Genomic DNA, 115,343 nt, shown 5'->3' with positions numbered 1-115,343 from the left:
GTCATCCCTATTTAGCAATCGTTTTTGCTAATACTAAACAACATGTCGATGAGATCAGCGCCTATTTAAAATCACAGGGGTTGAAAGTCGCTAAAATTCACGGCGATATTTCACCGCGTGAACGTAAACGAGTGATGCGACAAGTTCAAAACTTAGAATTTCAATACGTAGTAGCAACAGATTTGGCTTCACGTGGGATCGATATCGAAGGTGTCTCTCACGTCATTAATGCTGAAGTCCCGCAAGACTTAGATTTCTTTATCCATCGTGTCGGAAGAACTGGCCGGAATGGACTGTCTGGAACAGCAATTACGTTATACAGTCCAAGTGATGAAAATGATATCAGTCTGATTGAAAATTTAGGTATCCATTTCCAACCAAAAGAAATCAAAAATGGTGAGATTAGCGATACCTATGATCGGAATCGTCGGAAAAAACGAGAAAAATCAAAGGACGAATTAGATCCAACATTGATTGGTCTAGTGAAGAAATCTAAGAAAAAAATCAAACCAGGTTATAAGAAAAAAATTGATCGAGCAATTTCAGAATCTAATAAACAAAAACGTCGTCAAACACGTCGTCAAGAAGAACGCAGTGTTCGGAAGAATAAAAAACGTTCAAACTCATAAAGATATGTACTTGAATAACTGCAAATAATGTGAGCTGTTTACGAGTAAAAGACCTTGAATCTGCTATTTAGTAGATTCAAGGTCTTTTTGCATTTTGATACAGGTGATTCCGTCTTCTTCAAAAGGAGCTGAAACAACGCGATAAGCCAGACTTTCGTAAAAGGTTTGCGCATGGATTTCAGCAGAAAGGATTGATTTTTGACACCCTTCATTTTTGGCGTGCTTCTCAAGGTGTGTTAAAAGTTTTTTGCCTACACCTTGTTCACGGAAACTAGGATGGACACATAGACGATCTGGATTCAATGTTTGTTCATCGATTTTTTGGTAACGCACGGTTGCAATAGGAAGTTCCTCCTTAAAAAAAACCAAATATTGTCGATCAGGAGTATCTAATGAATCAAATTCCAAGTCTGGTGAGATATGTTGTTCTAAAACAAAGACTTTATATCGTAAATAAAAGGCGGCTGCTTGCAGTTTAGGTGAAGCACCAAAATATTCCTCCATCTTTTTCCTCATTTCTATAGGATAATGGTATAATTTTAGCATATGAGTATTGAAGGAGGCAGAAAGATTTATGAACTTATTAGATCAATTGGACTGGTCCTATTGGAAACGGTTAAATCCAAAAGAGAAACGAACATTATTAAGCCAGTTATTGCTTCATTTCGTCAATCCATTAATGAAGATTTCAGATATTGAATTGCAAGATTTTCAGTTGTATGGCATCAAGTGCCAAACGTTTCAATTAATGATCGATGATGAAGAGTTTGTGTTTATCCCCGGAAATAAAGATGCAATCTTAGGATGGAATTTAGGAACAAAAGGATTGTCATTATTAGAAACAGCACCTAGTGCACAAGAAATCATGATTCCAGAAGAGCTGCGTGGACAATACAACTTTTTTGATGTTGCCTCGTTAGGTGAAATGATCAATGATAAGACTACAAGCTTACGCAAAGTTCAGATTCCTCCAATGTTTGTCCAACGGCATGCTTTGCCAGCTGGAACAAACTATCTAGGTGTTTATGATTCGGTGACGGGAAGTTTTTCAGGAGAAGCTGATCAATTCGCACTATATGAAGAAGAAATCAAGGCAGTTTTATCACCTAATCTTACTTCAGAAGAAAGTCTGACTTGGTCATTTCCTAAAAATGTATTAAAAGAAGGACGCTGGTATATTGAAATGACACCTCATTCTGATAATTATGCTGTTTTTAGTCATGAAAAACATAGTTACAGTAGTTTACGAAAAAAAATTCGTAAGAAGAATTTCGATTTATTGACAGAAGACCAATGGGAATATGTCAATGGTGCCGGTAGTCGTCGGTTATTTCGTTGGGGCAATGATTTGAGTGTAACAGATCCTTATCGAGGTAAAAATGTAAGAAAAATGATGGAACAGGCCAATATGTTTGGCTTATTTTTTGACACATCGATGGAACGTTTCGAGATTACTGAAGATCCTGGTGTCTTGAAACTAACGAATAAAAAATATGATGTAGGAATTCCAATTGTTGATTTTCTTCCGTTGTCAAGCTATTACAGCAACAATACAACGATGCAACATGAAGCGATTTTGTCTCCAAGTGAGTATTTGTATCGTAAAGCGATTTTGATAAAGATCTAGTTTGACTTTTGTGCGACTTTTTTCTATACTCTTAAAAGGATATGGTTTATTGGTTATGCTTCCACAGAAAGTGCACGATTGCTGAAAGCTGCACGTGGCAAAAGATAAATTGCTCCCGCTTTTTTTTGATTGAAAGATCAACGTTGCTCCGCGTTAACGAGCTGAAGAGGTAATGATCAAACTATCATTGCAATCAAGGTGGTACCGCGAATTTTCGTCCTTGACTGCAGTGATAGTTTTTATTTTTTTGAGAAAAGAGGAGAATAAATGAAAAAATTAACTAGCGCTGAAGTGCGTCAAATGTTTTTAGATTTTTTTAAAACAAAAGGGCATATGATCGAACCAAGTGCCTCATTAGTACCAGTCAATGACCCGACTTTACTTTGGATCAATTCAGGGGTCGCAACGATGAAAAAATACTTCGATGGAAGTGTCGTGCCAGAAAATCCCCGGATTGCAAACGCTCAAAAATCTATTCGAACAAATGACATTGAAAATGTCGGGAAAACTGCTCGCCACCATACGATGTTTGAAATGTTGGGGAATTTCTCGATCGGAGACTATTTTAAAGCAGAAGCAATCGAATGGGCGTGGGAATTTTTAACTTCTCCTGATTGGATTGGTTTTGAGCCTGATAAATTATATGTGACCGTTTATCCAGAAGATAATGAAGCAAAACGCATTTGGTTAGAAGAAGTGGGAATTCCTGCGGATCATGTGATTGAGATTGAGGACAATTTTTGGGATTTAGGCGCTGGCCCTAGTGGTCCGGACTCAGAAATCTTCTATGATCGCGGTGAAGCATTTAACGATCTAGCCGAAGATGATCCAGAAAATTATCCTGGTGGAGAAAATGAACGCTATTTAGAAATTTGGAACTTAGTATTTTCAGAATTCAACCATACACCACAAAATACGTATGAACCATTGCCGCATCAAAATATTGATACGGGGATGGGACTTGAACGAATGGTGTCGATCATCCAAGATGCTCCGACCAACTTTGAGACGGATTTGTTCTTACCAATCATCAGCAAAGTAGAAGAGTTAAGCGGAAAAAAATATGGTAGTGATAAACAATTAGATGTTTCTTTCAAAGTTATCGCCGATCATATCCGTTCATTGGCTTTTGCAATCGGTGATGGTGCATTGCCTTCAAATGAAGGACGCGGATATGTCTTGCGTCGTTTACTTCGTCGTGCGGTCATGCATGGGAAGAAACTAGGGATTGATCAAGCATTCTTATATAAATTAATCCCAGTTGTTGGTGAGATTATGGTAAGTTATTATCCAGAAGTTAACCAACAAGAAGCATTCATCGAAAAAGTTGTACGGACTGAAGAAGAACGATTCCACGAAACAATCAATGACGGTCTAACAATGCTAAATGATGTACTAGCTGAACTGAAAGCGAAAGAAAAAACGATCTTAGATGGAAAAACGATCTTCAAATTATATGATACATTTGGTTTTCCAGTGGAACTGACTGAAGAAGTTGCAGAAGACGAAGGACTGAAAGTCGATCACGCCGGATTTGAAGTAGAGATGCAAGCGCAAAAAGAACGTGCACGTGCTGCTCGAACAACTGAAAAATCAATGGGACTTCAAACAGCCTTATTAGGAGATATCAAAGTCAATAGCGAGTTTGTTGGTTATGACCATCTTGAGGTCGAAAGTGAACTTTTAGTCATCTTACAAGATGATGCTATTGTGGATACAGTAACAAAAGACCAAGCACAACTGATTTTTGCCCAAACACCTTTCTATGCTGAAATGGGTGGGCAAATTGCTGATAAAGGGAGCATCATTGATCAAACGGGTAAAATTGTTGCCCAAGTGATCGATGTCCAAAAAGCGCCAAATGGCCAAGCATTACACACTGTTGAAGTATTGTCCACATTAACTGAAGGGACAACCTACTTTTTACAAGTTCATCAAGCTTTCCGTAATAAAGTGATCAAAAACCATACCGCAACGCATTTATTGCACAAAGCATTAAAAGAAATTTTAGGCGACCATGCAAATCAAGCAGGCTCATTGGTAACAGATGCACATTTACGTTTTGACTTTACCCATTTCGGTCAAGTCACAGCAGCGGAATTAAAAGAGATGGAAAAGATCGTCAACCAAAAAATTTGGGAAGCAATTCCGGTGGTAACGATTGAAACAGACATTGATTCTGCTAAAACGATGGGTGCAATGGCATTATTTGGAGAAAAATATGGCCGTGAAGTGCGAGTAGTAAACATCGGTGACTGGTCGATCGAATTATGCGGAGGAACCCATGTTGCTAATACTGAGGATATTGGTTTATTCAAGATTGTTTCTGAATCAGGTATCGGTGCTGGTGTTCGTCGAATCGAGGCTTTGACAGGAAAAGAAGCGTATGAAGCTTTCCGTGAAGAAGAAGAACAATTAATGCAAGTAGCTCAAATTGTAAAATCACCACAAATTAAAGAAGTAGTCAGCAAAACAGAGCAATTGCAGCAACAAGTCCGTGAATTACAAAAAGAAACTGAACAACTAGCAACTAAGTTGGCAAACCAACAAGCTGGTGATGTTTTCAAAGATGTAAAAGAAATCAATGGTACAACAGTGATTACAGCACAAGTCAATGTTAAAGATATGAATCAATTGCGTCAGTTAGCCGATCAATGGAAACAAAAAGCGCTATCTGATGTGCTGGTTCTTGGGACTGTCCAAGGAGAAAAAGTCAATCTCTTAGCAGCAATGAGTCCAACAGCAAATGAAAAAGGCTTGAAAGCTGGCGATTTAATCAAAGCAATCGCTCCTAAAGTTGGCGGCGGTGGCGGCGGCCGACCAGATATGGCTCAAGCCGGCGGTAAAAATCCAGCAGGGTTATCAGAGGCATTAGCTGAAGTAGCCAACTGGTTAGCCTAATCTGAAACTAGATGATGAACTAAGTAAAAATTAAACGAAATACCCGGATGATAGAATGCAAGCTGCTTGTTTGTCGTACATTTGCGATGAGGTCCTACTGGACGGCAAGAGCCATATCTATCATTCGGGTATTTTTATACCGTGAAATTTGAGATAGGCTCATTTTTACAAAAGCTCATTTAAATGAGAAAACAACGTGGAGCCGTCACGTTTTCTTTTAATGTCCAAGCGCTTTAGGTATAATCATTATGAGAATTTATTTTGAGAAAAGAGGAGATCACTTGGGGATTATTGAGCAAATTATTTTTTGGGTCTTTGTTATTAATGCCATCGGAGCAATTGTTACCGTTTTTCGGAAACCGCGGAATATCACGACTATTTGGGCTTGGCTGTTGACTTTGATTTTTTTACCAGTGATCGGTTTTTTGATCTATGCTTTTTGTGGTCGTGGGATCGATGGAGAGACGATGTATCGCTTTGAACAAGGGGATGCAAAACGTGTGAAGGAAATCAATGAGACTATTCAGACAGACAATCAGCACGTAGATCATAATGAACCAAACCAACTGTATCCAGCTGTCCAATCATTAGTGAAATATTTTAAAAATTTGGATGAGTCTCCATTAGCGATTCGAAATGAATTAGAATTTTTTTTAGATGGAACGGAAAAATTCGAGCGCTTGTTCGTGGATCTACGAGAGGCTAAACATACGATTCATGTAGAATATTATGCTTTTTTTAATGATCATATCGGCAATCGGTTTATGCGTATCCTAGAAGAAAAAGCCGCACAAGGAATTGAAGTACGAATGATCTATGATCCGTGGGGATCACCAAAAACAAATAAAAAGTTTTTTGAAACAATGGTCAAAAATGGTGGTCGAGTTACCCCTTTTATTACATCTAGAAATATTTTAGCGAAGACACGCTTAAATTATCACCTGCACCGCAAAATCGTTGTCGTTGATGGGAGCATCAGTTGGACTGGCGGCTTCAATGTTGGAGATCAGTATTTAGGAGAATCAAAGCATTTCGGCAGATGGCGGGACACACATGGAAGAATTGAAGGAACAGCTAGTTTCACACTGCAGGAGATTTTTATTCGTGATTGGAACGCTTCAGTTATGAACAAGGCAGATAAAATGAGCTATCTGCCAGAATATTTTGTTTTACCGCAAAAAGAAATCAAAAAAGGAGTACCAATGCAAATCGTTGCAGACGGTCCAGATTCTGGTGAGCAGATCATTAAAGATGGTTTCGTACGTTTGATTTTAGCAGCTGAAAAAAGTGTTTGGATCCAAAGTCCTTATCTTGTTCCAGATGAGACAATGATCTCGGCCATCTTGATTGCGGTTCGTTCAGGTATTGATGTGCGAATCATGATTCCTAATATGCCGGATCATCCTTTTATTTATCGAGCGACTCAATACTATGCCAATTATCTACACCAGCGCGGCGTTAAAATCTATCATTATGCCGATGGGTTTCTTCATTCTAAAACAATTGTAGTAGATGATGAATTGGCAACATTCGGATCGACCAACCAAGATATCCGCAGCTATGAATTAAACTTTGAAGTCAGTAGTTTCATCTATGACCCAGAAGTGGCACAGTTATTTCGGAAGATCTTTGAAGATGACATGAAAGAATGTATTTTACTGACTGATGAAATGATTGCTAATCAATCCTATTGGTTGAATTTTAAACAGCGTTTCTCACGTTTGCTGTCACCAGTTCTATAACTTTTTTCGTAATCCTTGGCGGGCCAGATTGTCCGCCCCTTTATTTTTGATTTCAGGTATCCATTGCAGTACTAATAAAGGGAATTTGGGAGCTAATTCATTAAACTCTGATAAATATGGCAAGAAGAGCTTGTTTTTTGTTTGCCCTTGGTCTAGAATTTTTATTGCAGTTTTACTATCAGAATACAGTAAGACAGACTGATTATTTAACCCTTGGTCAATCAAATAATTCAAGGCATAAAGAATCACAGCCAGTTCGGCCTGGTGATTATTTTTTTCAAGCAATGAAATCGATAATTGTTTCTGTTCATTAGAAATAATTAGTATCCCGCCACCACTTTTTTCTAAATTAGTCGCGGCATCAGTGAAAACTTTCAACATTAGAATCATCCTTTTTTTAGAATAGGAGCATAGGAATGAAAAGAAAACGCTATTTTTGGCAACCGGAGTTATCAATTAGTATTATTTATTGGTCAGTGACTTTTATTATCCTTTTTTATGGATTGATTTTAACTTTAGAAAAAACCCATCCGTATTTAAAAGGGAATGTATTTCTTGGAGTCTTTATTTTATTTGCTTTAGTGGGTCTTCATCGCTATTTATTTTTAGAGAAATCAGGGATAAAAGTACGTTATTCTCGTTTGTGGAAACACGAAACCATCTTGCGTGAGCATATCGATTATTTGATTCTTTGTAAAGATGGCATCGTTATTCAGCGGAAAGGGCTTAGTGGCACTTCTTTCCATTTTGCGATGACTAAAAAAAGAAAAGCTGCATTTATCAAAGATTTTGCAACATTTTATCCTGAAATTCAAGTAAAAGAAATAAACGAAAAGATCAGCCGCAGCTGATCTTTTCGTTTATTTCTTTTTAACGTGAGCCGCTTGCATACCACGAGCGCCTTCTACGATTACAAATTCTACTTCGTCACCAGGGTCCAAAGTTTTAAAACCTTCTTCTTCAATAGCGGTGAAATGCACAAACACTTCTTGATTTTCTTCATAGGTAATGAAGCCGTATCCTTTTTTCTCATCAAACCACTTAACTATGCCACTATTCATAACGCAACACCCCTTTGCAATTGCTGGTTTTATTATACGTGATGGAAACAAAAAATGCGAATCAATAAGATTGCCAGTTTTATAGGATGTTTTTCTTTTCTAAATTCGTTATAATAAAAATGAACGAATAAAAAACGTCGTTCTCTGAATAACGTTCGGGAAAGGGAGTTTTTATGAAAACAGATATCGAAATATCTCAATCAGCAACTTTAACACCAATTACTGAGGTGGCTGAAAAGATCAATCTATCTTTTGATGATTTAGAATTACATGGAAAGTACAAAGCAAAGATTGAATTTGCTGCTTTAGAACAAATGAAAAAAAATCCGGAAGGAAAATTGATTTTAGTAACTTCTATCAATCCAACTCCAGCAGGAGAAGGAAAATCTACTGTCACGATTGGTCTGGGCGATGCCTTGAACAAAATTGGGAAAAAGACCGTCATCGCTTTACGCGAACCTTCGTTAGGACCAGTCATGGGGATGAAAGGTGGAGCAACTGGCGGAGGCTATGCGCAAGTTTTACCGATGGAAGATATCAATTTACATTTCACCGGCGACATGCATGCGATTACGACTGCTAATAATGCCTTGTCAGCTTTGCTAGACAATCACATCCATCAAGGGAACCAATTGAATATCGATGCTCGTCGTGTCATCTGGAAACGAGTTGTTGACTTAAATGATCGTGAACTTCGTCATATCGCCGTTGGATTGGGCGGACCAACAAATGGTGTCCCACGAGAAGATGGATTTGATATCACTGTTGCTAGCGAGATCATGGCGATTTTATGTCTTGCGACTGGTATCGATGATTTAAAAAAACGTTTAGCAAATATTGTTGTCGCATATACATTTGATCGTGAACCAGTTACAGTTGGGGATCTAAAAATTGAAGGAGCCCTAGCACTTGTTCTTAAAGATGCGATCAAACCAAACTTAGTTCAAACCATTTATCAGACACCTGCATTTGTGCATGGTGGACCATTTGCAAATATCGCTCACGGTTGTAATAGCATTTTAGCTACAAGAGCTGCGTTACATTGTGGCGACTATGTTGTGACTGAAGCAGGATTTGGTGCAGACCTTGGCGGAGAAAAATTCTTAGATATCAAAGTACCAAATCTAGGCAAAGCGCCGGATGCAGTAATCATTGTGGCGACTATTCGCGCATTAAAAATGCACGGAGGCGTAGCTAAGACAGAGCTAAGTGCAGAAAATCTAGATGCTTTAAAAACTGGGTTCAGTAATTTAGCCAAACATATTCAAAACATGCGTAAATATGGTTTACCAGTGATTGTAGCAATCAATGAGTTCATCAGCGACACAGAAAAAGAAATCTCGTTACTAAAAGAACTTTGTCAACAAGAAGAAGTAAACGTCGAATTAGCTAGCGTGTGGGAAAAAGGTCCAGATGGAGGCATCGACTTAGCCAAAACAGTTGTTGATGTGATTGCAAAGGAAGAAAATAATTTCCATTCGATCTTTAGTAGAGAACAAGACGATCTAACTGAAAAAATCGAGACGATCGTCCGCGAAATCTATGGTGGAAATGAAGTGGTTTATAGTAAAAAAGCCAAACAACAATTAGCTACTTTTAAAAAATACGGTTGGGATCGTTTGCCAGTATGTATGGCGAAGACCCAATATTCATTGTCTGACGATCCAACCAAACTAGGAGCACCGATTGACTTCGATGTAACGATTCGTGAATTTGTACCAAAAATCGGTGCCGGTTTTGTTGTTGCATTGACAGGAGAAGTGATGACGATGCCTGGCCTGCCTAAAAAACCAGCTGCCTTAAACATGAATGTAGATGAACAAGGAAATGCGATTGGGTTGTTTTAACGAAAAAAGCAAGTATTCATTTAATGAATACTTGCTTTTTTTTGCATAAACGAGACAGTATTAGTAAAAAACCAACATAAATATACAAAAATATTTATAAAAAACCATTGACTTGTATAAAATAGACACGTATAATCATCGGAAATAATAACTTTTTAATCGTATTTTTATTTAAATTTAAGGAGGTGTTCATTTGAAAGTCTCGATTATCGGTGTGACTGGATATAGTGGAATCGAATTGGTCCGTATTTTATCAAGACATCCTAATGTGGAGATCTGCTCTATTCACAGTCATTCTCAAAAGACTACAGAGCTTAGCGATTACTTGCCGCATTTAAACTATTTACTAGATCTTCCTTTGGAAGCAATTGATGCCGAGAAGATCATGGATCAAGCGGATTTAGTTTTTCTTGCCACTCCTTCTGGGATCTCTAAAAAAGTCGCTCAAACTTTCATCAAAGCAGATTTTCCGATTATTGATCTTTCTGGTGATTTTCGATTAAAAGCCGCTGATCAATATGAAAAATGGTATAAAAATTCAAGTGCTCCACTTGAAACTTTGCAAAAAGCTCATTATGGATTAGCAGATTTTTATGCAAAACCAGCTTCTAAGTTAATTGCTAATCCAGGATGTTACGCAACAGGGACTTTATTGTCGTTGGCACCGTTGATACAGCGAAGAATGATTGAGAAAGATTCAGTGATCGTAGATGCAAAATCTGGATTATCTGGAGCAGGAAAAAAATTATCTTCTTCGACACATTTTGTCACTAGCAATGAAAATATGACGCTTTACAAGATGAATAGTCATCAACACATCCCTGAAATTATGCAACAATTGCAAAAATGGGACGAGGAAATTTCTGCAATCCAATTTTCAACATCTTTAATTCCTGTAACTCGGGGGATTTTCATTACTACCTATGCTAAAAGCAACGAACATTTGACACAATCACAGTTATGGCAAACTTATCAAAATTTTTATCAAGAAAAACCATTTGTCCGAGTTCAAAAACAGGGAATATATCCTGATTTACGCCAAGTCATTGGTTCGAACTTTTGTGATATTGGGGTGGCCTACAATGAAGTGACCAAAATCATTACAGTAGTTACTGTCTTGGATAATTTAGTCAAAGGGGCCGCTGGTCAGGCTGTGCAAAATCTAAATCATTTTGCTGGCTGGCCAGAAGAAACCGGCTTAGACCTTGTACCGATTTATCCATAAAAATTGGAGTGTGAAAAATATGCAGATTATTGATGGAACAATTGCTAGTCCTAAAGGGTTTCAAGCCACGGGATTGCATGCAGGATTAAAAAAAATAAAAAAAGACTTAGGTGTAATTTACTCAGAAGTCCCCGCTAACGCAGCGGCAGTTTATACGACCAATCAAGTAAAGGCTGCCCCAATCTTCGTTACAAAAACGGCACTAAAAAATCAGTCACTGCAAGCGATAGTGGTCAATTCAGGAGTGGCCAATGCTTGTACGGGAAAAATTGGCATGGAAAATGCCAAAAAAATGCAAGCACTGGCTGCTGCACATTTAGCAGTTGATCAAGAAAATGTTGCGATTGCATCAACTGGTGTAATTGGAAAACAGCTGCCAATGTCAGTCATTGAAACAGGCATCAATGAACTTGATCTACAAAAAGCTGAACCCTCTGCTTTTCATGAAGCAATCTTGACGACAGATACCAATACGAAAGAAATCGTCGTCACTGAAAAAATCAATGGACAGCTGGTGACAATGGCAGGAGTGGCTAAAGGTTCTGGGATGATTCATCCTAATATGGCAACGATGCTAGCTTTCATTACGACAGATGCTTGTATTTCTGCCCAACTACTGCAAACTCTTTTAGCTCAAAAAACAGAAACGACATTCAATCAAATCACAGTTGATGGAGATACTTCTACCAATGACATGGTATTGGTACTAGCGAACGGATTAGCAAAAAATCCTGTGATTGAAGAAAATTCGGCCGCATACGAAAAGTTTGTCGCCATGTTTCAATTAGTGAGTGAGACATTAGCTAAGATGATCGCAAAAGATGGGGAAGGCGCGACAAAATTGATTGAAGCCCAAGTCACTGGAGCTCGTGATGCACTGGAAGCTCGTTTAGTAGCTAAAAAAATCGTTGGTTCTAGTTTAGTGAAAACGGCGATATTTGGTGAAGATCCTAATTGGGGGCGGATTATTTGTGCAGTTGGTTACGCAGGATCGCAGACTGATCCTGAAAAAATCGATATGTGGATTGGCAATCAACAATTGTTAAAACGGAGCCAGCCACAATTATTCAATAAAAAAATCATGAAAGAGACGCTGGAAAAAGAAACGATCATTATCAAAGTAGAATTAAATATTGGCACAGAAAGCGGGAAAGCGTGGGGATGTGATCTGACTTATAAATATATTGAAGTAAATGCGTTATACCACACATAAAGCTATTCTAATCACTAAAATAGCGTTTTATCCAAAAGTCATCAGAAATAGGAGTGAGTGATCATGGGGCGAATTGTTGTAAAGATCGGCGGCGTAGCTAGCGATAATCTGACCAAAAAATTTTTCGAACAAATCAAGCATTGGCGTTCACAGGGACAAGAAATTATTATCATCCATGGAGGAGGGTATTATATTACTGAAATGATGGAGCGTTTGAACATCCCGGTAGCGATACAAGATGGCCTGCGAATTACCACGCCACAAGCTTTAAAAGTTACACAAATGGTCTTGCTCGGTCAAGTTCAGCCAGCAATCACGACACTATTTAAACAGCATGACTTTGCGGCGATTGGACTTAATGCTTCTTGCGATAACTTGATTCAAGGAAAAGTTCTTGATGAAGAAAAATTTGGGCTTGTCGGTAAGATTACTGCTATCAATACAGGACCGATTGAAAATATGTTGTATAAAAACTATATTCCGATTATCGCTCCTTTAGGAATGACTGTAACTGGTCAGTGGCTGAATATCAATGCAGATGTCGCCGCATGTAAAATCGCTGAAACAATTGGTGCTGACGCCTTATACTTATTAACGGATGTTCCTGGAGTAAAAAAAGCAGGCGCATGGTTAAAAGAACTTTCAAGTGTTGAAGTTGAAAAGTTAATATCTGAAAAAGTAATCACAGGTGGTATGATTCCTAAACTAACTAGTGCGATTCAAGCGTTGAACAACGGTGTCTCGGAGATTCATATCACTGATGGAATTGAGCGTCCAGGGACGGTTATAAAAAAAGAGGAGACTTTTGTATGAGTTATTTATTTCCAAACTATACACGAGATAGCATTGATCTAGTCGATGGAGATGGCTGTTACGTTTATGATCAAGATCAGAGACGGTATTTAGATTTTACTAGTGGAATCGGTGTAACTAATTTAGGACATAAACATCCTAAAGTGTTGCAAGCATTGACTGATCAAACAACTAAGATTTGGCATAGTTCCAATTTATATACCAATCATTTACAAGAACAAGTTGCACAAAAGTTGACGATGGGAAAAGACTATCTAACTTTCTTTTGTAATAGTGGCACAGAGGCAAATGAAGCAGCCATTAAATTAGCAAGAAAAGCGACAGGTCGTACCAAGATTTTAAGCTTTACCCAATCTTTTCATGGTCGAACTTATGGCGCGTTAAGTGCTACTGGTCAGCCAGCACTGCAAGCAGGGTTTTATCCGATCGTGGCAGGCTTTGACTATCTTCCTTACAATCAATTAAATCCTTTGAAAGAAAAATTAACAGATGATGTCGCAGCTGTGATTTTAGAGGTGATCCAAGGAGAAGGCGGGATTATTCCAGCCGAAAAACAATGGTTACAAACTGTCGCACGATTATGTCATGAAAACAATAGCCTGCTGATCGTCGATGAAATCCAAAGTGGGATGGGAAGAACAGGAAGCTTTTTCGCTTTTGAAGCATATGAAATCAAACCAGATATTATTACACTTGCCAAAGCTTTAGCAAATGGGATTCCAGCTGGAGCGATGTTAGGAAAAGTTGAATTAGCTGAAGCTTTTGGACCGGGAGCACACGGAACGACATTTGGCGGAAATAATTTGGCGATGCAAGTTGCCAAAACTGTCGTCACTGAAATCAATCAACCAGCTTTTCTTTCAGCAGTAGCTGCAAAGGGAAACGATTTAAAAGAGGGGTTAACACAACTGATCGACCAAACCGCTAAAGTAACCGCGGTACGAGGAAGTGGGTTGATGATCGGTGTTGAACTTGATTCACCTGAGACCTTGCAAAAAGTGATCGTTGAATTGAAACAGCAGCAATTACTGGCACTTAAAGCAGGACAAATTGTTTTACGTTTATTACCGCCTTTAACAATCAGTCAAGCAGAACTTATGCAAGGCTTAAAAATCATTCAACAAGTTCTCTTAAATTGAGGTTGTGCCAAAATTGGTGCAACTTTTTTTGTGGGTAGACGTTCTCATCAGCTTTTTAATGTCTCAGGCTTTCCTTAGCACTTTTTTTCACTTATACTGAAGGTATCAATTTGAAGGATGCTGGCGTTTATTCTAGTTTATTATTACAAGTAGAGAAAATCCGAAAATGAATGTAGTGAAAATATGTTTTTATTATTAAAACATTCGCCGTTTTTTGAAAAATCAATCGCAAGCAGGACAATTTTTTATTAGATAATAAGATGTCACTAAGTAACTATAAAGGAGCAAGCTAGTGGGAGAACGGGCAGATATTTTTTTAAGTACATTTAATCGAATCGAAAAAGAGTTGAAACGACAGTTAGGCAATCCAGAAAATATGAGTTTTAGTGAATCCGTGCGCCGACTGTCAAGACGCCGAGACAATTTGATTGGCGGAAACGAAAACGACTTATTGCAATTAGCACAGTTGCGCAATGCGATTGTCCATGATCAAGTAGCAGATGATTTTGTAATCGCAGAACCTAATGAATGGGCGGTTGAACGGATCAGAAAAATCGAAGAAAACTTGCTGAGACCGGAAAAAGTATTGCCGCGTTTTGGAAAAAAAGTGACTGGATTTGAACGAGATCTGCCAGTAGTGGAGATCATGAAGATTATTACAGAGAAGCATTTTTCACAGTTTCCAGTCTACCATTCAGGGAAGTTTATGGGGTTGATTACGTTACGTACGATTGGGTTTTATTTTGCTCAAGTCAGTTTGACTGGAACAATCAATCTTAAGGGTCTGGTAGCAGAAGATCTGCTGCTGACAAATAGCAAGCGAGTGAACTTTAAATTTGTTTCAGCGAACACAAAAGTTTCAGAAGCAAAAAAAATGTTCCAAACAGAAGGAACCTTAGAAGCAATCCTGATTACTAAAGATGGGAATTCTAACGGAAATTTGTTAGGGATTATTCGACCTCGAGATATCTACGGTCAAGAAAAGGAGCAGTAAGGATTGTTAATCATTTATTTATTAGTAAGTGCAGGGATCATTGGTTTAGATCAATGGTTTAAATGGTGGATCGTCAATGAATATAATTTTGGCGATAGTCAGACAATCGTTCCCAACGTATTGTCGCTGACTCATATTCGCAATACGGGGGGCGCTTTTAGTTTATTTGAAGGTCAACGGATCTTTTTTATCGTGATCACCGTTGTGGCAGTTGCCGCAGTAATTTTTTATTTAGTCAAACATTTGCATGAAAGCAAGTGGCTGACGATCGGATTGAGTTTTTTCTTAGCCGGTGCACTAGGTAATTTCATTGATCGTTTTCGTTTAGGCTATGTAGTGGATATGTTCCGATTGGATTTTATTAATTTTCCGATTTTTAATATTGCCGATATGGCCTTAGTTGCTGGAGTGATCATGATATTTATTTATATTTTATTAGATGAGAGAGATAAAAAAAATGGATAACCAGATTGAAGTAATTATAAAAGATGAAACAGGTAGGATTGATAAAGTTTTAAATGATCGTTTGGCGGAGTATTCTCGTTCTCAACTTCAACAATGGATCAAAGATGGGCATGTTTCTATCGATGGGAAACCAATTAAAGCCAATTATAAAGTCCATAACGGAGAAAAAATCATCATTACGATTCCTGAACCAGAAGTGTTAGACTTAGTTCCAGAAAATCTTGACTTAACAATCGTCTATGAAGATGAAGATGTGGTAGTAGTCAACAAACCTCAAGGGATGGTCGTACATCCATCAGCAGGGCATCCTAATGGGACGTTGGTCAACGGCTTATTGTATCAAATCAAAAATCTATCAACGATTAATGACGTCGTGCGTCCGGGCATCGTGCATCGAATCGATAAAGACACATCAGGCTTATTAATGGTAGCTAAAAATGATCATGCCCACGAAGTACTGGCTAAACAGTTAAAAGATAAGACCTCTTTACGCAAGTACATCGCCTTAGTTCATGGAGAGATTCCTCATGAAAAAGGTCGAATCGAAGCGCCAATCGGGCGTTCAAAAGTCAATCGCAAGATGCAAGCTGTTACTGAAGAAGGTAAATCAGCAGTGACGCATTTTGAAGTCTTACAACGTTTTGAAGGGTACACATTGATCGAACTGCAACTAGAAACAGGACGTACGCATCAAATCAGAGTTCATATGCAATACATTGGCTATCCGGTAGCTGGCGACCCGTTATATGGACCGAAAAAGACATTAAAGGGCAATGGCCAATTTCTCCATGCTAAATTATTAGGTTTTGAACATCCTACAACAGGTGAAATGATGGTCTTTGAAGCACCGCTGCCTGAGATTTTCAAGAAAACTTTAAAACAGTTGAAAGAAAAAGATTGATTTCTTCATCAAGGAATAGTATAGTGTTCGTAGCAAGAATAACTGAATAAGATCCTTTAAGAGTAGTCCCGTGAGGCTAAGAAGGAAGTCGATAGTGATTTAGACTAGGTGCGCCTAGAAGAACACTATCATTTTGACGAAGTTGATAACATTCCTCCTACCTAACTACGGGTAGGAGTTTTTTTATTGCAAAAATTAAGGAGGAATCAGGATGTATAAAAAAGAAGTTGTAGATGAGGTAACTATGAAGCGAGCGTTGACTCGAATTACTTACGAGATCATCGAGCGAAATAAAGGTGTACAAGATATCGTATTGATTGGAATTAAAACAAGAGGAATCTTTATCGCCCAACGAATCGCAGAACGGCTAAAACAATTGGAACATAAAGATGTCCCAGTAGGAGAATTAGACATCACCTTATATCGTGATGATGTAAAAATTCAAGAAGCAGAACCAGAGATTCATTCTTCTGATATCCCGTTTTCAATCGAAGGCAAAGAAGTGATTTTAGTTGACGACGTCTTGTTCACCGGCAGAACGATTCGAGCAGCTTTGGATGCTGTGATCGATTTAGGCCGTCCAAATCGTATTTCACTGGCAGTTTTAGTCGACCGCGGTCATCGGGAATTACCGATTCGTGCAGACTATGTTGGAAAGAACATCCCAACGGCATTGACCGAAGAAATCGTCGTAGAAATGGAAGAAAGCGATGGACAAGATCGCATCCTAATTCAAAAAGAGAACTAAATAATGAACGTGTAGTAACTAGAAAGAGGGAGCTTCATGCAAAAGTTTCACAATGATGATGTTGTTTTAGATATTCATGACCGCCCGAGTGCTGGTCATTGGGTCGGATTAAGTATCCAGCATTTGTTCACGATGTTTGGTGCGACTGTTTTAGTCCCCATCTTAGTCGGTATCAATCCTAGTATCGCACTTGTAAGTTCGGGTTTAGGAACGCTAGTTTACTTGACTGTAACAAAAGGAAAAATCCCTGCTTACTTAGGGAGCAGCTTCGCTTTTATCGCAGCGATGAAATTATTGATGAAAACTGACGGTTATCCAGCGATTGCTCAAGGAGCATTAACTTGTGGTCTGGTCTACTTGATTGTCTCTTTTATCATCCGAAAAATTGGATCTAGCTGGTTGGATAAAATTTTACCGCCAATCGTTGTCGGACCAGTCGTAATGGTCATCGGTTTAGGTTTAGCCAGCAACGCCGCACAAAATGCGATGTATCATGATGGTGTGTACAGTTTCAAATATGTATTAGTCGCTTTGATCACATTAGCATTGACTATTTTCTTTAACATGTTTTTCACTGGTTTTTTAGGATTGATTCCAATCTTGTTAGGTATCATCGGCGGGTACATCACAGCGATGATCTTTGGAATCATTGATTATCAACCGATTATCGAAGCTAAGTGGTTAGCCATGCCAGCTTTCAATGTTCCTTTTGTCAGCTATCAACCAAAATTGTACATTAACGCAATAACAACAATGGCGCCAATCGCTTTTGTCACAATGACAGAACATATCGGCCACTTGATGGTATTAAATAAATTGACCAAACGAAATTTCTTTGATGATCCTGGTTTGGATCGGACATTGATGGGGGATGGATTAGCACAAATCGTCGCAGGATTTGTTGGCGGACCACCAGTAACGAGTTATGGTGAAAATATCGGCGTTCTCGCTATCACACGTGTTCACAGTGTGTATGTCATCGGTGGAGCAGCGATGTTTGCAGTACTTTTAGGTTTTGTCGGGAAACTTAGCGCATTGATCCTAAGTATCCCAGGGCCGGTCATCTCTGGTATCAGCTTTATCTTGTTCGGTGTTATCGCAGCAAGTGGATTAAAAATCTTGATTGAAAACAAGATTGATTTTGATCGTAAGAAAAATTTGTTGATTGCTTCAACTATTTTAGTCATCGGCATCGGAGGTCTAGTTTTTGAAGCAGGCACGTTCACTTTATCTGCAATGGCTTTAGCGACAGTTTTAGGAATTATTTTGAATCTGATTTTGCCAGAACAAGCACGTAGCGAGAAATGATTACAAGCATGCTAGGTAGAAAGATTCATGTATGAGGAGGAGATTTCATGATCATCCAGTCTGAGGAAATCAGTCTGAAACATTTACTGACAATCGAGGCTTTGACCGATCAAGAGGTGATGGGGTTGATTCGTCGGGCACAGCAATTCAAACAAGATGCACGTTGGACACCGCACAAAGATCAAACCTTTGTTGCGAATCTTTTCTTTGAAAACAGCACCCGAACGCATAAAAGTTTTGAGGTTGCAGAAAAGAAACTCGGATTAGATGTGATTGATTTCGATGCCAAGACCAGCTCTGTTCAAAAAGGTGAGACGTTATACGATACCGTTTTGACCATGTCAGCATTAGGAGCAGATGTAGCTGTGATTCGCCATGGAAATGAGAATTATTATGATGAGCTGATCCAAAGTAAAACGATTCAATGTTCTATTGTAAATGGTGGGGACGGCAGTGGTCAGCATCCTTCTCAATGTTTATTGGACCTCATGACAATCTATCAAGAATTTGATCATTTTCAACGCTTAAAGGTTGCAATCGTTGGCGATATCACTCACTCGCGAGTCGCCAAATCAAATATGCAAATGTTAAAACGACTTGGAGCAGAAGTTTACTTTTCCGGTCCGGAAGAATGGTACGACACAAGTTTTGATGTTTACGGAACTTATCGACCATTGGATGAATTAGTATCACAAGTGGATGTCATGATGCTTTTAAGAGTCCAACATGAACGACATGACGGTCAAGAAAGTTTTTCAAAAGAAGACTACCATAAAAGATATGGCTTAACACTTGAACGAGGCCGACAACTAAAAGATCGAGCGATCATCATGCATCCGGCACCCGTTAATCGCGATGTTGAAATTGCTGATAGTTTAGTTGAAAGTTTACAGTCTCGCATCGTTTCACAAATGACAAATGGCGTCTATATTCGGATGGCTATTTTAGAAGCAGTACTCAGAGGAAAAGCGTAAAGGGGCAGATAAAATGAAAACATTGATTAAAAATGGAAAAATCGTGACAAAAGGTAATCAAACAACTACGTGCGATCTTTGGATAGAAGACGGCATTATCGCTGGGATTGGAAAGGATTTTTCAGACATAGCATTTGATCAGGAATATCAAGCGAATAATCAGTTGATCACACCAGGCTTAGTCGATGTTCATGTTCATTTACGAGAACCGGGTTTTACTTATAAAGAAACAATCAAAGATGGTTCGAAAGCTGCTGCTCATGGCGGATACACGACAGTCTGTGCAATGCCAAATTTGGATCCAGTCCCTGACACAGTAGAAAAATTCAATGAGGTAAAAGCCTTGATTGCAAATAATGCAGTGGTCAAAGTCCATCAATATGCACCAATTACTGAATCACTTCGCAGTGAGGTCTTAACTGATCAAAAAGGCTTAAAGGACGCTGGAGCATTTGCTTTTACTAATGATGGTGTAGGAGTCCAAACTGCTGGCACGATGTACTTAGCAATGAAAGAAGCCGCAAAAAATAAAATGGCCTTAGTCGCTCATACTGAAGATGAATCATTATTATTCGGCGGCGTCATGCATAAAGGAACTGTTAGTGAAAAATTAAATCTTCCAGGAATTTTAAGTGCTACAGAATCTTCCCAGATTGCAAGAGATTTGATATTAGCTGAAGAAACAGGTGTTCATTATCATGTCTGTCATGTATCTACTAAAGAAAGTGTTCGAATCATTCGTGAGGCAAAAGCCGCTGGGGTTCACGTAACAGCTGAAGTTTCTCCTCATCATTTAATCTTGGTTGATGAAAATATTCCAGAAGACCACGGTTACTGGAAAATGAATCCTCCGTTGAGAGGATCTGAAGATCAGGCAGCATTAATCGAAGGACTGCTTGATGGGACGATTGACTGTATCGCAACAGATCATGCTCCTCATGGATTTGAAGAAAAAAATCAAAGCTTTTTGAAAGCACCCTTCGGTATAGTCGGCAGCGAGACAGCTTTCCAATTGATTTACACACACTTTGTTGAAACAGGACGCTTTACTTTAGAACAAGTGATCGATTGGATGGCAGTCAAACCGGCAGAGATCTTTGGTCTAACTGTAGGTACTTTAACGATCGGTCAACCAGCAGATCTTGCGGTATTTGATCTAGATCATGAAGAAAAAATTGATGATAAAAAATTTGCATCACTAGGAGTGAACACACCATTTACTGGCTGGCCGGTTAAAGGTGCAACACTGATGACCTTTGTGGATGGTCAGTTGGTATACAACAAGGAGGACTAGACGTTGAAAAGACTTTTAATTTTAGAAGACGGCACAGTATTTGAAGGCGAAGGATTTGGAGGTGAAGCAACGGTAGCTGGTGAGGTCGTTTTTACTACCAGTATGACAGGGTACCAAGAAACCATCACTGACCAAAGTTTCAACGGACAGATCATCACCTTCACCTATCCGATGGTAGGAAATTATGGTGTGAACCGTGATGATTATGAATCAATCGCGCCAACATGTAAAGGTGTAATCGTTAAAGAACATGCGCGTCTAGCCAGTAACTGGCGTAATCAAATGACGCTAGATGAATTTTTGAAACGAAAAGGAATTCCAGGAATCGCTGGAATTGATACACGAGCACTTACGAAAAAATTACGCAGCGTAGGGACGATGAAAGGCAGCATCGTTGATCCTGCTGATCAGTTGGAACATTCTTTTGACCAGTTGAAAGCAACGGTTTTACCGACCAATCAAGTTGCTCAAGTTTCTACGGTGACGCCTTATCCAAGTCCAGGTGTAGGTCGAAATGTAGTAGTGATCGACTTTGGTTTGAAACACAGTATTTTACGGGAATTATCCCGCCGAGAATGTAATCTGACGGTAATGCCGTATAATACGGATGCTCAAATGATTCTTGATCTTTGCCCCGATGGCGTTATGCTGACTAATGGACCGGGAGATCCGAAAGATGTTCCAGAAGCAATTGAAATGATCAAACAAATCCAAGGGAAAGTACCGATTTTTGGAATCTGTCTTGGCCATCAGTTATTCGCATTAGCTAATGGTGCAGATACTTACAAAATGAAATTTGGCCATCGGGGATTAAATCATCCTGTTCGTGAGATTGCCACAGGGCGAATTGATTTTACTTCTCAAAATCACGGCTATGCTGTTGATGAAAAAACGATTGATTCTGAAAATTTGATGATCACACATGTAGAAGTCAATGATGGCACAGTTGAAGGTATTCGTCATCGAAATTATCCTGCATTTAGTGTGCAATATCACCCAGATGCTGCACCAGGGCCACATGATGGGGTTCATTTATTTGATGAATTTATGGAAATGATGGATGCATGGAAGGAGCAAGCATAAATGCCAAAACGTACAGATATAAAAAAAATTCTCGTTATCGGTTCAGGACCGATCGTGATTGGACAAGCTGCAGAATTTGATTATGCCGGCACTCAAGCTTGCTTAGCATTGAAAGAAGAAGGGTACGAAGTCGTTCTAGTCAATTCAAATCCAGCAACGATCATGACCGATCAAGAAATCGCAGATACTGTCTACATTGAACCAATTACTTTAGAGTTTGTTTCCCGTATTTTACGCAAAGAATTGCCAGATGCAATCTTACCGACACTTGGTGGACAAACGGGTTTAAATATGGCAATCGAACTAGCTGACTCAGGAATTTTAGATGAATTAAAAATCGAATTGCTCGGGACAAAATTATCAGCCATTGATCAAGCTGAAGATCGTGACTTATTCAAACAATTAATGGAAGAATTGGATCAGCCGATTCCTCAGTCTGAGATCGTCAATACTGTGGAAGAAGCAGTCGCTTTTGCCAATACAATCGGGTATCCAATCATTGTTCGCCCAGCGTTTACACTCGGTGGAACCGGCGGCGGGATGTGCGACAATGAAGAAGAGCTTCGAACCGTCGCAGAAAACGGCCTGAAACTTTCCCCAGCAACCCAATGTCTAATTGAAAAATCAATCGCAGGTTTTAAAGAAATCGAATATGAAGTGATGCGTGATTCGGCAGATAATGCCATTGTCGTATGTAATATGGAAAATTTTGATCCAGTCGGCATTCATACAGGAGATTCGATTGTTTTTGCTCCAAGTCAAACTTTATCGGATTATGAATACCAAATGTTACGAGATGCTTCTCTGTCAATCATTCGAGCGTTGAAAATCGAGGGCGGATGCAATGTTCAGTTGGCACTTGATCCGCATAGTTTCAATTACTATGTCATTGAAGTCAATCCAAGGGTCTCTCGCTCATCTGCTTTAGCAAGTAAAGCGACAGGTTATCCAATTGCTAAACTAGCAGCAAAAATCGCAGTAGGACTTACCTTAGATGAAATGAAAAATCCAGTCACAGAAACAACTTACGCTGAATTTGAACCAGCGTTAGATTATGTCGTAGCGAAAATTCCTCGTTGGCCCTTTGATAAATTTGAGAATGGTGAACGGATATTAGGGACACAGATGAAAGCAACAGGCGAAGTTATGGCGATCGGTCGAAATATCGAAGAGTCATTGCTAAAAGCGGTTCGTTCATTAGAAATCGGGACGTATCATGCGGAATTACCAGAATTACACGAAGTCACTGATGATGAATTAACTGAAAAGATGGTCAAAGCACAAGATGATCGGTTGTTTTATCTGACAGAAGCGATTCGTCGCGGATATTCGATCCAAGAAATCAATAAATTGACAAAAGTTGATTTGTTTTTCTTAGATAAATTACTTCATATCGTCGAATTAGAAGTGAGCTTATCACAAAACAAAAAAGATAGTGTTAGCTTAAAACAAGCCAAACAAAATGGATTTGCTGATGTGAAAATCGCCCAACTTTGGGAGATGACCGCAAACGAAGTACGTGAATTTAGAATTGCTGAAAAAATTCTCCCAGTCTATAAAATGGTTGATACTTGTGCGGCAGAATTTGAATCACAGACACCGTATTTTTATAGCACGTATGAATTTGAAAATGAAAGTGTTCGTTCCGATAAAGAATCGGTCTTAGTCTTAGGTTCAGGTCCGATCCGGATTGGACAAGGCGTGGAATTTGATTATGCGACGGTACATTCAGTCAAAGCCATTCAAGCTGCCGGCTATGAAGCAATCATCATGAACAGCAATCCAGAAACAGTTTCTACTGATTTTTCGGTCTCTGATAAATTATACTTTGAACCATTGACCCTAGAAGATGTGATGAATGTAATCGAATTGGAGCAACCAATTGGTGTAATCGTCCAATTCGGTGGCCAGACTGCGATTAATTTAGCAGAACCTTTGGTAAATAATGGAGTCAAAATATTGGGAACAGCTATTGAAGATTTGGATCGAGCAGAAGATCGCGATCAATTCGAACAAGTTTTACAACAATTATCAATCCCGCAACCACCTGGTGATACAGCAACAAGTGCCAAAGAAGCAGTAAAAATCGCTGAAAAAATTGGTTATCCAGTCTTAGTTCGTCCAAGTTATGTGCTAGGAGGACGCGCGATGGAAATCGTTGAAAATCAATCGGATTTAGAAGATTATATGGCAAATGCAGTCAAGGCTTCGCCAGAACATCCTGTTCTAGTTGACCGCTACTTGATTGGTAAAGAATGTGAAGTAGATGCGATTTGCGATGGAGAAACTGTTTTGATACCAGGGATTATGGAACATATTGAACGAGCTGGGGTTCACTCTGGTGATTCAATGGCTGTTTATCCGCCACAAACTTTCTCGGCGGAACTAAAAGCGACGATTGAAGACTATACACGTCGTTTAGCGCTTGGGATGAACTGTATCGGTATGATGAACATCCAATTTGTCATCCATAATAATGAAGTATTCGTTATCGAAGTTAATCCGCGAGCTAGTCGGACAGTTCCATTTTTAAGTAAAATCACAAATATTCCAATGGCTCAAATCGCCACAAAAGCAATTTTAGGCCAAAGTCTAAAAGAATTGGGCTACCAAGATGGACTGTATCCAGAAAGTGAGCTGGTCCACGTCAAAGCACCAGTGTTCAGCTTTACAAAGTTACAAAAAGTTGATACTTATTTAGGACCTGAAATGAAATCAACTGGTGAAGTAATGGGAACAGATCGGAATTTGGCAAAAGCTTTGTACAAGGCTTTTGCTGCGGCAGGACTCCATCTACCAGAATTTGGTGCAGTCTTGTTTACAGTCGCAGATGAGACGAAAGAAGAAGCATTGGATTTAGCTAGACGTTTCAAAGATGTTGGCTATAGTTTGATCGCAACGGCAGGAACTGCTGAATTCTTTGAAAAAAATGGGTTGAGTGCAAAGAAAATTGCTAAAATTTCTGAATCAGACAATCACAATGTCATTGATTTCATCCGTAATGGAGAAGCACAAGTTGTTATCAATACAATGGATAAAAATCGGCAAAATGTTTCAGAGGATGGCTTTATCATCCGGCGTGAAGCGGTAGAACATGGTGTACCATTGTTCACATCTTTAGATACTGCAGATGCTATTTTGCAAGTAATGGAATCACGCGCATTTTCAATTCAAAAAATTTAACTTTACAGAGTGGAGCATGCTTCACTCTGTCGATTTATAGGGAGGCCGTTATGAAGCAAGAAGTGATGACGATTGTTCGTCAAAAAGAGTTAGCACCGAAAATCTATGAATTAGTTTTAACAGGGGAATTAGTTAAAGAAATGTCGATGCCTGGACAGTTCTTACATATTCGAGTGCCAAGAAGCGATTTATTGTTACGTCGCCCAATCAGTATCAATCAATATGATCAAGACGAAAAAACTTGTACGATTATCTACCGCGTTGAAGGAGAAGGGACTAAGTGTTTCTCAGAACTTTCAGCTGGAGATCAATTAGACGTCATGGGACCGTTAGGACATGGCTTTGAAATTGATGAATTACATGCGGGTGATACAGCATTTATCGTTGGAGGTGGGATCGGTGTGCCGCCGCTTTATCAGCTTTCTAAAGATTTAACAGCTAAAGGTGTCAAAGTTGTTCACTTTTTAGGTTTTGGAACTCAAGAGGCAGTTTATTACGCCGATGAGTTTCAAGCATTGGGAACGACCCGCTTTTCAACTGATGATGGGACATTTGGCATTCAAGGGAATGTCGGGAATTTATTATTAGCTGAATCTATTCAACCTGATGCGGTTTTTGCTTGTGGAAATAACGGATTATTAAAAACAGTTGAGCAACTTTATTCTGAAGTTGCAAATGTTCAACTTTCAATTGAATCTCGGATGGCCTGTGGGATGGGGGCGTGTTATGCCTGTGTTTGTCACGTGCCAGGAGACGAAAATAAAAGTGTTAAAGTTTGTGAAGACGGTCCCGTTTTCCAAGCAGGGGAGGTCATCTTTTAATGAGTATCGCAGTGAAATTACCAGGATTAGACTTGAAAAATCCGATTATGCCAGCTAGTGGTTGTTTTGGTTTTGGAAAAGAATATGCCGATTATTATGATTTGAACCAATTAGGTGCCATCATGATCAAAGCAACGACGCCAAACGAGCGCTTTGGCAATGAAACACCGCGTGTAGCAGAAACGCCTAGTGGTATGTTAAATGCAATAGGCTTACAAAATCCTGGCATGGAAGTGGTATTAAGAGATATTTTACCAAGTTTGGAAAAATACCAAGAACTACCGATCATCGCCAACGTTGCCGGTGCTTGTGAAGAGGATTATGTAGAAGTTTGCGAAAAAATCGGGGACGCACCTAATGTAAAAGCAATCGAATTAAATATTTCTTGCCCTAATGTAAAACATGGTGGGATTGCTTTTGGAACAGACCCAGAGGTTGCTTATCGGTTGACAAAAGCAGTCAAAGAAGTTGCAAATGTTCCAGTCTATGTCAAACTGAGCCCAAACGTAACAGATATTGTTCCTATCGCAAAAGCAATTGAAAAAGGTGGAGCAGATGGCTTTACAATGATCAATACGTTGTTAGGTATGCGAATTGATTTGAAGACGCGTCAACCAATCCTTGCTAATCGTACCGGCGGATTATCTGGTCCAGCTATTAAACCTGTAGCAATTCGTTTGATCAATCAAGTTGCAGCAATTAGTGAACTACCGATTATTGGTATGGGGGGCGTACAGACAGTAGATGATGTCTTAGAAATGTTTATGGCTGGTGCTAGCGCAGTAGCTGTCGGAACTGCCAATTTCACTGATCCATACATCTGTCCAAAATTAATCGATGAACTGCCGATTCGTATGGCGGAACTAGGAATCGAATCCTTAGAGCAGTTACGACAAGAAGTCAGAGGTGCTTTTTAATGGAAAAACGACCGATTATCGCTTTTGATTTTGCTTCAAAACAAGCGATTGAAAAATTTTTGACCTATTTTCCAAATGAAGAAAAATTATTCGTCAAAATCGGAATGGAACTTTTTTATCAAGAAGGCCCTGCAATCGTGACTTTTTTGCGAGAGCAAGGACACGATATTTTTCTGGATTTAAAACTTCATGATATTCCTAACACCGTTCAAAAAGCAATGCGTGGTATCGCGAAATTGGGAGTCAAGATCACAAATGTGCATGCGGCTGGCGGAATAGAAATGATGCAGGCTGCAAAGCTCGGATTGATTGAAGGAACTGAGGATAAACAAGCAATCCCTGAATTAATTGCGGTGACTCAATTAACTTCTACTAGCGAAAAACAAATGCATGAAGATCAATTGATCACTGTCAGTTTAAAAGAAAGTGTCTTGCATTATGCAAAGATCACAGAAAAAGCTGGATTAGACGGTGTTGTTTGTTCTGCTCACGAAGTAGAACAAATCCATCAAACGACCAATAATGCATTCATCTGTTTAACACCAGGTATTCGTCCGCAAGGTGCTAGTATCGGTGATCAAAAACGGGTGATGACACCTGCTAAAGCTCGTGAGATTGGTTCGAATTATATCGTGATCGGCCGACCAATCACACAAGCTGAAGATCCTTATCAAAGTTATTTGCAAATAAAAAAAGAATGGAACGGTGACGAATAAATGATCGCAGAACAAATCGCTAAAGACTTATTATCAATCGAAGCAGTCGCTTTAAGCCCAGATGAACCTTTTACTTGGGCCAGTGGGTTAAAATCGCCCATTTATTGCGATAATCGTGTGACGATGAGCTACCCGAAGGTTCGCCGCGCAATCGCCAAAGGATTAGCGGAAAAAATCAAAGAGACTTTTCCAGAAGTTGAAGTAATCGCTGGAACTGCGACGGCTGGGATTCCGCATGCTGCTTGGGTGGCAGAGATTTTAGATTTACCGATGGTTTATATTCGCAGCAAAGCCAAAGATCATGGTCGTGGCAATCAAATTGAAGGCCGCATTACAAAAGGACAAAAGATGGTCATTATCGAAGATTTAATCTCTACAGGCGGCAGTGTGTTAGAAGCTGCTGCGGCTGCTAACAGAGAAGGTGCTGATGTATTAGGCGTAGCCGCAATTTTCACCTACGAACTTCCCCAAGGAAAACATAATTTTAAAGCAGCTGATTTACCGCTAGTTACACTGACAAATTATTCTACTTTAATTGAAAGTGCGCTACAAGAAAACTATGTTACACAGGAACAACTCACCTTGTTAAAGAAATGGCGTCAAGATCCTGAAAATTGGTTGAATTAAACAAGTTTTTCACCAATCTATTTCTATCAGAAAAACGGAACAGCCTAAGCTGTTCCGTTTTTGCGTAATCGTTCAATAGATTCTTCTTCTGGTGTTACGAATAGGGTCTTCTGATTCTCATAAATAACAAATCCTGGCTTAGCACCATTTGGTTTATGAACGTGTTTAACGGCGACATAATCCACAGGTACTTGTGCTGATTGACGAAACTTAGAGAAATAGGCAGCTAGTTCAGCAGCCTCTGTTAAGGTTTCTTCACTAGGCTGATCATTTTTTATGATTACATGAGAACCAGGAATATTTTTTGCATGTAACCAAATATCTGTTTTACGAGCTTGTTTTAAGGTTAGTTGATCATTTTGGAGATTGTTCTTTCCAACTAAGATCTCAGTCCCGTCACTTGCAATAAAATGTTCTGGTTTGGAAGCAGCTTGTCTTCGATTTTTTTTACTGCGTTTTTGCTTTAAGTAACCACTAGCGACAAGTTCTTCTTTGATGACTTCGATATCCATTGGACCGGCAATTTCTAATTGCGCTAAGATTGATTCAAGATAGGCAATCTCATCTTTTGCTTCAGCAATTTGATCATAGATTAATTTGACCGCATTTTTTAGCTTTTGATATTTTTGAAAATATTTCTGTGCGTTTTGATTGGGAGTCAATGCAGGATTCAATTTGATTGTAATCGGCGCATTGTCTTCATAATAATTTTGCAATTCAACCGTTTTGGCACCACGCGGCACTTGTGCCATGAAAGTCGTCAATAACTCACCATCACGACGAAATTCTTCCGCATTTTCAGAATCACGTAAAGTTTTTTCCCGTTTTTCAAGTTTTGTTTGGTTGCGCTTGATCTCATTATCGACCTTTCGAATTAGGTCATTGCCTAACTGTTTGACCCGATCTTTCTCGGCTTTTTCTCCATAAAATGCATCCAGCAAGGCACTCAGATTCGGATAAGCCGTTGATTGTTCAAAGGTTTTAAAAATAAGCGGTGCGAAGAATTCTTTTTTATTTTTCAAACCAAGAGTAGGAGTAAGGTTTTTCTGAATATCTTGCCAAAAATTAGTCCAAACAGTCATTTTTTCATTGGGACTTTCTAATAGACGAAAAGCCAATTCAGCAGCTGTATCTCGTCCCAACCCTTGAAAATGCTGCTGCAAATACTTGCCATCTAGCGTTTCAGCAGTGGAAAGGATTTTGAAGACATATTCTTTTTCAGCATGAAAAGGATTTAATTGCGCTTGTTTTGGCGGTTCAATATATTGACTGCCGGGCAAGATGGAACGGTACGTATTTTGAGAATGGCCGATATGCTTGATCGCGTCTAAAATTTTTCCTGTCTGTTTATTTAGTAAGACGATTGTTGAGTGACGCCCCATCAATTCTACGATTAAAACGATGTTTTGCAAGTCTCCCAGTTCATCGCGTTTGCTGAAAGTAAAATGAACAACTCGGTCATTTTCGATTTGTTGAATATCTTCTAAAATCGCACCATCTAAATGTTTTCGCAGCATCATGACAAAATTAGGCGGATTATCAGGATTTGTATAGGCAATCTCAGTTAGTTGGATACGAGCATAACTAGGATGAGCTGAAAGCAGCAGCCGCTGGTTTTTTCCTTTGGCACGGATTACTAATACTACTTCATTTTCGTAAGGCTGATGAATCTTAGCTATTCTTCCGGTAACAAGTTGACTGTGTAATTCTTGTACCATTGCATGGGTAAAAACTCCATCAAAGGACATTTTTTATCCCTCATTTCTATTCATAATACATTCATTATAAACAAAAAAGTGTCAATGACCAACTAACTCATCAAGAAGTTGGCTATTCTCTAGTTGTGTAGAGACTCAGAATACCGATGAAGCTCATCAAGCAGTTGTAAAAGTAGTTGCTCTGCTTCGTCTGGTAAGCGGTCATAACCTGCTTGATAAGTTTTACGCGTCTGGACAAAAGCCAATCTAGTTTCTAAACGTGTCAATAAATGACTCAAGTAAGTACGGTTATTGAAATCAGGCACATGATTTTCAACAGGTAGATACTGCAATTTTTTAAGTGGGCCAAAAGGTTGAAATGTTGCTGTTCCTGTAATGACTTTTTCAATGCTATCCAGCGTTTCTTCAGGCGTGATATTGCGTCCTTGAAAATCTCCTGTGTTCAAAAGAAAACAAGCAGTTTGTTGTTGAAACAATTCTTTGAAATCTTGGTAGTCTTCTTGCAGCGGATAACAGCGAAAAGGATTGGCAAAAGGTTCAATGACTAACTGCTCTGCAGTTTGATTGCGGATATTCTCAGCTGTCGAACGTTTTGTTGCAAGGGTCGCTCCAAAAATTGCGGCAAGAGAAGGATCATCTACTTTGATTAATGGCGGCAGACTGTTATCTTTCATAATCCAATAAAGCCCATCGACTTTTTCTGCGATATGATCCACACGATTAGGTGTTGCAAATCGACTTTTAATACTGCGTCCATTGCCGTTACGAATATCTTCTGTAACTAAAACTTTTTTGTTTTGTTCATCTAAGGTAACACCGATATTTTGAGCGGTGACGATATAATTAATCTGTTCACTGGTCATAGGATAATCTTGTGTTTTATCGAAATAAGCAGGTTCTAGTGCAGTAGTGGAACCTTTCTCTTTTGAGATGACAAAAGCATCGTCATGAAGGACGTGGACACTGCCTTTATTTTTAGGTTTCGCCAAAGTAATCGTAGATTTTCCTGAACCCGAAAGACCAAAAGCAGCTAATGTATATTTTTTATCTTCCAGTAAGTATTGTTTCATTCCGCCGTGACAAGCAATAAAACCATTGCGATGAGCCGTCGACCAAGCTAGTGTCAAAGTGGCTTTTTTTAATTCGCCGAAATACCGCAAACCTAAAATCCCGGCACAATTGTGAAGTGGATCAATTACTACAACTCCTTCAGGAAAATCAGGATGTGTCCAATCGGGATCAGCAAAAATAAAAATATCGCCAGTATTGATTTTCACAGATTGCTGATAAAAAAGGTGTTTGGCATCCCCGATTTGAAAGTTTAGTAAATAAGAGTAAAGATTCGGGCTATAATCAGCTGGCAGCATCAAATGTGATTTGATAGTAAACTCTTGATTCAGCCCCACGATAACTTCTCCCGAATAGAATTGTTTTGTTCGGGCTTTAAAGACAGCTTCTCGTAAAAGTTCACTATAAAAAGCAGCATCGATTTCTTGCTGACCGGTGATTCGTCGAGCAGCAGCAGTTCGGCCCACAATCTCACCGTCATTAGTCACTAGTACTTTTGCATCGGTGGGTAGCTGTAATTCATTTGTAAAAGCAACATCCAGATCTGTTGTGATCGTACCTGGACTAGCCTTTGCTAAAGCATAGGCATCTGTTAAATGTCGGATTTTTGAAACATTATTTCCATAAAAAGCCGTTTCAATTACGCTGCGAATACTAGAAAAAAGTGGATTATCCTTGGTTATATTTTTACGTGAAAAGTGTTCAATACTACTCATCTTAAAACCTCCTCAATAAGTTCTCAAATGTATCGTATCATTTAAATAAAGCGCTAACAATAAAATAGGAGCGATCTTGCAAAATGAAGTCCAGCGACCTGGTAGCGCTTTTAAGTGAAAAACAATATAATGAAAAAGAGGAGGGCCGTTTATCGTGAAAAGATATTTAACATTAATAAAAGAAAAAAGTCTGGATCTCTGGGAGAGATTTATTAACATCGTATCAGAGAATGAACGACGCTCTCTGATGATTACAGCAAGCTTAGTACTTGTTGCGCTCATTTTCTCTGTTTCTGTACTCTTTGCACAAAAGACGATTCGTCAGGATCAATTAGATGAATTGGTTTTTCGTTCATTGAAGTCAGATCATTTAATTCCGCTGGATTATCAAACAGTGGATCAAAAAGTAAAGGATACAAAGGCTATTTCAATCATGTTCAGTCAGCCAAGAGGGACATCTTTTGAAAATGTGATGACACTCCTTGATGATCCAGCGCAAGAAAGAATGCTGAATCGCAGGTTTTATTATTATCCCATAGTTTATGATAGTGAAGCTATCGCAAAAAAATATCGGCTTGACCCACGTCAAGTAACGTTCATTTTCTTTCACAATGGTAAAGAAAAAAATCGTTTCGTAGTTGAAGGATTAGACGATTTAAACGAAGCTTTCATCCCTGAACTAAATCGGTTACCGATGTGGAACTTAAAGAAATAAAATGAGAGTTCAAAAAAATAAATGAGTTTTTTTTAATAAAAAGTATTGACAGCTGTTTTCTTTTTCGGTAAACTAACGTCAACATCAAAAACCAAGAAGGAGTGACATTCATGAGACATGCAAACTTATCTGATCAATTGAATAGCTGGCAAAACTGGCGTAGATAAGTTGTATTTATGGATTCACTCATAGATACAACGTTTAGACAACTTCTAAATTTTGTATCTATGCTGGATATTTTTTCATGCTTATTCCCGCATAGAGACTATCTATGCGGTTTTTGTTTTTTTAGACAACTACCGTAGAATTTTTGGGTAGTTGTCTTTTTTATACACAAAAATAAAAAAACTTGGAGGAATAAATTATGAAAAATAAAGGGATTATTGGTTCAATCATCGCATTAGCAGTTGTTTTAATCGGGGTATTCGCTTATCAAATGGGGTCGCGTCAAACCGATGCTGCTACAGATAAAAAGACAGAAGTAAAAACAGTCGGGATTTTACAATTCATCAGCCACCCATCATTAGATCAGATTAAAGACGGTGTGATTGAAGGACTAAAAAAAGAAGGTTACGAAGATGGGAAAAATATCAAAGTTGAATTTTTAAATGGTCAAGGTGATCAAAGCAAATTAAATAGTATGAGTCAGCAATTATTAGAAAAAAAATCAGATGTATTAGTCGGAATCGCAACACCAGCAGCAAAAGCTTTAGCAAATGCAACAAATGATACGCCGATCATCATGGGAGCAATCAGTGACCCTGTCAGCGCCGGCTTAGTTAAGAATTTGAAAAAACCAGCTGGAAACGTCACTGGGGTAAATAATTTGACACCAGTTGATCAACAAATCGATATGGCAAAAGAACTCTTTCCAAAGGCAAAAACAGTTGGAATGATCTATTCATCCTCTGAAGAAAATTCGAAATCACAGATTGAACGAGCAGAAAAGAAAGCAGCTGCAGTAGGCTATACTGTAAAAAAATATGCAATCTCTTCAAGTAATGAAATTGCGACGATTACACAGCAAGCTTGTAAAGAAACAGATTTCTTATATATCCCGCAAGACAACACTATCGCTAGTGCATTCCAAACATTAATCAGTGAATCTGATAAAGCAAAAAAACCAGTCTTTGTTTCTGTTGACAACATGGTCAAAGAAGGTGGGATTGCAACAGTCGGACAAAATCAATTTGATCTAGGAGTTGAGACTGGAAAAATGGCAGCTGCTGTTTTAAGTGGAAAATCAACGCCAGCCGATACACCAGTAAATGTAATCGATTATGGCGACATGATTATCAATGAAGAAAAAGCAAAAGAGTTAGGTATTACGATTCCAGCAAACATCAAAGAAGAAGCCGAAGTAGTTAAAGGAGAATAGACAAATGGTAATCTCAGCAATTGGACAAGGATTTTTATGGGGAATTTTAGGCTTAGGGATTTTTATGACCTATCGAATTTTGAATTTCCCTGATATGACAACAGAAGGATCGTTTCCATTAGGCGGTGCGGTCTGTGTGACGGCTATTACAAATGGGGTGTCACCGATTCTTGCGACTCTTTTAGGGATCTTTGCAGGAATGTGTGCAGGCTTCATTACCGGGATTCTTTATACTAAAGGAAAGATTCCCGTCATCTTAGCAGGGATTCTCGTTATGTCGGGATTAAATTCAGTGATGCTCTTTATTATGCAGACGCCGAACCTTTCTTTATTGAATCAGCCTAAGATTCAGGATTTTTTTACTAAGTTAAAACTACCTGATCATTTTGATATCGTTTTGTTAGGATTAATCGCTATTTTGATTATTATCGCCTTGTTGTTGTTTTTCTTTTTCACTGATTTTGGTCAAGCGTATATTGCAACAGGGGACAATGAAAATATGGCTCGTTCAATTGGTATCAATACCGATCGAATGAAAGTGATCGGTCTAACGTTATCTAATGGAGTGATTGCTTTATCAGGTGCCTTGATTGCACAAAATGATGGGTATGCTGATATTGGTAAAGGAGTCGGTGTAATCGTTATTGGGTTAGCCTCGATCATCATCGGTGAAGTGTTATATGGTGAAGTTACGTTTGTCGAACGCTTAGTTGCGATCGTTTTAGGTAGTATCATTTATCAACTCTTGATCTTAATCATTATCAAAGTTGGTTTGGATACGACATATTTGAAAATCTTCTCCTCAATCATCCTAGCTTTGTGTTTGATGATCCCTCGTTTAAAAGAAGCATTGAACTTGAAGACGGGTTTAGAAAAAAAGAACGATACTACTTCTCGTTAAATGACATGAAAAAAATCTTGGAAATGACTTAAGTTATTAGTAAGGAGTGAGTCAATGAATGCCTTAGAAGTAAAACAGGCTAGTAAGACAATCAGCAATGGAATCAACGATAAACGCAAGATCTTAAACCAAGTAGATCTGACGATTGCCCCTGGAGAATTTGTCACAATTTTAGGCGGGAATGGTGCAGGGAAAAGTACACTTTTTAATAGTATTTCTGGTAATTTACAATTAGATAGCGGAACTGTCTCAGTAATGGGAAAGGATCTAACGAAGCTTTCTGAAGAGCAACGCGCGTCTTCAATCGCTCGTGTCTTTCAAGATCCTAAAATGGGGACTGCTCCTCGTTTAACAGTGGCTGAGAATTTGGGCTTGGCTGAAAAACGCGGACAAAAACGGCGATTGCGTCAACGTCAGCTCAATCAAAAAAAAGAACTGTATCGCGAATTGTGTCGTCTAACTGGCAACGGCTTAGAAAATCATTTAGATACGCCTACTGGATTTCTTTCTGGAGGACAAAGACAGGCGTTGAGTTTGCTGATGGCGACCATTACCCAACCAGATTTATTATTATTGGATGAACATACAGCTGCACTTGATCCTAAGACGGCCAAACAATTGATGAAATTAACGGACCAGCGAATCAAAGAAGAGAATCTGACTTGTTTGATGGTCACCCATAAGATGGAAGATGCCTTGCATTATGGTGATCGTGTGATCGTTATGGAAAAAGGAGAGATCATCAAAGACATCCGTGGTGAAGCGAAGAAACAGTTATCGTTGACCGATCTATTTTTGCTTTTTGAAGAAAGTGAAACAACAGTAAATGAGATGTAAATAAAAAATATTTACAGAAAGATTAAAAAATAGGTTGACTTATTACAGAAACAAAACTATACTAAGTTCAATCTTAAATCACAGTTTGGAGCGATCTTTATGAATAAGAATAAGAGTACGCACACACAACTGAATAATTATTACTTTAGCTATTTTAGATAGGTTTGTATTCATGTTTCATGGATGCAGACGATACCAGTTTGTATCTATGATGGCTAGAGATATTAAGTATGACTTAATGCCACATAGATGAAAATCTATAGTGGCTTTTTCTTTAGGATTTTTTGAGAGGCTAGGCTCATTGTAGATTTTCTACAATGGGCCTTTTTCATATTTAACGTGTTGATTGAAGGTTGACGATTTTTATAAGAAGGAGTGAGGGAAGATGGAAAATGAAATTTCAGGAAAGACACGATTAGCTGGATTGTATGCATTACCAGCAAGACACAGCTTTTCACCGATGATGCATACGACATCATTTAAAGAAACAGGGGTCGATGCAGTCTATCTAAGTTTTGATGTTCCGCCAAAAAGACTTGGCGAAAGTATCCAAGCCGTTCGTGACCTTGAAATGTTGGGAATCAATTTATCAATGCCTCACAAGATGGAAGCTATCAAATATGTCGATGAGTTAAGTCAAGCCGCTCGATTGATTGGAGCAATCAACACAATCGTAAATCATGACGGTAAACTGATTGGACATAATACGGATGGTATCGGCTGTATGGAAAGTTTAAAACAAAACGGGATTGACATCATCGGCAAAAGAATGACGATTCTTGGTGCAGGCGGTGCAGCAACAGCGATTATCACACAAGCTGCGATTGACGGTGTAAAAGCCATTGATGTATTTAACATCAAAGATGAGTTTTATCAAAAAATCAAACCAAAACTTGCTGAGATTGCAGAAGAGACTAATTGTCAAATCCAGTTGCATGATTTAGCGAAGGAACAACAATTATCGAATGCTCTAGCAACCAGCAGTCTATTGATCAATGCCACAAGAATCGGGATGGCACCAAAAACTGATCAAATGCCTTTGTCTGAAGCATTGTTAAGAAAAGACTTGCCAGTTTTTGATGTGATTTATCACCCTGGTGAAACAAAACTATTAACAGCTGCTAAAGCAATCGGCGCAACCGCAGTTAATGGCTTGGATATGTTGCTTTATCAAGGTGCTGCCGCATTTAAATTATGGACAGGAAAAGAAATGCCAGTAGCATTGATTCAACCGTTATTAGAAAAAGAAATTAAAAAATAAAAAAGTGAAGGAAGTTATTATTATGATCTTAATTATAAAAAAAGGAATCCAAGAATCAGAGTTATCACCTATTTTATCAAGAATCAAAGAAGAAGGATTAGGTGTTCAAATTAATCGTGGAAAAGACCGTTTAGTTCTTGGTCTATTGGGCGATCCAAAAATCATCCAAAATGTTCCATTCCAAGCATACAGCGTAGTCGAACGAGCAGTCGCTATTTCAAATACTTACAAATTGACATCCAGAGAATTTCATCCTCAAGATACTGTTGTTGATGTTGAAGGGGTAAAAATCGGTGATGGTAGTTTTGTTACAATGGCTGGTCCTTGTTCTGTCGAAGGGGAAGAACAAATTATGGAGACGGCACGTATGGCTAAAGCCGGCGGCGCAAAAATCTTGCGTGGCGGAGCTTACAAACCACGTACGTCACCATACGCTTTCCAAGGATTAGGTGAAGAAGGTCTGAAAATCATGCGCAAAGCAGCAGATGCACATGGCTTAAAAGTAATTACTGAAGTAATGGATGAAGCGCATATCGATGTTGTTTGTCAATACGCAGATATTATTCAAATTGGTGCACGAAATATGCAAAACTTCCGCTTATTGGAAGCTGTAGGTAAAACAGGCAAACCAATTGGATTAAAACGTGGGATTTCTGGAACAATCCAAGAATGGTTGAATGCTGCTGAATACATCGCAGTACAAGGCAATTCAAACATTATTTTCATCGAACGAGGAATTCGGACTTACGAAACTGCCACACGGAATACATTTGATTTAAGTGCTGTACCGTTGATTAAAAAATTAAGTCATTTCCCAATTATTGTTGATCCAAGCCATGGTACAGGTGTTTGGGATCTAGTAGGATCAATGGCTCGTTCAGGAGTTGCCAGTGGTGCTGATGGAATGATCGTTGAGATCCATCCTGATCCATTACATGCTTGGTCTGATGGGGAACAATCATTAAATGAAAAAAATTACTTGAAAATGATGAGTGAAGTCGAAATCATGGTTGAAGCAATGAAAAAAATCAACGAACTAACAAAAGAACCGTCACTTATCTAATCAGAAGCGCGACACGATTTTCTGCCATTTTCGATTTGGGAAAATCGGGATGGCAGAAATAAAAGGATGGATAGAGACCGGAGGAGACTGTCATGGAAATTGTTTTATCAGAAAAAAGTTACGAAATCGTTGTAAAGCGTCATGCATTAGAATCTGTGGGTGAATGGATCGCTTCGCTGTGGCAAAATAAAAAAATCGCTATTATTAGTGATGATCATGTATTTCCTATTTATGGCGAGAAGATTTGTCAACAATTAACTGATTATGAGGTTGCTCATTACGTTATTCCAGCAGGTGAGAACAGCAAATCACTAGATATGGCAAATACTCTTTATGATTTTTTGGCGGATCAGCATTTTACCCGCAGTGACGCGGTCATTGCCTTAGGCGGCGGTGTCGTTGGCGACCTAGCTAGTTTTGTCGCCTCTACCTATATGCGAGGCATCGCGTTTGTTCAAATTCCGACTTCTTTATTAGCACAAGTTGATTCAAGTATAGGTGGAAAAACAGCGGTAAATTCAAGTAAAGCAAAAAATATGATTGGTACATTCGCTCAGCCTGACGGAGTTTTGATTGATCCGGAAACATTAAATACCTTACCTGAACTTCGAATCCGTGAAGGTATTGCAGAAATCATCAAATGCGGTGCTATCAGTGATTCTTCATTATGGCAAGATCTTGAAAAATTAACCGGGGTCCAAGACCTTTTAGCTCACAGTGAAGCGATAATCTTAAAAGCCTTACAAGTAAAAAAAGCAGCTGTCGAAGAAGATGAATTTGATAACGGCGCACGTTTACTATTAAATTTCGGACATACTATTGGACATGCGATTGAAAATACCGCCGGATACGGCAAGATCAGCCATGGCGAAGCAGTAGCAATCGGCATGATAAAAATATCGCAAACAGCCGAAAAAAAACACCTTTCTCCGGTTGGTATCACACAAGAAATCATCGCGATGAATCAAAAGTACCAATTGCCGATCGACTATCAACCTTGGGAAGCTGAAAAATTCTATGCTGCGATCACACACGATAAAAAGGCACGAGGAGAAAGTCTGAATATCGTCTTATTAAAAGAGATCGGAAAAGCATTTATTCAAAAAATCAAATTGACAGAAATCAAAGACTATTTAATAGAAGGGAAGTAGCTTATGCGTTACTTAACAGCTGGCGAATCACATGGGCCAGAACTAACGACGATCATTGAAGGAATTCCAGCAGGCTTGACACTTTCTGTTGAAGCGATTAATCATGAGTTGGCGAGAAGACAGGGCGGCTATGGTCGTGGTGGCCGCATGAAGATTGAAAAAGATCAAGTGCGCATCACTTCTGGCGTACGTCATGGTCAGACATTGGGCTCGCCAATCACTATGATTGTCGAAAATCGTGATTGGAAAAATTGGCAGAAAGTTATGTCTGTTGAAGCTGTTTCTGAAAAGGAACAAAAATTACGCCGAGTGGCAAAACCACGTCCAGGACATGCCGATTTAGTTGGCGGAATGAAATATCATCATAGTGACTTAAGAAATGTTTTAGAACGTTCTTCTGCTCGTGAAACGACGATGCGAGTAGCTGTCGGAGCGATTGCTAAGCAGATTTTAGCTGCTGTAGAAATTGAGATTGCTAGCCACGTGGTGATACTGGGCGGCATCGAAGCAAGTATCCCAGAAAAATTAAGTGTTAAGGATATCCAAGCTAAAACAGCTATTTCAGAAGTCAATATGGTGGATGGATCAGTTGAAGAGTCTGTCAAAAAACTGATCGATCAAACGAAAAAAGCAGGCGATACAATTGGAGGAGTCGTAGAAGTCCGAACAGACAACATCCCTGCAGGTCTTGGCAGTTATGTCCAATGGGATCATAAGCTTGATGGGAAGATTGCACAAAGCATATTGAGTATAAACGCCTTTAAGGGAGTTGAATTTGGAATCGGTTTTGAAGCAGCTCGTCAACCAGGTTCAAAAGTCATGGATGAAATCATTTGGGATGATGGATATAAACGGACAAGTAATCATCTTGGCGGCTTTGAAGGCGGCATGACAAATGGAGAGCAAATCATCGTGCGTGGTGTAATGAAGCCAATCCCGACCTTATATAAACCACTTATGAGTGTTGATATCGATACAAAAGAACCCTACAAGGCAAGCGTTGAGCGTTCTGATAGTACAGCCGTTCCAGCAGCTTCTGTCGTTGCAGAAAATGTCGTTGCAACAGTATTAGCAGAAGAAGTTTTAGAAAAATTCTCGTCAGATACGATGGATGAGTTACAACAAGCAGTAAAAGCATATCGGGAAGCAATCAGGAATTTTTAAGAGAGAGGGTACGTCTATGAAAAAGCGAGTGTTCGTCTTAGGACTTGGTCTAATCGGTGCGTCACTTTGTAGAGCCATCAAAAATCCAGCAATTGAGTTGTTTGGTTGGGATCATTCATTGGAAACCCGGAAGATTGCTCACGAAGTTGAACTGGTTGATCAAATTACTTCTATTGAAAGAGCACCTGAGATGGATGTTATTATTTTAGCCGTACCCGTTCGTTCTACGTTGCACTACTTACATGAATTAGCACAACTTCCATTGAAAAAAACTGTGATTGTTACAGATACTGGCAGTACTAAAAATGAAGTCATGAAACAAGCGCAAGATTTCCCTTTTACATTTATTGGAGGTCACCCAATGGCGGGATCCCATAAATCGGGTGTCAAAGCAGAAAATCCTAATCTTTTTGAAGAAGCTTATTATATTTTGACACCGCCAGAAGGAGTCGAAGTGACACCATTAATCGAATTATTGGCACCGACTCGGGCAAAATTTGTCGTTCTTGAACCTGAGTCTCATGATGAGATTGTGGGCGTATTGAGTCACTTACCTCATATTGTAGCATCTGGACTAGTTAGAATGAGCGATCATTTAACGGAGGAATATCCTCGCGCAACACAACTAGCGGCAGGAGGATTCCGAGATATTACACGAATCGCCTCATCGGATCCGCAGATGTGGACAGATATTTTATTGACCAATCGTTCAATTTTATTAGACCTATTGGGTAAATGGCAAACAGAGATTTCAACTATCCGTGAAAATTTATTGGAGCAAGATCAATCAGCAATCTATGATTTTTTTAGTCAGGCGAAACATTCTCGGGATCACCTGCCGATAAAAGATCGGGGAGTTATTCCAGCTTTTTATGATCTTTATGTCAATATCCCGGATACTGCGGGAGCTATCGCAACTGTTATGACACTGTTAAGCCAAGCGGGGATCTCTATTATTAACTTAAAGATCCAGGAAACACGTGAAGATATTTTTGGAGTCTTGGAACTCTCATTTAAGAATCAAGCAGACTTGGAAAAAGGGCAATTAGTAATTGAAGAAGCAGAATTCCATTGTTGCAGAAGGAGTTAACAAATGAAACTATTGAAAACAAATTCAGGGGTCAATGGTGCACTCACTGTACCGGCAGATAAATCGATTTCGCATCGCAGCATTATGTTTGGTGCAATCAGTCAGGGAAGAACAACGATTCACAATTTTTTAAGAGCGGAAGATTGTTTGAGTACGATCGCGGTCTTTAAGGCACTAGGTGTGACGATTAACGAAGATGGACAAGATATTATCGTCGAAGGAGCAGGGTTCAACCAGTTGCAAGCACCTAAGGAACGTTTAGATGCAGGAAATTCTGGGACGACATTGCGCCTAGTATTAGGAATTTTAGCAGGGCAGTCTTTTTCTTCAAAAATAGCAGGAGATACCTCATTAAATCGCCGACCAATGGAAAGAGTCATGGGACCATTGCGAGAGATGGGAGGAAAGCTGAGCGGAAGTAATGGCAGCGAATTTCCACCGATTGAAGTGCAAGGCAGTCTTTTATCAGCAATCACCTACGAAATGCCGATTGCAAGTGCACAAGTGAAATCAGCGATTCTTTTTGCCGCTTTGCAAGCAGAGGGTGAAACAACGATTATTGAAAAAGAAAAATCACGCAACCATACAGAAGAGATGATCAAGCAATTTGGTGGAAAGATCGTTGTAGAAGATAAAAAAATCACCGTACCTGGAAGGCAACAACTCATTGGACAAGAAGTGACAGTTCCTGGCGATATTTCTTCTGCTGCTTTTTATCTTGTAGCTGCCAGTTTATTGCCAAATAGTAATCTGCGCTTAAATCATGTCGGTGTCAATCCAACACGTACAGGTATTTTGGATGTATTAACTGAAATGGGCGCAAACATCCAACAGTTAGCTTATGATCCACAAAACCAAGCAGCAGATTTATTGATCCAATCAGCTGTGTTGAAGGCAACAACAATTGGAGGAGAAATTATTCCACGCTTAATCGATGAGTTGCCGATTGTTGCATTAGCCGCGACCCAAGCGAACGGGACAACGGTTATCTCTAATGCCCAAGAATTAAAAGTGAAAGAAACAAATCGCATCGATGCGACAGCACAGGAATTGAATAAACTAGGGGCTAAGATCGAAACAACAGAGGATGGATTGATTATTCATGGGCCGACACCTTTGCATGGTGGTGTTGTCGATAGTCATGGTGATCATCGAATCGGAATGATGCTGCAGATTGCGGCATTGTTAACGGAAGAAACAGTTGAGCTACATAAACCTGAGGCTATCAATATTTCTTATCCAAACTTTTTCAGTGATTTAAGCTTATTAATAAAGGAGGATGCTTAATGGAATCAATCGTCTTAATCGGTTTTATGGGAGCCGGAAAAACTACTGTCAGTAAAAAACTTGCCGCAGCATTAAATACCCGTGTAGTGGATATGGATGATGTTTTAGTTGAACGAATCGGTCAACCAATTAGTGAATATTTTGAAGAACATGGCGAAGCCTCATTTCGTGAACATGAGACAAATCTTTTAAAAGAAGCATTAAATGAAGATTCCATCATTGCCACAGGCGGCGGTGTGATTTTACAACCGGAAAATCAAAAAGTATTATCAGATAAATTAGTCGTTTATTTGAAAGCTCATGCAAATATCTTAGTCCAACGAATTCGGGAAGACAAAGTAAATATTCGCCCCCTAGCAATCAAAAATGACGATGGGGATTTGAAACGGTTATTCTTTTCAAGAGAGAAACTCTACGAAAAATTAGCAAAGATCACGGTGGATACTTCGGGAAAATCCCCACAAGAGATCGTCGCTGAAATCATACAACAGGTCGCTTCTTAATGAAAGTGGGTTATTTAGGACCAAAAGGGTCATTTACCTATAGCGCTGCGGTGAATTTTTTCAAAGAGCGTGAATTGTTTCCGTATGAGTCTTTGACAGCATTGCTTGAAGAACAGAGAAAAGGCACGTTGGATTATTGTATTGTACCGATTGAAAATACGATTGAAGGTTCGGTCTTGCCGACATTGGATTTGATTTTCCAAACATTGCCAACAATCCAAGCTGAAATCGTCCTACCGATTCAACAACAACTGATGGTCCATCCTGATCATGCTGATTTTTGGAAAGAGATTGAATTGATCTGTAGTCATCCTCAGGCACTGGCACAATCACAAGTCTTTTTATTGAATCATTTTCCAACTGTCGATATAGAACAAATCGGTTCCACTGCACAAGGCGCCAAAAAAGTAGCCGATCATCCCGAAAAAAAATATGCTGCAATCGGTTCAAAAACTGCGGCCAAACAATTTGGCTTAACGATTGTGAAAGAAAATATCCAGTCAGTCAAAGAAAATGAGACACGTTTTTGGGTCTTAGGAACACAACCATTAACAAAAGCATTGCCTCAGAAAAAAAAGAAAGCAACTATTTTGTTTGATTTAGATTCAGATCATCCTGGAGCACTGTACAAATGTCTGGCTATCTTTTCAGATGAAAAAATCAACTTAACCAAAATTGAATCGCGAACTCAAAAAACGAAACTGGGAGAATACTTTTTTATTATCGATCTTGAAACTCCTGAAGAGGAAAAACTGCAAAAAGTGCTGCAACGGTTAAAAGAGCAGAGATTCACGGTAACATTGATCGGTAATTATCCCACTTATATACCAAAGATTAGAAAATCTTAGTTAAGGTTTTCTAATTTTTTTTTGGAAAAATAAGACAAAGGTCAAATGATTTGCTATTTTATTAGTGATAGCAAAGAGATGAAGAGGTGCGCTATGAGTCGAATGGACAAATATAAAAAAATCCACGAGGAAAGTCAAAAAGAAGATAAGAAATCTTCTGCCTTTCGACGTGAAGCAAAGAAAAAACCAAAAGAGGACGAGAGACCTTATTTTGACGAGACTAGTTACGAAAAACAAAGAATATATCAAAAACCACAAAATGAACATTATTATGAGGATCCTTATCAAGAACCGAAAAAGAAACGCTTTCGATTCAATCGTATCCCTATAAAGAATCCATTTAAACGATCAGCAAAAAATCCTTATGAACAAAAACCGAAAAAAAAGCGCAGTTGGCGAAAAACGTTATTTCTAGTATTGATTTTACTCTTCGGTTACTCCATAGTTGCGTTTGGTATTGGAAATTTTGTTGCCAAACATGATTCTTCCATGGCTAAAATGGAAAAACAAGAGTTCAATGGTGTGGCATCAGAAAATGGCACTAAAAATATTTTACTCTTAGGAAGCGATACTCGTGACAATATTAGCGGCCGGTCGGATTCTATGATGGTATTGCAAGTTGACGGACATGGAAAACCTAAATTGATTTCTTTCATGCGTGACATGTACGTCGATATCCCTGGTGTTGGACAGAATAAATTAAATGCAGCCTATGCCTATGGTGGCGCAGATCTTGTTCGTCAAACGTTAAAAACTAATTTTGGAATCGATTGTCGTTACTATGCAATGGTCGATTTTCAAACCTTCGAAAAAGGAGTAGATACACTTTTTCCTCGTGGTGTACAGATCGATGCAGAAAAGGATATGAGTGCCTATATTGATGAACCGATAACAAAAGGGCCACAACGAATGAACGGGCATACTTTGTTAAATTATGCGCGTTTTCGAATGGATGAAGAAGGCGATTTTGGTCGTGTTCGTCGCCAACAACAAGTGATGCAGACAGTTTTTGGCCAATTAAAAAATCCGCTTGTATTATTACGCGGACCTTATGCTGCTGGAAAAATCTGGGGGTATTTATCAACAGATATGCCAACTATCTTTCTACTAGGAAATTTATTTAACTTTGCTAAAGCTATTGGAGGAATCGAACGGTTGACTTTGCCAGTTGATGGTTCATGGACGTACATCGATACCGCCAATGCAGGTAGCGCATTAGCAGTTGATACCAATCAAAATGCGCAAGCAGTGCAAGAATTTTTAGGGGAGTAGTAGAATTTTGATTCCCATGAAACTACGAGTGTGCTATATTATAACTATTGTAAATTTTGATTGAAACGAGGAAGCGAGTATGAAATTAGCGATCGTGACAGATAGTACCGCTTATCTGAATGAACGCACGCGCAATCATAAAGATTTATTTGTTATTCCGATCCCGGTTATTATTGATGATCAGCCTTTTGAAGAAGGAGTCGATATCGGTTATGAAGAATTTTATCAAAAGTTGAAAAACAGCAAAGATTTCCCAAAAACCTCTCAACCGGTTCTTGGTGAAGTATATGACTTATATCGCTCGATCAAAGAGCAAGGCTACGATACCGTCATCAGTATCCATCTATCTGAAGGAATCTCCGGCTTTGTACGGACTTTAACGGCAATTAAAGCAGACATCGACGGATTACAAGTCATTCCTTATGATTCAAAGATCACCAGCGTTCCAATGGGGTATATGGTGGAAAAAGCACTTGAAATGAGCGACGAAGGAAAATCATTAAACGATATTTTGCTTGCGATTGATTTGATCCGCGATACAACAAATGCTTACATTATTGTCGATGATTTAGATAATCTTGTTCGCGGCGGCCGCTTGACTAATGGTGCAGCGATTATCGGTGGTTTATTGAAAATCAAACCGATTCTAACTTTTGATGAAGGAAAGATTGTTTTAGCTGAAAAAATTCGTTCACTGAAGAAGGCCTTACAACGTACGGAAGAAATCATTGAAGAACGGCATAAAAACGATCAAGATCTGCGTATTTTTGTCATCCATGGGAACAATCCCGAGTTGGCTCAGCAAGAGTATGAAAAATTGAGTCAAAAATACCCTGAAGCAACGATTGACATCGGCACATTTGGTCCAGTCATCGGAACACATTTAGGAGATAAAGCCATCGCTTTAGGTGTTGCAAAATAAAGTAAAACTCACTAGAATTAGTGAGTTTTTTTGTCGTTGATAGAAGTTAGTTGCAAAAATTGTAAGAATTGCGTATCCTTTCTTCATTAGTCCGTTAGTCGTTTACTAAATTAGTAAACGACTAACGGATAAAAGAATTGTTCAGGGAGGAAGTTACTGATGAAAATACCAACAAATCTGAAACACAAACCAGTTTTTTTAGTAGATGATTACGATAAAATCGATGGTCATAATGCGTGGGATAGCGATGCCAAAGGCTTAACGCTTGGTTTAGCTCAATGGAATGATCGTGGTCGAGTCGACATCTCAGGGAAAGTTTGGCGCCATACAGGAGAAAAATGGTCGCGTCAGTCAGAAGAACTGCCTATCACCCGAATTTTAGATTTAGCGATTTTAGTGGCGCAATCAAGTATTTATCTACAAGATGCTTACCGCTATGAAAAATTTTATAATCCAGAAGATCCAAAAGTAGAGATTATTGGATTACAAGGCGGTCGGATGGAAGTAACAGTTGATACTGAAAATCCTAAAATTGACGAGGACATTATTTTATTCAATGATACAATGAATAAAGATGGCGATTTGATCGCCCAACGTTATCGAACCCTAAAACGTTTGTTAGATGAATTAGGGTATTAAATTTTCAACGTACGAGGTGAGTGAAGATGGATAAATCTTTTGTAGTTACAGAAGATCGGCGTTTTACTAAAGTAGAAGAACAAATGATTTGGCAGAAACCAGCAAGTCATAAAACAAGTCAAGAAGAATTACGGATTGCTACTGAGATCAAAAACAATTGGCTAGATCCTGAGATGAAGATCATGAATATTCTGTTAGAAGGTGATGCCGGTTCAGGGAAAACACAATTAGCACGTGCACTTTCAGCTGATTTACACCTTCCTTACACAAAAGTAACTTGTTTTGCTGATATGGATAAAACAGATGTCTTTGGTGCATTATTACCAGTTGTAACCACAGATGAGAATGAAGATCAAGAACTTTTAGAAGCTATTTATCAGACCGATTCATTACAAAGTGTTTTAAGTTTAATCGAAGCTCATTTTCAAATCGATGCAAATCAAGCGAAGGAACGATTAAGTAAATTAATTGAACGGATTGACCAAAGGGAGCAATCCAGCAATATAGACTATAAATTTTATCCTTCTGAGATCGTTCGCGCTATGCAGAAGGGGTATTTACTTGAGATTCAAGAACCTACAGTCATTCGTGACGCCTCAGTATTAGTTGCTTTAAACTCTGCATTAGAGCCCAATGGTCTATTAAACATTCCTACTGGTATTATTCGCCGTCATTCAGACTGTGTCGTAGTGATCACTACTAATCGTAATTATCAAGGCAATCGGCCGCTAAATGAATCGTTGCGTGATCGCGTACAACATGCGGAAAAGATGGATTTGCCATCTATCGAAGTGATGATCGAACGAGCAATCGCCAAAACTGATTTCATGGCACGTGATTATTTAGAGATCATGGCCAAAATAATTCGATTACTAGATGAGACTGCAAAAGCAAATGCGATCAAAGGTGTTGCCGGCATGCGCTCATATTTTTTCTGGGTCAACAGCTTAAAACAAGGTCAAGATCCTTTAGAAAGTATGTTTCCTAAAGTATTATACAAATTGACGACTGATGAAACAGAATTACAAATCTTACAAACAGCGTTAGAACAAAGCGGTTTTTTAAGAGAACTTCAACAAGTTAAAAATCAACAAAAGCTGCAACAAGGTCGGAAAATCAGTCAAGCTGAAGCTGACCGAAGAAACATCGTAGAAGAAGCTGAATCAGCTACATTAAAAAATGAATCACTTGCTGAGGACCAAGAAAAGGAAAATGTAGCAACAGAAACCATTGAATCCGCATCAGCAGAAGAAAAAAACAAAGAACCGCTAGATATACCAACAGAGAGGAAAACTTCTGATAGTGAAGCAAAAAGCACGACAGCTTCACTTGCTGAAGAAGACAAAATCGGCTCTGCTATGTCCTTAGATGAACTAGCTGAAATGGATAAAGAGAAACGCAAAGCATTGAATCGTGAAGTTCGAGAAGTATTAAAAGAGACGATTCACGCTAAGGAAGGAACGATCTTGCATCGTCCAAAAATTACAGAAACGGATTTAGAACAAGGACAGATTTTAACACAAAAAGTTTTTCCTGAAGTTGAAAGTCTGAGTCGAGTAATTAATGACTTGTTAGACAAGGAGATCAGTAATGATTTTTCTAGCGGCAGCTATTATGGTGCACGTTTTAATTCTAGCCATGTTGCTTATGGGGATTTACGAAATTTTGACAAAAAAAATCCACCAAATGATCAACCATCTTTGGCATTAGCTGTGAGAGTCGATGAATCTGGTTCGATGTTACGAGATGATCGAATGACAACGGCAAAATTAGCGGCGGTAGCTTTGAGTCTTTTTGCCGAAAAGACACAGATTCCCTTAATGCTGTACGGTGATTCAGCGGATCTCAGTCAACGAGAGAAAACTTCGATTTATTCTTACAAAGAATTTGATGATTCCTATGATTTTATGGCAGCAAAAATTGCGACAATGAAACCGCGTCAAAATAATCGCGACGGGGTCCCTTTACGTTTATTGGCAGAAAAACTCAATCAACAGAACGCAGATACTAAGGTGTTATTATCAATCAGTGACGGACAACCTAAAGCTTTGCCAGATTATACTGGAGAAAAAGCAAAGAAAGATATTCAAACTGTTTTAAATGATTACCAGCGACAAGGAATTTTGTTTATTGCTTGTGCCATCGGAGAAGATAAAGAACAATTGAGAACATTGTATGGAGAAAATAATTTTGTCGATATCTCGGATATCACGACGTTACCACAACAGTTATTACGATTGATTGCTCGTTTTATTTAAAAAAGATGTGCTCAGTTTTCCTGAGCACATCTTTTTTAGCGATTAATAAGTCGCGCGTGGGCCACCAATATATTTTGGTCGACTGCGTAAAGCTGTTACGTGAGCACTGCCTAATTCCTTAATCGAAGGACGCACGGGCACTTGAACATGTTTTACGTGCATTCCAATGGACGTATCACCAATATCAATGCCAGCTTGGGCTACGATGTGTTCCACTTCAACTGGATCAGAATATTGTTCAAAAGCCGCAACCGAGCAAGAACCCCCAGCGTGTAATGCTGGTTTGACAGAAACGATCTCCCAATTTTTCTTTTCGGCAAGTGTTCGTTCAACTACAACTGCACGATTGATATGTTCACAACCTTGAACAGCTAAATAAATATCTTTAGGGTCAAGAATTGTCTTTAACGTCTCGATGACCCATTGACCAGTTTCTTGACTAGAATTTTTCCCAATTGTCCCGCCGACGATCTCGCTAGTGGTACAACCTAAAACAAAAACATCTCCAGCCTTTAAATTTGCTGCAGCTAATACATCGTTAACGATAATTGTTAATTCTTGTTGTAATTTCTCTTTTTCCATTTTTAAAACTTCTTTCTATTTGTATTGGGGATGACGTAAAACTTTTTGCAATGCTTGGAAAAGCGGTAAAGTAACAGCAATTCCAAAAATATTTTGAACAGCATTACCAGGTAGTGAAGCAAGTCCCGCAGCCCAACCATAAAGTAGTGCGGTAGCTAAGGCATAACCAATCATCATGAACAGACTAGCAAGTGGGAATCCTAAAAATAGTCCTTTTCGATTGGGAAATTTATTATACAAATAGCCCAATAGAAATCCCTGAACACCGTGGATTATAATAGAGAAAATTGCCCACTCGGGATAACCAGAAATCAAATCGATCAAGCCACCACTCAACGCACCGACTAAGAAACCGCCAGTAGGACCAAAAAGTAATGCAGAAGCATAGATCCCAACTTCACAGAGCGTTACAAAGCCCTTAGTTGCCGGTATCGGGATAATGAACATAATAGATAGTGTCACAGTCAGTGCCACCATCATAGCTAATTTTGTCATGTCTTTTGTTTTCATGTTTTTTCCTCCGTTTCTACATCTTTTCCGTACCACACATTGCCTTCGCCGCTGTTTAAAATGATACCGCGTTGGATACTTTGATAGACAAAGTCTTTGCTGTTTGCGATAGCTGTCGGTAAATCTTTACCTAAAACTAAGTTTGAAGTAATCGCAGAAGCAAAAGTACATCCAGCTCCATTAATCGTCGTTTTAGCTAGTTTTGGTTTTGAAAAAATCTGGTATGTGTTGCCATCATAAAACAAATCAGAAGCCAGGTCACCGGCTAAACGTTCACCGCCTTTGATGACGACAGCAGGTGCTCCTAAGTCAATCATTATCTGAGCCGCTTGTTTCATCTGATCTAGATTGGTGATTACTTGCTGACTTAATAACTCCGCTTCTTTCAGGTTGGGTGTAATAATTGTAGCAAGTGGAAAAAGTTCAATTAATCCATTTCGATAAGCTTTGCTGTAAATTTGATCAGATTCTTTAAAAGCCATTACTGGATCTATCACAATTGGGCCGATAAAATCAGCTAAAAATTTTTTTACAATCAAAAGTGACGCAATATCATGAATCAGACCAAGTTTAATACCTGATAGGGTTACTTCTTGTTTGATAGACATTAATTGGTCTTGTAATAGACTTGGGGAAAGATCATTGATCTCGAATTGGTGGTCTTTTATAACAGCGATACAAGTAATCGCCGTTAGACCAAATAAATGATGATTCTCAAATGTTTTTAAATCTGATTGCAGTCCGCCACCAGCCAATGTATCTGAACCTGCAATCGTGAGTACTGTTTTTGTCATAGATAAACTCCTTACTGCATTCATTATAAAATGTACACTAAAAAATAAAACAGCCAATTGGTTGTTTTATTACTCATCCAATTTTAAGTAGAAATAGTTGTTCCATCTAATAAAATGAGTTAGCATAATCATGAAAGAAAGGGGACAAGGTTTATGAAAATATTTATAGCAGGGGCAACCGGACGTGTAGGAGAAGAATTGACCAAAAAATTGAGCGAGCAAGGTCATACCATTTACGCTGGTGCACGACAGGAGGAGAAGTTAACGAAAAATGCCTTCGTCCAGCCAGTTCATCTAGATTTACATCATTCTGTATCAGAAATTGCCGAAACATTAGCTGATGCTGAAGCAGTATATTTTGTTGCAGGTTCACGTGGAAAAGATTTGTTGCAGACTGATTTATTTGGTGCTGTAAAATTGATGCAAGCCGTAGAACAAAAAAAGATCAAACGTTATATCCATTTAAGTTCACTGTTTGCTTTGCAGCCAGAAAACTGGCATCCATCATTGACTGATTACAATATTGCAAAATTCTTTTCAGATAATTGGCTGATAGAACAAACCCAATTAGACTATACGATTTTACAACCAGGAAGTTTAATAGAAAGACCCGGAAGCGGCAAGATCACTACGAACATCACTGGAGGAACAGAAAATTCGATTGAGGATGTCGCGAGCGTTTTAGCTGAATTGTTAGATCATGATAATACTATCAAAAAGATCATCCTGATGGGATCGGGCGAAACACCGATCGCCGAAGCAATCAAACAGATTTAAAAAGTAAGCTGTTCAGTGATTTGTTCTTACTGGATGGCTTTTTTAATGTTTAGTTGTTTGCTAAGAAAAAAAATCATCTATTTCTTAGTTTTTCATGCAACTTAATGATAAAATAGGTGAGACCAAAAGGAGATATTCTGTAGTTAATGAGTTAACTTAATGGATCTTTAAATCATTCCATGGTTTGAAAGTGAAGAGGGGTTCAGATGATCCGAAAAAGAAAAATTATAAACTACTATATGAAAAAGCAAGGATTTACTAAACACGACGCAAATAAAACAGCTGACAAGACACGTCCAGAGTTTATAGAAGCAAGAACAATCTATCTAACATTGTTTAATGATACAAAACCAACGTTTGCAGATCGAACAGAACATGAAAAAATTTTACGTGTGTATCAAGTTTTTAGTTCTATCGCTTTGTTTTGCTATATTATTTGGTTGTTTTTAAATGGCTATCTAAGTCGTGCACAAGTAGCAGATAATTTTCTGTTGATCCTTTTGTTGATTAATTTAGCGATAATTAGTCTGTTAAATGAGAAGATAACTGAAAAAATCCACGATAAGAAAATAAATAAGTTGTTTCAAGAAGATCCAGAAGCACTAAAAAAACTATTACGTATAGAAGAGATTAAAAGAGAGGTATTCCGTGCTGAATATCCTGAAATCAAACTGGTAGAAAATCGTAAGCAGACAACAGAGACAATAAATACACCTGAGACAAGAATAAAAATATTTTTTTCACAAGTAATCGAAAAATTAAAAAGTAGAAAATAATCACCGGATGAAATGATAAATTTAGGTGATTATTTTTATGGTCTAATGTTTGTGGAATGCATCAATTTACGGACTAAAAATATCGCATACAAAATATATGATTTTTTTAACCAATTAAGTTCATTAAACAATCAATTTTACTCTTAAATAGCTGATAATTGGCTAGTTAACAAAACTTTAGTTGACGTCGCTAAAGACAGAAAAATTATTTTACGATGGAGATTATTTTGGCTAATATTTATATTGACCAGTAAGCAATTAGAATAAAATCTGATTTAACCATTATTTTAAGAAAAAAATTGCTTTTTTATTGCAAATATCTCTAAATAAAGCATCTTTTAATGAAAGATACGTAAGAGAGATAAACGCAAGTTGCCAATTGATCTGATAGAAAATTGATTGATTTCCCAGTATTTAACTTTTGTTAATGTATATTATGTAAACTAAAATAAAAATTTATTGTTCTTTGCCAATGTTTTATCTATTTATTAACTAATGGAACTAACTTATTACAAATTTTACTTTGAAGATATCGAAATGACTTATTCTAGCATGATTGTCGCTACTTTAATCATTAGTCATTCTTTATCCGTTACTTACAACGTAAAGTTGTTGTAACTTGATAATTGATTTTAACTATCGGTTTGTTAAGAATTACTTACATTCTAATGAATTATCGAATGAAATGCTGTTATATCAACGGATTTCTCTCGGTTTAGTTTGACCTTGTGCTAAAAAAACGATAAACTATTTAAGAAAATGAAAATAATTGTAAGGAGCATGAGAATGTTTCATTTAAAAAAATATAGTGATTTTATTAAGACTAGAATTGGATTTTTTAGCTTATTGATCGGTTTGCTTTGGTCGAAAAATATGTTTGCTTATCTAGTTGATTTTCATCTAGGGATCCAAAACTTCATGCAATTATTTATTTTGCTGATTAACCCACTAAGTGTTTCCATGCTGCTGCTTAGTATCGGATTGTTTATCAAACGAGAAAAAGCTGCCTACGCAACATTGTTTATTATTTATGGATTATTGACGATCTGGCTTTTTTCTAATGCTGTTTATTATCGAGAATTTACCGATTTTATTACTATCAATACGCTGCTTGGTGCCGGTCAGGTTTCGACAGGTCTAGGCGAAAGTGCTGTTCGGTTATTTCGTTGGTATGATATTTTTTATATTTTTGATTTATTCGTCTTCCCTATTTTATTCTTTAAAAGAAAAATCAAAATCGATAAAAGCTATCCACGTTTTCGCCAAGCTTTTGCCTTGTCTGCAATCGCTTTGTTGATTGGCAGCGGAAATATTCTCTTTGCTGAGATTGATCGCTCTGGCTTATTGAGTCGCCAGTTTTCCCGTGAATATTTAGTAAAGTATCTTGGTGTGAATGCTTTTACACTTTACGATAGCTATCAGACATATCAAAACAACCAGATTCGTGCGGAAGCTAGTCCTAATGATCTTAAAGAAGTAAAAAGCTATGTCAAAGAGCATTATGCAAAACCTGATGATGCCATGTATGGAATTGCCAAAGGAAAAAATGTAGTCTACATTCATTTGGAGAGTTTCCAGCAATTTCTAATCGATTATCAGTTACCTGATGAAAATGGTGTACCTCATACAGTCACTCCGTTTTTAAATAGTTTGTATCACGGAGAAAGCACGTATAGCTTTGATAATTTTTTCCACCAAGTAAAAGCTGGGAAAACTTCTGACGCTGAGACATTGATGGAAAACTCGCTATTTGGTTTGAATCAAGGTGCACTATTTACTCAAATGGGCGATAAAAATACTTTTGAAGCTGCGCCTAATATCTTGAAACAAAAGGCAGATTATACTTCAGCAGTCTTTCATGGGCATTCAGCATCTTTTTGGAATCGTGACAAAACTTATAAACACTTAGGTTTTGATTATTTCTTTGATTCTTCTTATTACGATATTAATGACGATAATTCCTTTCAATATGGAATGCATGACAAACCCTTCTTAAATCAGTCTGTCCAGTATTTAGAGCATCTGCAACAACCTTTTTACGCAAAATTTATTACGGTATCAAACCACTACCCTTATTCTCAGTTTAAAAATGATGAAGATGGTTTTCCATTAGCGAATACAAAAGATGAAACAATTAATGGTTATTTTGCGACGGCAAATTATTTAGATACTGCATTGAAAGAATTCTTTGATTATATGAAAGCAAGTGGTTTATACGAGAAGTCGATTTTTGTATTGTATGGTGACCACTATGGCATTTCGAATACGCGAAATAAAGATTTAGCTCCCTTATTAGGAAAAGATTCTTCTAATTGGACAGATTATGATAATGCCCAGTTGCAACGTGTGCCGTTTATGATCCATATCCCTGGAACAACGACTGGCGGAATCAATCATACTTATGGCGGACAAGTTGACGCACTCCCTACTTTACTTCATTTATTGGGAGTTGATTCTAAAAAATATCTACAACTAGGTCAAGATTTGTTCTCACCTGAACACAAGCAAGTCGTCGCTTTTCGTGACGGTGATTTTGTGACACCGGAATACACTTTCTATGGTGGAAAAATGTATGACAATCAAACAGAGCAAGTAATTGATGAACCGACACCTGAACAAGAAAAATTCTTTGTTGAATTGAATCAAGACGTAGATCAACAGCTGATTACTTCAGATAAAATCACTAATGGAGATTTGTTGAGATATTACCAAGATAGCGGCTTAAAATCAATCGACCCAAGTTCATTTGATTATCATGATCAAAAAGCGCGGATGGAAGAAATCGAACGCCAAAAAGGGACACAGTCTTCAAGTCTTTACAGTGAAAACAATCAACGATCCACGGTCGGTTTATATAAGACAAAAACCTATCAACAATACGAATAAAAAAACTCCAGCTTAGCTGGAGTTTTTTTATTCTGATTTTCTTTGAGCCGCTTCTTTTCGTAATTTACGTTGTGCTTTTTTTGAACCACGATCAATATCACGTCGCTCTTTCCTTGCTTTAAAGTCCTCAAATAGATTTTCAACTTCATAATCTGCCGGATAAAGCTCTGCTGCACGAAACTCAAGAGTAATTCGCCGCTTAGGGACTTCGATAAATTGATTTTCCAGATATACTGTTACATTATCTGAAAATGGAATCTCTTGATAAATCAATGCGGATTTCTGTTGTTCTAATAAAAAGACTTTATCTCCTTTGTGATAAGTGATTTCCTTTGCGGATTGCGCTTGTTTTTTTGTCGTCTTCGTTTTGAAATGTTTCTTTTCAAGCTGATACTGTCGACTCGTAAAATAGTTTTGTGCTTTTGCGATAATTTGATCCGAAAGAGCCATCTTCTTAGCAATCCACAAAGTATTGCTTTCACCGGTTTGACCGATCAATAAGCGATATTTAGGCGTTAAATGTTGTGCATCAAATTCCATAGCTGCAGTAATAAAATCCGGATGCAGTTCAGCAAAACGTTTAATCTCTCCATAATGAGTCGTCGTAATTAAAATACTCCCTTGCTGATAGAATTCTTCCATGATTGCGATTGCTAGAGCGGCTCCTTCATTTGGTTCAGTACCGCTACCTAATTCATCCAATAAGATCAGGCTATTTTTTCGTGTTTGTCGCAGAATCTCAGAGATATTTTTTAAGTGACCAGAAAATGTACTCAATGCATTTTCAATACTCTGTGCGTCACCGATATCAACAAAGATCTGATCAAAGATCGCAATTTCTGTACCTGCTTTAGCAGGAATCTGCAAACCGATCATCGTCATGAGCGTCAGCAATCCGACAGTTTTTAAAACAACCGTTTTTCCCCCGGCATTTGGGCCGGTGATTGTCAATCCACGATAAGTGTCGCCGATGGTCAAATCCAGCGGTACCGCCTTATCGATCAAAGGATGTGTGGCAGACACTAATCGAATATAGCCATCAGCATTTATTTGGGGCGTAATCCCATTTAATTCACGGCTGAATTTTCCCCGCGCAAAAATCTGATCAAATTCAGCAATGATTTCTAAATTTTGCTGGATCAGCGGGAAGGCTTCTGCCAACAATCCAGTAAGTGTGGCTAAGATCTGATAAACTTCTGCTTCTTCTGTCATTTTATGGTAGGTTAATTGTTCGTTCCAGCGACTGACATTGCTAGGTTCAATATAAGCAGTTGTCCCTTTGCTCGAAAGCTCAACAATCGTTCCAGAAATCTGCTTTTTATAGGCTGCTTTGATCGGCACTGTGAAAATGTCGTTGCGTTTTGTTATAATCGCTTCTTGGAGTTTTTCTTTATTTTGACGAATGAATTTCTTCAATAATTCTTGGATCTTATCTTGTGTCTCTGTGATATCTCTTCGCGCTCGTCGCAACTCACGGCTAGCATCATCAATGATTCTTCCGTTACGAACGACTTGATAAATCTCTGTTTCAATCTCAGAAAAATCACTTAATCCCTGCCCGTAGCGATTCAGTAAAGGAGCGATTGTTTGATTTTTTTCAAAAAATTGTCGAATCAAGCGAAGGCTGCGTAAAAAATCAGCATACTCAAGTAATTCTTGAGGAGCCAGGATGAAGCCTTTTTCTAATTGATTGGTTATATGTTCAATACTTTGTAGTCCCATAAAAGGCACATGAAGGTTGCTATCAAGCAGATTTTTGGCTTCAGTTGTTTCTGTCAGTCTTTTTTCTACTACAGATAGTTTTGTATGAGGATGCATTTCAGCGATACGTTTTTTGCCAAAACTGCTGATTGCATAACTGCTAAGTCGTTGTTTGATTTCATTAAATTGTGTTTTAGTGAATGTTTGATTATTCATAGTCTCTTTCCTTTCAATTTGAAAAGATACCTATCATTACAGGAAACTTAATGATATAAATAGTCGCTGATTGCATATCGTTTTCAATAGATAAAAAAACATTATCGCTATCATTCAGGGACTATCTTGAAAGATAAATACAGACAAAAAAGCTGTGAAGATTCCTCTTCACAGCTTGAATTTCAATTCATCAGCTTTGATAGGTATCTAATTTGGCATGCGAAATAAACCTGTATCAACAGTCTTTTTTTCGCTATCAAGTTGCTCCAAATTAAATAACTACACTCACCAAAAACACCTCATAAATTTGTTAAGTTTCCTTACTTTTAGTTTAACGTGGCCGCTGTTATTTGTCAATCACCTTACGCAATCGTCGTAGGAATGGGTTTTACCCCTTCATTGATGAAATAAACTTGGTACCAAGTTAAAAACGTGTAAATTGTCCAGATTTTCCGGCGTCCATCAACTGTACCAGCAAAGTTATCATCCAATAATTTAACGATCTTTTCTTGATCAAAGAATTCTTTAACAAAATCTTGAGTGAATACGTTGCGGACAAGTTGATAATACTTTTCTTCACGCAACCAGTCTTTAATCGGTACTGGGAAACCTAATTTTTCACGATTGTACCATTCTTCTGGTAAATGACGTGCTGCTGCTTGTCGAAATGCATATTTTGTATTTTCAGCATTGATCAGGTATTTTGTCGGTACGACTTCTGACACCTTCATTAATTCTTTATCTAACAATGGTACTCGAACTTCTAACGAGCTAGCCATAGATAATTTATCAGCTTTCAGCAAAATATCTTTTGGCATCCATTGATGCATGTCCAAATACTGCATTTTTTTGATTTCAGACATGTCTTGAACTTTTTCGTAGTGGACATCGACGATTTCTTTAATAGTTGGGCTTTGTTGGTATTCCGGTTGTAAGTAATCAACTGCTTCAACTTCTTCAAAGACTTTTGCTTGTCCGATAAAGAATTCTTCTGCCGGTGCCAATGATGTATAAAGATGCAAGGCACCTTTGAATGATTTTCCTTTTAAGCCTTTGGCAATCGAATAACGCATTCCTTTAGGTAATTTCTTCAAGCCTTCTGCAACAACTTTAACGGCTTTAGACTTAGTATTCATCCCATACGCTTGGTAGCCTGCAAACAATTCATCTGCTCCTTCACCACTTAACGCCACACGTACGTCACGACTGGCAAGTTCTGCTAAGAAATACAAAGGGACACAAGACGGATTTGAATCAGGCTCATCTAAGTGATACTGGATCAGCGGGAAATATTCAAATGCTTCATCTCCTGTAACCACTCGGGAAGTATTGTTTAGATCGATTAACTCAGCTAATTTTTTTGCTTCGATAGATTCATTATATGAGTTATCTCCAAATCCAATGGAATAAGAATGTTCTGGTCGTAAAACAGCCGTTACATAGCTTGAGTCTACACCAGAAGATAAGAATGAACCTACTTCAACATCGGCAATCCGATGGGCTTCAATAGATTTCACGACAGTATCATCGATCAAATCCACCGTTTCTTCCAAAGTCATATTGGTTTCTTGTTCTTTGACATCCCAATATTGTTGGATATCTAACTGTCCATCTTTGTAAGTGAAATAGTGCCCTTCTTTAATCCGATAAACATTTTTAAAGAACGTTTCATCTAGTGCTGAATATTGGAAAGTCATATATGGTTTCAAAGCTTCCTTATTCAATTCTTTTACAAAATTTGGATGCTGTAAGAAACTCTTAATCTCTGAGCCGTACATAAACGTCCCGTTCATCAAGGCATAATAAAGTGGTTTAATCCCAAAATGATCCCGAGCACCAAACAATTCTTGTTTTTTCGTATCCCAAATCACAAAGGCAAACATCCCACGGATTTTTTGTAATAAGTCTACACCGTATTCTTCATAGCCATGCAATAATACTTCTGTATCGGCATGGGTCGTAAAAATATGACCTTTTGCAATCAAATCTTCCCGAATACTTTGATAGTTGTAGATTTCTCCATTAAAGGTAATGATTTTTGTGCCATCTTCATTTTTGATCGGTTGCGTACCGCCTTCAAGGTCAATGATACTCAAACGGCGGAAGCCTAATGCAGCACCTTTATCGATAAATTGTCCCGCACTGTTTGGACCGCGGTGAACAATCGTATCCATCATATTTTTTACAATCTGTTCTTTTTGCGTTGTATTTGAACGGTCAATAAATCCTACTATTCCACACACAATCTCTACCCTCTTTCAAACATGGTGAACTGATACTCTTTCATATCAACTTTCAAAGTATATCATAGGATTTCTACACTTTCACGAGTGAACGTGATTTCCGCTAAAAAAACTGCCAAAGATTAATTTTTTTCAAAGAGGATCTTCCTTTTTCTTTTGATTCTAAATAATTCAGCGGCCAAAAAAGCAGCACTCAAATGAGTACTGCTTTTTCCTCTTATTGGTTATCCGTGATGGTTAATGGCACTAAAAACGGGTAGCTGCCAAAAAATTCGATCAATGATTTGTTTTTACGATCTGTATCAAGTTTTAAGCTAGTAGTTTGATCGGCAGATTGCTTAATGGTAACAGTTTGATGGTCGTTTAAAGCGACTAAGTAACTGTTTTCGCCAATCTTTTTAAAATCATACTCCTCATGGTTCATCGTAGTGATAAAAATCTTATCCAATACGTCTACAGGGGTTTTATGATGTAAGTCCACCGACAGGTCTAACGGCTTGCTATTGTCTAATAAATTCTCTTCAAATTCAAACCCTAATTCTTTCATATTTGCTATAACGTCATTCATCTCACGACTGAACATAGAGTTTTGGCCGCTCGTGTAGATGTGTTTGTTGTAGCAATCTTTTAATAATGTCAAGACTGCGTTGTCCAGCACCTTCACTCTCATTGTTTCAGGAGCAACTTCCATTAATTTGATCTTTTCATTACGGAATTTTCCATCTGAAGTGGGCATCATAAAGCTAAAGAGAATCTCATTTGTACTTGTCAAACGATAGGCTAAATTAAAATGTTTGCTTTCCCACGTTGAAAATTCATTTGTTGACAGATATAACTCTTGGTTTTGCAACGGTTTGATCAATTCAAAGGTGAAATATTCTAGTAGCGCCCCTTTGGCGATAGCAGAGACGGATAATTTTTCGTCGATAAAAATCTGCTTGAAATAATCTAATAATGTCGGGAAATCCGATTCCATCAAAACTTTTCTGAATTTAAGATCCGCGATTTCTTTTTCCGCATCAGCGATCAAAAGCAGCAAGTCTTGATAATTTTCTTCTCGATTGTCATAGTAATTCAACGAAGAATCACTGACCGGTTTCGTTGAAGGAGTCGCTTTAAGCGATTCTTTTGATTCTGTATCTTCGGGATGGAGAATTTCTTTTTCCTGAATATTTAAATTAGATTCCTCAGAGTCAACTAACGCATCGTAAATCTGGTTGATTTTTTTCTTTTCTTCCGCCATTTATTCTGCCCCCTTGTCTAAGAAATCCTTGATAAATTTCTCAAGCGCAGCATCCATCTCTTCTAATCCGCCGAACCGTTTCTTGATCAATCGCAATTCTTTTAAGGCGATTGCTTGTTCTAACGCTAAACTATCAATCTTATTGGCTAATTCGATTTTTTGTGATTCTCCTGATAATTGGTCACTAGCAAACGGTGTCCATTGGCTTTGCTGCTGTGTCAATTCTTTTAATTTACGATTGATGACGTCGATTTCTTCTTCTACTTTCTTACGATTCATAAAGCTTTTGGTTTCTTCCAATTCAGCCTTTTGTTTTTCTTGTTGAGCAATCTCATCATTGATTTTTTGTAATTCTGACCGTGCAGCAATAGTTTTTGCATCGAAGTCGTCTTGTTGGTTTTCTAGTTCGAGCAATTGTTTTTTATAGTCCCCATTTACTACTTTTTCCCATTGTTCACGGATATCAGGTAAAATTTCAATCGTTGGTTGAGTCGCATCTACTTGTAAGACTGCACGATCACGATAATAACTGCCGATTTGATAATTCATCAAGATCGGTGAGATGACCTCGCGCATGATCATAAAAGGAAATGTCTTTTGAAGTTCCTGATCTAACTTGCTTGTCAAGAAATTATCCATCTCATGATTGGTATTACTAGATTGTTGAATCGAAGCAGGCAGTTCTTGCCAATAAATTTGATAAACATCGCCCATGTGTTCAGCTTTCATTGCTGCTTCTAACCGTCTGATCTTTCCTAACAACCCACCTAACACATCAGAAGCTGATTCCTTCACTGAATCAAAGGATGTTTCAGTTTGGATTTCTTCCTTTTTACTTGGAGTCTCCATCTAAGACCCTCCTTTATTTGATTAATTGTCTCGAATACGATAAGTTCATTGCTTCAAAGCAGAGAAAATCAAAAAATATTCTAACTAGAATTGAAGTCCACTCCTCTATTTTACCCTAGCCTAGCTATAATGATAAGCATAAACTATTAAAGTAACTAAAAAAAGATTGTGACCTATTTTAAACAGGACACAATCTTTTTATTAATTTGTTAATCCGCTAAAGAAATCTTTGATTTGTTGCCATAAATTGGCGAAAAATCCTTGATTATCCTCTAGAGTTCCTTTAAGCGAGTCACCAAATTTACCAAGTTGATCTGATAATTTGTTGACAGTTCCTTTAAAGTCACTACTGATTTTGTCCAATTGTGCAATCGATTCTTTGTCCAACACGCCATCGGTTGTTTGATATTGTTGAGCTAAAGCAATCAGTTTATTGATATCATCTTTTGTCACATATTGCGATAGATTATTTTTTTCTAACGCATCATTAACAATCGTTTCGACATCTTCTTTTGTAGCTAGTTCCCCTTGTTTCTCTTTAAGTTCAGCTAGATCTTTCTTGATATCTACCAAAGCCTGGTTTAATTGGGCTTTATAGGCTTCATCGGCTTGTTCTTTTTCACTATCAGATAAATCTTGATTTTGTTGCTGCTCATTCGCATTATCAACAACAGATTGTGCAACATCTGACGTTGTATCTAGCTCCGTTTGTGCCAATTGTGCACGTTGAGGATCAACAGTCTCACCATTTGATTCAAAAGCCTTGTAAACACCTGTCAAAGCACTTTCCCCTGTTACTTTTACGACACTAGCAACTTTGACGGTTGCATCTGTGATTCCAGCGGTAACTAATGGATTTTTATATTGGTCAGCAGTGATTTGCGTAATATTTTCTGGTGTTAAAATCTCAACATTGATTCCTTTTCCTTGATCTTCACGATTTACAACGACCGAGCTTAGCATGACACTGTCATCTCCGCTGCCATAACCTAAATATTTTACTAAATCTGCCCCAGTCGCTTGTTCCATTTTAACACTTTCTTGATTGATGTTTAGTTTATTCATCGTTTCATTGAGTTGTTGCTGATTTAAACCAGCTCCCGCTACAAATGTTGGTTTCCCCCAACATTCATTAATTACGCCGTCATCTGAGGCTGCGTGAACTTTTTGGCTGATTATGCCAGCGCCTAGAAAAAGACCCACTCCAGCGATTAAAATCGATTTATGAAGTTTCATTGTAATGCCTCCTGTATATCTTGATATACGTATTTTAACTCATTTATGGCTATTTTCTTGCGTCAAGCACCTGTCCTTAAACAATTATTTATTAAGTCAAGAATCTCTTAATGATTTTTTCAGCCTTTAGTCGGAGGTAAAAATTTCTCCGCTATGCCTTAGGTAAAATGCTACCTATAGTTAAGGAGACTATAGCAATTGTTTGCTACAGTCTCCTTGTTAATTTATTTTTCTTTAGTAGTAAAATGGATCTTTCCTTGGTCATCGCGTTCCAAGTAAGTCGTTTCTTTTAAATAGCTGAACTGTAATTCAGCGATGCTGGAATCTTCCAACATGTTTTCGTACCCTTCAAAAATTGCACGAATATATTGCTTATATGCTTGTTTTTTTCGTTGCCGTTTGTTCATAAGACACCGTCCTTCTTGGATATCTTACCAAGCATCCGCATTTCAGACAAGTATTTTATTGATAGGTTTGATGCAAATAAGTCAGTAAGTCTTTGGAAAGATCCGTAGCAGAAGTTCCTTCAGGCTTATTCTCTAACAACTCGACTACTGAATAGTCTTGATTTTCTGAATCAAATGCATATAAGAAACTATTTTCTTGTCCTTTTTCATCTTGTTTTTGTTTAATCTCTGCTGTTCCAGTTTTAGCTGCTAATGGGATATTCAATGCTGCCAAACTATGAGCTGTCCCGTTTTCATCACTGACGACCGCTTGCATATCTTCAGTAATTGTTTTAGCTGAACTCGCTTGGATCACTTCTTTTTTGTTTGCTATTTTTTGATCAGCAAGTAATTTAGGATACACCATTGTCCCATTGTTAGGAAAGACAGAATAGGCAGTGATCTGCTGGATTGGATTCAATAACAATTGACCTTGGCCGTAGCCAGTATCAGCTAATAAGATCTCGGAGCCAAACTGATCTTTACTAGAGATTTGAGCGGCATCCATCGCAATCGGCAAATCTAAATCTTTTCCAAAAATAAATTTATCTAACCCCGCACGAAAGGTTTTTTCACCCATTTTTAAAGTTTCTTGTGCCATGTAGATATTATCTGAATAAATCAACGCTGTTCTCAGATTGACTGGATTCACCTCTGAAACTCGCGTGACTTGATATGATCCCCACGAACTATCTTTTTGCCATTTTAAACCGTTGATAGTTAAGGCGTCCTCGGGATTTAAAGTACCTGCATCTAAACCAATCGCTGAAGTAATCAATTTAAACGTAGACCCAGGAGCATAGCCTGTAGCAAAGCGGCTCATAAAAGGTTGGTCTTCATTATTGCTATACGCTTCATAATCGGTTTGGCTGATACCGTTGGTCATCTTGTTAGGGTCAAAACTCGGCGAACTAGTTGCGACTAAGAGTTCGCCTGTTTTCGGCGCCATTGCAACGCTTGAGCCTGCTTGATCATTTAAACTGTTATAGGCAATCTGCTGCGCACGGCTATCGATCGTTAATTGGATATTCTCGCCGTCTTTTTTCTCGATTTTTTGTAAAACGTTTTTTTCGTTGCCTTTACTGTCAGTAATCGCTAATGAACCGCCATCTTTTCCGCGCAATTGCTTATCTAAAGCCATCTCTAAACCACTGCGACCAATCAGACTATCACTAGCAAGATCCGCATTTTTCTTCAAATCTTCTGCGGTTACTTTACCTACATAACCGATCAATTGTGCTGCCGCTTCTTTTAACGGATAGGTCCGTCCAGTTGTTTCTTTGATTTCTAATCCTTCTGGAATCTCTTTTGGCGCTTCTGCAGTTGTTTTTAACGGAACGAACAAATCATCTTGCACCCAGCTTTGTGCTAATGTCGCTTCTGCTTCTTTAACAGTAATCGCTAGACTTTTAGCGATCGTTTCAATTTTTGCTGACCGTTCTTCTGCTGTTCCGAGAGTTCCAGGGACAACACCTAGCTGATAAACAGTTCCATTGGCTGCTATTTTTTGATTGTTACGATCTAAAATTTCACCACGGACCGCCGGATCAATAGAATAATTTATCTTGTCTTTACCGGTCATTCCAGGGAAAATCAAATTTGGCTTCCAATTGATTGCCTGGCCGTCATCACTTAATGTCCCGGAATAGGCTTGATTTTTTAATTGACCAAAACCAGTATTTATTGATAATTTGTAAGAAAAATGATAGGTGCCATTCTTTTTAGCAACAACTAAATCATCTAATTTGATATTTGATGCGCCAATTCCTGAAAAAACTGATTGATATTTTTCAATGACTTGTTCTTTTGTATAGCCGCTTTTTTTGATAGAAACAGCTGTTAAATTTTTTGCTGTTTTTTGATACGTACCATCTTGGAGTGTTTTAACAAAAGCTGTGACAGTTTTTTCACCTTGCTTTTTGATCTGGTTGGCTTGATACGTACGAATACTAAAAAAACCAGCGATGAGCACGATGATAATCCCGCCGATGATAATCGGCAGTTTGTTCTTTTTTGTCTTGCGTGAACTTCTTTCCATTATAGGGTCCTCCCTAGCATCTTTTGTTCGTCTTCTTTATACTATAAAAAAGGACGTGTTAACGATATGAATCATTGCTACTTATTTATTGGACCAAGCGGTTCAGGTAAAACAAGCTTGGCTGAGAGAGCTTTCTCTCCCGAACAAAAAATTATTTCTTATACAACACGAGCACCACGTCAAGGTGAAGTACACGGCCGTGATTATTTCTTCATCTCAAAAAAAGAATTTGAAACGATGATAAAACAGGAACAATTTGCTGAATATGATTGTTATGACCAGCAATTTTATGGGATTGCTAAAGCCACCTTACAAAAAGCTCTAGCTGCAGGCGACTGTTACGACCCGATTACGACTACAGGCTTTCTTAACTTGCAGCGCATTTTCGGCGATCAAATGGTTCCAATCTGGATTCACATTTCGAAAGAAACAATTATTAATCGGCTAAAAAAACGAGCTACTGCCGAAGAATTAGCCCGTCGCACAGCGATATTTCAAGCAGATCAAGAAAACTTGGCTTGTTTAAGAAAGTTTCCTAATCTAATCGAAATTGACGGAGAAACATCTTTAGATGATATGCTAGCCCAGCTACGCCAGGCACTAAATTAGCTGAAAAGCCTTGCGCTCGCCATGTTCAAAAGGAAAATAGATCATTCCACGATAAATAAAACCCAGTTGCTCAATCAAATGGAGCATTGCTTGATTTTTTGGATACGTATCAATCCGGATATCTTGATAAGCTAAAATTTGTGCTTGCTTTATCGCCTGCATCAATAACTGTTTGCCTAAACCAGCTCCACGATATTTTTGGCTGACAGCAGTATGGTGCAGTGCGACATAAGGTCCATTACCTTGCCAGGAGCCTTCGATTGCCTCGTAACTAGGATCTTTTTCTGCAATCAGCGCAATCGTTCCGACGATTTCATCATTTAGCGTCAGCACATAGCTGGCTTTTTTTCGGATGTCCTCACGAATAACAGCTTCATGAGGTTCATGCCCATTTTGCCATTGAGGGGAACCTTGTTCTTTCAAATAATGCTTCGCATCGTTGATGATACTGCCGATTTGGGGAATATCGGCTAATGTACTTAAACGAAAATCAATTATATCTTCATTTTGCTTGCCTCTTTTCCCTCTGCTCATAAACGCTTCTTTTTCATAGCCCATTGTTTCACCACCCTTTCTGCCAATGATCGCCTTGCTCTAAAAAAGCGCCAATTAATTCTAAATGATGCGCCAATGTCCACTTTTTGATCGTTCCTAGACCAGGGAATTTTTGTGTTTCTTGATAATTCAATAATTCAGCTAATCCAAGAGTCAATAGCAGCTGATCTTGATTTCGATAATACCAAGTCGTTAATTTTTCTAACGCTTCAAAAAATTTTCCTTTTTGATCTTGTGCATTTTCATTGCTGTCAGACACAAAATGCCGGACTCTTAAATTGAGATACGCATCAAAATAACTAATGTGCAGCGCAATAGCACGACTAGGACCGCCCTTATCAAAGTAATGGCTGCCTTCGATTGTATAATCACTAAATCCGTTGGAAGCAGATTCTAGATAAAGATGTTCGTCACTGTAAAAATCATCTTCTTTTTCCCCATAATCTGCAACACTTTTTCGTGTTTGAAAGGCTTCTCTGAGTAAAATTTTATTTGGTATTTCTAAAATTCTAAATCTACCTTGATCTGGAATAACCGAAAGGACTTCTTGTGAGAAATTGGCTTGTTCTAATTTTCGTGGAGAATGGGTATTAAATACGTAAAGTCCTGCTTCAAATGGATTTTCTTGTGTTACGATTTCTGCATTTTTTACACTAGAAACTGCTTTTAGTTGCCAGTCAAAACGTCGTTCATTAAAAAATTTTGCTGTTCCAACTTGCGGATTCGAAATTAGGTAACAAACAAATTCATTTTTATCGAATAATTCAAGTGTTTTTTTCAAAGTTGCTGAATCACGAACGGGTTCAATGATTGGTCGAATTTTCTTTGACCAGCGCTGTTCATTGATCAACGCATTAAGGGCCAATAAATCAAACTGCTTTCCCCGCAAATAAGGATAATACATCAAATCACTCCAATGGTTCTGTCGGTCTTTTTCGAAGTTGCCTTTGCTGACGTAGAAATTCATAATCTTGTTCTAATGCCCGCAACTCTTCTTCCAAACTTTCGATTCGAGCTAATTGGACATCTTCAATAAATCGCTGGTAATAATTATCTGCTTGTAAACTATCTTTTTCAGCCAAACGTCGGCGTAACTCTTTGTAAAGTTGCTCGGTCGAAAAATAGCTGGTTCCATAAGACATTCGTTTGGCTTTTTGCACTTCACGAAATAATGAAGCCATGAATCGTTGCGTCAATGCTGACTCTTCAACTTGCAATGTGCGTTTTACTGGTTTTTTTGCGATGAAAAAAGTCCCAGCTGCCGGCAGATCCTCAGCTTGATGATACGGACGATAGACTAAGACCCCAATCTCGCGCGGAATGTCTTCTTGTACTTTTTCATATAAGTCTTCAGTCAGTACAAAATAATTGTAATGGCCGATGAAAGAAAGTTTAGCTTTTGAGAAAAAGTCCGCCTTTGTAATTTTCAACTCATAACAGCGCCATTCTGTTGCAGCATTCGGCTTAAAAAAACAGGCCAGCGTATCAACAATACCTTGATCATCGGGCATAGTGACTTCTTCTACGACGATTCCGCCGAGTTCAATACAATAATAGTACAAAGCTTTTTCAATTTCTTGTGTTAATGTTGTTTTCATAATCTCACCATGGGAACGTATTTTCGTAAACTTTAGCATATTTGCCGAAAAAAAAACAGAGGTCGCCCTCTGTTTTAAATAAAATATGAAAGATCACTAGCTGGACTGGGATAAGCAAAGATATACTTTTCAATCTCTTCATGGTTCATTTTTTTCGATAAGATGATTAACAGATAATTGATGAGTTCATCAGCGATTTGACTCAAACAAGTGATTGCAACGATTGTATCTGTCTCATCATAGACAAACTTTATTTTTGCACCTTGATCATTGATTCGGCGATACGTATACCAACTAGACAAATCGATTGTCTGAGAATGATAATTCGCCGAATGCTCAGTAAGTTCTTTTTCACTGAGCCCGACTCTGGCTAAACGCTGATCACCAAAAACGATTGTTGGAATCAACGGGTAGTCAATCAAATCACTAGCCCCATTCATTGCCTTAGCCACATACCCAGCTTCAAAACTTGCGACTGGTGTCAGTTTAGGCTGATTTTTAGCTAAAACATCACCACAAGCAAAGATATTTGGTTGTGTCGTACGTAAATGATCATCGACTTTGATTCCTTTTTTGTCGTAATCAACTCCCGCTTTTTCTAGATTCAATCCTTCGAGATTAGGGATACGTCCAGTTGCTCCAATCACACAATCAACCATCAATTCAAAGCGCTCTCCGTTGATTTGGTACTGTGAATGCAGTGATTCAATTGCGGTAGTCTCTATATTGAAATGAAATTGAATGCCTGCAGATTTCATGTGCTCAACAAGATCCATCACCAATTCGTAATCAAATTCTTTCAATGGTCGATCATTGTGATGGATGATGTGCACCTCAGAACCTGCAGCATTAGCGATGATTGCTAATTCAAAAGCGATGTAACCGGCGCCAATAAATGCTATTTTTTTAGGTAAGTGTTCAAACTCTAAAAAATCCGTACTGGTTTGTAATAGATCTTTTCCTTTAATCGGCAGTCTAGTCGGGCGTTGCCCAGTGGCAATCAAAAACTGTTTTGCTGCTAGTCTTTGCTCGTTGATCTTAATATGATTTGCATCAATGAACTCCGCTTGTCCTTCAAAAGAATCGATTCCTGTAGTATCTAAGCCCTTTTTTGTATTTTGCGGGACATAATCGGTGTATTCTTTCTTAAAAGCCATCAACTCTTCCCAAATAATTTTTGGTGTTTGATCAAATCCTTTACCGACCATAGTTGCAATTCGTTTTTGAGCTTCCACTCCGCTCATCAACATCTTTTTAGGATCACAACCGCGGTTCGGACAAGTACCGCCCCATAGATCCGATTCAATGATTGCCACTTTTTTTCCTTGTTCTTTTAACGCATATGCAGCTGAATTTCCCGCTGGTCCGCTACCAATCACAATCACATCATATTTCTCCATCATTATCCCTCCCGGCTTAAAAAGCAGAAAACGTCACTTCGATTAATCAATCCTAGAATTTTTTCGTCTTGTTTGATCAAAAAGGCATCTTGTTCAGTCAATAATTCAAAAACTTCACTCAAACTAGTATCGAGTGATAAATTTTTTAAAGCAGTGTCAGCCGATGTTGTTTTTTGATAAAATCCGCCATTATATAACGCTTCAAGGGTTTGGGCGTACACTTCATCGGTCGTTTCATCAAAAAATTCTTCGACAAATTGATTTGCAGGATGTTTTTGAATCTCTTCTGGGGTATCGCATTGGACTAATTTTCCTTCATGCATCACTGCAATTCGGCTGCCAATCTTCATCGCTTCTTTCATATTGTGAGTCACAAAAATAATCGTGTTCCCTAATTTTTGATGCAATTTCAGTACAAGATCTTGCAAACTTGCTCGCGAAATTGGATCAAGTGCACTGAACGGTTCATCCATCAAAACGATATCCGGTTCAGATGCCAAGGCACGGATGATCCCAATCCTTTGTTGCTGACCACCGGACAATTCGCTTGGCATTCGATCTCTAAACTGTTCAGGTTCCATATCTACTTCTTGCAGCAACTCGTCGACTCTTTTCTTGCGCCGTTCCTTTGTCCAACCAAGCATATCTGGAATAACTTCAATATTTTCCTTCACACTCATAGTTGGAAAAAGGGCGATTTGTTGTAAAACATACCCAATCTGCCAACGTAATTTCTGAAGATTATAATCTTTGATGCGTTTTTCTTTAAAATAAAGATCACCATCAGTAGGTTCAATCAATCCATTGATCATTTTTAACGAAGTTGTCTTTCCGCTCCCAGAAGGTCCTACTAAAACGAAAATTTCCCCTTTTTTTACCGTTAAATTTAAATCTTTCAAAACAAGATTGCCTTCAAATTCTTTGCTGACATCTTTAAATTCAATAATCGATTCCATCTAATTTCCCTCCCCAATGATAGTTTCTTTCACCAAGAAGTCGTGAGCGACCTTAGCTGGTTGCTCTTTTTTTACATTGACACGGTAATTCATCTCAATCATTTGTTCTTCAGTGATTTTACCGGCCAATCGATTTAAAGCTTTCACGACTTTGGGGTGTTTCTCAGCAAATTCTTTCTTCATTAAAGGTGCCCCTTGATACGGCGGAAAAAGCTGTTGGTCGTCTTCTAAGGTCACTAAGTCGTATTGTTTGAGCTCACTATCTGTTGAATAAGCATCGATCACATCGACATCTCCATTATTGATTGCCTGATAACGCAATGCTGGCTCCATACTTTGAACAGAACTTAATTTGATATCATATTTGTCTTGAATTCCGCGATAGCCATCTTGCCGATCGATAAATTCCAAAGTAAATCCGGCTTTTAATTGCTCTTGCTGCCCACGTAATTCTGAGATTTTTGTGATTCCTCGTTTCTCTGCTTCACTTTTCTTCATAGCTAAAGCATAAGTATTTTCATAAGCCATCGGTTTTAATAACTGAATATCAAATTGTGTGTCTAACAAGTCATTTGCTTCTTGATAGGTTTGTTTAGGTGAAAGATTTTCTGGAGTATTTTTTGGTACTTTCACTAAACTTTCTAACACCGTTCCCGTAAATTCGGGGTAAATATCAATCTGATCACTTTTTACGGCACTAAATAAAAAACTCGTCTTTCCAAAGTTGGGTTTTAATTCCACCGTAACTGAAGGATCTTCTTCTTGGATGACTTCTTTGTACATATTAATCAAAATATCCGGTTCTGCACCGAGTTTACCGGCGATTGTCACTGTTTCATGACCAATCGGGTTATTTTGGGCGAAGAAAATCCCCCCGATGCTCAAAAAGATAATGCCTAATGTAATCAAGGTGACTTTTCCGCTGCGGTTTTGTAAAAATCGGATTAGTGTACTAAAAATAATAGCAAGTAAAGCTGAGCTGATTGCACCAATCAAAGTTAGATTAGGATCATTGCGATCGATTCCTAAAAGAATAAATGTTCCTAGACCACCGGCACCAATTAAAGCAGCTAATGTAGCTGTCCCAATAATCAGCACCAAAGCAGTACGAATCCCAGAAATGATCACTGGCATCGCCATCGGCAATTCGACGCGCAGCAATTTGTGCATGCGTGACATCCCAAAGGCATCGGCTGCTTCTTCAATCGATGGGTCAATCTCTGCTAAACCAATGTACGTATTTTGAAAAATCGGTAACAGTGCATAGACTACAAGAGCAATCAATGCTGGCACTGTCCCGATACCGACAAAAGGAATCAACAATCCCAATAAAGCCAACGAAGGAATCGTCTGCAAAATACTCGTTATTTGTAATACGACTTCTGCTGTTTTCTTCCGCTGACTCAGTAAGATCGCTAATGGGATTGCAATCACAATCGCGATCAACAACGCACTCAATGAAATTGCTAAATGTTCAAAGATCGCCGATAAAAGTTCATCTTTTCTTTCAGTAAACGTAGTAATCAATTCATTCATAAACTTTCCTTTCAAAATTATGACCTATTTTCAGTATAACTGAATCAAAATAAGAGACAAAAAGATTGGCTTGCCAAAAAGTAGTATACTATCATAAAAAGAAAGGACTTAAAGTATGAAGACAACTAATGAACTAAAAGAGATTTGCTTAACAAAACAAGAAAAAACATATTCTTATTTAAATTCGTATCACTACAATTGGTTCAAAGCGATTGATTTAAATCTATTAAATAGCGATGGCTTCACTAATTATTTTTTACGGATTAAAAAAAATGAACCAGCTGTGTTTGAGGAGATACAAGAGAAGGTACTAAATGCCACAATTACCGCCTTTCAACAAGAACTAGCTGAAACCGATAGCTTTGTCTTATTGACAGCAACTTGGGCCAATGGACTCTTACCTGAAAAAGCGATTGCTGCGATGCAAGATTTCAATCATTATTTGACTAATTATACCCTCCAAAAAGACCCTCTAATCGGTATCAATCAAATGAATGCTGATTTCAATCAAGTTTTAATGCAGCATCTGCCAAAAGTTCGTCGCCAAGATTTGCGTTTAATCTATCGGTTGCTTTCCTTGAAAGATGTCTCTGTCGATGAGCAGCAAAAGGAATTAGCTGTACTCAATGAACCAACTAGAAACAGAACAATCGCTTTGTTAAGTCTTTTTAAAAATCTCTAAAAAAACAGAGCCAAAACAGGTATAATGTTTTGGCTCTGTTTTTATGATAGCTTTGTAATTTCACGATCAATCAATGCCAAAGAAAGTTTCAATGCCTTGACACGTTCTTTTGATAACGTAATCTGTGCTTTTAGATTTCCACCAGCGGCTTGTTTTTCTTCTAGTGAGATAAGTGCTTGCTCAATCTTATGCAGCGTTGAAACTAATGACTTCTTAGCTGCTAAATAGTCGGTTAATTCATATTCTTCCAAGTCAACACACCCTTTAAAAGTTTGTTTATAAATAACTAGCGAACGATCTCTAACAACTTTTGCTTCATATTAGAGACTCTGTTAGCATAAAACGTTGTAAAGTCTTTAATTTCTAGACTAATCTCTTTATCAACAAAAAGAAAAGAAGAATCTAACTTATACATCTTCACCCACTCAATCAATGACTTGTCTTGTTTAGAAATATTTTTTTCATTATTCAGTAGTTGCAGATTTCCCAGCTTATTCCAATTATCGCCGATTGTTTGATTTCTTCATCAGTAAAGTGTTCGGTCATAAATTGTTTATTTTGAAATTTTGATTTTGGATGAATATGATCAATATGAAAGTTCTGATTAAAATAATCCAAATCAGGATAGAATAAGGATAAAACAAAAAAAGCATCTTCCGAACCAAACTGGACTTCAAATAGCCCATTTATGATGTCTTCATCGAATGAATAATTTTTAACTGGATTGCTTTTTGCTTTGGCGACTATTTCAGATAAAGGAAACGTTTCAGCCGCTGAAGCCTTGATCACCTTTCGAATATCTTGTAAGACACTGTCAGACTGTCCGCCAAATAGACGTTTCAAAAAGACCAATAATAACCACTTTTTGATGATCTGTGAATCGGCATTCTTATCTTTTGTATCCAAAAATCTAGTTTTTACTACTTCGTCTTCTAAGTGTTTGATATATACATAATAAATAATCGGAATCGCCGCATTCTTTGCAGGGAACGTTCGATTTTCAAAACCTAATCTATAAATCATTTCGACTGTGTGTAATATAGACTTACGAATCCTATCCCAGTTTTCTTGAATATTCATAATAAGCTTTTTATCAAAGTTTTTGACTCTGCTTTTAATATCATTGGAGTACAAAACCAAAGTGGTCTTTAATATAAAATCAGGAGTGATCGAGAAATCGCCAAATTGATTGACTTCTCTAATCAGTTCATCAAAATTCTCTCTTGCATCTGGCCAGTAGGCAGTCAAAAAAGACATCAGCAGATCTGAAAACGTCAGTTTGGTCCCGCCATCATTAGTTCGGATAAAGATGTCTAAAACTTTATCCGGATTTTGCTCATCTTCTACAAAGTAATTCAAGATTCTATCTTTATTTATTGTCATCGAAAGCAGGTCGAGTGTTTCTTGCGCGTAGTCATTATCTTCCAAACCATTGTTTCTTAAGTAAGTAAACTGATCTTTCGGTTTTTCCATAGCTAGTATTTCTCCAACTTCAAACCAATGTTTTTCTTTCAATGCATTCTCTTTCGCCACTTTTTCTTTTCGTAAAAATTTAAATTCATATTCTTTATCAATCTCTGTATTTTGCTCATAAGGCTTTGTTATATTCAGATAAAGTTTCATCGGCGGTAAAGTGTCCTCATTATCGACCCACCATTTATGGCTCAATTTCATGGCATAGGTTCCTTTCAAGCCGATATACAGACTGTTCAGTCGCTGTTGACCATCAATTACTGCAAAAAAGTGATCACTTCTGCCTTTGGAATTGAAGTATGCATTTGTTTCCCCAAAACGTTGTTTGTACTTTCGTAAAAAAGAATAAAATTTATAGTTATTTTTGATGTCATCAGAAGTAATCTCCCATAGCATTAATGAGTTTATTGGATATTTCCTCATGATACTATCAAATAATAGTTCAATCTGTTCTGGACTCCAAACAAACTTTCGCTGAATCGCCGGTAAAAGAAAATTATTCTTATCGATATTTTCAATTGCTTCTTTAATAGTAATCTCTGGTTGAAACCCTTTAGTCATTGTATCCACTCCTAGTAATACACAGTATATCTCTTTTAAAATCAGTTTTCTATAGGTAGTATAACAAGCCTTAATCAGAAAAAACTGCTGCTTATATAAAAAAATAGAAGGTTAGACTAGTTATCTAACCTTCTATTTTTTTATGATTAATTTATAAGATAAAACTACCGAAAATACCGGCAACAATTCCAAGTAAAATTATCCCACTGCCAATGATTCCTAGTTCTTTCCAAGTAAATACTGGTTTCAACAAACTTAATGAGACGATGCTGACTGCGGGTAAAGTAAGCAGCAATGTCGCTGCTGGTCCACTAGAAAGCCCTAATGCTAACAAAACTTGGATAATTGGTATCTCACCTGCTGTTGGAATGACAAATAAGGTCCCTACTAAAGAAAATAAGACAATTGCGATGATCCCGCTATTTAATTGTCCGCTATTGACTGCTGGAAATAACAAGCCTTGAAATGCTCCCAGAATAAAGACGATGACGATGTAAGCTGGAATACTTTCAATAATCAGTCGTCCAAAAGCCTTGATCCAACGGACAATCACTCCTTGTTGTGTCTCTTCGATTGGATCAAACATTTTAGTATCTGGAACATGAACACGTTTTGCCTTAGAAACTTTTGAAACGATCGTCGCAATTCCTAAAACGGCAATAACTCCAAAAATGAGGCGAAGAAAAGTGAATTTCCACCCAAGAACAAAACCCATAAATACTAAAGTTGCTGGGTTTAACAATGGATTAGCTAAGAAAAAGGCCACGACACTATTGACAGATGCTTGTGAACGTTTTAATCCCACGGCCACTGGTGCTGTACAACAAGTACACATCATAGTTGGCATCCCTAGTACCATAGCAAACACGGAATTTCGGAATTTACTGCCACCCAAATATTTTTTTATTAATTGCGTAGGAATCAATACTTGAACCAATGAACCAACGATTAATCCTAAAACGACTGCTTTCCATACGGAATTGAAATAAGCAATAGTAAATGTCATTCCAGATTCTATTGAAAAAATTGGCGCTTCTTTTCCAACATTAATAATGGCATCCCCGATTGAATGTGTCGAACTTGCTGCTAATGCTTTTTGAAAATATGGGAACCATTTCACGTAGAACAGCCCAACTAGTAAAACCAATAAAAAAATTCCTATATATCTAACCGTTTGTGATCTCTTCTTTACATTTTCCATCTATCATCCCTCTTTTTACTTTTCCGTTGCAATATCTCATACTCCTTACAAATTCTACCATAAACATTACTTTCGTTATTTAACATTGCAACTTTTACTCACAGCTTCCAATTTTCCCACTCGAAAGCCTATGGCTAGTGTAAACGAAAGTTCTCTATAAGTATACTCTAAGATAATTATCATTTATCTCTATATTCTTATAAGTCATTAGTAAAAAAGATGATGGTTTATAGTAATTTCGTATGCGATATTATTATTTATAAAAATATTCTATTTTAATTCTTTCCTTTGTAATTGGAGATAAAAAAAGAATGTGCTTCTATGACAAGTAGTTCTAGTCAGGAAACACATTCTTTTGGAACGATTGATTGCACCGGAATCGCGATCAATGAGTTTAACAATATTTTTCTAAGTTATTCTGTTGACCTGGATCTAAAATTGCTCACAGCAATCAATCCTCCGCCGACTACCAACCAGATACTCAAGACCTGATTGATAACCGAAAAAGGCAAAGTTGTTTGATGCAGTCCTTCCCGAATCAATGATGCTGGTACAATAGACAAGCGTTGCCAGCCAATAACGAATATGCTGAGGGCAAAACAACCTACTGCATTAAAAAAAGCAAACTGACCACTGATTAAATATAGGCGACGTGTCATAAAACGAGTTAACAGCAGCACTAGTAAAAGCCAGCTTCCAAAAAAGATCCAACCTGTGTTTATCCGCATTTGCAGCCACTCGTTGCTAAAACAGATAAGTGCCAATGTCATCGCCCACCAAAAACTATTGTAAAGAATCGTTACTCCTTTCAGCATAGGCTTATTGAGCTAAACGAATGATGACTTGGACCGTCGTACCATCTTTTGGTAAGACTTTTTTGTTGCCATAAAAATTATTGACCTTTTGTTCTGTCGTTCCAACTGGCCAAGCGGCGTCACTAACAATCCCCGTTGCACAACTATCTAAGCAGATAACACAACCAGTATTGTTTTTCTTCGCACTTGCTAAGTTACCGCCAAATCGAAAATCAGGTGTATAGTCTTTATCCGACTTAACCGCTTCTCTTGCCGGAATTTCATCATGGCCTTTCCATTTCAAGAAAACAGTTACTTTGTCGCCGTCAATTTTTTTGCCGTCTTTATAATCAGCTTTCATATCCTTAGCGGTTAGATTGTCGCCAGATTCTGCCCCGATATCTTTGAGAGCTTGGTATACTTTCTTTTCATCCGTTTGACCGCGCAAAATGGATTTTTCACCGTTAGCGCCTCCTTCATACACAACCAGGTGCCGAGTAGGTTCGCTAAAATATGTCCCGTTGACCGTTGCATCAAACATGATTTCTTTTTTATCCTTATTTACCACTAATTCTTTTTGATCTTTTCCTGAAGAATCTGAACTAGCAGACTTTTCGCCGCTCCCGCATGCACTTAATCCAACCAGTGCCACTGCTGCTAGAGTAATTAATAAACTAATTTTTTTCATCGTTACTATCCCCTTTTTTAATGATGTGTGATCTTTTTAGATCGTTCTTTGTATAATTTTCGAAGCAAAACGATTAATGCTGATAAAGCAAATAACACCAACAGTGCCGTTACCACCATCTGAGCGCCTCCTGTCAGCATGCCGCCAACATAAGAGTAAATGATCGTTGCCGGTAACTGCCCCAACCCAGTTGCTACTAAGAAGCTGCCAAATGACATCGATGTTAAACCAGCCGCATAACTGACAATATCAAAAGACATAAATGGCAATAGTCGTGCAATCAAGATACTCAATCGACCATACTTTTCAAAAAAATCATCGATTTGTTGTAAACCAGTCTTACTTGTTAATTTTTCAACTACATCCCGTCCTAAGATTCGCGCAATAAAAAAACATAATGCTGCTCCTGCCATCGCACTGACCCAAGATAAAATTGCGCCTTGCCACCAACCAAATAAATTCGCATTAGCAAATGTGATTAAAAATGCTGGCAGCGGTGCTGCAACTGATTGAAAAATCATCAAGAAAAAGGATACTAAAGCAGCGTATGCACCGTAAGACGCAACAAATCGGCGTATTATTTCAAAATCTCCACTAGCAAACATCTTTATAATCGTGTGAGTTCCCTCGTGTACTGAAGGAACAAACAGATACAACACAAGTAAAACTAAAATGATCCCTAACAACATACCTTTTTTACTTAAATTTTGTTTTTTCATTCGTTTTTTCCTCATCTTCTTTCTCAGTGCTAACAAAGCACCTATGATCAGTTGTTCACGTGAATTTCTAGCCACAACAAAAAAACATACCTTATCGGGTATGCCTTCTCCAAAAAATGATCTTTAATCAAATACTTAAAAACCAGTTAAAATAGGTGAAGGAATGCTTTTCGTGATTTTTTGCTTAGAAACTCTAAGAATTCGTGATAGCCCAAATCAACGACGACTTCTAATAAACATTCCCTCACCTCCAAAATTCCTATTTATTCGAACTAAGTATAGTGAAATAAAATACAAATTACAATGAAAATTTGAGTTTTTTTATAAAAAGAACCTTCAAGAAAGCTTTAAATTCAGCTTCTTTCTCCTCTATCAAGCAAAAAAGCTTAGTGAGTTTTTACTCACTAAGCTTTTTCTATTTTGCATTATTGATCAATGATCTCTATCTGATACCAAGTGCAATCCGTGCATAACGGCTCATCTTATCTGTCGTCCATGCTGGATACCAAACGAGTTTCACTTCAACATTGGTTACTTCTGGAATCTCAGCTAATGCTGATTGGATGTTGTCAGTCAAAATATCCGCTAACGGACAACCCATAGTGGTCAAAGTCATCTTGATCACAGTGTTACCAGTTTGTTCAAATTCTACTTCATATATTAAGCCAAGATTCACGATATCAATACCTAATTCTGGGTCAATTACTGACTCCAAAGCAGTCAAAATCGTTTCTTTGATTTCAGCTACTTCTGTATCGGTCCATTTTGGTGCATTCTCTTCCACTTGATCCACTCCCTTTCGAGTTTCAACAGTATTTTACTCTATCTGCAAACATTTGTAAATGATAATTAGCTTTTGAATCCACTCGTTAACTTCACTGATTTGGTCTTTCGCAGTTCCCAAAGTATCGGTCTTCTCTCATGGGAAAAAGCTGCTGACCTGGTTATTTTTCTAAGGCAAGGGTGATACTTTTTTCAATTAATTGAGAAATAGATATTCCTGCTGCTTTCATCATTCTAGGATAACGACTATAGGAAGTGAATCCCGGCATTGTATTGATCTCATTGATCACCAATCGTCCATCGTCTGTTAAGAACAAATCGATACGCGCAAGTCCGATACAGCCTAAACAGTTATAGATATTTTTTGCTGTTTGCTGAATTTCTCTTTGTTTTTCCAAAGGCAAAGCTGCAGGTACGGTGAAAAAGGAGTTTTCTGACCCTTTATCGGGATCTTTTTCTTGATGAATCTTAAAAAAACCATGACTTAATGTAATTTGATCGACCTCTCCAGTAAACAATTGCGTGTAATTTCCTAATACTGCACAACCTACCTCGATCCCTGAAACGGCTTCTTCAATCAAGATTTTTTGATCGTAATTTCTAGCAATCTCAATAGCTTGGTGTAATTCTGATTTTCGAGATACTTTGGTGATGCCAAACGATGAACCAGACCGAGCAGGTTTGACAAAAACTGGATAAGTTAATGATTGATCAGTGATTTGTTCATCTTGTTGTAAGATTAAAAAATTTGGTGTATGAAATCCAGCATCTCTAGTAATGAGATAAGTCAGTGCTTTGTCCATGCACAAAACAGAACTTGGAATGTCACAGCCTACATAAGGAATCCCTGACAATTCAAACAAACCTTGGATAGTCCCGTCTTCCCCGGTTTTTCCATGTAATACTGAAAAAACTACATCGATATGGATTATTTGATAGTTTCCATTCGTTAAAAGCACTAGCCCATGAATCATTTGATCTGGCACTAAAACTATCGTAGGCAGCTCTGCTGGATTTAAAAACTCTTCAGGCTCTACACACCTTTTCCATTGACCGTCTGTTGTAATGCCTACATAAATTGGTTGATATTTTGCTACATCGATATTGGCAGCAATTTCTTTTGCTGATTTGATTGAAACTTCATGTTCTTCTGACATGCCTCCAAATAAAATAGCAATCGTTTTTTTCATCTAAATCCTTCTTTCAATTTTTTTGATAGTTTTTCTTGTTATCCCAACACGTATTCTTCTAAGCACAAGCCTTGTGCAGAAATTTTTGTTGCCGCATCAATCCCGACGTAGCGATAATGCCACGGTTCGTTAATGACACCAGTTATCGCTGTTTTATCAACTGGATAACGATTGATAAAACCAAACTTATGCGCATGTTGCTTCAACCAGTTATACACTTCAGTCGAAGAAGAGTGAAATTTATCTTCATTGATATCTACCGCGATTCCTAATTGATGTTCACTAGTCCCCGGTACGGCCACCCACTGCTCAGCTTTTTCTTTTGCTTGTTTTTCAGAATATCCCTCGGCCAGATAGGCTGATTTTTTTTCATCTAATATTTTTTGTTGTTCTTTTGCACTGCGATAACCAGAAACAACAATAGGATAAACGCCCTCCTTTCTAGCCGCATCAAACATTTTTTGTAAAGGTGAGTAAATCCTTTGATCGATCATTTGTCCATTTGAAAGTTTTTTGAGAGTCACCTCGTAATTTTTAGGAATCGGATGTGATTGATTGACTAACAAAAGCTCCCAATCTTGATTATTTTCTATTTCTGATTGAGCTTCGGCAGTAAATGCACCAAAAGACGTCTGGTGAATTATGTGGGAAAAAGTAAGATACAGCCCTAGACTCAATACTAAAACTAGGCTAGTCATGATCTGGTAATTCTTTTGTCGAAAAAAGGTTGTTAGAAGTAAAAATCCCCCGACTCCCAGACCGCTTCCGATACTTGCCGTAATCAAATCGTCTATATCTGCAGTTCCTTTAGCCAAAATAAACTGAATAAATTCGATACTTAGACTTACCCAAAAAGCTCTCAGCAAAATCACCCAAAGTTGACGCGAGCCAGAATATAAACCAGTTAGGATGTAGCCAAGCGGCAGAAATAAAAATATATTTTCAAGCCATTCAAATCCGTTACTAAAACTTCCATTATTTGAAAAAGGAATAACATTAATACTTCGTCCGCCCAGATTCTCTGTTTGACTGATGATCGCTCCAATGACTATTGATAAGTAAACGAGTAGCAAACCAACTAGAACTACTTATCTATACTTTCTTTCCTTCATACTATCTCCTCCATAAGGCAATGAATTTCTTTTACCATTGCAGTATGTCAGATCAATCTGTAAACAAACTGGATACTATCTGTAGTTTCCCTGTAGACAAAAAAGAACAACAGTGGTCAACTGTTGTTCTTGCTTGCTTCTTCTTTTGGGAAATCTACGTAAAATCGAACACCTTCTGAAGTATTTTCTAATGAAAAAGAGAGCTTCATCTCTTGTAATAATTTTTGGACAATCGTCAGTCCCAAACCACTACGTGTGTTCTTATCAGTCCGTGCTTTATCGACTTTGTAAAATGGGTCAAAAATTTTTGTAAGTGTCTCTGGTGCAATAGCTGATTTTGTATTTAAGATATTTAGTCGACAGCTACCACTTTGTTCTTCTGTCCAAATACGGATTAACGCTTCTTCTGGCGAATTTTGTACAGCATTTGCTAACACATTTGACAAGATCTTCTTTAAACTATTCTGATCACAAAAAACAACGATGTCAGCGGGAATAGTTACTTCTATTCGTTGGTTTGCCGCAGTAATCTGTGACTGATAAGAACGAAGTATCGCTTCAATGATTTCCCGTAACTTTACCTTTTCAAAAGTAAAAAGTACTTTTCCTTCATTCAATTTGACGATCTCTAAAATTTCAGAGACTAACTCACTTTGTTTGTCCATCAGATCTAAACATTCTCGTAAATATTTTGGATGATTCTTGTAATCACCAATGTTTGCTAGCATCCCTTCTAATAAAATACTAGTAGCTGCTATCGGAGTTTTTAATTCGTGGGACGCCGCTGAAAAGAAATACCGCTGATTTGCTTCAATTTCTTGTTCTCTTAAAATCTCATCTTGCTGATGAGCGATGGTCTTTTTTAGTTTGCGATACATCAAATGAACGTCTCGCGATAAGTCCCCTAACTCATCTTTTCGCTCTGAAAAACGTGGCTGGACTTCTTGGAGATCTGCCATATTTTTTGTATCTTTTGCTAAACTTTTTATGGGATCAACCAGCTGTCTAGTAAAAAGATACCCGATTACTAGGCATAGACTGACTATAAATAAAAAAATAAGCAAGGCACGCAGAATCATCTCATGATAAAATTTTGTCAGTGTCGGTCTGGTCAGCGCGATGATTGAATAACCCGTCGTCTCATCTTTATCTACTACAAAGAAAAAATCTCTTTGTGTACTCAATGATTGTTCTTCCGCTTTTGGAGTTGAAAATAGCGTTTCTCCATTTTTATCAGTGATCATAAATTCAAATGACCGATTCTTTTGGTAAAAATCCTGAGCAGTTTGTGAAATCGTCTCAAACTGACCATCTTTTACTTTATGTACCAATGGTTGATAGGATTCATAAATAGATCGCCGCTCTACAGATTTATAAAGCGTTGAAAATTGATTAAAAAATAATCCTGCAGTTATTAACACTAAAAACAACATGGCAATAATCGTGTAACTAAAGATTTTAAGAAAGATGCCGTATTTTCTCATACCGGCTCCTCCAAATAATACCCTATCCCTCGGACTGTTTTTATCATTTTTTCTGGTAATTTTCGCCGCAGATTTTTGATATGAGTATGAATCGTACCCTCATCCCCGTTAAAATCATAGCCCCAGATTCGAGACAAAATGATTTCATGGGAAAGTGTCTGACCCTTATTCTGAGCCAACAACATCAAGATTTCAAATTCTTTTACCGTTAATCTCAACTCTTCTTCTGCATAAATGGCTTTAAAACTTTCAGGAAAAAGTGTCAATTTCCCTATATGAATCACTTTTTCTAAACTACCTGAACGTCTTAACAACGCCTCAACTCTTTTTAGCAATACTTGAATTCTAAAAGGTTTGGTTACATAATCATCGGCTTTTTCATCAAAAGCTTTGATCTCATTTTCATCACCAGAAAGAGCAGTCATCATCAAAATCGGTGTATTATTTAATTTGCGAAATTCACGCAACAACTGATATCCATCCATACCAGGCAATAAGATATCGAGAATAACCAATTGATACGTTTGCTCATAAAATTTTTCATGTGCAACATTTCCATCAGAGCATGCATCTACTTCATATCCTGCTTCAATCAAAAAAGCTTTTACTGTGTTACGGATCGTTTCATCGTCTTCTACAAGTAAAATTCGTATAACCATACTGTTTATCCCTCCAAAAGAAGTTTATACCAGAAATCTGTAGTTTATCTGTATTGTTATTAATTTCCTACGCAGTACAAGTCTAGCTTTTTCCCTACAAAATTCATTTCATTGATTATACTAAAAAATAGGTAATCTGAAGTATTTCAGATTACCTATTTTTTCTAATCTTGAATCTTTATTTATCAATTTGCGATTTTTTTAATAATTGTTGTTCGTCTTGTGTTAAAAAGCTTCCTACAACAGAATCAGTTGCTACGATATTGGTAAATGAATTTGGATCTACATCTGCTACGACTTGTTTTAAAGTGTATAGTTCATAGCGCGTAAACACAATCATGATGACTTCCCGCTCACTAGAACTAAATCCCCCACGAGCTGGGATTACCGTCAAACCTCGAAGCAATTCACTACTTAAAACTGCACGCATCTCACTGCTTTTACTAGTACTGATAAATGCTGTCATTTTTTGGTGACTCGTATGGACATAATCGACTACTGTACTCATCGTAAAAATCGTGATAATCGTATATAAGGCACTTTCCCAAGCAAAGAAAAATCCTGCTACGATTACGATTACACCATTTAACAACATCATATAATTTCCAACAGTTCGTCCAGTTGTTTTAGATAACAACAAAGAAACAATATCTAAACCGCCAGTGGTGAATCCAAATTTCAATGAAAACCCTGCCCCAATTCCAAGCAAGACCCCACCAGTGATGGTATTCATCAATACATTGTCCGTCACTTGACCAACAGGCACTAATGTCGTGAAAAAGGACATCGAAATCACATTAGCAAAACTTAGAATCATCGCAGATTTTCCTAATTTAATAAAACCTAAAATAAATACTGGAACATTCAGAAGAAAAATCAAGATCCCGGTATCAATCGATAAACCAGTAGTAGATAATAAATGTTCCGCAATTTGGGCAATCCCGGTCATTCCTGCTGAAAATACATTTGCTGGGATCAAAAAATAATTTAATCCGACTGCACCAGTCAAACCGGTAAATAAAATGACAAAGATTTTTTTCGCTAAATCTTTTGATGTATAATTGATAACCTTCCGCATCTGATAATCCTCCTTTAATTCAAACCTATAATAGAGTAACAGGTTCTTTCATTATTAATCAATCGTTTTCAACAACTTATTGGAGAATAATCATAACTTTCTTAGCATTTTTTGATAAACTATAAGAAAAGAATTAGGAGGACAACTATGGCTAAAGATGCAAGCTTCGATATTGTTTCAGAATTAAACAAAGAAGAGGTCAAAAACGGGATTCAAATCGCCTTGAAAGAATTAAAAAATCGGTTTGATTTTAAAGGAAGCCCATTTGAAATCAAACTAGAAGCAAATCAATTAGTAATCAAAGCAGAAGATGACTACAAATTAGAACAAGTCAAAGACGTACTGTTCAGCAAATTGATCAAACGCGGAGTTCCGTTAAAAAACATTCAATTTTCGTCTTCTAAACACGCCTTAGGTGGCAATGCACGCCAAAGTGCTGAACTTGTCAATGGTATCGATAAAGACAGCGCAAAAAAAATTACCACAGCAATCAAAAACAGCAAAATAAAAGTCAAAGCTCAAATTCAAGATGATCAACTGCGAATCACTGGAAAAAGTCGAGATGATCTACAAAAAGTTATCTCATTAGTAAAAGAACTTGAACTACCTATAGACGTACAATTTAGCAATTTTCGTTAAAGTCGACAACATAAGTCGACTTTTTTGTTGGTGATCTCTAGCTAGTGAAGTTGAGAATCAAATGTTTTTATATATTTTGTTTGCGATATTTATAGCTCTTTATTTACAAAAATACCAACCATTAAAAGTTAGAAGTTTAATCTAGCCTTTAATAGTTGGTTCTTTTTATCTATTATTCTGCCAAAAATCGTTGGCTGTTTTGTTAATATCTTCTGAATTATAAACAACTTTACGATCTGACCAGTTAATTGGTAATAAGTTTTGATAATGCGGATTTGTATAACGCTGATCTAATAATAAAATGATTCCTCGATCTGACATCGTACGAATAACGCGCCCAGCAGCTTGTATGACTTTATTCATCCCTGGCAACTGATAAGCATAACTAAATCCTTGATTTTGTTTTTCATCGTAATACTCTTTGATCAACTCTTGTTCATGGTTAATTTGCGGCAAGCCCACTCCAACTACGATTGTACCAATCAAACGGTCACCAACCAAATCGATCCCTTCAGAAAATATTCCGCCTAATACACAAAAACCAATCATCGTTTTTTCAGGTCGCTCATCAAAGGATGCTAAAAATGCTTCTCTTTCTACTTCACTCAACTTTGTGCCTTGAATTTGAATCGTAACTTCTGGGTAAACTTCATGAAAATAAGCTGCCACTTGATCAAGATACTGAAAAGAAGGGAAGAAAACGAGATAATTACCTGTTTTGCTCCTCACCAATGCCTCAATCGATGAAACGATTTTAGGAATACTTTGTGTTCTTTTTTGATAAGTTGTTTGAATGCTTGCATCTACCATCACTAGACGATTTTCTGCAGGGAATGGATTAGGTAACCGATAACTGAGACTTTCCTCACCACCACCTAAGACTTCTTGATAATAATCTAAGGGAGAAAAACTAGCCGAAAATAAAATGCTGCTACCGACTTTCTCCATTGTTTGCTCCAAAAACCAAGACGGATCAATACAAAATTCTTTAACAATCAAATCATAACGTTTGTGCTCTACCGTTGTTTGATAATGATCATCATAATATTCACTCATTCTTGTAAATCGTAAAATCTCAAAATAAATCGGCAGCATCTTTTGTTGGACTGGATGATCTGGATATTCTGCTAACCACTCTTTAATTTGTTCTTGTAATTTAAAAAGACTATTAACAAGGCTATCTGGCGCCGTTTGTTGGTGGTGATATGCTTTTCCATCTAAAGATTGTAAAATTAATTCGAACTCATTATCGACTTTTTTAAAAGCTTTAATTAGTTTTCTAAAAGCTTTATCTAAGTCTTTTTGAATTCTTGCGATAGTTTCTCGTGAAATACTCGCCGAATACATTTCTTTTGAACGATTGACCAAATTGTGAGCTTCATCAACTAAAACTAAATTTGTTTTATCTTCTTCTTCAAAAAAACGACGTAAATAGACTGTCGGATCAAATAAATAATTGTAGTCACCGATGACCAGATCACAAAAACGACTCACATCTAAAGAGAGTTCAAATGGACAAAGCTCGTGTTTTTGTGCGTATTTTTCAATAACCGGTCTTGTGTATTGATCCTCGTTATTCAACATGTCCCACAAGCCATCATTGACTCGATCATAGTAGCCTTTCGCAAATGGACAATGTTCAGGTGTACAATTTCGTTCAGTTAAAAAACAAATTTTGTCTTTTGCTGTGATTGTAACGCTTTTAATGCGCGCTCCTTTTTTCGTAAGTTTCGTCACTGTTTCCTCAGCGACTTGACGAGTAATCGTTTTGGCGGTCAAATAAAAAATACGTTCTCCCAACTCTTCTCCCATGGCTTTGAATGTCGGAAAAAGTGTCGACATCGTCTTTCCCGTGCCCGTTGGTGCTTCAACAAATAGTTTCTGCTGAGCATGAATAGTCTTATAAACCGCAGCAGCTAATTCTCTTTGTCCCGCACGATAACTATCAAATGGAAAGGTTAATGATTTTAATGAATCATTTCGTGTTTTACGCCATTGTATTTGGAAGACCAGCCAATTTTCGTAACGTTCGATTAAGTTATTAAAAAAATCAGTCAATTCGACAAAGGTAAATACCCGAATTTCTCGAGTGATTTTTTCTTCAGTTGTTTGGAAATATGTCAATCGTGTGCTGATTTCGGTTAATTCTTCTTGTTCACTATAAATATAAGCGTAAACCATGGCTTGATAAAAGTATAGGTTGATGATTCCTGGCTCTAGTTCCTCAAAAGGTGTCTCTGACGTTTTAATTTCATCAATAAATACTTGATCCTCTTTGCGATAAATTCCATCTGCACGTCCTTCGATTTGGACCGTGGTTTCTGCAATTTCAAGTACTTTTTTTAACCAAACTTCTTTTTGATAGTCAGGACCTGCTTCTTTTTGCAGTTTCCGATGAATTCTGGCACCTTCTTGTGGTGTGTGATTGCTGCTTTTTCCTTCGTTGATACTACCACTTCGTAAGATAAATTCGACCAGTTCACGAATCGCCAATTTCTTTACTGCCATGTTGTCCCCTCATTCTCTGTTTCAATCTTATATTTTTTCAAGAGCATTGTTGTTCCACCATAGAAGAAATTCTCTTTTCCGTCAAGTTTTATTCGTCTTTCTCCTGCTTGAAGATTTGCTGTAGAAACCTTTGAAAAATTTCTGTTTTAAGTCCCATTTTTTCATAATTTTCTAAGATCGAATGCAGTTCCATCAAAAGAAAGGATAGATAAAAAGCATACAATAATAAACTGCCTGCTTGTAATGGAATTAGACTTGAAACTGGTAAGAAAAACAATAGCAGTAAAATACTGGCAATTTTTCGCAAAATCCCATTGATTCCAATTTTTGAAGAAATTTGTTTTGTCAACTTAGCAGCGATCAATCCAGTCAACAAATCTAACAACATTGCGGCTGAGATCAACGCCAACACAAAAAGGAGCTTAGGTTCTTTTTCTATCATTTTTATCCAGTCTGTCATTTTGATTCCTCCAATATTTTTTGGTTTTCTATCTCTTCACTATTTTTATAAAGAGTCCACTGTTTCTTCCTTTATAACTATTAACGAAAGTTTTTAGGAAAATGCGTACATGAAAAGCAAAATCATTCGTAGAAGTCACAATTTTTTTCCTTTTAAGGTATAATAAAGAAGGACTTTGCAATGCTGATTTTTACTGATTAAAAGCTTTTGCTCTGTCAGTAAGTATAAATCGACTCAGAAAAATTTATTTATTAGTCTTTTAGGGAGGAAAATAATGATTCAAATCGAAGGCTTTGTTACTGGAATCGCGCAAGAAAATTGCTATTTGATTCATAATGAACACTATTTGCTCATCGTCGATCCAGGTTCGGAAGGCGATCGATTAAGTCAAGAAATCACTCGAATTGGTAAAACACCCTGTGGGATTCTTTTGACTCATACTCATTTTGACCATATCGGTGCAGTTGAGCAATTACGAAATACCTATAATATCCCCGTTTACGTTAGTCCATTAGAACAAAAATGGCTAGGAGATCCTATTTTGAATCTCTCTGGTTTAGGACGACACGACGACATGCCTGATTTGATTGTTCAACCAGCCGAACATGAATTTGAATTGAAAGAGTACACAATCGGGGGGATGACTTTCCAAGTTGTACCGACACCGGGACATTCAATCGGCAGTGTCAGTTTTATTTTCGATGATTTTGTCGTTGTTGGTGATGCATTATTCAAAGGAAGCATCGGCCGGACAGATCTTCATACCGGTGATTTGCAACAATTGTTATACAGTATCAAAAACTATCTTTTCACCTTGCCTCGTGAATTGCCGGCTTATCCCGGCCATGGCGAAGCAACAACAATCGGTCATGAGATTGATACAAATCCATTCTTTAATTAATCAACTTTATTGGAGGTTTTAAATATGGCAGAGACAAATCTTTATATTGTTCGACACGGTAAAACAATGTTCAATACACTTGCTCGGGTACAAGGCTGGTGTGACACCCCATTGACAAAAACAGGGCGTGAAGGTATCCATTACGTTGGCCTAGGCTTGCAAGATACTAAGTTTGAAGAAGCCTATTCGAGTGATTCTGGTCGAGCGATTGAAACGATGCGGATTCTTTTGAGTGAACATCCTGAAGGCAAAGACATCCCTTATCATGTAGATCCGCGTATTCGTGAATGGTGTTTTGGTTCTTTAGAAGGCGCATATGATGCGGAGATGTGGGGGGTATTGCCGCGAGTATTAAACTTCAAAACAGAAGATGATCTATTTGCGACTGATGTTACCTTTGAAGAGATTGCTCACGCAGTCGAAGGTGCTGATACAGCCAACTGGGCAGAACCTTATGCACAATTAAGAGATCGTGTTTGGAATGGGTTTGAAGACATCGCTCAAAATCGTGAAAAACAAGGCGGCGGAAACGTCCTGATTGTTTCTCATGGATTGACGATTGCCTTTCTACTTAGTTTGATTGATTCTAATCAACCGGTGCGAGCAAACTTATTAAATGGCAGTATCAATCGTTTAGCCTACAAAGATGGTGAATTTTCAATCCGGGCAATCAATGATATCAGCTACATGGAACGCGGCAAAACGATTTCTGATCATACCGATGCTTAGAACCTTAACTGTCAGCTTTTGCTGACAGTTTTTTTCTTATAAAAAGCTTAGCCTTTTTTCGATGGTCTTTTCAAAGATGAAACGGTATACTGATTATTGTTATTAATTTGAAAGGACGTACATTATGCTTATTGCCAATATTTTTAAAGCAATTATTTTAGGGATTGTCGAAGGTATTACCGAATGGCTGCCGATTTCTTCTACAGGACATTTAATCTTAGCTGATGAATTTATCAAATTAAATATGAGTTCAGCTTTTATTGAGATGTTTAATGTAGTAATTCAACTAGGAGCGATCTTAGCCGTTGTGGTGCTTTATTTTACTAAATTGAATCCCTTTGCTCCTAGTAAGACCACTGCAGAAAAAAACGATACATGGACATTGTGGTTTAAAGTAATCATTGCTTGCTTGCCTGCAGCGGTGATTGGATTACCATTAGATGACTTTTTAGAGGCCCATTTCCATAAATTTTTACCGGTAGCAATTATGTTGATTGTCTATGGGATCGCATTTATCGTAGTGGAGCGACAAAATAAAACAAAGAATCCCAAGTGCACCAGCTTAAATGACTTCACTTATAAAGCCGCATTGATTGTTGGTGCTTTTCAGCTACTTTCACTGATTCCTGGAACATCTCGCTCAGGTGCAACGATTCTTGGTGCAATTATTATCGGCTGTTCACGTTATGTTGCGACAGAATTCTCATTTTTCCTCGGAATCCCAGTCATGTTTGGTGCTAGCGGTTTGAAAATCGTCAAATTTTTACTGAAAGGAAATTCTTTTGGTATTTCTGAGATTATTGTTCTTTTAATCGGTATGGTAACTGCCTTTATTGTTTCAATTATCGCGATTAAATTCTTATTAAACTACATCAAGCGAAACGATTTTACAGTCTTTGGCTGGTATCGAATCGTCTTAGGAATCATTTTGATCGGTTATTGGCTGATCGCTATGTAAGATCTGCAATTTTGCAGATCTTTTTTTTATATAAATCTAACGATAATTATTCTAAACAATATTTTCCATTCTGTTTTAATAAAACTTTTGTAATCCCTATATTTATTAAAACAAATACAAATGATAGTCATTCTCAATACTAATTGATAATTACTTTCGTTCTCAATTAGCTTATTTTATTATCATTTACTTTATCTCCTATGATATGATGAATTTGAAAGAACTTCTAGTTTGTACAAATTCTTATACTATTAGAAAGGAGAATGTACGATGAGTAAAGAAGAAAAAAAAGCTTTTTTCTCTACCCTCTTCTGTTTATTATTTTTGATTGGCGGTAAACTTCTGATGGCCCTCTCACAACCGCTATATCCACTCTTGTTTGTTTTAGCAATTATTAGTGGCGGCTGGAAGCAAACCTTTGAAGGCATCAGCGAATTGATCAATGAGCGAACATTAAATGTCGATCTATTGATGGCTTTAGCTGCCATTGGCGCCTGTTTGATCGGTAATTGGTTTGAAGGTGCGATGCTGACTTTTATTTTTTGCCTAAGCGGTGCTTTAGAAGAATATGCGACCAATAAAAGTACAAAAGAAATCACTGCTTTGATGAATGTAGCTCCTAATGAAGCGTTGAAAATTTGTGGTGATGAACACGTTACTGTCCCAGTAGAAGAATTAAAATTGGGCGATTTAGTCTTTGTACCAAAAGGACAAGCAATCCCAATCGATGGCCGAATGCTGAACGCCTCTTTAATTGATGAATCAGCCATCTCTGGTGAATCAGTCCCTGTAGAAAAAAATATTGATGATGATGCTTTTAGCGGTACGATTAATTTAGGCCAAGCCTTTACCCTAGAAGTCACTAAGACTAGTGATAATACTTTATTTGCCCATATTCTACGACTCGTTGAACATGCCCAAAATGAGCAGAGTGCAACTGCTACATTTATTGAAAAAATCGAAAATGTTTATGTCAAAATTGTTTTATGTGCGGTTCCTTTAATGATCCTCTTTACTCATTTTTTAATCGGTTGGAGTTTTTCCGAAAGTTTTTATCGGGGTATGGTATTGCTAGTTGTCGCCTCCCCTTGTGCGTTAGTTGCATCGGCTACACCTGCAACATTAGCAGCAATATCCAATGGTGCTAAAAAAGGACTTCTGTTTAAGTCTGGAAAAACATTGGAAAAATTAGCTGATCTTCAGATCATCTCATTTGATAAAACAGGAACTTTGACCCAGGGCAAACCACGCGTGACTGATTATGAAAGTTTTTTTGATGATCCGATAATCCCACAGCTATTCTTTTCAATGGAAAGACAGTCGACTCATCCACTTGCAGTAGCGATCACGACGTTTTTTAATAATGAGAATACGTTGGAGCTTCAGGTAGAAGAAAAAGCTGGATTTGGCTTAGAAACAAAGCATATGAACCAAACATGGCGCTTAGGAAAACCTACTGAGAAACAAATGCATCCATTAATTGAACGGTGGCACAATGAAGGAAAAACCGTGGTTGTTCTTAGTCGAAATAATCAAATCGCTGCACTACTTGCTTTAATCGATTTACCTAAACCTCATACAAAAGAAGTTATCGAATACTTTCAAGAAGAAAATATCCAGACCATCATGCTCACAGGAGATAACTTTGGTGCAGCTAGTTATGTTGCTCAAGAGATTGGCTTAAATGATTTTCACAGCGGTTGTCTTCCTACCGATAAAACTACTTTAGTAAAAGAACAACAAAAGAAATACACGATCAATGCGATGGTCGGTGATGGGATCAACGATGCACCAGCTTTAGCAACCGCTAGTATCGGAATTGCAATGGGTGAAGGGACCGATGTTGCGATGGAAGTGGCCGATATGGTCCTGATGAAAAATGATCTGACTAAACTAACTTACAGTCATCGCTTAGCCAAAAAAATGAAACGAATCATTCGACAAAACATTGTATTTTCTCTAAGTGTGATCCTTTTACTGATTGCTAGTAATTTTCTTCAGTTTCTGACCCTACCACTTGGTGTGATTGGTCATGAAGGCAGCACCATCTTAGTCATCTTAAACGGCTTGCGCTTATTACTTCCATTAAAAGAATTAACTCGTTTTGATGAAACGCCCTGTGAGACTTGTCCTTTGTATAAAACAGCTCGTTGATCTTCTAAAATAGGCTGTAGCATAAAAGCTACAGCCTATTTTTATCTATTTCTATGAATTTTTGATAACTAATCCTTCGATGACATCAGCAGCAACTTCACAAGCATCCGTAATCTTCTCAAGGTGATTATAAATATCTCGCCATTTAATCACTTCAATTGGATCTTTCTCATTGGCAAATAGATCTTGGACAAGCGAACTATATAAACGATCCGCCTCTGATTCAGTCTTATTTACTTGCTCAATATATTGTTTCAATACTTTTGAATGTTTGAATTTTGCGAATTCTTTCGTTGCTTGGACCACATCTACGGTTGCAGTAACAACCAATTGTAGAAACTTATCGGTATTGGGACGAATTGTGTATACTAAAAGATTTTCAAATAAATAGGTCGTTGCATTTAATTCATCCAAAATATCATCTAAACAATTTGTGATCATCACGATATCTTCGCGATCGATTGGGGTAATAAACGCATCATAAAGTTCGGTCATGATCTCTTTTGAAATTCGATCACCATACCCTTCTAAGCGATGGATTTTTTCTGATTTATCAATAAATTTCTCTGTCGAGTAATCCAGGATCAGATCTAATAACAGTGTGGCCGACTCTGAAGAATACTGTGCCATTTTTTCTAACTTACCAAAATAATCAAATTGTTTTTTTCTAACCATTGTCTGAAATCCCCTTTTTAAAAAATTGCAACAAATACTTTAGCCATAATAAACGCGATCGCTCCGCAACCAGGAAAAGTCAATACCCAGGCACTGATCATTTCTTTTACGATACTCCAATCAACACTTGAAGGTCGTTTAGCAGCTCCAGCTCCCATAATCGCTGTTGTTTTGGTATGAGTAGTTGATACCGGAACACCAAAAATAGATGCTAGGAAAAGACAGATTGCTGCACTTAAATCCGCAGCAAATCCTTGATAACGTTCTAGTCTTACCATATCCATCCCTACTGATTTGATGATCTTCATTCCTCCTACAGATGTACCAAAGCCCATCGTCAACGAGCACAGTACCATTACCCACAGCGGGATAACAAAACCATTCCCTGTTTTCTCCGCTAAATTATTATAAAAAAGCCCAAGCATAAAAACACCCATAAATTTCTGCCCGTCTTGAGCTCCGTGTAAAAACGCATTCATTCCAGCGCTAACTGCTTGACCAACAGTGAATACATGATTGGCAATTCGTCTTGAGACTCCCTGAAAAATCAGTACAATCAACTTCGTCACTAGCCAACCGCCACCAAAACCCATGATAGTCGAAACTACTAGACCAACGATGACTTTCAGCCATTCTGTCCCGCTAACCGCTTCCAATCCACCCATCGCCATTGCTGAACCTGTCAATCCAGCGATCAATGCATGGGATTCGCTTGTCGGAATACCAAAATACCAGGCTGAAACCGCCCAAACAACGATCGAAAATAAAGAAGCTGCCAATGCAACTTGTGCGGCATTTCCTGCGCCTTCAAAAGTAACAATATTACTGATTGTCTCAGCAACTTGTGAATTAAAATAAGTCATGACCAACGCACCTAGAAAATTCATCCCAACAGCCATCCAAATAGCAATATTTGGTTTTAATACTCGTGTTGAAACCGCTGTAGCAATTGCATTCGGCGCATCCGTCCACCCATTAACAAAAACAACTCCCATAACCAACGTTATTGTAATAACCAAAGCAATACTCATACTGCACCACCCATTTTTTATTTCCCCAACAATCATAGCATAACCATAACCTCTCGTCCTTAAAAATCTTAATTTGTCTCTTTTTTCTATTTATTTTCTGTTAAGGAAAAAAACTTGTCACGATTTTATTGCATTAAAAAGCGGCTTTATGTATAATGAGTAATGTTGAATTGTACGGCTCTAGTCGTATAAGACTGAATTCGGAGGTGAAATCCATGCCAAACATTGAATCTGCAATCAAACGTGCACGCACTAGTGAAGCTGCTAACGCTAAAAACTCATCACAATTGAGCGCAATGCGTACTACTGTTAAGAAATTTGAAGAAGCTGCTGCTGCTGGCGCTGAAAATATGAACGACCTTTATAACGAAGCTGCTAAAGCAATCGATATGGCTGAATCAAAAGGTTTGATTCACAAAAACAAAGCAAATCGTGACAAAGCACGTCTTGCTAAAAAATTAGCTAAATAATAAAAACCGATCGTTTGATCGGTTTTTTTATTTGGCTTTTTAGTTACTATTTCACTGGTTCCTCTTGCTTTATTTTTTGGATGTATTGATCCATCTCCGTTGCTGCGATTTTCCCGGCACCCATGGCTAAAATAACAGTAGCCGCACCAGTCACAATATCTCCGCCAGCAAAGATCCCAGGAATCGAAGTTGCACAAGTCTCTTCATCGGCATCGATGTAGCCCCATTTATTCAATGCTAATTCAGGGAATGTATCTAGCAACACTTTATTAGCTCCTTGTCCAATCGCCTCAATCGCCGTATCTGCCTCGATGATAAATTCACTATCAGGGATTGTGATGGGGCGTCGACGACCAGACTCATCTGGTTCACCCAGCTCCATTTGAACACATTTTACAGCTGCTAATCGACCCGTCCCATCATTGATGTATTCAATCGGATTACTCAACCAATGATAGTCGATTCCTTCTTCAACTGAATGATGATATTCTTCTTGGCGTGCCGGCAGTTCTTCCAATGAGCGGCGATAAACAATCGATACTTTTTCAGCTCCTAAACGCTTTGCCGAGCGTGCCGCATCCATCGCAACATTTCCGCCGCCAATAACTACAACGTTTTTCGATTTTTGAACAGGTGTATCATATTTAGGAAATTGATACCCATGCATCAAATTGACTCGGGTCAAATATTCACTTGAAGAATACACTCCATTCAATGCCGTGCCTTTGATTCCTTGAAATTTCGGTGCACCCGCTCCGACAGAAAGATAACACGCATCAAAATCCGTCATTATCTCATCCATCGTTAGTGTTTTACCAACGACTACATTGGTTTCAATCTTTACACCTTGCGCTATGATCCGCTCAATTTCCTGCTTCACGATCCGCTTTGGTAAGCGAAATTCAGGGATTCCATAAGTCAAGACGCCGCCAGGAGCATGCAAAGCTTCATAAACTGTCACATCATATCCTAGTTTTGCTAAATCACCAGCTGCCGTTAATCCCGATGGGCCAGATCCAATTACAGCTACACGACCTTTTTCGCCGGAGACTTCATTGTATTCTACTGGTTGCTCCAAAGACCAATCAGCCACGAGACGTTCTAATTTTCCGATGGCTACCGGTTCAAATTTTTTCGAACGACCTAATCGGCAGACCATTTCACATTGTTTTTCCTGTGGACAGACCCGTCCACAAATAGCAGGTAAATTGGTGTAACGACTTAAAATTTCATACGCCATCGGCATATTATTTTCTTCAACTGCTTTAATAAATCCTGGAATGTCAATCATTACTGGACAATTTGTGATACACGGGGCATTTTTACATTGTAAACAGCGACTAGCCTCTAACTGCCCTTCAGCCAAGGTATATCCTAAAGCCACTTCTTTGAAATTTTGGTTGCGAATCTCTGGTGCTTGTTCTCTCATAGGGGTTTTGGTATAACTGCGTTTAGCCATTTGAAATCACCTGCTCTTCATACCTTTTGTTCGCCAGTAATTCTTCTGGCCGATATTGCTGCATCCGATTGACAAACTCATCCCAGTTGACTTCCTCACCTAAAAATTCTGGCCCGTCAACACAAGCAAATTTAATGGAATCAGCAACAGTTACTCGACAGCCGCCGCACATCCCTGTCCCATCAATCATGATTGGATTTAATGACACATAGATTGGCACTTTATATTTTTGCGCAGTCAATGTACAAAACTTCATCATGATACTCGGTCCAATCGCCCAAACCGTTGAAATTTTCTCGCGTTGAAAGACTTCTTCCATTGCATCCGTCACTAGTCCCTGCTTCCCGATGGAACCATCATCTGTCATCAAAATCAACTCATCGGAATACTGAGCACATTCTTCTTGAAGAATCAACAAGTTTTGGTTTTTGGCACCAAGAATAGTAATTACATGATTGCCAGCCTCTTTTAGTCCTTTGACGATTGGAAATAATGCAGCAATACCTACACCACCGCCAACTAAGAGAACGGTTCCATAATTTTCAATTTCCGTTGCCTTTCCTAATGGTCCGACAATATCTTTCAAGTATTCTCCAGTCGTCACAGTCGCAAGCTGAGCTGTTGATTTGCCGATTACTTGAAAAATCAATCGAATCCAACCTGCATGTTTATCCCTGTCAACAATAGTCAATGGGATTCGCTCGCCATATTCGTCAATCCTTAAGATCACAAATTGTCCCGGTTTTGCTTTACTAGCAATTCGTGGTGCATCAACTAAAATTTCATACTCAGTCGGCGCCAACTCCCTACGTTCTAATACTTTAAACAAACCCTCACTCCGTTCTTTTCTTGCACCCCTTACTCTGCTGCTGCCACTAACGCTTTTACAAAATCATTTAAAACTTCTTCATCTTCATCGTCTGCTTCATTTTCGATTTTTACTGTCTCGACAACTTTTTTTGCGCCCGTTTTCGCGAAGGCTTCATCAAATGCAATCGCTGCTTGACAGAAATAATCTGGATATAATTCACTGTCACCGCTTCCAACAACACCGTAAATTTTTCCTGAGAGATCTTCATCTGGCAACTCTTCATGCAAATCTTCCAAATCAAATGGCAGTTCGCCATCTCCATCAGTATACGTAGCTAAAACACAAATATCAGCATCTTCGTAAAAATCTGCTTCTGCGTCATCTGCTTCAACGCGTTCTACGTCAATTCCCATTTCGTCGAAAGCATCCTCTAAAATTTCAGAAATTCCTTCCGTATTTCCTGTGTTTGTGGCATAAACGATCTTTGCTAATGTCATTTTATTCATCCTTCCTATCGTCAGTTCGTTTATTTGTAATACTTATATAAAGCCAGCCAAGCCGACTATTATCAATTGAAAATGAATGAAGTTATTACTTTCGTCACAAAAAAATCTGACCTGTTCATTTGAAATTTATGAACAAAATATTTTGATTATCCAAATTTAAGTAGCAGATACCTTTGTTTTATCATACCTTAAAAAGGTGAATTATTAAACATTACGAAGATGATTTTAGCCAAAAAATTCAAAAAATCTCTTTTCACTCAGAATTTGTTACAGAGTTTCTTTTTGATAATTAAAAAAAACTGACTGATGAAATGATTCATCAATCAGTCTTTTTGTTCGTTATTAAATAGAAAGCTAGCTATTTTTTGATTTTTTCTGTTGTTTTCAAAATAAATAGTTGGAAGTTTAGCTCTTTGTCTGCTTGACCGGTCTTTACTTCATAGTCATTTTCGACTAGCTCATCATACATCGATACTAATAAATCTAGAGGAAATTTTGCAACTTGTTGTAGAGCCAACTTCACTCGATAAGGATGCACGCCTAATGTTTCAGCAATGTTTGCTTGTTGGTACCCGATTTTTTGTAACAATTTTGTTTGTAAGAGTAGGCGGATCTGACCAATCAAAATAGCCGTCAATTTGATCGTTTCTTCGCCTTGCAAATGCAATTCTTTATACGTTTGATACGCTTTTGCTGTATCACCTTTTAGAATTTGTTCGGTCAGTTCGAAAATATTGTGCTCCAACGTTTTAGGAACTAGATCTTGAACCAATTGAAGCGTGATAGTCCCTTCAGATCCTGCCAACAACAATAATTTCTCCAGTTCATTCATAGCTTTTGATAAATCATAATCTGTTAATCGCAAAAACAGATCAAAGGCTTCTTTTGAAATTTTTACGTTCTCATTGCTGATGTATCGCTGTAAAAAATTCCGCAAGTCACGTTCTTGTAATGCTGCAGCGTCGATAGTTGTCGTTTTTTTCAACGCCTTCGTAATTTTTTTGCGGGCATCGAGTTTTGGATAACTTGCCCAGAAAACAATAATCGACGTATCTAATGGGTGTTTTAAATAGTCTATCAACCCATCAGTGTCTTGTTCTGGAACATTATTTTTCTTTTCTCCAGTCAAAAAATAGGGCTTTTCAACAAAAATCAACCGATAATCTCCAAAAAATGGCAATGTCTCTGCTTCATCGATTACCGCGCCTAAGCTATTTTCTTCCATATCAAAAGCCATGAAGTTCAATTCTTCTAAATCATCTTTTTTCATTCGATCAAAAAAAGCTTGGCGAATCTCTTGAATTAAATAGTCTTCTGTTCCAGTCACAAGATAGACTGGCTTTAAGGGGGAATTTCTAATTTGTTGAAGTGCTTCTTGTGTATTCATTCAGGTACTCCTAATTCGATAGTAAGAATTAAAAAAATAGGTATTTCGCAGATATCATCACTGATCATTTTTATAAAATGATCTACGATATCCTGACTACTCATGCTACCACGATTAATCCAGAAAATCTATTAGGACTTTTATTCTCCCTCGTTTTGTTATTGCTGACCATTCATAATAAACCATTCCTTGGCGGTCTGTCCGAAAAACATTTACTTGGTACTTTTCTAATTTCAGTAAAGTTTCTTCTGTAGGGTGACCATAGCGGTTCTTTTTTCCTACAGAAATAATTGCATAGTTAGGCTGAAGATTTTTCAACAGTTCATCTCCAGTTGACGTATTACTGCCGTGGTGGCCAATTTTTAAAAAATCAGTTTTTAACTGTGGATAATTTTTCAATAACTCCGTTTCTCCGGATACTTCCAAATCACCAGTCAATAAAAAACGTTGCTGATTCAAGCAAAAATAAGTAACCAAGGAATCATTATTAGTTCCTTGACTTTTTTGAGGTGAAAGAATCTGCATTTTTAACCGTCTTCCGATTGTATCCCCTTTTTTTACCAACTGGATATTAGTCTCATTTAGTTCATTCAAATATTTCTTTAATCCTAGCTGTGATCCTTCTGCTAAATAGAGATTGCTCACCTTAATTTTTTTCAATACATGGATTAACTCCCCTATATGATCGGAATCGTTATGGGTAATCAGCAAATGGTCGATTTTGCTGCATCCAAGTGATTTTAATAAAGGCAAAAGATTATAATCAGACACCTGATTTGTTTGTCGAATTTGCCATTTTTGTTGTTTGAAATTCAAGCGTCCTCCTGTATCAATCAAAAAGGTCTCCTGTTTGAAAGGTAATTTGATAAAAATACTATCGCCTTGACCAACGTCAATAAAAGCAATCATACCGCTAGCTGAGTAAGGCGTCGCAGTTAATAGCACCAGCGCACCACCTAAAAGCCAATAACATTTTTGCTGATTTTTTAGCCGATCGAAACTTAGAAAAACGAGGAACAAAAGAAGTAAAAAAACAATAAAAATCGGTTTTCCAATCGTTATATTGGCGGCTGTCATTTGCCCCAAGCTCTTTTCTATTAATTGAAAAAAATGATCTAACAAACTATTGAAAAGATCCGGAATAGGCAAAAAACAGCCTAGAAAAAGCAAGATACATCCTGGTAGAATAATCCATTCAAAAAGTGGAAATGCTAGCAACGTCAATAATCCGCCAAGGATACTCCATTCACTGAAATGATAAACTAACATAGGCAATGAAAGAAATGAGAATAAGAAGATTCGTTGCCAATTTTTGAGGTGCAGATCATTTAGATATAGTAATACTATCGCAAAATACAAACTCAGCTGAGCTGCGACTGACCAAAATAATAGCGGAAAACAGAGGAACATCAAGAACAAGATGATACTCCATTGATCGAGCTTAGCCAGTCGCAGCTCAAAGGTCAAACAAATAAAGGTGATCAGAAAACTTAATACTGCTCGGATTGTACTAAAACTTTCACCTGTTACATAAATCAATGCAATCCCCAAAATGCTTAATAAACCAAGTCGTATTTTTCTAGTCAAACCGAACCTTTTTAATAATAGATGGAACATCCCTAAATAAAATTGGATATGTAAACCGGATAAAGTAAAGAGATGGAGCAGTCCGGTCATCTTGTAAGCAGCCGTGTATTCTGAAAACCATTCATCTTTATAGCCAATCACTATCGCTTTGACATAACTAGCAACCCTTTGAGAGTAACGCTGGTCGATTTTCCAGATCAAATATCGTCGAAAGTCTTTCAATGTCTTTTTTCTGTGTTTAAAAACTTCTAGTGATTGTACATAGATTTTTTGGCTGATACCTAAACTTTGGTAATACTTTTTTTCATCAAAGCCATTTAAGTTTCTAGCATTTGTGAATTTTTCTGATTCACCGCTGATTAAAACCAGCGTCGGCAACTCTTTATTTTGCCAGACAGCTTTTTCTACAGGAGATTGCAACTTGTAGTACATTAAGTATTTCTTATTTTGTATTTGCCCTATCCCTTTTAACAAGTTGCCATCCACTTTTACAGTATCTGCTTGAATCGATACTAATTGATTGGCAAGTTTTTTTTCGCTGCCTATTAAATCGTTGACATAAAAATAGGTTCGCGGTATTAAAAAAAGACTGCACAAAAAGACCAGCATCAATAGCTTGTAATTTTTCATGCAGATAATCCGAATCAGCAAAATATTCAATAGCATAACGTTCCATAAAGCAGGCTGATAAATCAAACTTGCTAATAAAACAGCGGCTAAGATCGGTAAGACCAATAATTGCGGATAGAACCTATCCTTTAGGTAATGCGGCAGCATCTTCTCCTAATTGTAATTTGGTGAAGTATTTACTTTCTAAATGAACTTGATGGGCACTGGCTCCCACTTGATTGATCAATTCAATCGCATAAGGATCATTTCGATAATCTTTCAAATAATGAATTTTTTTGATCCCTGCTTGCAATAAAGCTTTCGTACATGCCAAACAAGGAAAATGTGTAACATACACTTCTGCTTGATCAGTAGCAATCCCTAGTTTTGCACATTGTAATAAGGCATTCATTTCGGCATGAATCGTCCGTAGACAATGCCCATCTACAACGTAGCAACCTTCATCGATACAATGGACATCGCCGCTGACTGAGCCGTTATAGCCTCCTGCAATGATTCTTTTGTCACGAACAATCGTTGCCCCTACTTCTAATCGTGCACAAGTGCTTCGTAAAGATAATAATACCGCCTGCGCCATAAAATACTGATCCCAAGGGATTCTTTTCATCATCAAATTCTTCCTCTCTTTTGAACTCTCTTATATTGTAATCGAGTCTTTCAGATTTTCAAGCGTCTTTTCGCCAATACCAGTTACTTTGGTCAAATCCTCTATCGCTTGAAAGCTGCCGTTTTCTTCGCGATATTTAACAATGTCTGCCGCACGTTTTTCACCGATCCCTGATAATTGCTGTAATTCATCCACATCTGCTGTATTGATATTGATTTTCTCGATGGTTTTTGCTGCTGTTTCTTTGTTTGGCGCCTCGTGACTAACAGAAACTTCTTCTCCGATTCTTGGCACATAAATGATCTCTTGATCAGCCAATAATTTGGAAAAATTCATTTGATTCTGATCTGCTTCTGCTGTGAACCCTCCAGCTAGATCTATCACATCCATTAAACGCATCCCCGGATTGATTCGATACATCCCGGCTTTATTCACTGCACCCTTTACATCAACATACCATTCACTACTAGATTGTTCAGTTTCTTGAACACTGCTCTGAGTAGTAAAGACCATCGGTTCGGCTTCTTCCGGCTCATTTTGAACAAATAAAAATAAAATGAGCACTGTAATCAATGGTACCGCAAACAAGTATGGGTATTTCTTCAAATACTCTCTCATAGCTCCCTCCTTATCTTCAATATACGCAAAAAGAGTGATCATCATTGCTGATGATCACTCTTTTTCTGAATTATTTCATTTTTGCTAAATAATCCAATGCATCTTGTACCGTTTTAACTGGTACGATTTTCATATTAGTTTTCAATTTTTTAGCTGCTACTTTGGCTTCTTCATAATTTGATTTGATTCCTGGTTGAATTTTTTGCATCTCTTTTGTAATCTCGTCATCAGGGGCAAAAAATATTTGATTTTTGCTTGCTGCCGCACTAGCAACTTTTTTATCGATTCCGCCGATTCGACCAACTTCTCCATCAGAATTGATCGTTCCTGTCCCAGCGATTTTTTTACCATGACGCAAATCTTTACCAAGCAGCTGTTCATAAATCTCTAGGGTAAACATTAAACCCGCTGATGGACCGCCGATATCTCCTGCGTCTATTTTTACTTTATCTTGGGAATCAATCTCAGTATGATCGGTCAACGTAATCCCAATACCTGGTTTTTTATCCGTTGGCAGCTGAATTAATTTTTCCGTTGCCTCTTTCGTTTCATCGTTATGAATATAAGTTACTTTCATTTTTTGTCCAATTTTTTGCGCCTTCACATATTTCATGAAGTCTTCGCTACTAGTAAACGACTTATCATCCGCTTTTGTTACGGTATCACCTACACTGATCTTGCCGTAAAAATTCGAATTTTTTTCAACACCTAAGACATAAACACCTTGATAGTTCATTTCATAAGGTTTGTTTGCTAATTTTAATGCTTGTTCAATCGCAAAGTTTTGTGAGGTTTCCATGTTGAATTTTTGTATTTGTAAGTATTCATCGTCGCTGGCACCACCGGTCAAATCCTCTTCAGAAATAATCTCATGAAATGGGTCAACTTTAGATTTTAAGGCTGTAAAAATCGTTGCCTGCCGAATACCTACCGAAGTCAAACTAAACGATCCTTTATGTTTGTCTTTTTGATCATTGACCGTAATCAGTTCTTTTAAATTGATCGTCTCCCCAGGTTCTTCGATATAATACGGGATTGGAACAACCACACAGGCAACGATTACTAGTGCTAAGAAGGCAACTAGCAATCGTTTGAAAAGTTTATTATTTTTCACTATTCTCACGCTTCTCTTCCAATACCCGATAAACTGCCTCAGGTAAATATTCTTTAATATCTCCGTTAAAAGTCCACACTTCTTTTAAGATCGATGAGCTAATGTGACTGTATTTCGGTTCAGCTAATAAAAAGACTGTCTCTAATTCTTGATCCAAATGATGATTCATCAAGGCAATCTCTTTTTCATATTCATAATCTTTGATACTGCGAATACCACGCAATAAAAAATTGGCACCGATTTTTTTTGCCACATTGACGGTCAAATCATTTTCTTGAGCGACTACACGTACATTTGGGATATGTTTTACAGATTCCTGTACGATCGTAAGTTTTTCTTCTGAGGTAAAATAACTCTTTTTATTAGTATTTACGAAAACGCCAATAATCAATTCATCAAATAATTTTGCGCCTCGTTCAATCGTATCTAAATGCCCCATTGTCAATGGATCAAAACTACCAGGGAAAAGTGCGATTCGTTTCATCCTAATCCTCCCAATCATAAATTGTTATAGCAGTAATACCATAATCTTGCCGTTTACGCTCGTTTAATTGACCAATCACTTTTGGCAAGACGACTGTTTTATCCGTTTCACAGACAACTATAGAACGGGTACTCAGTAATCCATTTTGTATTAATAATTCAATTTGCTTGACGATCTCTTGTTTTGCGTAAGGCGGGTCCAAAAGTACAAGATCAAATTGTTCCTTGCTGTCTGTCAATTGCTGAATGGCTTGATTTGCTGGCATTTTCATCAATTGAAAAGCCGATTCTGTTTTAGTCATAGCGACATTTTCACGAATGATCTCCATTGCTTTAAAATTTTTCTCTACTAGTACGGCACGCTCGATTCCTCGTGAAACAGCTTCGATTCCTAATGATCCGCTACCAGAAAATAAATCTAATGCGACCCCTCCATCGAAATAAGGGCCAATCATATTAAAAATTGCTCCTTTTACTTTATCTGTAGTTGGTCGGGTGTTATTTCCTGTTAATGTTTTTAACTTTCGTCCACCAAATTCACCTGCGACTACCCGCATGGTTTGCTTGCCCCTTTCTGCTTGCTTTTTGTTATAGTTCATTAAATTTATTTTTTATTATCAAATAAAAAGATGAAAAATGTTTGAATAAATCAGACATTTTTCACCTTATCTCGATTGACTTAAACTGTTTCAGCTAAGCGAATCTCTGTATTGGCTTCTACTACATCCAACTCATCATCATCTTTTACTTGATAAGCAGCTTTTGTTCCGATCCGATCCGCAAAATTCATTTCGATATCTGGTCGATAAGACCGTTCAACTTGACGAACAAAATGGAGTGTCCGCAATTTTTCTTCTGTTTCATCTGCCATTTCTTCGTTCACATACAATACGACATATTTCATCTTTCTTGAAACAAAATGAACCAAGCCATATCGTTTCAAGGTTTTCAATTGTTTCAAGGAATATACCCAAACAATCATTCCTCGTCTTTTTTGTATGACAAAATCAGTATTATCCATGACAATTCCCCTCACAACTATGATTCTTTGTTTCAAAAAAAGGATTTCCCGCATCAACTTTGATCTCTGAAGAAACTGTCTGTGCCAAACATTGACTAATCTCATCCAATAATTGTTGAAGATCCGTTTCCGCTACACGAAAGGACGCTACTTTCTCATTCAAGTCAAGGGCACGTTTGCTTGCGCGGACTTTACGCTGTTGCATGCGATAATCAGGTGCGTATTTCCCATATTCAGCAATTCGTTCAAATTTATCCTTTTCACTTTGAAAAGTTCTCTTAAGTTCTGCTACTTCTGTACAGTCGTTCATCTGTTTTTTTTTCTGTAGATAGATATTATAGCTTTGACTCGCTAAAATCGCTTGGATCAACACCTGATTCTGATCTTCCAGTTGAAAAAAAGCTTCATTAATAATCAATCTATTCACTATCCTTTGTTTTTTCTGACTCTTGTAACAAGACTAGCACATTTTCTTGATCAATTGCAACGCCAAGTTCTGATGCTGGTGCATCAATAACTTTGTTCAAATGATCTTGACTGATCCAGTTAAACAAATTAAATAATGGATCGATAGTCGGCGAGTAGAAGAACCCCTCTGTGTAATCGATGTCGTCACGTTTTGCTAATTCATTAAACTCTGCTGGGGACAACTCAAAAGCTAAATTGCTCAAATGGGCTTCTTGATCCATTTGCCATTCTTCCAGGCGGTCATTGGTCAACACTTTTTTAGGGGTTGTTAAAAAACTTTTTAACAACTTTTCACTGTCATCTGTTACATGCTCTCCTGTTGTGAAACTTGGCTGTTTATACAAATTACGATAACGATTTATCGCTTCGATTAATCGTGATTGTTTTTGTCGATTTAAAAGTTCCCAATCAAGACTGCTTTCCTGTACACGATTAGCTAAAGGATTGCCGCTATTAATTTGATAGGGCATCAACCGTAAAAGGTTTTCTAGATCCAGATAGACTGCACCGATCATTTTTTCATTTTCTCCGTTAAAAAAAACCATCGCAAACGTCCGATTATCAAATGCTACTAAAGGGCGGAAACGCATATCATTTTCACTCAACTCAATCGCTACAGGCTCTTCATCATAATTTAAGGCAAAGTTAGCAGATAAATTGATCTGATCTGAAAATTGACTGCTAGTCATGCCGAATTTAAACGGCGTGATCTCAGTTTTTTTTGCCATCACCTTGATTACACTAACTTTTCCTGCCTCTACATTGACTTCTAAGATTCCTTGATCAAAGGCATAATTGCGTGTTTCAAAAAAGAAGCCGCTATTTTCTACTTTTATTGGCTCACCAAACGTTTTTTCAAAGTTTTCGATTGGTTGCAAAATATAATTGGCAAATCCTTCCGCTTTGATTGTCTGATGTTTCAATGCTTTATGATGGACAATTTGATTGGTCTGATTGACTGGAATCTTTTTTTGTGTTGGCGGAAAGAGGACCGGCTGCAAATAGTAACCAATCAAAACTAAAAATAGAATACTTAGAAAACCGATCACTCTTTTCACACGACTTCCCTCCAATCATAGCTATTCAAGAACTTCTTGATGATTAATCTTATTTTTCTTTTACTTCAATCAATAAATCTCCAGAAGCGATGCTTTCGCCTTCTTCTACATATAAATGAGAAACTTTTCCAGCAAAACGGGCATCGATCGACGTTTCCATCTTCATTGCCTCAGTAATTAGTAACGGTTGCCCTTTTTCTACATAATCACCTTTTTTGACTAAAACTTTCAAGACAGAACCAGTCATTGTCGCACCGATTTGTTCACGATTAGTTGGTTCAACTTTACGTTTTGTTTGGACTGCACTCTTGATTGAAGCATCTTTGATAACAATCTCACGACGTTGACCATTCAAGTTAAAGAACAAGGTACGATTTCCTTCGACATCTGCTTCACCGATCTCATCTAAACGAATAATCAATATTTTCCCTTTTTCGATCTGGACATTGATTGTTTCACCAAGACGCATCCCAGAAAAGAACGTTGGTGTATCCAACAATGTAACGTCTGCAAACTGTTCATATGCTTTTTGATAATCTAAAAATACTTGCGGATACATCAAGTAGCTTAAAACATCTGTTTTACTTGGTTCAAAACCAATCAATTCTTGCAGTTCTTGTTTTACTTTTTCAAAATCAACTGGTTCAGCAAATTTCCCAGGGCGTTCTGTCATAGCTGGTCGTCCGTGTAAAATAATCTGCTGTAATTTTTCAGGGAACCCGCCAACTGGCTGACCTAGTTCTCCTTGGAAGAAACTTATCACTGAATCAGGGTAACTTAATTCCTCACCACGATCATAGATATCTTGTTCAGTCAGATTATTTTGGACCATAAATAATGCCATGTCTCCCACAACTTTCGAAGATGGAGTAACTTTTACGATATCTCCGAACATCAGATTAACTAATCGATACATGTCTTTGATTTCATCCCATTTATCGCCTAGTCCAACTGCTTTAGCTTGCTGTTGTAGATTTGAGTACTGTCCACCTGGCATTTCGTGATCATAGACCTCTGTTTGAGCTGCTACGATTCCATTTTCAAAACTTGCATAATAAGGACGAACATCTTCCCAGTAATGGTTTAATTGGCGAACATTTTTCAAATTCACTTTCGGTGTTCGGTCGCCATATTGCAATGCGTAATACAAGCTACTGATACTTGGTTGACTCGTTGCTCCACTCATTGCACTCGTTGCAACATCAACGATGTCTACACCCGCTTTGACAGCCGCAGAAAGTGTAATAATCCCATTTCCAGCTGTGTCATGTGTATGCAGATGAATTGGTAGATCCGTTGTTTCTTTTAACTCACTGATTAAACGGAAAGCAGCTTGCGGTTTCAACAAGCCGGCCATATCTTTGATTGCAATCATATGAGCCCCGATTGCTTCTAATTCTTTGGCCATCTCTTTGTAGTATTGAACATTATATTTTGTTCGATTTGGATCTAAGATATCGCCAGTATAACAAATAGTTCCCTCAGCGATCTTTCCAGCATCACGAACGTATTGAATACTCTTTTCCATTTGCGGAATCCAGTTCAAGCTGTCAAAGATTCGGAAAACATCAATCCCATTATGTGCCGCTTCTTTGATAAATTCTTCCAATACATTGTCTGGATAATTTGAATAACCGACTGCATTGGAACCACGGAAAAGCATTTGCAATAACGTATTAGGCATTGCTTTACGCAATAATTTTAGGCGTTTCCAAGGATTTTCAGTCAAGAAACGATATGCGACGTCAAATGTCGCTCCCCCCCACATCTCACTTGAGAACAATTCAGGGATTCCTTCGCCAGTTGCTTGCGCTATATTTAGCAAGTCATGTGTTCGAACACGAGTAGCTAACAAACTTTGATGAGCATCACGGAAAGTCGTATCCGTCAATAAAACAGATTCTTGTTTTTTGACCCACTTAGCTACTGCCTCGGGACCGTCTTGATCCAAAATATTTTTTGCAGTAATCATTGGATTTTGTTCAACTTTAGGTAAACGAGGTGTTTCAAAATAGCGTTTTTCTTGTTTTTCGATACCCGGGAAACCATTGACCGTAATCTCAGAAATATACCGCATCGTTTTGTTTCCGCGATCTCGGATGCGAGGAAATTCAAATAGTTCGGGTGTGTTGTCAATAAATGTTGTTTTGGCATCCCCACTTTGGAAAACAGGATGACTAATGACGTTATGCATAAACGGAATATTTGTTTTTACACCGCGAATACGAAATTCAATCAGGCAGCGTTGCATTTTTTCAATTGCTTGATCGAAACTCAAGGCATACGTACATACTTTTACTAATAATGAATCAAAATAAGGCGTTACCGTTGCGCCAGCATAGGCGTTACCAACATCTAGACGCACCCCAAAACCACCTGGGGAACGATACGTATCGATTTTACCTGTATCAGGCATAAAACCATTCAATGGGTCTTCTGTCGTTATACGACACTGGATAGCTGCTCCAGAGACATGAATGTCTTCTTGTTTAGGTAGTCCAATCTCAGTGTGTAAATCTTGCCCTTGAGCAATCATTAATTGTGAAGTAACAATATCAATCCCCGTAATCAGCTCAGTAATCGTATGTTCTACTTGCACTCGTGGATTTACTTCAATAAAGTAAAAATTATCGCCTTCAACTAAAAATTCAACGGTTCCGGCATTGACATACCCTACATGTTTCATCAACTGAACAGCAGCCTGACAGATTTTTTCCCGTTGCTCTGTATTTAAAGAGATACAAGGGGCAACTTCAACGACTTTTTGATGGCGACGTTGAACTGAACAGTCACGTTCGAATAAATGGATGACGTTGCCATGAGTATCCCCTAAGATCTGCACCTCGATATGTTTAGGATTGGCAACATATTTTTCAACATAAATCTCATCGTTACCAAAAGCTGCTTTAGCTTCACTTTTAGCTCGATCATAGCCTTCGCGTGCTTCTTTTTCATCGTGAGCGACCCGCATACCACGCCCGCCGCCGCCTAAAGCAGCTTTGATCATGATTGGATATCCATGTGATTCAGCAAATTCTAAGACACCTTCGATTGTATCAACCGGACCATCAGAACCAGGAATTGACGGAATCCCAGCTTCTAATGCTGCAGCTTTGGCCTTGATTTTATCACCAAAAATATCTAAATGGTGCAATTCTGGACCTACAAAAATAAGTCCTTCTTCACGACACCGTTTAGCAAATTCTAAGTTTTCTGAGAGGAAACCATAGCCTGGATGAATCGCATCTACTTCTGCTTCTTTAGCTACCCGAATAATGTCTTCAATATCTAAATAAGCATCAATCGGTTTTTTCCCTTTACCGACTAAATATGCTTCATCTGATTTAAAACGATGAACGGAATACTGATCTTCTTCTGCAAAGATCGCTACCGTTTTAATGTTTAATTCGCTACATGCGCGAAAGACGCGTGTTGCAATTTCTCCTCTATTTGCTACCAATACTTTTTTCATACACTTTACTCCTGACTTTTTAAGTATTCATACTCGATTGCCAATTTCGTGCGCTTTTCATCTGCACTGATATTTAGTGCAAAGGCCACCCCAACGGACAATACAAGTAAGCTATTTCCTCCTTGACTCAAAAATGGGAACGTGATCCCGGTCAATGGAATAATTCCTAAAATACCACCAAGATTAATAAAAACTTGTAATAACAACAAACTTCCAATACCGATACAAATCAATGAATTGAAAGGTTTTTTTGAACGAATCCCAACCAAGTAGATCCGCGCAATCATAAAAATCAAAATTGCTAAAATTATTAAAGCACCGATCAAACCGACTTCTTCTATGACGATAGAAAAAATAAAGTCTGTATGAGCTTCACTTAAAAATCCTTTTTTTTCGATACTATTCCCTAATCCACGACCAAACCAGCCGCCGTTAAACATCGCATAATACCCATTGACCATTTGATGGCCTTGATCCAACTCATATTTGAAAGGATTTTTAAAACTTTCAAAACGGCTGACGATGTACTGCAGTTTCTCTGGAAGAATCGCTGAGCCAAAACGAGTCAAAAATTCAATCGCAAGAAAACTACCAACGATACCTACTCCGCCTACAATCAGGCTGATGACCCAATTAATCCCACTAGCTAAAAGCAAAACCAATGCCAACAATGTAATGATTGCAGCATTTCCCATGTCAGGCTGTACTGCTACCAAAAAGATCATAGCAAAAACTAAGATCAATGGACGTTTGATATCGGTGACAAAATTATCTTGAATCGTTTCTTGACGTTTGGACAAAATATAAGAAAGATACCAAACAACCATAATTTTTAAATACTCTGCCGGCTGCATACTAAAAGAACCGATCCGAATCCAACCTTTGGCTCCGTTGACTTCATCTCCAATAAAAAAGACAACAATCAACAGCGCAAAAATGAAATAAGTCGCAACGATAATTAATTGCTGACTTTTCAATACGTCTGTTTTCATCTTGTACATCAAACTAATCATGATTAAACTTAAGACCCAAAAGATTCCTTGGTTCATCACCAAACTCGCTGGGTTCGCATCATTTGTAATCAATAAATAGGAAGTTGAACTATATACAAAAATCAAGCCGATTACGGTCAAAATCAAATATGGAATCAAAATACTATAATCTAAAAAGTGACGTTTTTTTATCTTACTAGGCAACGGCTAAGCCTCCCAGCCGGTATCCGTCAGATCCTGACGAGTTTCGTACAAATCTGTATATAAACGATTCAACTCGGCTTCTAATTCACTAAGCATTCGTTGCCCTTCGCCTTGCTTCAAGATCCCTACCTTTTCAGCAAAAAAGACTTGACGTGAGAAGCCATACATTTGTGTATCAACGACTTCTTCAAAAGCTTTACATTGAGAGATACACAAACTATTTGTTTGATTCCGAATCAACAGTTTGATTCGATCAGCATCCTCTTGCAACACCTTAATGGCAAAATCAGAAGAAATATTTTCCATTTTGCTTCCCTCCTATCTTGATTTCAACATTATAACATAGAAAAAAATCAAAAAGGAAAAAAAAACGTGAGACTAAGCTTTTTCTAAACTCTTCGTTCGGATTTTGACTTTTACACAGCTTACGAAATATTACATATAGATTACAAACAAGAAATCTTAACTGAAAACGCGAAAAATCAATTCTTTTATTCAGACATCCTGTGAAACAAATGTCAAATATGAAACATAACAGTTTTTTATCATTTAAAAATGTTCGCATTATGTTTAAAAAAATGAAAAAAAAGACTACACCGATGAAGTGTAGTCTTAAACGATTATTCAGCTACTTTACGTTTTTTCGCTGCTTTTTCACGTTCTGATTTGTTCAAGATTTGTTTACGCAGACGGATGGTTTCTGGCGTGATTTCGCAGTATTCATCGTCATTTAAGAATTCTAAAGATTCTTCTAAAGTCAAGATCCGTGGTTTTTTGATCACTGACGTTTGGTCTTTGTTAGCTGAACGAACGTTGGTCATTTGTTTTGCTTTTGTGATATTGACACCTAAGTCTTTATCACGGCTGTTTTCACCAACAATCATTCCTTCATAAATTTCTGTTCCTGGTTCAACGAAGACAGTTCCACGTTCTTCAACGCTCATGATTGAGTACATCGTTGCTTTACCTGCATCAACAGAAACTAGTGCACCATTACGACGTCCGCCAATTACGCTTTGAATCACTGGTAAGTATTGATCGAAGGTGTGGCTCATGATTCCGTACCCACGAGTCATTGATAAGAATTCAGTCGTAAATCCTAATAGACCACGAGCAGGCGCTAAGAAGACCAAACGAATTTGTCCGTTACCAGAATGGACCATGTCTTGCATTTCTGCTTTACGTTGACCTAATGCTTCGATCACGCTTCCCATGTATTCTTCAGGTGTGTCGATTTGAACTCGTTCGAACGGTTCGCATTTTACACCGTCTACGATTTTTTCGATAACTTCTGGACGTGATACTTGTAATTCATAGCCTTCACGACGCATATTTTCAATCAAGATTGATAAATGCAATTCTCCACGGCCTGAAACAGTCCAAGCATCTGGTGAATCAGTTTGTTCAACACGCAGTGAAACGTCTGTATGCAATTCTGACATCAATCGTTCTTCGATCTTACGAGATGTCACATATTTTCCTTCGCGACCAGCAAATGGTGAATTGTTAACTAAGAAAGTCATTTGCAAGGTTGGTTCATCGATGTGTAATACTGGTAATGCTTCTTGGTGATCGATAGGTGTGACTGTCTCTCCAACGAAGATATCTTCCATACCAGAAACAGCAATCAAGTCGCCGGCTTGTGCTTCTTGGACTTCCAAACGTTGTAAACCGAAGAAACCAAATATTTTTGTTACACGGAAGTTTTTAATCGAACCATCAAGTTTCATAACTGATACTTGGTCGCCGACTTTCATTTTTCCGCGGAACACACGACCAATCCCAATACGTCCAACATAGTCATTATAATCTAATAATGATACTTGGAATTGTAGTGGTTCATCGCTATTATCAACTGGTGCAGGAATCTTTTCGATAATCGTATCGAAGATTGGTACCATTGTTGATTCTTGTGACGTTGGATCATCTGATAGACTAGAAGTTCCGTTGATTGCTGAAGCATATACAACTGGGAAATCTAATTGATCATCATCCGCACCTAGTTCGATAAACAATTCTAAGACTTCGTCCACAACTTCTTCTGGACGAGCAGAAGGTTTATCGATTTTATTTACGACTACGATTGGTGTTAAATGTTGTTCCAATGCTTTTTTCAAAACAAAACGTGTTTGAGGCATCGTTCCTTCATAAGCATCGACAACTAATAATACACCATCAACCATTTTCATGATCCGCTCAACTTCGCCACCAAAATCGGCATGCCCAGGAGTGTCCATAATGTTGATTTTATAATCTTTATAGTTTACGGCTGTATTTTTTGCTAAGATCGTGATTCCACGTTCTTTTTCTAATGCATTTGAATCCATTGCCCGTTCTTGTAACTGAACATGGCTATCAAGGGTATCTGATTGTTTTAACATTTCATCAACTAAAGTTGTTTTACCATGGTCAACGTGGGCGATAATAGCCACGTTGCGGATATCTTCTCTGTATTTCAATTTAATTGCTCCTTTTCTTGTAGCGCGAGACTCACTCGATTGACAATTATAACAGAAAAACCGCGAGAGTGTTAGTAAAACATTTTCATTTTTTCAGAAAAATAATTTTTTTAATGTTTTCCCTTGTGAAATGCTTGGATATCGGTCATCGTTGCTTGTGTTCCACCAATAAAAAACTCACGTTTACGAAAAGTCAACGGCTGTTTATCCGCTCCCCACGATGGCATGCCTAACTGATCCATCATAATTTTACCTGCGGCATAGTCCCAGGGACTCAGCACGCTGACATAGCCAATTTGAGTCCCTTTAATCATGGAAATAAATTCCAGACCCGCACAACCTAAAATACGGATGCCCATCGAGGTATTTCCAATCTCTTGTGCGTGATACAGATTTTGCCGATACAATGCTGCATTCATTCCAATCAAACCTTGACTTAAATGTTTATTTTCTGGAGCCGAGATTTCTTTCTTATTAAAAAAGACCTTGCCGACTTTTGCCCCACCCCAAAAAAGTTCATCTCGCATAACATCATAAATAAAACCTAACTGACCTACGCCATCTTCATAGACAGCAATCATGATACAAAAATTTTCTTGTTGCATGACAAAGTTCAATGTCCCATCAATCGGATCAATTACAAAAACACGCCCGCAATCAATAGCTGTTTGATCTAATCCATTCTCTTCACCTAAAATTTTTGCTGTTGGATCATAAGCTTTGATCTTTTCAACTAAAAAATTTTGTACCTCTTTATCCACATTTGTCACTAAATCCGTTCGACCATTTTTTTGATCCACCTTCAGCGCCTCACCCAAACCTGTTTTGATTTTCTCGGCTGCTTCGTAGATCCAACTAATAATCTCTTTTTCCACTAAGATCTCCCCCTGACTCATGACCACTCGCTTGAACAAATCCGACTATTTTTGACATATTTATGAATCCATTGACATTTTGAATCGTTTGCCAGTAGCAGATTTAGCTCGTTGTACCGTATGATAGATCGAATACCCGCTGACTTCTTGAAATTTTCGTCCAATTCGCTTTTCTTCACCAATACTTTTAATGACAGTTTTAAATTTTTTATAACCAGCTAAAAACGCTGCATTTTCTACCCCGGTTTCATTTGCTTCCTCAACTAAATTAAAAAAATCAATAACTATCGCGATTTCTTCATGTGTCCAATCTTCTTCAATCGGATAACTATAATTTGCCATTTCTCTACACCTCACTTGAAAACAGTTTACCATAGATTCAGAAAAGCTTTGATCAAAAGCTGTTCATATTTTTTTGCTCACAAACTAAACTTAATTCTCTTGTTCACCCTAGCATTCAACGGTCTATCAGATTTATACCAAATTTATCAAAAATTATGTTTCAGTATAAAAATACAATTAACATACGACAAAAAGAGCTCTTTTAATGATTTCCAATGATTATTATCTAAAGAACTAGGATTTATTTTATAATCTCTTAATTGTCAAATTAAGTTAGACAAATCATCAATACTTACGTAACTCAAAAATACTTCCAAAGGTGTTCGATAAT

At 37.8% G+C, this 115,343-nt stretch carries 105 protein-coding genes and 2 pseudogenes (1 of these 107 running past the window's edge); 50 read left to right on the top strand and 57 right to left on the bottom strand.

Annotated elements, in window-relative coordinates; all coding sequences use genetic code 11:
• Positions 1–629: the 3' end of a DEAD/DEAH box helicase gene (locus P7D84_RS04735; RefSeq protein WP_137603141.1), read on the top strand. The gene continues 721 nt to the left of window position 1, outside the view; only the last 629 of its 1,350 coding nucleotides appear in the window; its start codon lies beyond the left edge, outside the window; its stop codon occupies positions 627–629.
• A gap of 63 nt (positions 630–692) precedes the next feature.
• Here P7D84_RS04735 and P7D84_RS04730 read toward each other — a convergent pair whose 3' ends face one another.
• Positions 693–1,133, bottom strand: a complete 441-nt coding sequence (locus tag P7D84_RS04730) for a GNAT family N-acetyltransferase (protein ID WP_311805294.1) — start codon at positions 1,131–1,133, stop codon at positions 693–695.
• 70 nt (positions 1,134–1,203) lie between these two features.
• Between P7D84_RS04730 and P7D84_RS04725 the strand changes: the two genes are divergently transcribed.
• From P7D84_RS04725 to cls, 3 genes are all read left to right on the top strand, one after another.
• A complete protein-coding gene (locus P7D84_RS04725) occupies positions 1,204–2,256 on the top strand; it encodes a DUF7278 family profilin-like fold-containing protein (RefSeq protein WP_137603139.1) in 1,053 nt (350 codons plus the stop codon).
• A 267-nt stretch (positions 2,257–2,523) separates the two neighbouring features.
• Positions 2,524–5,157 (top strand): alanine--tRNA ligase, encoded by a 2,634-nt coding sequence (gene alaS, locus P7D84_RS04720; RefSeq protein WP_311805293.1) that lies wholly within the window; start codon positions 2,524–2,526, stop codon positions 5,155–5,157.
• A 281-nt stretch (positions 5,158–5,438) separates the two neighbouring features.
• Positions 5,439–6,899, top strand: a complete 1,461-nt coding sequence (cls, locus tag P7D84_RS04715; protein ID WP_311805291.1) for a cardiolipin synthase — start codon at positions 5,439–5,441, stop codon at positions 6,897–6,899.
• On the opposite strand, the gene P7D84_RS04710 is transcribed toward cls, so the two are convergent.
• Positions 6,894–7,280 carry a reverse transcriptase-like protein gene (locus P7D84_RS04710; protein ID WP_137603136.1) on the bottom strand — a complete coding sequence of 129 codons (387 nt, stop codon included), beginning with the start codon at positions 7,278–7,280 and terminating at the stop codon, positions 6,894–6,896. The two genes, cls and P7D84_RS04710, sit on opposite strands and share 6 nt — an antisense overlap.
• Positions 7,281–7,315: 35 nt before the next feature.
• Between P7D84_RS04710 and P7D84_RS04705 the strand changes: the two genes are divergently transcribed.
• A complete protein-coding gene (locus P7D84_RS04705) occupies positions 7,316–7,750 on the top strand; it encodes an EbsA family protein (protein WP_137603135.1) in 435 nt (144 codons plus the stop codon).
• A gap of 9 nt (positions 7,751–7,759) precedes the next feature.
• Here the strand turns inward: P7D84_RS04705 and P7D84_RS04700 are convergent, their stop codons facing one another.
• Entirely contained in the window at positions 7,760–7,960 is a 201-nt protein-coding gene (locus P7D84_RS04700; protein WP_137603134.1) for a cold shock domain-containing protein, read from the bottom strand.
• 173 nt (positions 7,961–8,133) lie between these two features.
• Here P7D84_RS04700 and P7D84_RS04695 point away from each other — a divergent pair, with 173 nt between their 5' ends.
• From P7D84_RS04695 to pyrE, 18 genes are all read left to right on the top strand, one after another.
• Positions 8,134–9,807, top strand: a complete 1,674-nt coding sequence (locus tag P7D84_RS04695) for a formate--tetrahydrofolate ligase (RefSeq protein ID WP_311805289.1) — start codon at positions 8,134–8,136, stop codon at positions 9,805–9,807.
• Between the two features lie 193 nt (positions 9,808–10,000).
• Positions 10,001–11,032 carry an N-acetyl-gamma-glutamyl-phosphate reductase gene (gene argC, locus P7D84_RS04690; protein WP_311805288.1) on the top strand — a complete coding sequence of 344 codons (1,032 nt, stop codon included), beginning with the start codon at positions 10,001–10,003 and terminating at the stop codon, positions 11,030–11,032.
• 19 nt (positions 11,033–11,051) lie between these two features.
• Positions 11,052–12,245 carry a bifunctional ornithine acetyltransferase/N-acetylglutamate synthase gene (argJ, locus tag P7D84_RS04685; RefSeq protein ID WP_311805287.1) on the top strand — a complete coding sequence of 398 codons (1,194 nt, stop codon included), beginning with the start codon at positions 11,052–11,054 and terminating at the stop codon, positions 12,243–12,245.
• 63 nt (positions 12,246–12,308) lie between these two features.
• Complete coding sequence (argB, locus tag P7D84_RS04680; protein WP_311805285.1) at positions 12,309–13,058, top strand: acetylglutamate kinase; 750 nt, start codon at positions 12,309–12,311, stop codon at positions 13,056–13,058.
• The gene (gene argD, locus P7D84_RS04675; RefSeq protein WP_311805284.1) at positions 13,055–14,197 is read left to right on the top strand and encodes an acetylornithine transaminase; all 1,143 of its coding nucleotides are present in this window, start codon (positions 13,055–13,057) and stop codon (positions 14,195–14,197) included. The genes argB and argD overlap by 4 nt, the downstream gene beginning before the upstream one ends.
• Positions 14,198–14,489: 292 nt before the next feature.
• Positions 14,490–15,191, top strand: a complete 702-nt coding sequence (locus tag P7D84_RS04670) for a CBS domain-containing protein (protein WP_311805282.1) — start codon at positions 14,490–14,492, stop codon at positions 15,189–15,191.
• A gap of 3 nt (positions 15,192–15,194) precedes the next feature.
• The gene (gene lspA, locus P7D84_RS04665) at positions 15,195–15,656 is read left to right on the top strand and encodes a signal peptidase II (protein WP_311805281.1); all 462 of its coding nucleotides are present in this window, start codon (positions 15,195–15,197) and stop codon (positions 15,654–15,656) included.
• A complete protein-coding gene (locus tag P7D84_RS04660) occupies positions 15,649–16,557 on the top strand; it encodes an RluA family pseudouridine synthase (RefSeq protein WP_311805280.1) in 909 nt (302 codons plus the stop codon). Before lspA ends, P7D84_RS04660 begins: the two co-directional genes overlap by 8 nt.
• A 211-nt stretch (positions 16,558–16,768) precedes the next feature.
• Complete coding sequence (pyrR, locus tag P7D84_RS04655; protein ID WP_137603125.1) at positions 16,769–17,305, top strand: bifunctional pyr operon transcriptional regulator/uracil phosphoribosyltransferase PyrR; 537 nt, start codon at positions 16,769–16,771, stop codon at positions 17,303–17,305.
• 36 nt (positions 17,306–17,341) lie between these two features.
• Positions 17,342–18,613 carry a solute carrier family 23 protein gene (locus P7D84_RS04650; RefSeq protein ID WP_137603124.1) on the top strand — a complete coding sequence of 424 codons (1,272 nt, stop codon included), beginning with the start codon at positions 17,342–17,344 and terminating at the stop codon, positions 18,611–18,613.
• A 47-nt stretch (positions 18,614–18,660) separates the two neighbouring features.
• A complete protein-coding gene (locus P7D84_RS04645; protein WP_311805278.1) occupies positions 18,661–19,587 on the top strand; it encodes an aspartate carbamoyltransferase catalytic subunit in 927 nt (308 codons plus the stop codon).
• A gap of 13 nt (positions 19,588–19,600) precedes the next feature.
• Positions 19,601–20,881: a dihydroorotase gene (pyrC, locus tag P7D84_RS04640; protein ID WP_311805277.1), complete on the top strand. Its 1,281-nt coding sequence runs from the start codon at positions 19,601–19,603 to the stop codon at positions 20,879–20,881.
• 3 nt (positions 20,882–20,884) lie between these two features.
• Entirely contained in the window at positions 20,885–21,964 is a 1,080-nt protein-coding gene (locus P7D84_RS04635) for a carbamoyl phosphate synthase small subunit (protein WP_137603121.1), read from the top strand.
• Complete coding sequence (gene carB, locus P7D84_RS04630) at positions 21,965–25,147, top strand: carbamoyl-phosphate synthase large subunit (protein WP_311805276.1); 3,183 nt, start codon at positions 21,965–21,967, stop codon at positions 25,145–25,147. It abuts the gene before it with no gap.
• Positions 25,148–25,179: 32 nt separating this feature from the next.
• Positions 25,180–25,968, top strand: coding sequence for a dihydroorotate dehydrogenase electron transfer subunit (locus P7D84_RS04625; protein WP_376716914.1), 789 nt, complete (start codon positions 25,180–25,182; stop codon positions 25,966–25,968).
• Complete coding sequence (locus P7D84_RS04620) at positions 25,968–26,885, top strand: dihydroorotate dehydrogenase (protein WP_311805272.1); 918 nt, start codon at positions 25,968–25,970, stop codon at positions 26,883–26,885. Before P7D84_RS04625 ends, P7D84_RS04620 begins: the two co-directional genes overlap by 1 nt.
• Entirely contained in the window at positions 26,885–27,601 is a 717-nt protein-coding gene (gene pyrF, locus P7D84_RS04615) for an orotidine-5'-phosphate decarboxylase (protein WP_311805271.1), read from the top strand. Before P7D84_RS04620 ends, pyrF begins: the two co-directional genes overlap by 1 nt.
• The gene (pyrE, locus tag P7D84_RS04610) at positions 27,602–28,228 is read left to right on the top strand and encodes an orotate phosphoribosyltransferase (RefSeq protein WP_311805269.1); all 627 of its coding nucleotides are present in this window, start codon (positions 27,602–27,604) and stop codon (positions 28,226–28,228) included.
• A 44-nt stretch (positions 28,229–28,272) separates the two neighbouring features.
• Here pyrE and efbA read toward each other — a convergent pair whose 3' ends face one another.
• The gene (gene efbA / locus P7D84_RS04605; RefSeq protein ID WP_311805267.1) at positions 28,273–29,976 is read right to left on the bottom strand and encodes a fibronectin-binding protein EfbA; all 1,704 of its coding nucleotides are present in this window, start codon (positions 29,974–29,976) and stop codon (positions 28,273–28,275) included.
• A gap of 89 nt (positions 29,977–30,065) precedes the next feature.
• The gene (locus tag P7D84_RS04600) at positions 30,066–31,730 is read right to left on the bottom strand and encodes a phosphoenolpyruvate carboxykinase (ATP) (RefSeq protein WP_311805266.1); all 1,665 of its coding nucleotides are present in this window, start codon (positions 31,728–31,730) and stop codon (positions 30,066–30,068) included.
• Between the two features lie 154 nt (positions 31,731–31,884).
• Here P7D84_RS04600 and P7D84_RS04595 point away from each other — a divergent pair, with 154 nt between their 5' ends.
• The 16 genes from P7D84_RS04595 to P7D84_RS04520 all read left to right on the top strand — a co-directional run bounded on the left by P7D84_RS04595 (position 31,885) and on the right by P7D84_RS04520 (position 49,019).
• Positions 31,885–32,445: a hypothetical protein gene (locus P7D84_RS04595; RefSeq protein ID WP_137603115.1), complete on the top strand. Its 561-nt coding sequence runs from the start codon at positions 31,885–31,887 to the stop codon at positions 32,443–32,445.
• Positions 32,446–32,809: 364 nt separating this feature from the next.
• Positions 32,810–33,823, top strand: a complete 1,014-nt coding sequence (gene trpX, locus P7D84_RS04590; RefSeq protein WP_137603114.1) for a tryptophan ABC transporter substrate-binding protein — start codon at positions 32,810–32,812, stop codon at positions 33,821–33,823.
• Positions 33,824–33,827: 4 nt separating this feature from the next.
• Positions 33,828–34,724 (top strand): ABC transporter permease, encoded by an 897-nt coding sequence (locus P7D84_RS04585; RefSeq protein WP_137603113.1) that lies wholly within the window; start codon positions 33,828–33,830, stop codon positions 34,722–34,724.
• A gap of 54 nt (positions 34,725–34,778) precedes the next feature.
• Complete coding sequence (locus P7D84_RS04580) at positions 34,779–35,561, top strand: ABC transporter ATP-binding protein (RefSeq protein ID WP_311805264.1); 783 nt, start codon at positions 34,779–34,781, stop codon at positions 35,559–35,561.
• A 385-nt stretch (positions 35,562–35,946) separates the two neighbouring features.
• Positions 35,947–36,822, top strand: coding sequence for a shikimate dehydrogenase (gene aroE, locus P7D84_RS04575; protein ID WP_311805263.1), 876 nt, complete (start codon positions 35,947–35,949; stop codon positions 36,820–36,822).
• Positions 36,823–36,844: 22 nt separating this feature from the next.
• Positions 36,845–37,885 carry a 3-deoxy-7-phosphoheptulonate synthase gene (gene aroF, locus P7D84_RS04570; RefSeq protein ID WP_311805261.1) on the top strand — a complete coding sequence of 347 codons (1,041 nt, stop codon included), beginning with the start codon at positions 36,845–36,847 and terminating at the stop codon, positions 37,883–37,885.
• A 92-nt stretch (positions 37,886–37,977) separates the two neighbouring features.
• Positions 37,978–39,036, top strand: a complete 1,059-nt coding sequence (gene aroB / locus P7D84_RS04565; RefSeq protein ID WP_137603109.1) for a 3-dehydroquinate synthase — start codon at positions 37,978–37,980, stop codon at positions 39,034–39,036.
• A 3-nt stretch (positions 39,037–39,039) separates the two neighbouring features.
• A complete protein-coding gene (aroC, locus tag P7D84_RS04560) occupies positions 39,040–40,200 on the top strand; it encodes a chorismate synthase (protein WP_137603108.1) in 1,161 nt (386 codons plus the stop codon).
• Positions 40,201–40,216: 16 nt separating this feature from the next.
• Entirely contained in the window at positions 40,217–41,290 is a 1,074-nt protein-coding gene (locus P7D84_RS04555; protein ID WP_311805259.1) for a prephenate dehydrogenase, read from the top strand.
• Between the two features lie 3 nt (positions 41,291–41,293).
• Positions 41,294–42,577, top strand: a complete 1,284-nt coding sequence (gene aroA, locus P7D84_RS04550; protein WP_311805257.1) for a 3-phosphoshikimate 1-carboxyvinyltransferase — start codon at positions 41,294–41,296, stop codon at positions 42,575–42,577.
• Positions 42,577–43,080, top strand: a complete 504-nt coding sequence (locus P7D84_RS04545; RefSeq protein ID WP_311805255.1) for a shikimate kinase — start codon at positions 42,577–42,579, stop codon at positions 43,078–43,080. Before aroA ends, P7D84_RS04545 begins: the two co-directional genes overlap by 1 nt.
• Positions 43,080–43,928: a prephenate dehydratase gene (pheA, locus tag P7D84_RS04540; RefSeq protein WP_311805253.1), complete on the top strand. Its 849-nt coding sequence runs from the start codon at positions 43,080–43,082 to the stop codon at positions 43,926–43,928. The genes P7D84_RS04545 and pheA overlap by 1 nt, the downstream gene beginning before the upstream one ends.
• A gap of 93 nt (positions 43,929–44,021) precedes the next feature.
• Positions 44,022–45,200 (top strand): LCP family protein, encoded by a 1,179-nt coding sequence (locus P7D84_RS04535; RefSeq protein WP_311805252.1) that lies wholly within the window; start codon positions 44,022–44,024, stop codon positions 45,198–45,200.
• A 79-nt stretch (positions 45,201–45,279) separates the two neighbouring features.
• Positions 45,280–46,122 (top strand): fatty acid kinase binding subunit FakB, encoded by an 843-nt coding sequence (locus tag P7D84_RS04530; protein ID WP_311805251.1) that lies wholly within the window; start codon positions 45,280–45,282, stop codon positions 46,120–46,122.
• A gap of 159 nt (positions 46,123–46,281) precedes the next feature.
• Positions 46,282–46,761 carry a DUF6530 family protein gene (locus P7D84_RS04525; RefSeq protein WP_311805249.1) on the top strand — a complete coding sequence of 160 codons (480 nt, stop codon included), beginning with the start codon at positions 46,282–46,284 and terminating at the stop codon, positions 46,759–46,761.
• 26 nt (positions 46,762–46,787) lie between these two features.
• Positions 46,788–49,019 carry an AAA family ATPase gene (locus tag P7D84_RS04520; protein ID WP_311805247.1) on the top strand — a complete coding sequence of 744 codons (2,232 nt, stop codon included), beginning with the start codon at positions 46,788–46,790 and terminating at the stop codon, positions 49,017–49,019.
• Positions 49,020–49,061: 42 nt separating this feature from the next.
• On the opposite strand, the gene P7D84_RS04515 is transcribed toward P7D84_RS04520, so the two are convergent.
• The 3 genes from P7D84_RS04515 to P7D84_RS04505 are packed head-to-tail and all read right to left on the bottom strand — an operon-like array spanning position 49,062 to position 50,905.
• A complete protein-coding gene (locus P7D84_RS04515; RefSeq protein ID WP_311805245.1) occupies positions 49,062–49,601 on the bottom strand; it encodes a TIGR01440 family protein in 540 nt (179 codons plus the stop codon).
• Between the two features lie 15 nt (positions 49,602–49,616).
• Complete coding sequence (locus P7D84_RS04510; protein WP_137603098.1) at positions 49,617–50,111, bottom strand: ECF transporter S component; 495 nt, start codon at positions 50,109–50,111, stop codon at positions 49,617–49,619.
• A complete protein-coding gene (locus P7D84_RS04505) occupies positions 50,108–50,905 on the bottom strand; it encodes a bifunctional hydroxymethylpyrimidine kinase/phosphomethylpyrimidine kinase (protein ID WP_311805243.1) in 798 nt (265 codons plus the stop codon). The genes P7D84_RS04510 and P7D84_RS04505 overlap by 4 nt, the downstream gene beginning before the upstream one ends.
• 153 nt (positions 50,906–51,058) lie before the next feature.
• Here P7D84_RS04505 and P7D84_RS04500 point away from each other — a divergent pair, with 153 nt between their 5' ends.
• From P7D84_RS04500 to P7D84_RS04490, 3 genes are all read left to right on the top strand, one after another.
• Positions 51,059–51,682, top strand: coding sequence for an SDR family oxidoreductase (locus P7D84_RS04500; RefSeq protein WP_311805241.1), 624 nt, complete (start codon positions 51,059–51,061; stop codon positions 51,680–51,682).
• Positions 51,683–51,888: 206 nt separating this feature from the next.
• On the top strand, positions 51,889–52,458 hold the full coding sequence (locus P7D84_RS04495; protein ID WP_311805239.1) for a hypothetical protein: 570 nt from the start codon (positions 51,889–51,891) through the stop codon (positions 52,456–52,458).
• 786 nt (positions 52,459–53,244) lie between these two features.
• Positions 53,245–55,344, top strand: a complete 2,100-nt coding sequence (locus P7D84_RS04490; protein WP_311805237.1) for an LTA synthase family protein — start codon at positions 53,245–53,247, stop codon at positions 55,342–55,344.
• Between the two features lie 27 nt (positions 55,345–55,371).
• On the opposite strand, the gene P7D84_RS04485 is transcribed toward P7D84_RS04490, so the two are convergent.
• The 7 genes from P7D84_RS04485 to pbp4 form a co-directional block, all read right to left on the bottom strand.
• Positions 55,372–57,261 (bottom strand): endonuclease MutS2, encoded by a 1,890-nt coding sequence (locus P7D84_RS04485; protein ID WP_311805235.1) that lies wholly within the window; start codon positions 57,259–57,261, stop codon positions 55,372–55,374.
• A gap of 362 nt (positions 57,262–57,623) precedes the next feature.
• Positions 57,624–59,504, bottom strand: a complete 1,881-nt coding sequence (asnB, locus tag P7D84_RS04480; protein ID WP_311805233.1) for an asparagine synthase (glutamine-hydrolyzing) — start codon at positions 59,502–59,504, stop codon at positions 57,624–57,626.
• 217 nt (positions 59,505–59,721) lie between these two features.
• Positions 59,722–60,747: a hypothetical protein gene (locus tag P7D84_RS04475; protein WP_137603091.1), complete on the bottom strand. Its 1,026-nt coding sequence runs from the start codon at positions 60,745–60,747 to the stop codon at positions 59,722–59,724.
• Positions 60,748–61,596 carry a hypothetical protein gene (locus P7D84_RS04470; protein ID WP_311805231.1) on the bottom strand — a complete coding sequence of 283 codons (849 nt, stop codon included), beginning with the start codon at positions 61,594–61,596 and terminating at the stop codon, positions 60,748–60,750. It abuts the gene before it with no gap.
• Between the two features lie 201 nt (positions 61,597–61,797).
• On the bottom strand, positions 61,798–62,832 hold the full coding sequence (locus P7D84_RS04465) for a DUF1002 domain-containing protein (protein ID WP_311805228.1): 1,035 nt from the start codon (positions 62,830–62,832) through the stop codon (positions 61,798–61,800).
• 224 nt (positions 62,833–63,056) lie between these two features.
• Positions 63,057–63,239, bottom strand: a complete 183-nt coding sequence (locus P7D84_RS04460) for a hypothetical protein (RefSeq protein WP_137603088.1) — start codon at positions 63,237–63,239, stop codon at positions 63,057–63,059.
• Positions 63,240–63,294: 55 nt separating this feature from the next.
• The gene (pbp4, locus tag P7D84_RS04455; RefSeq protein ID WP_311805226.1) at positions 63,295–65,316 is read right to left on the bottom strand and encodes a penicillin-binding protein PBP4(5); all 2,022 of its coding nucleotides are present in this window, start codon (positions 65,314–65,316) and stop codon (positions 63,295–63,297) included.
• Between the two features lie 66 nt (positions 65,317–65,382).
• Here pbp4 and P7D84_RS04450 point away from each other — a divergent pair, with 66 nt between their 5' ends.
• Positions 65,383–65,925: a guanylate kinase gene (locus P7D84_RS04450; RefSeq protein ID WP_311805225.1), complete on the top strand. Its 543-nt coding sequence runs from the start codon at positions 65,383–65,385 to the stop codon at positions 65,923–65,925.
• On the opposite strand, the gene P7D84_RS04445 is transcribed toward P7D84_RS04450, so the two are convergent.
• The 6 genes from P7D84_RS04445 to P7D84_RS04420 all read right to left on the bottom strand — a co-directional run bounded on the left by P7D84_RS04445 (position 65,917) and on the right by P7D84_RS04420 (position 71,970).
• Positions 65,917–66,483, bottom strand: a complete 567-nt coding sequence (locus P7D84_RS04445) for a GNAT family N-acetyltransferase (RefSeq protein ID WP_311805223.1) — start codon at positions 66,481–66,483, stop codon at positions 65,917–65,919. The genes P7D84_RS04450 and P7D84_RS04445 overlap by 9 nt on opposite strands.
• Positions 66,484–66,487: 4 nt before the next feature.
• The gene (locus P7D84_RS04440; RefSeq protein ID WP_311805221.1) at positions 66,488–67,384 is read right to left on the bottom strand and encodes a sce7725 family protein; all 897 of its coding nucleotides are present in this window, start codon (positions 67,382–67,384) and stop codon (positions 66,488–66,490) included.
• A gap of 4 nt (positions 67,385–67,388) precedes the next feature.
• On the bottom strand, positions 67,389–68,078 hold the full coding sequence (locus P7D84_RS04435) for a hypothetical protein (protein WP_311805219.1): 690 nt from the start codon (positions 68,076–68,078) through the stop codon (positions 67,389–67,391).
• A gap of 74 nt (positions 68,079–68,152) precedes the next feature.
• A complete protein-coding gene (locus P7D84_RS04430) occupies positions 68,153–69,478 on the bottom strand; it encodes a dihydrolipoyl dehydrogenase family protein (protein ID WP_311805217.1) in 1,326 nt (441 codons plus the stop codon).
• A gap of 2 nt (positions 69,479–69,480) precedes the next feature.
• A complete protein-coding gene (locus P7D84_RS04425) occupies positions 69,481–70,434 on the bottom strand; it encodes an ABC transporter ATP-binding protein (RefSeq protein WP_137603081.1) in 954 nt (317 codons plus the stop codon).
• Positions 70,435–71,970 carry an ABC transporter permease/substrate-binding protein gene (locus P7D84_RS04420; RefSeq protein WP_311805215.1) on the bottom strand — a complete coding sequence of 512 codons (1,536 nt, stop codon included), beginning with the start codon at positions 71,968–71,970 and terminating at the stop codon, positions 70,435–70,437.
• A 115-nt stretch (positions 71,971–72,085) separates the two neighbouring features.
• On the opposite strand from P7D84_RS04420, the gene P7D84_RS04415 reads away from it, so the two are divergent.
• Complete coding sequence (locus P7D84_RS04415) at positions 72,086–72,652, top strand: hypothetical protein (protein ID WP_311805213.1); 567 nt, start codon at positions 72,086–72,088, stop codon at positions 72,650–72,652.
• A gap of 41 nt (positions 72,653–72,693) precedes the next feature.
• Here the strand turns inward: P7D84_RS04415 and P7D84_RS04410 are convergent, their stop codons facing one another.
• The 13 genes and pseudogenes from P7D84_RS04410 to P7D84_RS04350 all read right to left on the bottom strand — a co-directional run bounded on the left by P7D84_RS04410 (position 72,694) and on the right by P7D84_RS04350 (position 84,394).
• Positions 72,694–72,903: a hypothetical protein gene (locus P7D84_RS04410; protein ID WP_311805212.1), complete on the bottom strand. Its 210-nt coding sequence runs from the start codon at positions 72,901–72,903 to the stop codon at positions 72,694–72,696.
• A gap of 217 nt (positions 72,904–73,120) precedes the next feature.
• On the bottom strand, positions 73,121–74,686 hold the full coding sequence (locus tag P7D84_RS04405; protein WP_311805210.1) for a DUF262 domain-containing protein: 1,566 nt from the start codon (positions 74,684–74,686) through the stop codon (positions 73,121–73,123).
• A 151-nt stretch (positions 74,687–74,837) separates the two neighbouring features.
• Positions 74,838–75,887 (bottom strand): permease, encoded by a 1,050-nt coding sequence (locus P7D84_RS04400; RefSeq protein WP_311805208.1) that lies wholly within the window; start codon positions 75,885–75,887, stop codon positions 74,838–74,840.
• Positions 75,888–76,300: 413 nt separating this feature from the next.
• Positions 76,301–76,702, bottom strand: a complete 402-nt coding sequence (locus tag P7D84_RS04395) for a hypothetical protein (protein ID WP_311805207.1) — start codon at positions 76,700–76,702, stop codon at positions 76,301–76,303.
• Between the two features lie 4 nt (positions 76,703–76,706).
• On the bottom strand, positions 76,707–77,369 hold the full coding sequence (locus tag P7D84_RS04390) for a YdjY domain-containing protein (RefSeq protein WP_311805206.1): 663 nt from the start codon (positions 77,367–77,369) through the stop codon (positions 76,707–76,709).
• 17 nt (positions 77,370–77,386) lie between these two features.
• A complete protein-coding gene (locus P7D84_RS04385; protein ID WP_311805205.1) occupies positions 77,387–78,088 on the bottom strand; it encodes a TVP38/TMEM64 family protein in 702 nt (233 codons plus the stop codon).
• A 442-nt stretch (positions 78,089–78,530) separates the two neighbouring features.
• Positions 78,531–78,872: a metal-sulfur cluster assembly factor gene (locus P7D84_RS04380; protein WP_137603288.1), complete on the bottom strand. Its 342-nt coding sequence runs from the start codon at positions 78,870–78,872 to the stop codon at positions 78,531–78,533.
• 160 nt (positions 78,873–79,032) lie between these two features.
• Complete coding sequence (gene vanA / locus P7D84_RS04375) at positions 79,033–80,061, bottom strand: D-alanine--(R)-lactate ligase (RefSeq protein WP_311805204.1); 1,029 nt, start codon at positions 80,059–80,061, stop codon at positions 79,033–79,035.
• Between the two features lie 38 nt (positions 80,062–80,099).
• A pseudogene (locus tag P7D84_RS04370) lies at positions 80,100–80,675 on the bottom strand (M15 family metallopeptidase); the annotation flags it as partial.
• Positions 80,676–80,804: 129 nt separating this feature from the next.
• A pseudogene (locus tag P7D84_RS04365) lies at positions 80,805–81,134 on the bottom strand (VanZ family protein); the annotation flags it as partial.
• Positions 81,135–81,289: 155 nt separating this feature from the next.
• Entirely contained in the window at positions 81,290–82,657 is a 1,368-nt protein-coding gene (locus tag P7D84_RS04360; RefSeq protein ID WP_311805202.1) for a sensor histidine kinase, read from the bottom strand.
• Positions 82,654–83,316, bottom strand: coding sequence for a response regulator transcription factor (locus P7D84_RS04355; protein WP_311805200.1), 663 nt, complete (start codon positions 83,314–83,316; stop codon positions 82,654–82,656). Before P7D84_RS04355 ends, P7D84_RS04360 begins: the two co-directional genes overlap by 4 nt.
• Positions 83,317–83,494: 178 nt before the next feature.
• Positions 83,495–84,394, bottom strand: a complete 900-nt coding sequence (locus P7D84_RS04350; RefSeq protein WP_311805198.1) for a YitT family protein — start codon at positions 84,392–84,394, stop codon at positions 83,495–83,497.
• Positions 84,395–84,541: 147 nt separating this feature from the next.
• Here P7D84_RS04350 and P7D84_RS04345 point away from each other — a divergent pair, with 147 nt between their 5' ends.
• Positions 84,542–85,033: a YajQ family cyclic di-GMP-binding protein gene (locus P7D84_RS04345; protein ID WP_311805196.1), complete on the top strand. Its 492-nt coding sequence runs from the start codon at positions 84,542–84,544 to the stop codon at positions 85,031–85,033.
• A gap of 165 nt (positions 85,034–85,198) precedes the next feature.
• Here P7D84_RS04345 and P7D84_RS04340 read toward each other — a convergent pair whose 3' ends face one another.
• Both P7D84_RS04340 and P7D84_RS04335 read right to left on the bottom strand, forming a co-directional pair.
• Positions 85,199–87,541 (bottom strand): ATP-dependent DNA helicase, encoded by a 2,343-nt coding sequence (locus tag P7D84_RS04340; protein ID WP_311805194.1) that lies wholly within the window; start codon positions 87,539–87,541, stop codon positions 85,199–85,201.
• Positions 87,542–87,629: 88 nt separating this feature from the next.
• Positions 87,630–88,001 (bottom strand): phage holin family protein, encoded by a 372-nt coding sequence (locus tag P7D84_RS04335; RefSeq protein ID WP_311805192.1) that lies wholly within the window; start codon positions 87,999–88,001, stop codon positions 87,630–87,632.
• 274 nt (positions 88,002–88,275) lie between these two features.
• Between P7D84_RS04335 and P7D84_RS04330 the strand changes: the two genes are divergently transcribed.
• The 4 genes from P7D84_RS04330 to P7D84_RS04315 all read left to right on the top strand — a co-directional run bounded on the left by P7D84_RS04330 (position 88,276) and on the right by P7D84_RS04315 (position 92,743).
• A complete protein-coding gene (locus P7D84_RS04330; protein ID WP_137603296.1) occupies positions 88,276–88,902 on the top strand; it encodes an MBL fold metallo-hydrolase in 627 nt (208 codons plus the stop codon).
• A gap of 24 nt (positions 88,903–88,926) precedes the next feature.
• Positions 88,927–89,631, top strand: a complete 705-nt coding sequence (locus P7D84_RS04325) for a histidine phosphatase family protein (RefSeq protein WP_311805190.1) — start codon at positions 88,927–88,929, stop codon at positions 89,629–89,631.
• A gap of 124 nt (positions 89,632–89,755) precedes the next feature.
• Positions 89,756–90,589 carry an undecaprenyl-diphosphate phosphatase gene (locus P7D84_RS04320; protein WP_311805188.1) on the top strand — a complete coding sequence of 278 codons (834 nt, stop codon included), beginning with the start codon at positions 89,756–89,758 and terminating at the stop codon, positions 90,587–90,589.
• A 270-nt stretch (positions 90,590–90,859) separates the two neighbouring features.
• Positions 90,860–92,743 (top strand): heavy metal translocating P-type ATPase, encoded by a 1,884-nt coding sequence (locus P7D84_RS04315; RefSeq protein ID WP_311805186.1) that lies wholly within the window; start codon positions 90,860–90,862, stop codon positions 92,741–92,743.
• A 51-nt stretch (positions 92,744–92,794) separates the two neighbouring features.
• On the opposite strand, the gene P7D84_RS04310 is transcribed toward P7D84_RS04315, so the two are convergent.
• The gene (locus P7D84_RS04310) at positions 92,795–93,418 is read right to left on the bottom strand and encodes a DUF47 domain-containing protein (RefSeq protein WP_311805184.1); all 624 of its coding nucleotides are present in this window, start codon (positions 93,416–93,418) and stop codon (positions 92,795–92,797) included.
• A 17-nt stretch (positions 93,419–93,435) separates the two neighbouring features.
• Positions 93,436–94,470, bottom strand: a complete 1,035-nt coding sequence (locus P7D84_RS04305; RefSeq protein WP_311805382.1) for an inorganic phosphate transporter — start codon at positions 94,468–94,470, stop codon at positions 93,436–93,438.
• A gap of 194 nt (positions 94,471–94,664) precedes the next feature.
• Between P7D84_RS04305 and rpsT the strand changes: the two genes are divergently transcribed.
• Positions 94,665–94,919 carry a 30S ribosomal protein S20 gene (gene rpsT, locus P7D84_RS04300; protein ID WP_137603301.1) on the top strand — a complete coding sequence of 85 codons (255 nt, stop codon included), beginning with the start codon at positions 94,665–94,667 and terminating at the stop codon, positions 94,917–94,919.
• 46 nt (positions 94,920–94,965) lie between these two features.
• On the opposite strand, the gene gltA is transcribed toward rpsT, so the two are convergent.
• The 19 genes from gltA to P7D84_RS04205 all read right to left on the bottom strand — a co-directional run bounded on the left by gltA (position 94,966) and on the right by P7D84_RS04205 (position 115,012).
• Positions 94,966–96,378 carry an NADPH-dependent glutamate synthase gene (gltA, locus tag P7D84_RS04295; protein WP_311805182.1) on the bottom strand — a complete coding sequence of 471 codons (1,413 nt, stop codon included), beginning with the start codon at positions 96,376–96,378 and terminating at the stop codon, positions 94,966–94,968.
• A complete protein-coding gene (locus P7D84_RS04290; RefSeq protein WP_311805180.1) occupies positions 96,371–97,207 on the bottom strand; it encodes a sulfide/dihydroorotate dehydrogenase-like FAD/NAD-binding protein in 837 nt (278 codons plus the stop codon). The genes gltA and P7D84_RS04290 overlap by 8 nt, the downstream gene beginning before the upstream one ends.
• A gap of 29 nt (positions 97,208–97,236) precedes the next feature.
• Complete coding sequence (locus P7D84_RS04285) at positions 97,237–97,686, bottom strand: flavodoxin (RefSeq protein WP_137603304.1); 450 nt, start codon at positions 97,684–97,686, stop codon at positions 97,237–97,239.
• Between the two features lie 367 nt (positions 97,687–98,053).
• Complete coding sequence (holA, locus tag P7D84_RS04280) at positions 98,054–99,082, bottom strand: DNA polymerase III subunit delta (RefSeq protein ID WP_311805179.1); 1,029 nt, start codon at positions 99,080–99,082, stop codon at positions 98,054–98,056.
• A gap of 114 nt (positions 99,083–99,196) precedes the next feature.
• Complete coding sequence (locus P7D84_RS04275) at positions 99,197–101,446, bottom strand: DNA internalization-related competence protein ComEC/Rec2 (RefSeq protein ID WP_311805178.1); 2,250 nt, start codon at positions 101,444–101,446, stop codon at positions 99,197–99,199.
• Positions 101,421–101,912, bottom strand: coding sequence for a ComE operon protein 2 (locus P7D84_RS04270; RefSeq protein WP_137603307.1), 492 nt, complete (start codon positions 101,910–101,912; stop codon positions 101,421–101,423). The genes P7D84_RS04275 and P7D84_RS04270 overlap by 26 nt, the downstream gene beginning before the upstream one ends.
• 24 nt (positions 101,913–101,936) lie before the next feature.
• Entirely contained in the window at positions 101,937–102,524 is a 588-nt protein-coding gene (locus P7D84_RS04265) for a helix-hairpin-helix domain-containing protein (protein ID WP_311805177.1), read from the bottom strand.
• Between the two features lie 70 nt (positions 102,525–102,594).
• Entirely contained in the window at positions 102,595–103,638 is a 1,044-nt protein-coding gene (locus P7D84_RS04260) for a SepM family pheromone-processing serine protease (protein ID WP_376716912.1), read from the bottom strand.
• Positions 103,628–104,122, bottom strand: a complete 495-nt coding sequence (coaD, locus tag P7D84_RS04255; RefSeq protein ID WP_311805175.1) for a pantetheine-phosphate adenylyltransferase — start codon at positions 104,120–104,122, stop codon at positions 103,628–103,630. The genes P7D84_RS04260 and coaD overlap by 11 nt, the downstream gene beginning before the upstream one ends.
• 1 nt (position 104,123) lies before the next feature.
• Positions 104,124–104,720 (bottom strand): 16S rRNA (guanine(966)-N(2))-methyltransferase RsmD, encoded by a 597-nt coding sequence (rsmD, locus tag P7D84_RS04250; protein ID WP_311805174.1) that lies wholly within the window; start codon positions 104,718–104,720, stop codon positions 104,124–104,126.
• 80 nt (positions 104,721–104,800) lie between these two features.
• Positions 104,801–105,148, bottom strand: a complete 348-nt coding sequence (locus P7D84_RS04245; RefSeq protein WP_170999765.1) for a YlbG family protein — start codon at positions 105,146–105,148, stop codon at positions 104,801–104,803.
• Complete coding sequence (locus P7D84_RS04240; RefSeq protein ID WP_137603313.1) at positions 105,135–105,560, bottom strand: YlbF/YmcA family competence regulator; 426 nt, start codon at positions 105,558–105,560, stop codon at positions 105,135–105,137. Before P7D84_RS04240 ends, P7D84_RS04245 begins: the two co-directional genes overlap by 14 nt.
• A 1-nt stretch (position 105,561) precedes the next feature.
• On the bottom strand, positions 105,562–106,668 hold the full coding sequence (locus P7D84_RS04235; protein WP_311805172.1) for a CAP-associated domain-containing protein: 1,107 nt from the start codon (positions 106,666–106,668) through the stop codon (positions 105,562–105,564).
• Positions 106,669–106,717: 49 nt separating this feature from the next.
• Positions 106,718–110,140 (bottom strand): pyruvate carboxylase, encoded by a 3,423-nt coding sequence (locus tag P7D84_RS04230; RefSeq protein ID WP_311805170.1) that lies wholly within the window; start codon positions 110,138–110,140, stop codon positions 106,718–106,720.
• Positions 110,141–110,145: 5 nt separating this feature from the next.
• Positions 110,146–111,336, bottom strand: a complete 1,191-nt coding sequence (locus P7D84_RS04225; protein WP_137603316.1) for an FtsW/RodA/SpoVE family cell cycle protein — start codon at positions 111,334–111,336, stop codon at positions 110,146–110,148.
• 3 nt (positions 111,337–111,339) lie between these two features.
• Positions 111,340–111,642, bottom strand: a complete 303-nt coding sequence (locus tag P7D84_RS04220) for an Fpa/YlaN family protein (RefSeq protein WP_137603317.1) — start codon at positions 111,640–111,642, stop codon at positions 111,340–111,342.
• 314 nt (positions 111,643–111,956) lie between these two features.
• Positions 111,957–113,795, bottom strand: a complete 1,839-nt coding sequence (gene typA / locus P7D84_RS04215) for a translational GTPase TypA (RefSeq protein ID WP_137603318.1) — start codon at positions 113,793–113,795, stop codon at positions 111,957–111,959.
• 110 nt (positions 113,796–113,905) lie between these two features.
• Positions 113,906–114,670, bottom strand: coding sequence for an inositol monophosphatase family protein (locus P7D84_RS04210; RefSeq protein WP_311805168.1), 765 nt, complete (start codon positions 114,668–114,670; stop codon positions 113,906–113,908).
• Positions 114,671–114,730: 60 nt separating this feature from the next.
• On the bottom strand, positions 114,731–115,012 hold the full coding sequence (locus tag P7D84_RS04205; RefSeq protein ID WP_137603320.1) for a UPF0223 family protein: 282 nt from the start codon (positions 115,010–115,012) through the stop codon (positions 114,731–114,733).
• Positions 115,013–115,343: the final 331 nt, after the last annotated feature.

Source organism: Enterococcus dongliensis (genome assembly GCF_031927985.1).
Lineage (GTDB): Bacteria > Bacillota > Bacilli > Lactobacillales > Enterococcaceae > Enterococcus_A > Enterococcus_A dongliensis.
The sequence above is the reverse complement of the archived record's forward strand: the minus strand, read 5'-3'. Positions and strand labels throughout refer to the sequence as shown.

Excerpts from the sequence above, each read along its gene's own strand:
- P7D84_RS04730 (WP_311805294.1), bottom strand. The coding sequence starts at position 1,133 with ATGGAGGAATATTTTGGTGCTTCACCTAAACTGCAAGCAGCCGCCTTT.
- P7D84_RS04725 (WP_137603139.1), top strand. The coding sequence starts at position 1,204 with ATGAACTTATTAGATCAATTGGACTGGTCCTATTGGAAACGGTTAAAT.
- alaS (WP_311805293.1), top strand. The coding sequence starts at position 2,524 with ATGAAAAAATTAACTAGCGCTGAAGTGCGTCAAATGTTTTTAGATTTT.
- P7D84_RS04710 (WP_137603136.1), bottom strand. The coding sequence starts at position 7,280 with ATGTTGAAAGTTTTCACTGATGCCGCGACTAATTTAGAAAAAAGTGGT.
- P7D84_RS04705 (WP_137603135.1), top strand. The coding sequence starts at position 7,316 with ATGAAAAGAAAACGCTATTTTTGGCAACCGGAGTTATCAATTAGTATT.
- P7D84_RS04700 (WP_137603134.1), bottom strand. The coding sequence starts at position 7,960 with ATGAATAGTGGCATAGTTAAGTGGTTTGATGAGAAAAAAGGATACGGC.
- P7D84_RS04695 (WP_311805289.1), top strand. The coding sequence starts at position 8,134 with ATGAAAACAGATATCGAAATATCTCAATCAGCAACTTTAACACCAATT.
- argJ (WP_311805287.1), top strand. The coding sequence starts at position 11,052 with ATGCAGATTATTGATGGAACAATTGCTAGTCCTAAAGGGTTTCAAGCC.
- argB (WP_311805285.1), top strand. The coding sequence starts at position 12,309 with ATGGGGCGAATTGTTGTAAAGATCGGCGGCGTAGCTAGCGATAATCTG.
- argD (WP_311805284.1), top strand. The coding sequence starts at position 13,055 with ATGAGTTATTTATTTCCAAACTATACACGAGATAGCATTGATCTAGTC.
- P7D84_RS04660 (WP_311805280.1), top strand. The coding sequence starts at position 15,649 with ATGGATAACCAGATTGAAGTAATTATAAAAGATGAAACAGGTAGGATT.
- pyrR (WP_137603125.1), top strand. The coding sequence starts at position 16,769 with ATGTATAAAAAAGAAGTTGTAGATGAGGTAACTATGAAGCGAGCGTTG.
- P7D84_RS04650 (WP_137603124.1), top strand. The coding sequence starts at position 17,342 with ATGCAAAAGTTTCACAATGATGATGTTGTTTTAGATATTCATGACCGC.
- P7D84_RS04645 (WP_311805278.1), top strand. The coding sequence starts at position 18,661 with ATGATCATCCAGTCTGAGGAAATCAGTCTGAAACATTTACTGACAATC.
- pyrC (WP_311805277.1), top strand. The coding sequence starts at position 19,601 with ATGAAAACATTGATTAAAAATGGAAAAATCGTGACAAAAGGTAATCAA.
- carB (WP_311805276.1), top strand. The coding sequence starts at position 21,965 with ATGCCAAAACGTACAGATATAAAAAAAATTCTCGTTATCGGTTCAGGA.
- P7D84_RS04620 (WP_311805272.1), top strand. The coding sequence starts at position 25,968 with ATGAGTATCGCAGTGAAATTACCAGGATTAGACTTGAAAAATCCGATT.
- pyrF (WP_311805271.1), top strand. The coding sequence starts at position 26,885 with ATGGAAAAACGACCGATTATCGCTTTTGATTTTGCTTCAAAACAAGCG.
- pyrE (WP_311805269.1), top strand. The coding sequence starts at position 27,602 with ATGATCGCAGAACAAATCGCTAAAGACTTATTATCAATCGAAGCAGTC.
- efbA (WP_311805267.1), bottom strand. The coding sequence starts at position 29,976 with ATGTCCTTTGATGGAGTTTTTACCCATGCAATGGTACAAGAATTACAC.
- P7D84_RS04600 (WP_311805266.1), bottom strand. The coding sequence starts at position 31,730 with ATGAGTAGTATTGAACACTTTTCACGTAAAAATATAACCAAGGATAAT.
- trpX (WP_137603114.1), top strand. The coding sequence starts at position 32,810 with ATGAAAAATAAAGGGATTATTGGTTCAATCATCGCATTAGCAGTTGTT.
- P7D84_RS04585 (WP_137603113.1), top strand. The coding sequence starts at position 33,828 with ATGGTAATCTCAGCAATTGGACAAGGATTTTTATGGGGAATTTTAGGC.
- P7D84_RS04580 (WP_311805264.1), top strand. The coding sequence starts at position 34,779 with ATGAATGCCTTAGAAGTAAAACAGGCTAGTAAGACAATCAGCAATGGA.
- aroE (WP_311805263.1), top strand. The coding sequence starts at position 35,947 with ATGGAAAATGAAATTTCAGGAAAGACACGATTAGCTGGATTGTATGCA.
- aroF (WP_311805261.1), top strand. The coding sequence starts at position 36,845 with ATGATCTTAATTATAAAAAAAGGAATCCAAGAATCAGAGTTATCACCT.
- aroB (WP_137603109.1), top strand. The coding sequence starts at position 37,978 with ATGGAAATTGTTTTATCAGAAAAAAGTTACGAAATCGTTGTAAAGCGT.
- aroC (WP_137603108.1), top strand. The coding sequence starts at position 39,040 with ATGCGTTACTTAACAGCTGGCGAATCACATGGGCCAGAACTAACGACG.
- P7D84_RS04555 (WP_311805259.1), top strand. The coding sequence starts at position 40,217 with ATGAAAAAGCGAGTGTTCGTCTTAGGACTTGGTCTAATCGGTGCGTCA.
- aroA (WP_311805257.1), top strand. The coding sequence starts at position 41,294 with ATGAAACTATTGAAAACAAATTCAGGGGTCAATGGTGCACTCACTGTA.
- P7D84_RS04545 (WP_311805255.1), top strand. The coding sequence starts at position 42,577 with ATGGAATCAATCGTCTTAATCGGTTTTATGGGAGCCGGAAAAACTACT.
- pheA (WP_311805253.1), top strand. The coding sequence starts at position 43,080 with ATGAAAGTGGGTTATTTAGGACCAAAAGGGTCATTTACCTATAGCGCT.
- P7D84_RS04535 (WP_311805252.1), top strand. The coding sequence starts at position 44,022 with ATGAGTCGAATGGACAAATATAAAAAAATCCACGAGGAAAGTCAAAAA.
- P7D84_RS04530 (WP_311805251.1), top strand. The coding sequence starts at position 45,280 with ATGAAATTAGCGATCGTGACAGATAGTACCGCTTATCTGAATGAACGC.
- P7D84_RS04525 (WP_311805249.1), top strand. The coding sequence starts at position 46,282 with ATGAAAATACCAACAAATCTGAAACACAAACCAGTTTTTTTAGTAGAT.
- P7D84_RS04520 (WP_311805247.1), top strand. The coding sequence starts at position 46,788 with ATGGATAAATCTTTTGTAGTTACAGAAGATCGGCGTTTTACTAAAGTA.
- P7D84_RS04515 (WP_311805245.1), bottom strand. The coding sequence starts at position 49,601 with ATGGAAAAAGAGAAATTACAACAAGAATTAACAATTATCGTTAACGAT.
- P7D84_RS04510 (WP_137603098.1), bottom strand. The coding sequence starts at position 50,111 with ATGAAAACAAAAGACATGACAAAATTAGCTATGATGGTGGCACTGACT.
- P7D84_RS04505 (WP_311805243.1), bottom strand. The coding sequence starts at position 50,905 with ATGACAAAAACAGTACTCACGATTGCAGGTTCAGATACATTGGCTGGT.
- P7D84_RS04500 (WP_311805241.1), top strand. The coding sequence starts at position 51,059 with ATGAAAATATTTATAGCAGGGGCAACCGGACGTGTAGGAGAAGAATTG.
- P7D84_RS04495 (WP_311805239.1), top strand. The coding sequence starts at position 51,889 with ATGATCCGAAAAAGAAAAATTATAAACTACTATATGAAAAAGCAAGGA.
- P7D84_RS04490 (WP_311805237.1), top strand. The coding sequence starts at position 53,245 with ATGTTTCATTTAAAAAAATATAGTGATTTTATTAAGACTAGAATTGGA.
- P7D84_RS04485 (WP_311805235.1), bottom strand. The coding sequence starts at position 57,261 with ATGAATAATCAAACATTCACTAAAACACAATTTAATGAAATCAAACAA.
- P7D84_RS04475 (WP_137603091.1), bottom strand. The coding sequence starts at position 60,747 with ATGGCGGAAGAAAAGAAAAAAATCAACCAGATTTACGATGCGTTAGTT.
- P7D84_RS04470 (WP_311805231.1), bottom strand. The coding sequence starts at position 61,596 with ATGGAGACTCCAAGTAAAAAGGAAGAAATCCAAACTGAAACATCCTTT.
- P7D84_RS04465 (WP_311805228.1), bottom strand. The coding sequence starts at position 62,832 with ATGAAACTTCATAAATCGATTTTAATCGCTGGAGTGGGTCTTTTTCTA.
- P7D84_RS04460 (WP_137603088.1), bottom strand. The coding sequence starts at position 63,239 with ATGAACAAACGGCAACGAAAAAAACAAGCATATAAGCAATATATTCGT.
- pbp4 (WP_311805226.1), bottom strand. The coding sequence starts at position 65,316 with ATGGAAAGAAGTTCACGCAAGACAAAAAAGAACAAACTGCCGATTATC.
- P7D84_RS04450 (WP_311805225.1), top strand. The coding sequence starts at position 65,383 with ATGAATCATTGCTACTTATTTATTGGACCAAGCGGTTCAGGTAAAACA.
- P7D84_RS04445 (WP_311805223.1), bottom strand. The coding sequence starts at position 66,483 with ATGGGCTATGAAAAAGAAGCGTTTATGAGCAGAGGGAAAAGAGGCAAG.
- P7D84_RS04440 (WP_311805221.1), bottom strand. The coding sequence starts at position 67,384 with ATGTATTATCCTTATTTGCGGGGAAAGCAGTTTGATTTATTGGCCCTT.
- P7D84_RS04435 (WP_311805219.1), bottom strand. The coding sequence starts at position 68,078 with ATGAAAACAACATTAACACAAGAAATTGAAAAAGCTTTGTACTATTAT.
- P7D84_RS04430 (WP_311805217.1), bottom strand. The coding sequence starts at position 69,478 with ATGGAGAAATATGATGTGATTGTGATTGGTAGCGGACCAGCGGGAAAT.
- P7D84_RS04425 (WP_137603081.1), bottom strand. The coding sequence starts at position 70,434 with ATGGAATCGATTATTGAATTTAAAGATGTCAGCAAAGAATTTGAAGGC.
- P7D84_RS04420 (WP_311805215.1), bottom strand. The coding sequence starts at position 71,970 with ATGAATGAATTGATTACTACGTTTACTGAAAGAAAAGATGAACTTTTA.
- P7D84_RS04415 (WP_311805213.1), top strand. The coding sequence starts at position 72,086 with ATGAAGACAACTAATGAACTAAAAGAGATTTGCTTAACAAAACAAGAA.
- P7D84_RS04405 (WP_311805210.1), bottom strand. The coding sequence starts at position 74,686 with ATGACTAAAGGGTTTCAACCAGAGATTACTATTAAAGAAGCAATTGAA.
- P7D84_RS04400 (WP_311805208.1), bottom strand. The coding sequence starts at position 75,887 with ATGGAAAATGTAAAGAAGAGATCACAAACGGTTAGATATATAGGAATT.
- P7D84_RS04395 (WP_311805207.1), bottom strand. The coding sequence starts at position 76,702 with ATGCTGAAAGGAGTAACGATTCTTTACAATAGTTTTTGGTGGGCGATG.
- P7D84_RS04390 (WP_311805206.1), bottom strand. The coding sequence starts at position 77,369 with ATGAAAAAAATTAGTTTATTAATTACTCTAGCAGCAGTGGCACTGGTT.
- P7D84_RS04385 (WP_311805205.1), bottom strand. The coding sequence starts at position 78,088 with ATGAAAAAACAAAATTTAAGTAAAAAAGGTATGTTGTTAGGGATCATT.
- vanA (WP_311805204.1), bottom strand. The coding sequence starts at position 80,061 with ATGAAAAAAACGATTGCTATTTTATTTGGAGGCATGTCAGAAGAACAT.
- P7D84_RS04360 (WP_311805202.1), bottom strand. The coding sequence starts at position 82,657 with ATGAGAAAATACGGCATCTTTCTTAAAATCTTTAGTTACACGATTATT.
- P7D84_RS04355 (WP_311805200.1), bottom strand. The coding sequence starts at position 83,316 with ATGGTTATACGAATTTTACTTGTAGAAGACGATGAAACGATCCGTAAC.
- P7D84_RS04350 (WP_311805198.1), bottom strand. The coding sequence starts at position 84,394 with ATGCGGAAGGTTATCAATTATACATCAAAAGATTTAGCGAAAAAAATC.
- P7D84_RS04345 (WP_311805196.1), top strand. The coding sequence starts at position 84,542 with ATGGCTAAAGATGCAAGCTTCGATATTGTTTCAGAATTAAACAAAGAA.
- P7D84_RS04340 (WP_311805194.1), bottom strand. The coding sequence starts at position 87,541 with ATGGCAGTAAAGAAATTGGCGATTCGTGAACTGGTCGAATTTATCTTA.
- P7D84_RS04335 (WP_311805192.1), bottom strand. The coding sequence starts at position 88,001 with ATGACAGACTGGATAAAAATGATAGAAAAAGAACCTAAGCTCCTTTTT.
- P7D84_RS04330 (WP_137603296.1), top strand. The coding sequence starts at position 88,276 with ATGATTCAAATCGAAGGCTTTGTTACTGGAATCGCGCAAGAAAATTGC.
- P7D84_RS04325 (WP_311805190.1), top strand. The coding sequence starts at position 88,927 with ATGGCAGAGACAAATCTTTATATTGTTCGACACGGTAAAACAATGTTC.
- P7D84_RS04320 (WP_311805188.1), top strand. The coding sequence starts at position 89,756 with ATGCTTATTGCCAATATTTTTAAAGCAATTATTTTAGGGATTGTCGAA.
- P7D84_RS04315 (WP_311805186.1), top strand. The coding sequence starts at position 90,860 with ATGAGTAAAGAAGAAAAAAAAGCTTTTTTCTCTACCCTCTTCTGTTTA.
- P7D84_RS04310 (WP_311805184.1), bottom strand. The coding sequence starts at position 93,418 with ATGGTTAGAAAAAAACAATTTGATTATTTTGGTAAGTTAGAAAAAATG.
- rpsT (WP_137603301.1), top strand. The coding sequence starts at position 94,665 with ATGCCAAACATTGAATCTGCAATCAAACGTGCACGCACTAGTGAAGCT.
- gltA (WP_311805182.1), bottom strand. The coding sequence starts at position 96,378 with ATGGCTAAACGCAGTTATACCAAAACCCCTATGAGAGAACAAGCACCA.
- P7D84_RS04285 (WP_137603304.1), bottom strand. The coding sequence starts at position 97,686 with ATGACATTAGCAAAGATCGTTTATGCCACAAACACAGGAAATACGGAA.
- holA (WP_311805179.1), bottom strand. The coding sequence starts at position 99,082 with ATGAATACACAAGAAGCACTTCAACAAATTAGAAATTCCCCCTTAAAG.
- P7D84_RS04275 (WP_311805178.1), bottom strand. The coding sequence starts at position 101,446 with ATGCTGCCGCATTACCTAAAGGATAGGTTCTATCCGCAATTATTGGTC.
- P7D84_RS04265 (WP_311805177.1), bottom strand. The coding sequence starts at position 102,524 with ATGAGAGAGTATTTGAAGAAATACCCATACTTGTTTGCGGTACCATTG.
- coaD (WP_311805175.1), bottom strand. The coding sequence starts at position 104,122 with ATGAAACGAATCGCACTTTTCCCTGGTAGTTTTGATCCATTGACAATG.
- rsmD (WP_311805174.1), bottom strand. The coding sequence starts at position 104,720 with ATGAACTATAACAAAAAGCAAGCAGAAAGGGGCAAGCAAACCATGCGG.
- P7D84_RS04230 (WP_311805170.1), bottom strand. The coding sequence starts at position 110,140 with ATGAAAAAAGTATTGGTAGCAAATAGAGGAGAAATTGCAACACGCGTC.
- P7D84_RS04220 (WP_137603317.1), bottom strand. The coding sequence starts at position 111,642 with ATGGAAAATATTTCTTCTGATTTTGCCATTAAGGTGTTGCAAGAGGAT.
- P7D84_RS04205 (WP_137603320.1), bottom strand. The coding sequence starts at position 115,012 with ATGGCAAATTATAGTTATCCGATTGAAGAAGATTGGACACATGAAGAA.